99 protein-coding genes, 1 pseudogene and 1 riboswitch (1 of these 101 running past the window's edge) are annotated in these 115,343 nt (G+C 51.2%); of the genes and pseudogenes, 78 read left to right on the top strand and 22 right to left on the bottom strand.

The window, feature by feature from the left end:
- Window positions 1-304, bottom strand: partial view of an N-acetylmuramoyl-L-alanine amidase gene (locus ACQ76X_RS16515; protein ID WP_438495054.1) — the beginning only. The gene continues 827 nt to the left of window position 1, outside the view; 304 of the gene's 1,131 nt are visible here — the first part of the coding sequence; its start codon is at window positions 302-304; its stop codon lies beyond the left edge, outside the window.
- A 160-nt stretch (window positions 305-464) separates the two neighbouring features.
- On the opposite strand from ACQ76X_RS16515, the gene ACQ76X_RS16510 reads away from it, so the two are divergent.
- Entirely contained in the window at window positions 465-1,466 is a 1,002-nt protein-coding gene (locus ACQ76X_RS16510; protein ID WP_438495053.1) for a TIR domain-containing protein, read from the top strand.
- 4 nt (window positions 1,467-1,470) lie between these two features.
- Window positions 1,471-1,710: a hypothetical protein gene (locus ACQ76X_RS16505; RefSeq protein WP_038596719.1), complete on the top strand. Its 240-nt coding sequence runs from the start codon at window positions 1,471-1,473 to the stop codon at window positions 1,708-1,710.
- Between the two features lie 158 nt (window positions 1,711-1,868).
- Here ACQ76X_RS16505 and ACQ76X_RS16500 read toward each other — a convergent pair whose 3' ends face one another.
- Window positions 1,869-2,975 carry an LLM class flavin-dependent oxidoreductase gene (locus tag ACQ76X_RS16500; protein ID WP_438495052.1) on the bottom strand — a complete coding sequence of 369 codons (1,107 nt, stop codon included), beginning with the start codon at window positions 2,973-2,975 and terminating at the stop codon, window positions 1,869-1,871.
- Between the two features lie 421 nt (window positions 2,976-3,396).
- Between ACQ76X_RS16500 and ACQ76X_RS16495 the strand changes: the two genes are divergently transcribed.
- The 8 genes from ACQ76X_RS16495 (at window position 3,397) to ACQ76X_RS16460 (ending at window position 13,184) form a co-directional block, all read left to right on the top strand.
- Window positions 3,397-4,173 (top strand): ABC transporter ATP-binding protein, encoded by a 777-nt coding sequence (locus tag ACQ76X_RS16495; protein WP_438495051.1) that lies wholly within the window; start codon window positions 3,397-3,399, stop codon window positions 4,171-4,173.
- A gap of 99 nt (window positions 4,174-4,272) precedes the next feature.
- Window positions 4,273-5,949 carry an ABC transporter permease subunit gene (locus tag ACQ76X_RS16490; protein WP_438495050.1) on the top strand — a complete coding sequence of 559 codons (1,677 nt, stop codon included), beginning with the start codon at window positions 4,273-4,275 and terminating at the stop codon, window positions 5,947-5,949.
- Between the two features lie 153 nt (window positions 5,950-6,102).
- On the top strand, window positions 6,103-8,364 hold the full coding sequence (locus tag ACQ76X_RS16485) for a PAS domain S-box protein (RefSeq protein ID WP_438495049.1): 2,262 nt from the start codon (window positions 6,103-6,105) through the stop codon (window positions 8,362-8,364).
- Window positions 8,365-8,855: 491 nt separating this feature from the next.
- The gene (locus ACQ76X_RS16480; RefSeq protein ID WP_438495048.1) at window positions 8,856-9,932 is read left to right on the top strand and encodes a bifunctional 3-deoxy-7-phosphoheptulonate synthase/chorismate mutase; all 1,077 of its coding nucleotides are present in this window, start codon (window positions 8,856-8,858) and stop codon (window positions 9,930-9,932) included.
- A gap of 194 nt (window positions 9,933-10,126) precedes the next feature.
- The gene (locus ACQ76X_RS16475; RefSeq protein ID WP_438495047.1) at window positions 10,127-11,581 is read left to right on the top strand and encodes a SulP family inorganic anion transporter; all 1,455 of its coding nucleotides are present in this window, start codon (window positions 10,127-10,129) and stop codon (window positions 11,579-11,581) included.
- A gap of 107 nt (window positions 11,582-11,688) precedes the next feature.
- Window positions 11,689-11,946 carry a hypothetical protein gene (locus ACQ76X_RS16470; RefSeq protein ID WP_438495046.1) on the top strand — a complete coding sequence of 86 codons (258 nt, stop codon included), beginning with the start codon at window positions 11,689-11,691 and terminating at the stop codon, window positions 11,944-11,946.
- A 19-nt stretch (window positions 11,947-11,965) separates the two neighbouring features.
- Window positions 11,966-12,241 (top strand): hypothetical protein, encoded by a 276-nt coding sequence (locus tag ACQ76X_RS16465; RefSeq protein ID WP_438495045.1) that lies wholly within the window; start codon window positions 11,966-11,968, stop codon window positions 12,239-12,241.
- A 112-nt stretch (window positions 12,242-12,353) separates the two neighbouring features.
- Complete coding sequence (locus tag ACQ76X_RS16460) at window positions 12,354-13,184, top strand: prohibitin family protein (RefSeq protein ID WP_438495044.1); 831 nt, start codon at window positions 12,354-12,356, stop codon at window positions 13,182-13,184.
- A 95-nt stretch (window positions 13,185-13,279) separates the two neighbouring features.
- Here the strand turns inward: ACQ76X_RS16460 and ACQ76X_RS16455 are convergent, their stop codons facing one another.
- Complete coding sequence (locus ACQ76X_RS16455; protein ID WP_438495043.1) at window positions 13,280-14,284, bottom strand: ketoacyl-ACP synthase III; 1,005 nt, start codon at window positions 14,282-14,284, stop codon at window positions 13,280-13,282.
- A gap of 9 nt (window positions 14,285-14,293) precedes the next feature.
- Window positions 14,294-14,635 carry a hypothetical protein gene (locus ACQ76X_RS16450; protein WP_076114131.1) on the bottom strand — a complete coding sequence of 114 codons (342 nt, stop codon included), beginning with the start codon at window positions 14,633-14,635 and terminating at the stop codon, window positions 14,294-14,296.
- Between the two features lie 282 nt (window positions 14,636-14,917).
- Here ACQ76X_RS16450 and deoC point away from each other — a divergent pair, with 282 nt between their 5' ends.
- Complete coding sequence (gene deoC / locus ACQ76X_RS16445; RefSeq protein WP_340896456.1) at window positions 14,918-15,595, top strand: deoxyribose-phosphate aldolase; 678 nt, start codon at window positions 14,918-14,920, stop codon at window positions 15,593-15,595.
- Between the two features lie 182 nt (window positions 15,596-15,777).
- On the opposite strand, the gene ACQ76X_RS16440 is transcribed toward deoC, so the two are convergent.
- Window positions 15,778-17,058: a glycoside hydrolase family 125 protein gene (locus ACQ76X_RS16440; RefSeq protein WP_438495042.1), complete on the bottom strand. Its 1,281-nt coding sequence runs from the start codon at window positions 17,056-17,058 to the stop codon at window positions 15,778-15,780.
- 28 nt (window positions 17,059-17,086) lie between these two features.
- Window positions 17,087-19,840 (bottom strand): alpha-mannosidase, encoded by a 2,754-nt coding sequence (locus ACQ76X_RS16435; RefSeq protein WP_438495041.1) that lies wholly within the window; start codon window positions 19,838-19,840, stop codon window positions 17,087-17,089.
- Between the two features lie 357 nt (window positions 19,841-20,197).
- Here ACQ76X_RS16435 and ACQ76X_RS16430 point away from each other — a divergent pair, with 357 nt between their 5' ends.
- From ACQ76X_RS16430 to ACQ76X_RS16405, 6 genes are read left to right on the top strand one after another with little or no spacing between them, the layout of a single operon-like run.
- Entirely contained in the window at window positions 20,198-21,148 is a 951-nt protein-coding gene (locus ACQ76X_RS16430) for an ABC transporter permease (protein ID WP_438495040.1), read from the top strand.
- Between the two features lie 16 nt (window positions 21,149-21,164).
- Window positions 21,165-22,076, top strand: a complete 912-nt coding sequence (locus ACQ76X_RS16425) for a carbohydrate ABC transporter permease (protein WP_438495039.1) — start codon at window positions 21,165-21,167, stop codon at window positions 22,074-22,076.
- 38 nt (window positions 22,077-22,114) lie between these two features.
- Window positions 22,115-23,725: an extracellular solute-binding protein gene (locus ACQ76X_RS16420; protein WP_438495038.1), complete on the top strand. Its 1,611-nt coding sequence runs from the start codon at window positions 22,115-22,117 to the stop codon at window positions 23,723-23,725.
- A gap of 33 nt (window positions 23,726-23,758) precedes the next feature.
- Window positions 23,759-26,062 carry a glycoside hydrolase family 3 N-terminal domain-containing protein gene (locus ACQ76X_RS16415; RefSeq protein ID WP_438495037.1) on the top strand — a complete coding sequence of 768 codons (2,304 nt, stop codon included), beginning with the start codon at window positions 23,759-23,761 and terminating at the stop codon, window positions 26,060-26,062.
- A gap of 3 nt (window positions 26,063-26,065) precedes the next feature.
- Window positions 26,066-29,215 (top strand): alpha-mannosidase, encoded by a 3,150-nt coding sequence (locus tag ACQ76X_RS16410; RefSeq protein WP_438495036.1) that lies wholly within the window; start codon window positions 26,066-26,068, stop codon window positions 29,213-29,215.
- Between the two features lie 2 nt (window positions 29,216-29,217).
- On the top strand, window positions 29,218-30,234 hold the full coding sequence (locus ACQ76X_RS16405; RefSeq protein ID WP_076114143.1) for a glycosidase: 1,017 nt from the start codon (window positions 29,218-29,220) through the stop codon (window positions 30,232-30,234).
- A gap of 198 nt (window positions 30,235-30,432) precedes the next feature.
- On the opposite strand, the gene ACQ76X_RS16400 is transcribed toward ACQ76X_RS16405, so the two are convergent.
- Entirely contained in the window at window positions 30,433-32,769 is a 2,337-nt protein-coding gene (locus tag ACQ76X_RS16400) for a helix-turn-helix domain-containing protein (RefSeq protein WP_438495035.1), read from the bottom strand.
- Between the two features lie 231 nt (window positions 32,770-33,000).
- On the opposite strand from ACQ76X_RS16400, the gene ACQ76X_RS16395 reads away from it, so the two are divergent.
- From ACQ76X_RS16395 to ACQ76X_RS16340, 12 genes are all read left to right on the top strand, one after another.
- Window positions 33,001-34,053, top strand: a complete 1,053-nt coding sequence (locus tag ACQ76X_RS16395; protein ID WP_438495082.1) for an amidohydrolase/deacetylase family metallohydrolase — start codon at window positions 33,001-33,003, stop codon at window positions 34,051-34,053.
- Window positions 34,031-35,143 carry a DgaE family pyridoxal phosphate-dependent ammonia lyase gene (locus ACQ76X_RS16390; protein WP_438495034.1) on the top strand — a complete coding sequence of 371 codons (1,113 nt, stop codon included), beginning with the start codon at window positions 34,031-34,033 and terminating at the stop codon, window positions 35,141-35,143. Before ACQ76X_RS16395 ends, ACQ76X_RS16390 begins: the two co-directional genes overlap by 23 nt.
- The gene (gene dagF, locus ACQ76X_RS16385; protein ID WP_438495033.1) at window positions 35,136-35,891 is read left to right on the top strand and encodes a 2-dehydro-3-deoxy-phosphogluconate aldolase; all 756 of its coding nucleotides are present in this window, start codon (window positions 35,136-35,138) and stop codon (window positions 35,889-35,891) included. Before ACQ76X_RS16390 ends, dagF begins: the two co-directional genes overlap by 8 nt.
- Window positions 35,884-36,897, top strand: coding sequence for a sugar kinase (locus ACQ76X_RS16380; protein ID WP_438495032.1), 1,014 nt, complete (start codon window positions 35,884-35,886; stop codon window positions 36,895-36,897). Before dagF ends, ACQ76X_RS16380 begins: the two co-directional genes overlap by 8 nt.
- On the top strand, window positions 36,884-37,630 hold the full coding sequence (locus ACQ76X_RS16375; RefSeq protein WP_179091875.1) for a GntR family transcriptional regulator: 747 nt from the start codon (window positions 36,884-36,886) through the stop codon (window positions 37,628-37,630). Before ACQ76X_RS16380 ends, ACQ76X_RS16375 begins: the two co-directional genes overlap by 14 nt.
- Window positions 37,631-37,870: 240 nt before the next feature.
- Window positions 37,871-38,377, top strand: a complete 507-nt coding sequence (locus ACQ76X_RS16370; protein WP_438495081.1) for a GNAT family N-acetyltransferase — start codon at window positions 37,871-37,873, stop codon at window positions 38,375-38,377.
- A gap of 239 nt (window positions 38,378-38,616) precedes the next feature.
- The gene (locus ACQ76X_RS16365; RefSeq protein WP_076114148.1) at window positions 38,617-39,909 is read left to right on the top strand and encodes a homocysteine synthase; all 1,293 of its coding nucleotides are present in this window, start codon (window positions 38,617-38,619) and stop codon (window positions 39,907-39,909) included.
- Between the two features lie 426 nt (window positions 39,910-40,335).
- Window positions 40,336-41,394: a hypothetical protein gene (locus ACQ76X_RS16360; RefSeq protein ID WP_438495031.1), complete on the top strand. Its 1,059-nt coding sequence runs from the start codon at window positions 40,336-40,338 to the stop codon at window positions 41,392-41,394.
- A gap of 1,423 nt (window positions 41,395-42,817) precedes the next feature.
- On the top strand, window positions 42,818-44,785 hold the full coding sequence (locus ACQ76X_RS16355; protein WP_438495030.1) for a heavy metal translocating P-type ATPase: 1,968 nt from the start codon (window positions 42,818-42,820) through the stop codon (window positions 44,783-44,785).
- 198 nt (window positions 44,786-44,983) lie between these two features.
- Window positions 44,984-45,925 carry a thioredoxin-disulfide reductase gene (trxB, locus tag ACQ76X_RS16350; protein ID WP_341096458.1) on the top strand — a complete coding sequence of 314 codons (942 nt, stop codon included), beginning with the start codon at window positions 44,984-44,986 and terminating at the stop codon, window positions 45,923-45,925.
- A gap of 90 nt (window positions 45,926-46,015) precedes the next feature.
- Entirely contained in the window at window positions 46,016-46,249 is a 234-nt protein-coding gene (locus ACQ76X_RS16345; RefSeq protein WP_038596638.1) for a glutaredoxin family protein, read from the top strand.
- A gap of 142 nt (window positions 46,250-46,391) precedes the next feature.
- Window positions 46,392-46,832, top strand: coding sequence for a GNAT family N-acetyltransferase (locus tag ACQ76X_RS16340; protein ID WP_438495080.1), 441 nt, complete (start codon window positions 46,392-46,394; stop codon window positions 46,830-46,832).
- A gap of 98 nt (window positions 46,833-46,930) precedes the next feature.
- On the opposite strand, the gene ACQ76X_RS16335 is transcribed toward ACQ76X_RS16340, so the two are convergent.
- Together ACQ76X_RS16335 and ACQ76X_RS16330 are read right to left on the bottom strand one after the other, a co-directional pair.
- Window positions 46,931-47,131, bottom strand: a complete 201-nt coding sequence (locus ACQ76X_RS16335; protein ID WP_038596633.1) for a hypothetical protein — start codon at window positions 47,129-47,131, stop codon at window positions 46,931-46,933.
- A 134-nt stretch (window positions 47,132-47,265) separates the two neighbouring features.
- Window positions 47,266-48,426, bottom strand: coding sequence for an ROK family protein (locus ACQ76X_RS16330; RefSeq protein ID WP_438495029.1), 1,161 nt, complete (start codon window positions 48,424-48,426; stop codon window positions 47,266-47,268).
- Between the two features lie 416 nt (window positions 48,427-48,842).
- Here ACQ76X_RS16330 and xylA point away from each other — a divergent pair, with 416 nt between their 5' ends.
- From xylA to ACQ76X_RS16285, 9 genes are all read left to right on the top strand, one after another.
- On the top strand, window positions 48,843-50,159 hold the full coding sequence (gene xylA / locus ACQ76X_RS16325) for a xylose isomerase (protein ID WP_038596629.1): 1,317 nt from the start codon (window positions 48,843-48,845) through the stop codon (window positions 50,157-50,159).
- Between the two features lie 136 nt (window positions 50,160-50,295).
- On the top strand, window positions 50,296-51,792 hold the full coding sequence (gene xylB / locus ACQ76X_RS16320; protein WP_438495028.1) for a xylulokinase: 1,497 nt from the start codon (window positions 50,296-50,298) through the stop codon (window positions 51,790-51,792).
- Between the two features lie 101 nt (window positions 51,793-51,893).
- Window positions 51,894-53,435: a response regulator transcription factor gene (locus ACQ76X_RS16315; RefSeq protein WP_438495027.1), complete on the top strand. Its 1,542-nt coding sequence runs from the start codon at window positions 51,894-51,896 to the stop codon at window positions 53,433-53,435.
- A 132-nt stretch (window positions 53,436-53,567) separates the two neighbouring features.
- Window positions 53,568-55,370, top strand: coding sequence for a sensor histidine kinase (locus ACQ76X_RS16310; RefSeq protein WP_438495026.1), 1,803 nt, complete (start codon window positions 53,568-53,570; stop codon window positions 55,368-55,370).
- A gap of 112 nt (window positions 55,371-55,482) precedes the next feature.
- Window positions 55,483-56,463, top strand: a complete 981-nt coding sequence (locus tag ACQ76X_RS16305; protein WP_438495025.1) for an ABC transporter permease — start codon at window positions 55,483-55,485, stop codon at window positions 56,461-56,463.
- A 14-nt stretch (window positions 56,464-56,477) separates the two neighbouring features.
- Window positions 56,478-57,377, top strand: a complete 900-nt coding sequence (locus ACQ76X_RS16300; protein WP_438495024.1) for a carbohydrate ABC transporter permease — start codon at window positions 56,478-56,480, stop codon at window positions 57,375-57,377.
- 198 nt (window positions 57,378-57,575) lie between these two features.
- A complete protein-coding gene (locus ACQ76X_RS16295) occupies window positions 57,576-59,330 on the top strand; it encodes an ABC transporter substrate-binding protein (protein WP_438495023.1) in 1,755 nt (584 codons plus the stop codon).
- Window positions 59,331-59,427: 97 nt separating this feature from the next.
- On the top strand, window positions 59,428-61,812 hold the full coding sequence (locus ACQ76X_RS16290; protein WP_438495022.1) for a glycoside hydrolase family 95 protein: 2,385 nt from the start codon (window positions 59,428-59,430) through the stop codon (window positions 61,810-61,812).
- Between the two features lie 289 nt (window positions 61,813-62,101).
- Window positions 62,102-63,244: a transglutaminase domain-containing protein gene (locus ACQ76X_RS16285; RefSeq protein ID WP_438495021.1), complete on the top strand. Its 1,143-nt coding sequence runs from the start codon at window positions 62,102-62,104 to the stop codon at window positions 63,242-63,244.
- A 105-nt stretch (window positions 63,245-63,349) separates the two neighbouring features.
- On the opposite strand, the gene ACQ76X_RS16280 is transcribed toward ACQ76X_RS16285, so the two are convergent.
- Window positions 63,350-64,840: an amino acid permease gene (locus ACQ76X_RS16280; protein WP_438495020.1), complete on the bottom strand. Its 1,491-nt coding sequence runs from the start codon at window positions 64,838-64,840 to the stop codon at window positions 63,350-63,352.
- Window positions 64,841-64,996: 156 nt separating this feature from the next.
- Window positions 64,997-65,207, bottom strand: a riboswitch (Lysine riboswitch).
- A 97-nt stretch (window positions 65,208-65,304) separates the two neighbouring features.
- The gene (locus ACQ76X_RS16275) at window positions 65,305-66,438 is read right to left on the bottom strand and encodes a virulence factor (protein ID WP_438495019.1); all 1,134 of its coding nucleotides are present in this window, start codon (window positions 66,436-66,438) and stop codon (window positions 65,305-65,307) included.
- A gap of 305 nt (window positions 66,439-66,743) precedes the next feature.
- Between ACQ76X_RS16275 and ACQ76X_RS16270 the strand changes: the two genes are divergently transcribed.
- Both ACQ76X_RS16270 and ACQ76X_RS16265 read left to right on the top strand, forming a co-directional pair.
- A complete protein-coding gene (locus tag ACQ76X_RS16270) occupies window positions 66,744-67,739 on the top strand; it encodes an MBL fold metallo-hydrolase (RefSeq protein ID WP_438495018.1) in 996 nt (331 codons plus the stop codon).
- Window positions 67,740-67,940: 201 nt separating this feature from the next.
- On the top strand, window positions 67,941-69,566 hold the full coding sequence (locus ACQ76X_RS16265; RefSeq protein WP_038596609.1) for an ABC-F family ATP-binding cassette domain-containing protein: 1,626 nt from the start codon (window positions 67,941-67,943) through the stop codon (window positions 69,564-69,566).
- A 126-nt stretch (window positions 69,567-69,692) separates the two neighbouring features.
- Here the strand turns inward: ACQ76X_RS16265 and ACQ76X_RS16260 are convergent, their stop codons facing one another.
- Window positions 69,693-69,878, bottom strand: a complete 186-nt coding sequence (locus tag ACQ76X_RS16260) for a hypothetical protein (RefSeq protein WP_038596607.1) — start codon at window positions 69,876-69,878, stop codon at window positions 69,693-69,695.
- A gap of 134 nt (window positions 69,879-70,012) precedes the next feature.
- On the opposite strand from ACQ76X_RS16260, the gene ACQ76X_RS16255 reads away from it, so the two are divergent.
- Together ACQ76X_RS16255 and ACQ76X_RS16250 are read left to right on the top strand one after the other, a co-directional pair.
- Window positions 70,013-70,882 carry a cation diffusion facilitator family transporter gene (locus ACQ76X_RS16255; RefSeq protein ID WP_076113326.1) on the top strand — a complete coding sequence of 290 codons (870 nt, stop codon included), beginning with the start codon at window positions 70,013-70,015 and terminating at the stop codon, window positions 70,880-70,882.
- Between the two features lie 212 nt (window positions 70,883-71,094).
- Window positions 71,095-72,177 (top strand): C40 family peptidase, encoded by a 1,083-nt coding sequence (locus ACQ76X_RS16250; protein ID WP_438495017.1) that lies wholly within the window; start codon window positions 71,095-71,097, stop codon window positions 72,175-72,177.
- Window positions 72,178-72,450: 273 nt separating this feature from the next.
- Here ACQ76X_RS16250 and ACQ76X_RS16245 read toward each other — a convergent pair whose 3' ends face one another.
- Both ACQ76X_RS16245 and ACQ76X_RS16240 read right to left on the bottom strand, forming a co-directional pair.
- Window positions 72,451-72,816 carry a hypothetical protein gene (locus ACQ76X_RS16245; protein WP_038596602.1) on the bottom strand — a complete coding sequence of 122 codons (366 nt, stop codon included), beginning with the start codon at window positions 72,814-72,816 and terminating at the stop codon, window positions 72,451-72,453.
- Window positions 72,817-73,156: 340 nt separating this feature from the next.
- The gene (locus tag ACQ76X_RS16240; RefSeq protein WP_038596600.1) at window positions 73,157-73,324 is read right to left on the bottom strand and encodes a DUF1328 domain-containing protein; all 168 of its coding nucleotides are present in this window, start codon (window positions 73,322-73,324) and stop codon (window positions 73,157-73,159) included.
- 185 nt (window positions 73,325-73,509) lie between these two features.
- Between ACQ76X_RS16240 and ACQ76X_RS16235 the strand changes: the two genes are divergently transcribed.
- From ACQ76X_RS16235 to ACQ76X_RS16190, 10 genes are all read left to right on the top strand, one after another.
- A complete protein-coding gene (locus tag ACQ76X_RS16235; protein WP_438495016.1) occupies window positions 73,510-74,016 on the top strand; it encodes a DUF948 domain-containing protein in 507 nt (168 codons plus the stop codon).
- 36 nt (window positions 74,017-74,052) lie between these two features.
- Entirely contained in the window at window positions 74,053-74,586 is a 534-nt protein-coding gene (locus ACQ76X_RS16230; RefSeq protein ID WP_438495015.1) for a hypothetical protein, read from the top strand.
- Window positions 74,587-74,677: 91 nt separating this feature from the next.
- Window positions 74,678-75,025 (top strand): general stress protein, encoded by a 348-nt coding sequence (locus tag ACQ76X_RS16225; RefSeq protein ID WP_038596595.1) that lies wholly within the window; start codon window positions 74,678-74,680, stop codon window positions 75,023-75,025.
- 221 nt (window positions 75,026-75,246) lie between these two features.
- Window positions 75,247-76,413 carry a SpoIIE family protein phosphatase gene (locus ACQ76X_RS16220; protein ID WP_438495014.1) on the top strand — a complete coding sequence of 389 codons (1,167 nt, stop codon included), beginning with the start codon at window positions 75,247-75,249 and terminating at the stop codon, window positions 76,411-76,413.
- Window positions 76,410-80,078 (top strand): response regulator, encoded by a 3,669-nt coding sequence (locus ACQ76X_RS16215; RefSeq protein WP_438495013.1) that lies wholly within the window; start codon window positions 76,410-76,412, stop codon window positions 80,076-80,078. The genes ACQ76X_RS16220 and ACQ76X_RS16215 overlap by 4 nt, the downstream gene beginning before the upstream one ends.
- Before the next feature lie 81 nt (window positions 80,079-80,159).
- Entirely contained in the window at window positions 80,160-81,029 is an 870-nt protein-coding gene (locus ACQ76X_RS16210; RefSeq protein ID WP_438495012.1) for a CheR family methyltransferase, read from the top strand.
- 18 nt (window positions 81,030-81,047) lie between these two features.
- On the top strand, window positions 81,048-82,718 hold the full coding sequence (locus tag ACQ76X_RS16205) for a response regulator (RefSeq protein WP_438495011.1): 1,671 nt from the start codon (window positions 81,048-81,050) through the stop codon (window positions 82,716-82,718).
- A 97-nt stretch (window positions 82,719-82,815) separates the two neighbouring features.
- Window positions 82,816-83,154 (top strand): STAS domain-containing protein, encoded by a 339-nt coding sequence (locus ACQ76X_RS16200; protein ID WP_038596585.1) that lies wholly within the window; start codon window positions 82,816-82,818, stop codon window positions 83,152-83,154.
- Window positions 83,155-83,172: 18 nt separating this feature from the next.
- Entirely contained in the window at window positions 83,173-83,625 is a 453-nt protein-coding gene (rsbW, locus tag ACQ76X_RS16195; protein ID WP_038596583.1) for an anti-sigma B factor RsbW, read from the top strand.
- Window positions 83,622-84,392, top strand: coding sequence for a sigma-70 family RNA polymerase sigma factor (locus tag ACQ76X_RS16190; RefSeq protein WP_076113333.1), 771 nt, complete (start codon window positions 83,622-83,624; stop codon window positions 84,390-84,392). The genes rsbW and ACQ76X_RS16190 overlap by 4 nt, the downstream gene beginning before the upstream one ends.
- Window positions 84,393-84,659: 267 nt before the next feature.
- On the opposite strand, the gene ACQ76X_RS16185 is transcribed toward ACQ76X_RS16190, so the two are convergent.
- Both ACQ76X_RS16185 and ACQ76X_RS16180 read right to left on the bottom strand, forming a co-directional pair.
- Complete coding sequence (locus ACQ76X_RS16185) at window positions 84,660-84,992, bottom strand: DUF5665 domain-containing protein (RefSeq protein ID WP_038596579.1); 333 nt, start codon at window positions 84,990-84,992, stop codon at window positions 84,660-84,662.
- 147 nt (window positions 84,993-85,139) lie between these two features.
- Window positions 85,140-85,664, bottom strand: a complete 525-nt coding sequence (locus ACQ76X_RS16180; RefSeq protein ID WP_438495010.1) for a YtxH domain-containing protein — start codon at window positions 85,662-85,664, stop codon at window positions 85,140-85,142.
- 432 nt (window positions 85,665-86,096) lie between these two features.
- Here ACQ76X_RS16180 and ACQ76X_RS16175 point away from each other — a divergent pair, with 432 nt between their 5' ends.
- Window positions 86,097-86,816: a pirin family protein gene (locus ACQ76X_RS16175; protein ID WP_038596575.1), complete on the top strand. Its 720-nt coding sequence runs from the start codon at window positions 86,097-86,099 to the stop codon at window positions 86,814-86,816.
- Window positions 86,817-86,944: 128 nt separating this feature from the next.
- Here the strand turns inward: ACQ76X_RS16175 and ACQ76X_RS16170 are convergent, their stop codons facing one another.
- Window positions 86,945-87,169, bottom strand: a complete 225-nt coding sequence (locus ACQ76X_RS16170; protein WP_038596573.1) for a DUF1128 domain-containing protein — start codon at window positions 87,167-87,169, stop codon at window positions 86,945-86,947.
- 358 nt (window positions 87,170-87,527) lie between these two features.
- Between ACQ76X_RS16170 and yyaC the strand changes: the two genes are divergently transcribed.
- Window positions 87,528-88,052 (top strand): spore protease YyaC, encoded by a 525-nt coding sequence (gene yyaC, locus ACQ76X_RS16165; protein ID WP_438495009.1) that lies wholly within the window; start codon window positions 87,528-87,530, stop codon window positions 88,050-88,052.
- Window positions 88,053-88,177: 125 nt separating this feature from the next.
- Window positions 88,178-88,963: an alpha/beta fold hydrolase gene (locus tag ACQ76X_RS16160; RefSeq protein WP_438495008.1), complete on the top strand. Its 786-nt coding sequence runs from the start codon at window positions 88,178-88,180 to the stop codon at window positions 88,961-88,963.
- 121 nt (window positions 88,964-89,084) lie between these two features.
- Here the strand turns inward: ACQ76X_RS16160 and ACQ76X_RS16155 are convergent, their stop codons facing one another.
- Both ACQ76X_RS16155 and ACQ76X_RS16150 read right to left on the bottom strand, forming a co-directional pair.
- Window positions 89,085-90,401: an MFS transporter gene (locus ACQ76X_RS16155; RefSeq protein WP_438495007.1), complete on the bottom strand. Its 1,317-nt coding sequence runs from the start codon at window positions 90,399-90,401 to the stop codon at window positions 89,085-89,087.
- Window positions 90,402-90,992, bottom strand: coding sequence for a helix-turn-helix domain-containing protein (locus ACQ76X_RS16150; protein ID WP_438495006.1), 591 nt, complete (start codon window positions 90,990-90,992; stop codon window positions 90,402-90,404).
- A gap of 276 nt (window positions 90,993-91,268) precedes the next feature.
- Here ACQ76X_RS16150 and ACQ76X_RS16145 point away from each other — a divergent pair, with 276 nt between their 5' ends.
- From ACQ76X_RS16145 to ACQ76X_RS16130, 4 genes are all read left to right on the top strand, one after another.
- A complete protein-coding gene (locus ACQ76X_RS16145) occupies window positions 91,269-91,946 on the top strand; it encodes a DUF6483 family protein (RefSeq protein WP_438495005.1) in 678 nt (225 codons plus the stop codon).
- Window positions 91,943-92,770, top strand: coding sequence for a PhzF family phenazine biosynthesis protein (locus ACQ76X_RS16140; protein WP_438495004.1), 828 nt, complete (start codon window positions 91,943-91,945; stop codon window positions 92,768-92,770). The genes ACQ76X_RS16145 and ACQ76X_RS16140 overlap by 4 nt, the downstream gene beginning before the upstream one ends.
- Before the next feature lie 75 nt (window positions 92,771-92,845).
- Window positions 92,846-94,039, top strand: a complete 1,194-nt coding sequence (locus tag ACQ76X_RS16135) for a class I SAM-dependent methyltransferase (protein WP_438495003.1) — start codon at window positions 92,846-92,848, stop codon at window positions 94,037-94,039.
- A 768-nt stretch (window positions 94,040-94,807) separates the two neighbouring features.
- Window positions 94,808-97,936, top strand: a complete 3,129-nt coding sequence (locus tag ACQ76X_RS16130) for an O-antigen ligase family protein (RefSeq protein WP_438495002.1) — start codon at window positions 94,808-94,810, stop codon at window positions 97,934-97,936.
- Here ACQ76X_RS16130 and ACQ76X_RS16125 read toward each other — a convergent pair.
- Both ACQ76X_RS16125 and ACQ76X_RS16120 read right to left on the bottom strand, forming a co-directional pair.
- Window positions 97,871-98,434 (bottom strand): annotated as a pseudogene (locus ACQ76X_RS16125) (SdpI family protein); the annotation flags it as partial. The gene ACQ76X_RS16130 and the pseudogene ACQ76X_RS16125 sit on opposite strands and share 66 nt — an antisense overlap.
- A gap of 2 nt (window positions 98,435-98,436) precedes the next feature.
- Entirely contained in the window at window positions 98,437-98,772 is a 336-nt protein-coding gene (locus ACQ76X_RS16120; RefSeq protein ID WP_438495001.1) for an autorepressor SdpR family transcription factor, read from the bottom strand.
- Between the two features lie 231 nt (window positions 98,773-99,003).
- Here ACQ76X_RS16120 and ACQ76X_RS16115 point away from each other — a divergent pair, with 231 nt between their 5' ends.
- From ACQ76X_RS16115 to ACQ76X_RS16030, 18 genes are all read left to right on the top strand, one after another.
- Window positions 99,004-99,618 (top strand): DedA family protein, encoded by a 615-nt coding sequence (locus ACQ76X_RS16115; protein ID WP_076113346.1) that lies wholly within the window; start codon window positions 99,004-99,006, stop codon window positions 99,616-99,618.
- Window positions 99,615-100,181, top strand: a complete 567-nt coding sequence (locus ACQ76X_RS16110; RefSeq protein ID WP_038596557.1) for a thioredoxin family protein — start codon at window positions 99,615-99,617, stop codon at window positions 100,179-100,181. The genes ACQ76X_RS16115 and ACQ76X_RS16110 overlap by 4 nt, the downstream gene beginning before the upstream one ends.
- Entirely contained in the window at window positions 100,182-100,817 is a 636-nt protein-coding gene (locus ACQ76X_RS16105) for an MBL fold metallo-hydrolase (RefSeq protein ID WP_038596555.1), read from the top strand.
- A 183-nt stretch (window positions 100,818-101,000) separates the two neighbouring features.
- Complete coding sequence (locus ACQ76X_RS16100) at window positions 101,001-101,222, top strand: hypothetical protein (RefSeq protein ID WP_438495000.1); 222 nt, start codon at window positions 101,001-101,003, stop codon at window positions 101,220-101,222.
- 57 nt (window positions 101,223-101,279) lie between these two features.
- Window positions 101,280-101,813 (top strand): RNA polymerase sigma factor SigY, encoded by a 534-nt coding sequence (gene sigY / locus ACQ76X_RS16095; RefSeq protein WP_038596550.1) that lies wholly within the window; start codon window positions 101,280-101,282, stop codon window positions 101,811-101,813.
- Window positions 101,803-102,126 carry a YxlC family protein gene (locus ACQ76X_RS16090; RefSeq protein ID WP_438494999.1) on the top strand — a complete coding sequence of 108 codons (324 nt, stop codon included), beginning with the start codon at window positions 101,803-101,805 and terminating at the stop codon, window positions 102,124-102,126. Before sigY ends, ACQ76X_RS16090 begins: the two co-directional genes overlap by 11 nt.
- Window positions 102,123-102,341 carry a hypothetical protein gene (locus ACQ76X_RS16085; RefSeq protein WP_076113351.1) on the top strand — a complete coding sequence of 73 codons (219 nt, stop codon included), beginning with the start codon at window positions 102,123-102,125 and terminating at the stop codon, window positions 102,339-102,341. The genes ACQ76X_RS16090 and ACQ76X_RS16085 overlap by 4 nt, the downstream gene beginning before the upstream one ends.
- Before the next feature lie 61 nt (window positions 102,342-102,402).
- Window positions 102,403-102,594 carry a PLD nuclease N-terminal domain-containing protein gene (locus ACQ76X_RS16080; RefSeq protein ID WP_038596544.1) on the top strand — a complete coding sequence of 64 codons (192 nt, stop codon included), beginning with the start codon at window positions 102,403-102,405 and terminating at the stop codon, window positions 102,592-102,594.
- A complete protein-coding gene (locus ACQ76X_RS16075) occupies window positions 102,594-103,508 on the top strand; it encodes an ATP-binding cassette domain-containing protein (protein WP_438494998.1) in 915 nt (304 codons plus the stop codon). Before ACQ76X_RS16080 ends, ACQ76X_RS16075 begins: the two co-directional genes overlap by 1 nt.
- Window positions 103,505-104,275, top strand: a complete 771-nt coding sequence (locus tag ACQ76X_RS16070; RefSeq protein WP_438494997.1) for an ABC transporter permease subunit — start codon at window positions 103,505-103,507, stop codon at window positions 104,273-104,275. Before ACQ76X_RS16075 ends, ACQ76X_RS16070 begins: the two co-directional genes overlap by 4 nt.
- 159 nt (window positions 104,276-104,434) lie before the next feature.
- The gene (locus tag ACQ76X_RS16065; protein ID WP_038596538.1) at window positions 104,435-104,818 is read left to right on the top strand and encodes a hypothetical protein; all 384 of its coding nucleotides are present in this window, start codon (window positions 104,435-104,437) and stop codon (window positions 104,816-104,818) included.
- A 377-nt stretch (window positions 104,819-105,195) separates the two neighbouring features.
- The gene (gene gatC / locus ACQ76X_RS16060; RefSeq protein WP_438494996.1) at window positions 105,196-105,483 is read left to right on the top strand and encodes an Asp-tRNA(Asn)/Glu-tRNA(Gln) amidotransferase subunit GatC; all 288 of its coding nucleotides are present in this window, start codon (window positions 105,196-105,198) and stop codon (window positions 105,481-105,483) included.
- Window positions 105,484-105,507: 24 nt separating this feature from the next.
- Entirely contained in the window at window positions 105,508-106,965 is a 1,458-nt protein-coding gene (gene gatA / locus ACQ76X_RS16055) for an Asp-tRNA(Asn)/Glu-tRNA(Gln) amidotransferase subunit GatA (RefSeq protein WP_076113354.1), read from the top strand.
- Between the two features lie 40 nt (window positions 106,966-107,005).
- Window positions 107,006-108,451 carry an Asp-tRNA(Asn)/Glu-tRNA(Gln) amidotransferase subunit GatB gene (gene gatB / locus ACQ76X_RS16050; RefSeq protein WP_438494995.1) on the top strand — a complete coding sequence of 482 codons (1,446 nt, stop codon included), beginning with the start codon at window positions 107,006-107,008 and terminating at the stop codon, window positions 108,449-108,451.
- Between the two features lie 94 nt (window positions 108,452-108,545).
- Window positions 108,546-109,016 (top strand): GNAT family N-acetyltransferase, encoded by a 471-nt coding sequence (locus ACQ76X_RS16045; RefSeq protein ID WP_438494994.1) that lies wholly within the window; start codon window positions 108,546-108,548, stop codon window positions 109,014-109,016.
- A 36-nt stretch (window positions 109,017-109,052) separates the two neighbouring features.
- Window positions 109,053-110,975, top strand: a complete 1,923-nt coding sequence (locus ACQ76X_RS16040; RefSeq protein ID WP_438494993.1) for a DUF4097 family beta strand repeat-containing protein — start codon at window positions 109,053-109,055, stop codon at window positions 110,973-110,975.
- Window positions 110,976-111,099: 124 nt separating this feature from the next.
- Complete coding sequence (locus ACQ76X_RS16035) at window positions 111,100-111,531, top strand: Fur family transcriptional regulator (RefSeq protein WP_438494992.1); 432 nt, start codon at window positions 111,100-111,102, stop codon at window positions 111,529-111,531.
- 252 nt (window positions 111,532-111,783) lie between these two features.
- On the top strand, window positions 111,784-113,505 hold the full coding sequence (locus ACQ76X_RS16030; protein ID WP_438494991.1) for a glycosyl hydrolase family 18 protein: 1,722 nt from the start codon (window positions 111,784-111,786) through the stop codon (window positions 113,503-113,505).
- 78 nt (window positions 113,506-113,583) lie between these two features.
- On the opposite strand, the gene ACQ76X_RS16025 is transcribed toward ACQ76X_RS16030, so the two are convergent.
- Window positions 113,584-113,949 carry a DUF2614 family zinc ribbon-containing protein gene (locus ACQ76X_RS16025; protein ID WP_438494990.1) on the bottom strand — a complete coding sequence of 122 codons (366 nt, stop codon included), beginning with the start codon at window positions 113,947-113,949 and terminating at the stop codon, window positions 113,584-113,586.
- Window positions 113,950-114,078: 129 nt separating this feature from the next.
- On the opposite strand from ACQ76X_RS16025, the gene ACQ76X_RS16020 reads away from it, so the two are divergent.
- Window positions 114,079-114,954, top strand: coding sequence for a nucleotidyltransferase-like protein (locus ACQ76X_RS16020; protein WP_438494989.1), 876 nt, complete (start codon window positions 114,079-114,081; stop codon window positions 114,952-114,954).
- The last annotated feature ends 389 nt before the right edge of the window (window positions 114,955-115,343 follow it).

The following is a 115,343-nucleotide window of genomic DNA, read 5'->3' as shown; positions in this document are numbered from 1 at the left end:
CTGCTGCACGGGCTTCACCGCCTGTCCCGCTCACTTTTATGAGATAATACCCCGCAACCCAGCCGGAGATTGAACCGGACCGCACTTTTGCCCAGCCATGCTGCTCATCGGTAACGGTCACCTGTGCACCGCTTTTTAAGGATCCTGTGACAGCCGCATTGGCTGCCGGCTCGCTGCGTACATTCAGGGAGCTTGCACTCACTTTTGCTGTATAGGCTCCTGCAGCGGAACTGGTTGCAGTCTGCAGCATGCTTCCAGTGAGCAAGCAGGCTGCCAGCACTGCGGTATGTATAAATTTGTTCATAAATTTCCTCTCTTCCCGGATGGATAAATGTCTATTACCCGTTTCATCGGTCAAAGAAAAGGATTTGGTTAAAATTTAATAGAAATTAAACCTCTGTTCCAAAGCGGCAAAGCGCTGTATAATTGTTTCATATTGGAAAAGTTTGTAAAGGAGTGCCGTCGTGACCAGACCCAAACTATTCATCGGATCATCCAGGGAATCCATCCGTTACGCCCGGGCGATCCACGAACAGCTAAAGCGAGAAGCCGAGGTTAATCCTTGGTATGCCAATGCCTTCCGTGCGAATGAATATACGATGGAGGCGCTGGAGAGACATCTGGATGAAAGCGATTTTGCCGTATTCGTCTTTTCACCTGATGATGTGGCTCAAATCCGCGGCAAATATTATTATGTCACCCGTGATAATACACAGTTCGAAATGGGGCTGTTCTGGGCCAGGCTGCGGCGCAGACGTGTCTTTTGCCTGCTTCCGGACCGGGTAACCCCGCGCACGGATTTGATTCCCGGCAAGAATATCGAAGAGTATCATCTCTTATCCGATCTGTCCGGACTCACCCCGCTGGAGTATGAATGGCAGCATGATAATCCGGTGGCAGCCGTTGATGTCAGCTGCGGGAAGATCCTGGACTGTATTCAGGAGCAGGGGAGCTACCGCGATCCCCTGAAGGAATTGGAACATTTGGGCTTGGAGCTTAGGCGCAAGGAAAGTATCCTTCATTTCTTCTGGCAATATAATAGTAATGTGGCCGGAGCTCAGGGTGGAGAGAAATACCAGGCGCTCAGCGAGGCTATCCGCAATTCCTTTTTGCCGCCTGGACAATGCCGGGTGATTGGCGCCGCGCTCTGGCGGGAAAGTGAGAAGGAAGGTCTGATACAGGTAGGCGGAAATGTGGGCCGTGGGCATTGTTACCCTTTTTCATTAAGTGAAGACAAGGGGAAGCGGCCCGGTGTGCTCGATGCTTATCTGAGCAAGGAATGGACCTTTTTTCAGCGTACTGAAGTTGCCGAGGTATATATCCTATGCTATCCTTTAGGTGAGCAGCATGTCCTTTCTGTGCATTTCTCGGGAGACGACGGGCTGTCTGCGGAGGATCTTACCACAGTGGTTGCTTACAACCGCGATTTGTTCCGTACCGTCAATTATTTAGTGGGAGGGGACTAGGAGCATGAAGAATATGAAGGGTGTAGTCAGTTTGTCCAGTGCGGTCCGCCGATCCGCAGGCGGCAACGGCAGCAGTTCCGGAGGGACACGACGCTCTAAGGGCAAGGCAAGTGCAGGCCGGGCAGCAAAGCCAGCTTCTTCGGCAGGCCACGTATATATTGCGCCATCGCTGGATGGCGGAGATGAGGAATACAAGAAGCTTATCAGCGGGAAAGTCGACAACAGCAAGCCTTCATTCGCCTAAATAGTTAAGGGGTCCCCGGCATCAGCCGGAGACCCCTTTTTGTAAATATAAGAATTTATATGCTTCGCACTTTAAATTATCCTTCTATTTCTCGCTGAAACGATACCGTCCTACAAAAAGGACGGCAAAGCAGTTTACACTTGGGTACGCCCAGTTTCTTAGATCTCCTGGCGGGAAGACAGGCTGCTCCGCTTCTTGGCAATTTCCCGCCGCACGACCGGTGCCACCTCGGTGGCTAGCAGCTCAATAGCCGTCGCTACCTTGTTGAAGGGGAGTCCGCCGATGTCCAGCTGGGTCATGAAGCGGTTATGGCCGAACAGCTCATGCTGGTACAGGATTTTCTCTATAATCTGTTGCGGACTGCCAACGGCAAGCGTGTTAACAGGAGAGACGAAACGCCCGAAATCGCTGCGGGATACTCCGTACTCCTGGCCCGGATGCGGACTGATGGCATTGCGGTAGCTGTAATAGTAAGGATAGTACTCGTCCAGTGCCTGCTGTGACGTCTTCGCAATATATCCGTGGCTGGTGATGGCGATCTTTAAGTCCTCTGGAGCATGACCGGCTTTGGCTCCGCTTCTGCGGTAGGTTTCGGCAAGGTTCTGAAAGGGTTCAGGACTGCCGCTGAGAATGGCGATAGCCATCCCAATACCAAGCGTACCGGCTCTTTCGGCACTTTCGGCCGAACCGCCAATGCCGACCCATAGCGGGAGCTTCTGCTGCAAAGGCCGCGGGGCGATCTCAGCATTCTTCAGCGGGGAGCGGAAGGTTCCTTCCCAGTTCATGACTTCATGCTGATTGAGCTCCAGCAGCAGATCTAGGTTCTCCGCGAACAGCTTCTTGTAATCTTCCAGCTCGTATCCGAACAGGGGGAAGGATTCCAGAAAAGCACCGCGTCCGGAGATGATCTCCGCCCGGCCGTCCGACAGCAGATCGAGTGTGGCGAAGTCTTCGAAGACCCGCACCGGATCTATAGTGCTCAGCACCGTTGTGGCGCTTGTCAGCTTGATCCGTTTCGTGGCCTGCGAAACTGCCGCGAGTACAACCGGCACCGAGGAGATGACAAAATCAAGACGGTGATGCTCACCGACGCCGAAGACGTCCAGCCCTGCCTCATCGGCCAGCTTGGCCGCTGCGATGACTTCATGGAGACGCTGCCGGGGGCTGATGGTCTGACCTGTATGGCAATCGGTTACGATATCACCGAGTGTGTAAATACCGAATTCAAACTCCGGCACGTTTTCTTGTGGAACGCTGTTATTCATAAATGCTAACCCCTTATTCAATAGAATGTAAAATATAGTAAATGGAAATTAGTCCGGTGTGAGAAGGAATATTGATGATTATAACATAACTGCTTACAAAATGTAAGTATATGAATAAATGATAAAGGTTCTGTGAATCGTGGAGGTCTTTCAGTCGAATATCTTCAGAAGAAGCCTATTCAATGCATCTGCTTGAATTAATGTACTTAAGTAAACACCGTTTTCGCTGTAAACGAAATGTGTATTTTTGTTGACAGACCTGTAGATAGATGATATTTTAAATTTACAAATTCCAATAGTTTTACTTTGGATTATTAACTGCCGACTGTTCAGACAGAGGTGCCCGTGTTATTTCACACGAGGTCCCTCTGTTTTTTTTGTGTAGATTTTGGGTTTGCCAATTGGAAGGAGGAGCATATGAATGGGTGAAGCTTTGCTGTCTATTACGCATTTGAACAAGAGCTTTGATACAGCGGGCGGGCAGGTACAGGCACTTCATGAGGTTGATCTGCATGTAGAGGAAGGTGAATTTATTACAGTGATTGGACCCAGCGGCTGCGGCAAAAGCACGCTGCTGCGCATCGTCGCCGGTCTGGATACCGGTTATACCGGCAGTGTTACTCTCGAAGGTGAGGAGATTGGCGGTCCGGGTATTGATAAGGGGTTTATATTTCAGGAGCACCGCCTGTTTCCCTGGCTTACCGTGGAGAAGAATATCGCCTCCGACCTGCCGCTTGGCAGGCCGGACATCCGGCAGAAGGTGGATGAGCTGATTGAACTGGTGAAACTGACCGGCTTCGAAAAGTCCTATCCCCGCGAGCTGTCGGGAGGGATGGCCCAGCGTGTGGCGATTGCCCGGGCGCTGCTGCGGAACCCAAAGATCCTGCTGCTCGACGAGCCGTTTGGCGCTCTGGATGCATTTACCCGGGCACATATGCAGACAGTGCTGCTGGACATTTGGCGGCGGAACCGGACCACGATGATTTTTGTAACCCATGACATTGATGAAGCTGTTTTTCTGGGCAACCGGGTAGTCATTCTGGAGCCGCGCCCGGGCAAGATCCGCAAGGTCGTTCCGGTCGATCTGCCGTATCCGCGCAAGAAGACGACTACCTCTTTTCAAGAGCTGCGTCTGAAGGTGCTGAATTATTTCGAGAAGGTGGATGAGCTTGAGCTGACTGACGGGGCAGGGATTTAAGGTTGTCTTTACTGAAACGATTTTACGGAAACAAGGGATTCGTGTTGTCTTTTATCCGACTTATGCGATGTGAATTATATGATAAAAGGAGGGGTATTTATGAGCAATCGGGCCATCGCGGCCAGAACCCCCGGAAGACCCGGAAAAGCGGCCATTGCCGGACTTGGCTTGCTGCTGCCAGGAAGTGTGCTGATTCTGTGGCAGACCCTTGGACATTATGGAATGATCTCGGAGATGCTGTTCCCGACCCCTTATACCATTGCCCAGTCGTTCATCTCGCTCGCTTCCACCGGAGACCTCTGGAGCAACCTCCGGATCAGCGTGATCCGGGCATTGTCAGGATTTCTGCTCGGCGGCGGTCTTGGCCTGCTGTTCGGTGTACTGGTCGGGCTGTTCCGCAGATCGGAGAAGCTGCTGGATCCCTCCCTGCAAATGATCCGGATGATACCGAGTCTGGCCGTAGTGCCGTTGTTCATCCTATGGTTTGGCATCGGTGAAGAATCCAAGGTGCTGCTGATTGCCAAAGGAGCTTTTTTTCCGGTATACATCAATACGTTTATGGGCATCCGCGGGACTGACAACAAGCTGTTTGAAGTGTCCAGGGTGCTTGGCTTCAGCCGGCTGCAGCAGATTCTCCGGCTGGTGCTGCCGGCGGCGGTCCCGAACATAATGCTTGGCGTCCGCCTGTCGCTGGGCTTGTCCTGGCTGGGACTGGTAGTGGCTGAGCTGATTGCTTCCACTTCAGGAATCAAAGGAAAATTCAGGAACGGGGATTATATTATGGAATCTGAATTTGTGGACGACTTGATACATCATGCAGAAGAAGTGCTTGCGCTTTATTCTATCTCGGAACCAGCAATTGAATTTATTAGACATAATGAAAATATGACGTTTAAGGTAACAGATACAAGCGACGACAAACAGTATTTGCTGCGCATACATAAACCTGCAACTGCAGGTCTGTTTGGTATACAACATACGCTTGAAGGCTTACAGTCAGAAATGTACTTACTTCAGGGATTATCCCAAAAGAACAGCCTGCGGGTGCAGAAACCCTCTGTTAACCGTGCGGGCCAGTTTGTTTCAGAATATACAGCCAATGAATTTGGCTCCTGTTACGCAACCTTACTGGAGTGGATAGAGGGTTCAACGCTTACTTTGCAGGAAGACAACATAGGGCAGATTGTTTATGCATTAGGGGAGAAGCTGGCGGAGCTACATCATTTTTCACGAGAATCCTCACTGCCGGCGCTAACCAGACCTGTATATGACGCAGCAAGAATAGATAGTGCGATTGAGGAACTTAAATATGGAATTGAAGCCAGCCTGTACAGTCAAGAGCACTATGAGATCATTAGGGAGGTTCTGGAATATGTAAAGGGACAACTGATGGATTTGGATGCTCAACAAGAGTGGGGGCTCATACATGCCGATGTTCAACTTGGGAATGTCATTATTACGAATGAGGGTCCCTGTTATATAGACTTTGGATTGTTCGGTTATGGCTATTACCTATTTGACCTGGGCAGCGCATCTTCCATCCTTCCAAGCGAATTAAGGAAAACCCTATTGCTGGGTTATGCTTCAAGGTCCACTTTCACTTTTGATCAGGTACGGTATATTGAAGGATTGATTTTTATGGATATATTTATCAGCTATCTATTTTTTATTCATGACCCTGACCGGAATGGCTGGATTAAAGAGGACGCAGCAAAAGTATGCGATACCCTGTGCAGGGATTTTCTTGCCGGAAAAGAAGTTTACTATTCATTTTAAGACCTGCGGAAAGTGAATATCTAATGCCTTGAATTTTATAGCTGAAAAAGCGGGAATAACATTTGACTTTCGCCCGAATATACAAGATATTTATATTGAAGTTTTAAAATAAGTGAATTTCACTCAATACTCCACAAACGGGCGGTGGATCAGATGTTAAGACAGCATGCGGAGGTATATTCCCACTTTGGACAGGCTTACAAAAGGGGAGTTGTTGGAGTAGCTTTTCTTTCTATGGATGAGAAATGGACCCGTATAAATCCCGCGGTAGTCTTGATGCTGGGGTATTCGGAGGAACAGCTCCTGGAGCATGAATTCGGTGAGTTTCTGCATAATGATTCTTTGGCGGTATATAAAAAGATGATGGGGGCTCTGCAAGCAGGAGAGGCCCCCTTTTTTGAATGTGAAATTAAGCTGATCCGTGCCGCCGGCACACCGGTCCGGCTGCTTCTGTATGCTGTGCTTGTCAGCGATCCTTGTACGGGGGAGAAGCTGCATTATTTAATTCATTTGGCTGAGATTCCGGAGGGAAATACCTCCGAAATCGCCCCTCCTCCGAGTGATGAACTCTACCGGCTGATCGCCGCGAACATAAGGGATATTGTGTATTATTCCACTTTGGACAACATTTGCCTGTATTGTTCACCTTCGATTCAGGAGGTGCTTGGGTATGAGCCGGAGAAGCTGATTGGACGCGATATCCGCGGGCTGATTCACCCTGAGGATCTTACAGTTTTGGAGCTCTCTGAGCCCATGGAGTTTCAGAGCATCCAGCTGCGAATCCGCCATGCCGACGGGCGATACCTCTGGATTGAATTCACCCTGCGTTTAATTGAGGATGGGAATAGCATGAGCGTGCTTGCGGTAGGCCGTGATGTAACGGAGCGCAAAGCTGTAGAGACGATGCTGCAGGAATCCATCGAGCGGTATACCTCCCTGAAAAAATATAATCATGATGCGATTATTTCCCTGGATCTGCAGGGCAATATCATAAACGGAAATGAACAAGCCTGCCAGTTGACAGGCTACACCATCCCTGAAATAGCCGGAATGAGTGTGAGTCTGATTATCGGCGCCCATCATCTGCATGATGTAATCGGTTATTGCAATGAGAACAACAGCAAGGAGCGGAACATCAATCTGATCTGGCACAAAGACGGCCATACCGTCGAAGTGCTGACAACGATCGCCCCCATCATCATCAACGAGGAGCGGGTCGGATTCTATATTATCGTGAAGGATATTACCGAGCAGAAGAAGCTGCTCATTGCCAAGGAGATTGCTGAGAATACGAACAAGGCCAAAAGCGAGTTTCTGGCGATGATGAGCCATGAGATCCGCACGCCGATGAATGGGGTTCTGGGGATGACCGATCTGCTGTTGGACATGAGTGAACCGGGCTCCGTGCAGCGCGAATATCTCGATATTATCCGGCAGAGCGGTGATACGCTGCTGAATATCATCAACGATATTCTGGATTTCTCCAAGAATGAAGCGGGCAAAACAGCCCTGCACGAAGAGCCGTTTGTGCTGAGGAACTGCATGGAATCCGCGCTCGAACTGCTGCTCCTTAAGGCGGAGGCGAAGGGGTTGTACATTGAGGTTACGATGGGTGCAGAAGTGCCGGAGCATTTGATAGGCGACGAAGACCGGCTGAAGCAGATTCTGCTCAATTTGGTCGGCAATGCAGTGAAGTTCACCTATACCGGAGGTGTCACAATACAGGTCCGGACTGCGGCAAAAGCCGCAGATGGAATTACGCTGCAATTCACTGTTGCTGATACCGGGATTGGTATCCCGGAAGACTCCCGGAGCCGGCTGTTTGAGCCGTTTTATCAGCTTGAGCAATTTATGGGCCGGCGTCATGAAGGAACAGGTCTGGGCCTGGCCATTACCAAACAGCTTGTTGAACTGATGGGCGGCAGCATCGCACTGGATACCGGCACAGAGAACGGTGCGGCCTTTGTATTCACTGTGGTGCTTCGCGAGGAGAACAAAGGTTCAGACGGAGAACCGGGTACCGAGTTGCCGAGCCTGGGTACGGTTGGCCGGGAGCTGCGTATTTTAGTGGCCGAAGACAATGAAATTAACCGAATCGTGCTGCGCAAAATATTGGAGAAGCGGGGCTACGCTGTTGATGTTGCGGTAGATGGACTGCAGGTAGTGGAGATGGCCGGCAGCAAGGACTATGACATTATTTTCATGGATGTGCAGATGCCCGGGATGAATGGGCTGGAAGCTACCAGGGTTATTAAACAGACGCTTCCGCAGGAGAAGCTTCCGGTAATTATTGCGGTTACGGCAAATGCGCTGAAGGGTGACCGTGAGCTTTGTCTCGAGGCCGGGATGGATGAATATATCAGCAAGCCGCTCAGAAGCGAAGCTATTTCGAATATCATCGGGAAATTTTTTTGAGGCGAAAAAACAGGCTTGGGCGCTTAATCTTATTAAAGGTTATTTTAGTTGCTTAAAGCTGCGAAGCGGTACATTGATGTCTTGCATCAGAGGATCTTATTGATTAAGATAGCATCAACCGGCGCAGAAGAAGCGCCGGCATATAACACAAATGACAATGACGAAGAGAGTAAGCGCTAGAAGCGGATCTTAACAGGGAAGGTGTGCCGGAGACTGAGAGCACCCTCATGAGACGATTAGCGCCGAAGTTCACTTCCGAGTCGGCCCCTGAAGTATTTGCTGCAGCAACTATGGGTAGGGAGGCCCGCGCCCCGCGTTATCGGGTGTAAGATAGGGTTAATCCCGGGCAGGAAATGAGCTTTCATTTTTTGTGCGGCGGTTGTTTTTGATTAATCCTAAATAAGGGTGGTACCACGGCTCCTCGTCCCTTGCGACGGGGGGCCTTTTTGCGTTCATAGGTTGAATTAATCGAGAAGAGGGAGTGGAAGGTAATGAGCAACGTGGAATTGGATGGGCTGAGAGCCCGCCTGGATGAAATTAATGAGCAGCTGCTGGAGCTGATCTCCGAGCGTGCCCAGGTAGTTCAGGAAATTGGTGTAGTTAAAGAAAAGCAAGGCGTGCCGAAGTTCGATCCGGAACGGGAAAAACAGATGCTGGAGAAGCTGGTAGCGGGCAACAAAGGACCTTTCACAAGCGGAACGATCCGCAGCCTCTTCAAGCAAATCTTCTCCGCTTCTCTGGATTTACAGTCTGCCGAGCACAAGAAAAGCATGCTTGTCAGCCGCAAGAGCCACAAAGAGGACACCGTTATTGTCCTGCCGGGCGATGTGACCGTCGGCGGCTTGTCGTCGCTGATGGTAGCAGGCCCTTGCTCCGTAGAAAGCGAGCTGCAGACCCATACGGTGGCCGCGGCGCTGCAAAAGGCCGGCATCCGCGTAATGCGCGGTGGAGCGTTCAAGCCCCGGACTTCGCCGTATGATTTCCAGGGCCTTGGCATGGATGGGCTGCGGATTCTCCGTGAGGCGGCTGATGAATACGGCCTGCTGACGATCAGTGAAATCGTCGATCCGGCACATCTGGAGCCGGCGCTGGATTATGTGGATATTATTCAGATCGGCGCACGCAATATGCAGAACTTTGAACTTCTCAAGGCGGCTGGAGAACTGAATAAACCGGTTCTGCTGAAACGCGGGCTTGCTGCAACGATGGAAGAATTCCTCCATGCGGCTGAGTACATCATGTCACGCGGAAATACCCAGGTCATGCTGATCGAACGCGGTATCCGCACTTACGAGAAATGGACGCGTAATACACTGGACATCTCGGCCGTGCCGATCCTGAAGCAGGAGAGCCATTTGCCGGTGCTGGTCGATGTGACCCACTCCACCGGACGCAAGGATATCCTGATCCCTTGCGCCAAAGCGGCACTCGCCGCCGGAGCCGACGGCATCATGGTGGAGGTTCATCCCGACCCGGCGACTGCATTGTCGGATGCTGCGCAGCAGCTTAATATCGAGGAATTCAATACCTTCTTCAATGAGGTTAAGGCTTCAGGACTATACCGGTAATTTAAAACTATTGAATGGACTTGATTTTCGCAGCATACGCGAGAAAAAGACGGAAATAAACGCTTACAAGTACAGGCTACACTTTTGTGGAGGTTATGGCGGGTCAGGTACAATAGGAATCATTGGCGTTGCACCGGCCCGGACTGTTCGGAACAGTCCAATCAACCATAACAGAAACAGGAGGAAACAGAAGCTTGAAGCAGCTAAAATTAAATAACGGGTGGTTTTCCAATACACGGAGCGATGTTCTTTCCGGAATGACGGTGGCGATTGCACTCATTCCCGAAGCGATTGCGTTCTCGATCCTTGCCGGAGTAAGCCCGATGGTAGGTCTGTATGCCTCCTTCTGCATCGCAATTGTAACATCGTTTGCCGGAGGCAGACCGGGCATGATCTCGGCAGCCACCGGCGCAATGGCGCTGCTGGTCGGCAGTCTGGTAATCCAGCACGGAATTGAGTATCTGTTCGCAGCTACCGTATTAGCCGGAGTTTTCCAAATCGTGATGGGGATGCTCAAGCTGGGGAGATTTATTACCTTTCTTCCGCAGCCGGTCATGACCGGCTTTGTCAATGCGCTGGCTATTCTGATCTTTATGGCACAGCTTACGCATTTCAAGGGCCAAGGCTGGGTGATGTATGCCCTTGTAGCCTTGACTCTGCTCATCATCTATACGGTTCCGCGTTTCACCAAGGCGGTGCCTTCGGCGCTTGTGGCAATTATTATCGTTTCAGTGCTCAGCATTGTGCTTGATCTGGATGTGAGAACCGTGGGGGATATGGGAGAGATAACATCGGCATTGCCGCTGTTCCATCTGCCGCAGCTGCCATTTACAGTGGATACGCTGCTCATTATATTGCCATATTCACTGTCACTCGCTGTGGTGGGGCTGCTGGAATCGCTGATGACGGCAACTTTAATTGACGATATAACCGGCACCGGAAGCGACAAGAACCGTGAAGCGAAGGGGCAAGGATTGGCGAACATCGTCACGGGCTTTTTCGGAGGCATGGCAGGCTGTGCGATGATCGGCCAATCGATGGTTAACATGAAATCGGGTGGACGCACCCGGCTATCTACCTTTGTGTCGGGGATATTCCTCTTGTTCCTCATCCTCGTTCTTGGTGATATCGTGAAGCAAATCCCAATGGGAGCGCTGGTAGGCGTCATGATCATGGTGTGCATCAGCACCTTTGAATGGGGCTCGCTGAAGACGCTGGCCCGCGTACCGCTAAGTGATGCGCTGGTAATGATTGTAACGGTTGTTACGGTCGTGCTAACGGATAATCTGTCCATCGGGGTGTTGTTCGGTGTTCTGCTCAGTGCCCTGACGTTTGCCTGGAAAATAGCCTCGATTTCCCTGAGCGTCCAGACATCCGCCGATATGGCCACATATGTGGTTTCCGGCCAGCTGTTTTTCGGTACGACAAGCCACTTTATTCATGAGTTTAATTATGAGGGCGATTCAGAGAACATCAGGATCGACTTCACACATTCCCATGTATGGGACCAGTCAGCGGCTGGCGCCATTGCCAAGACGATCAGCAAGTATGCGGCGTATGGCAAAACGGTTACGATTACCGGATTAAACGAGGAAAGCACACAGCTGGTAAAACGGGTTGGCTTGTCCTTATCCGGCGGACATTTGTAATTCATATGATTAATAATCATCTTTTTAGCAGCTTTCTCTATGGAGAAGGCTGCTATTTATATATTATAGAAGAACGGCGATATTCCGGGCAGAAGAGGAGTGGAGAAATGAATCTCATCCTGAAAAAAATAACCGCAGTGCTGCTTGTGCCGCTGCTGACATTGGCATCCGGCTGCTTGCCGTCCGGCAAAGAAACTGCGGAACTCCGCGCTACTGCCGCTCCCCAGTCAACGGCAACGGCTGCAGCTATCTCCGGCGGTTTGGATGGCATAGCCTCCCCGCCGCCGGAGGGAAGCTCCCATCCGGAGAACAGAGCAGGGCTGATTCCACTGGACTGGCAGCGGGTGGAACTACAATATAGATAATAAGGGGACACCGGCGGAAATGCTGCGAATAGACACAGGCCATACCCGGGAGCTGGATGTTGACGGCGATGGTTACCGGGAGGTAGTGGCAGCACATGGAACACCGATGACCGCATATGTATACCGCTATCACAGCGGGTACGCTGAATTTATATACCTTAATGACGCCTTGCAGGCCCAATCCGTTGTGCTTAGAGACGATTTGGTCTACGAAGCCTCCGACATGGGCGGGGAGATAACGAGAGAATACCGCATTACTCCAGAAGGAATGATTCCGGTAGCCGCTTCTCCCTAATAAAATATAGAATACTTCCCTACTAAAAATTCCTTGCGACCGCTGGTGCTGCACAACCGTATAAAAGGTTAACAATACCAAGCAGAGCATAATTAGGGAGGTTTCAACAATCATGGAGATTAATTCGAAATTGAAGCAGACTAGGCCAGGCAAACTCATAGGCATCACGGCAGCGGTATTGGTTCTGGGGCTAATCGCCGCCAACTCATTTGCTACCGTAGAGTACGGACATGTAGGTTTGTACAAAACCTTCGGCAAACTGAACAACAATATGCTGACACCGGGCATTCATTTGAAAATCCCTTTCTTCCAGAGTGTGATTCAGGTCAACACGCAGGTAACCAAAGCAGAGACGGACACTACGGCATCCTCCAAGGACCTTCAGCCCGTATCTACCCATGTAGCCGTTAACTATTCGGTCAATAAAGACTCTGCCTATAATCTGATGAATAATATTGGAGGCAATTTTGATGCGGTGATCATCAACCCGGCGATTCAGGAGATTGTGAAGGAGGTAACGGCTAAATACCCCGCAGAAGATTTGATTACACGGCGTGATGCCGTGGCGGGAGAAATCAGTGGTCTGCTCACTGCACGGCTGGCCAAATATGATCTAGTCGTTAATGACATCAACATAGTCAATTTCAAATTCTCCGATGCCTTTAACCAATCGATTGAAGCGAAGCAGGTCGCTCAGCAGCAGGCGCTGAAGGCGGAGAATGATCTCCGGCGGGTCGAGATCGAAGCCAAGCAGAAGATTGCCCAGGCACAGGCGGAGGCCGAATCCTTAAGACTGAAGAAGCAGGAGGTTACACCTGAGCTGGTGCAGCTGAAGCAAATTGAGGTCCAGGAGAAAGCGCTGGAGAAATGGAACGGCGTACTGCCGTCCGTAACGGGCGGGGCGACGCCATTTGTGGATATTGATTCGCTGACGAAAAAGTAACCCTTGCCTTTGACATAAAGAAGAGCCTTGCTCCAGAATGAGAGCAAGGCTCTTTGCATGATTGTAAGAAGATAGCTTGTCCGGTTTCCCGTTAATCAGTATTGGAAGAGCATCGTCGGAATTTGCCAGCCGGCGCCTACGGACCAGAAGAAGATATAATCCCCGCGTTTGATCCGTCCATCCTCAACTCCACGCTGAAAGGCGATAAATGGACTGCTTGTGGCGGTATAGCCGAATTCGTCGCCAACATAGATGAATTTCTCTTCACTAAGGCCGAGCCCCTCTTGAATCAGCTCAATATTTTTAAGTGAGAATTGGGACAGGCAGAAGGCAGAGATATCATCGGTAGTCAAGCCGTTGCGGCTCAGCAGCTCTTTAATATCGGCTATGGCCGCATCCACGCACACGGTACCGTCAAACGGCGTCCAGCGGATTCGAATCTGCTCTGCTGTTATATCTTCGCGATAGATATTGGACAATCCGCATGCTGGAAACATAATGTTCTCACAGCCTTCGGAATCTGTGTAGTACAAGGAATCTGTAAATCCCCCAGCTTCACTGCTCCGCTCCAGAATAACGGCGGCTGCCGCATCTCCAAAGTTAGGATAGGTAATTTCATCATCCGTATTGCAGTTGACTGAGCTGTAGTCGCTCCCTGTGATCAGCGCATAACGGATGCTTGGGTTCGACTGCATGTAACGGCTTGCCTGTTCAACAGCCGCTACCATACCGGCGCAATTGGCATTGGAATCCAGAGTAATGGTGCGATGCTTGCATTGCAGTTTGTTGTGCAGCAGCAGGGCATTGGTAGGATAAGTATACTCCGGTGTCTGTGAAGCGAACACAATCATATCGAGATCTTCACTTTGCAGACCGGCATCCTCAAGCACCTTTTGTGCCGCCTTTAATCCCATCGTCAGCGAATTTTCGTTTTCGTCCTTGATAATGTATCTGTTCTTGCGGCCCATCACTTCAAGGAACCGCTTGATGTCTTTCCCCATTTGCGCGAAATGATCAAGGTAATAATCATTGCCAACAATGTGCTGTGGATGGTAGTACGCGGCATTGCGGATTCTAATGTTTTCTCCGGTATGTTTCATCAGGTTCACCTACACTTCGATAATTTCATAGTTTGCCAGTTTTGTGGAGCGGGCCACCCGGCTAAGCTGCATTTTCAGCACCGGACTTTTGGCGATCGTGAAGACTACTTTTTTGAACCCGGATTGTTGGTACAGAATATAGCATTGCTCCAGCATAGGCAGCACATCCGGGGAAGAAACATTCAGCGCAGTGCAGTCCAGGACAATCTCATATTCAGCCGGGTCAAACTTGCTTACGGTTTGATTATATTCCTGAATAAACCGTCCTGCGTCCTCCTCTGACATGGTTCCTTCGACTTGTACATCCAGTTTGTGCTCTTTGGTGTTCGTTGCGAATTTAAAACTACCCATCTGTCCAAACATCTCCTTCTACAAATTAATTGTGAAATCAATCAAGAAAAATATGGAAACCAATAATTCCATATAATTATTATCGTTGTTTTGAAAAGGATTATTTAGCATAATTAAACTTTTTATTTTTTTATATTTATAAAATAGGGGTTAATCCATTCCGTGCAGAGGTACATAAGCATATTGAAAGGTGTAGAACGCTCTCCTTTGCCTTTCCAAAGCGTTCTTCTATTGGTATGATTACAGGGTGTGAGAATATCTACTGCTATGGAGGAATTAACAATGAGTGAAATTACACTATCCGGGATCATTGATCATACGCTGCTGAAGGCGGATGCACGGAAAGAAGATATCATCAAGTTGGCGGAAGAGGCCAAAGCCTATAAGTTCGCCTCGGTCTGCGTAAATCCGGCATGGGTATCTGTTGCCCATGAAGTCTTGAAAGATACACCTGAGGTAAAAGTATGCACGGTTATCGGCTTCCCGTTAGGCTCTTCCACACCGGAAACTAAGGCCTTTGAAACAACCGATGCAATAGCAAAAGGCGCAGGTGAAGTCGATATGGTGATCAACATCGGCGCTTTGAAGGATGGCAATGATGAATTGGTGAAGCGTGATATCTCTGCTGTTGTTGATGCAGCCCGCGGCAAAGCATTAACCAAAGTCATTATCGAGGCTTGCCTGCTGAGCGATGAGGAGAAAGTCCGTGCCTGCAAGCTTGCCGTTGAAGCGGGAGCAGATTATGTGAAGACTTCGACCGGATTTTCCACCGGAGGAGCCACCAAGGAAGATATCGCACTGATGCGTGCAGCAGTCGGTCCGGACATCGGCGTCAAAGCATCCGGCGGTGTGCGCAGCGCAGAGGATGCCCTTGTTATGGTTGGAGCCGGAGCGACAAGAATCGGCACTAGTGGCGGCGTGGCTATTGCCAAAGGCGAACAGAGCCAAAGCAGCTATTAAAGTTCATGCAGTCCAGCTACTTCAGCTACAAAAAACCGGCTGCGCCATCCTTGTATAAAGGACGGCGCAGCCGGTTTTTTTCTAAAGGTAGGACTTGATTATATAATTCACATCATTATAACTAGGGTAGTGTTTTCCGCTGCAATGTCCATTGAAGGAAGGTACAACTGGTGCAGCTCAGATTAGACCAGTCCTTTGTCCATCGCTTTGCTGATCAGAGTGGCGAACAGGCTGTTGGACCAGGCGAACCACTCGCGCGAGAAATCGGCGGGGTCGTCAGGGTGGAAGCCTTCATGCATATATCCGGTATCCGCATCCGTCCGTATAAGCATATCGATCAGTTCTTTGATCTCCTCATCATTGTCTGCCGTCAGCGCCTGCATGGACAGCGCCATATGCCAAACATAACCTCCCGGCGTATGCGGACTGCCGATCCCTTTGGCATGTTTGCCTTCGAAATAGAAAGGGTTGTCGAAGCTGAGAGCAAACCGGCGGGTGTTCTGATAAATTTCATCCTCCACACCCACATAACCAATATAAGGAATGGACATCAGTCCCGGTGTGCCGGCATCATCCATCAGGGAATAATTGCCGTAGCCGTCCGTTTCATAGGCGTAGATTCTGCCGTATTTCGGGTGGTTTACAATTCCGTAGGTACGGATGCCGAAGTCAATCTCCTTGCGCAGCTTTGCAGCCCGGGCCGCCAGTCTTTCGTCCTTGTACACCTCGCTTGCGATCTCACGGATATACCCCAGAATCACCACGGCGAACATATTTGAGGGAATATTGTAGCCGAATTCGCAGCTGTCATCGCTTGGACGGAAGCCGGACCAGCTCATGCCGGTGTAATTGACGGGCATACCGCGTCCGTTGTTGTACAAAGTCTCCGTATCCTGAAGCGTCTGCCGGATGAAATGGTACGGCGATTTCTCCCCGTGATACTGCTCCGTTTCTATAACGTTCACGATGGAGGTCAGCGCCTGGTAGCAGGCGGTATCGAAGATATCAGTCTGCTCCGCTTCCTTCCAGTACATATAAGCCAGTTGTACGACGAAGCAGAGGGAGTCCAGCTCGTATTTGCGCTCCCACATCCACGGATTCAGATTGCAGTCGTCGGTGTCCCGGTAATGCTTGTCGCTTGCTGTTTCGTTGAAGGCATTGGTATACGGATCGGTATTGACATAGAACATCTGCCGGGCAATCAGGCCGCGGAGAATCCGCTGAAGCTCAGGATCAGATTTGGCAAAAGGAATATAATGGCGCACCTGTTCAGTGGAATCACGCAGCCACATGGCCGGAATATCCCCCGTGAATACGAAGGTAGTGCCGTCATCAAGTAGTCTGGTTGTAGTCTCCAGCGTATTCGGAAAACAGTTACGGAACAGTTTTTGCAATTTCGGATGGTGAGCAAGCCGTTCGTCGGCTTCATTCAGATACTGGGTAATGGAAGCTGGCAAGTTCATAGTCTAACTCCTCCTGGTATGGTTGATATTAGGGTTGTAACGGTTGCAGTGCATAGGTGACAATTTGGGCTTTGCTGACGGAACTGCGAAGGATTCCTTCGTCTGATGCTTCCCTGTGGTTCCGCCGCTCCAGAATATCACTGGCGTATGCAGCCTGTACGGGAAAATGAGCCTTAAGCGTAAAGTCCTGCTCCTTGTGCGCCAGATTATACCACCGCAGGACAACGTCCTCAGTGTCTTCGGACATTTTGAATGCGGAGAGGGCCAGTGTGCGGCCTTGCCACTCCAGTGGCTGATACTCGGCAGGCAAGGAGCCCTGCTGCCAGCCGGTCTGGGTAGTGAACCATGGGGCCTGATATTGATAGGCCCAGGCAAAAGCCTCGGGCTCGGCAGCATCTCCGGCATAAGGACGAATCGCAAATTCTACGGTATGCTCACCCAGGCACTGGGCTTCCGGTGTAGGGAACACACCCCAGTCCCCCAACTCCGACACGCTGCGCAGCAGAGTCACAGCAATGGTATTCCTCCCGTCGCGCAGGACCTCGTATTCATTCAGTCCTTTGTTGGCGATCATAAGTCCGGCGCTGCCATCCGACACACTGACAAAAGCCTGCTGATGCTGGGCGTTGCTTGGATTAATCCAATCGGGAGCCGGATCAATATCGCGCTCCGCCGCTTCAAATATGGAATCGGCCAGAAGGGTGGAGGCGGCAAGACTAGTAGGGAAGAGGACGCGCAGCCGGTGGTCCATGGCCTGATTATTAAACTTGGCAGAGACCTGAATGCCGGTCCCTGCAGCCTCAAGGCTGATCCGGGTCACGATCCGCAGCGGCACTTGCTCCGAGGAACGTCCTGCCTTGCGTTGCCGGAACGGAACCATTTTGCGTTTCTCTTCCGCGAACGCAGCATCGGCGGAAGCTGGGATTTCCCATTCGTGGACGATTTCGTAGGTAATGCGGTAGGGTTCATGCTCGGCAAGAGAGATACGGGCCGTGAGACCACGGGTAGTCAGCGGCACATCGCCCTCCGGCTGACGGAACACATACTCATTCCCCACATCGCCGCAGTTCTCATAGACGCCGAGTCCCTTAAAGACTTTACCGGTATGTTTGTCCGTTACATCATAGGAGCCGTCCTCCCGGATCCCAATAGCGAGGAAGTCGTTGGCCATTCCCTGTTCCATGAGTCTCAGTGGACTGGCAGCAGCTTCGGTACGGACATCCGGTGACTGTATCCAGGCATATGTTTTGTAGCCGAGCGGTGGTACCTGTGCGGCCTCGAAGGTCAGACGGAGTTTGCGGGCCATATAAGGCTTGCGGAACTGGTCGTCCGGCAGCTCATAGCCGAACTGGGTGCCCAGATCTTCCGCCCGGCAGGAAATGCTCCGCCCTTCACTGTCCAGCAGCCGGCCGTTGTCCAGATCAAGCGGCAGCCGGTCCAGCGCCTCGGCAATCGCCGCCGGGTTCGGCCCTTCCTTGAAATAGCGCTTGCCGACAATGACCTCCACGCTTACCGTACCGCTGCGTTCCCAGCCTGTAGTATTGAAGACCGCTGCCGGAACGGCGGATTCCCCCCAGGAAGCCGTGTTTGCAGTACCGATCACTCCGGTTATGGCCTTCAGGCTTTCTTCAATAATGGCTTCACCCACATGTCTGCTCTTCTCGAAGCGTCCAATCATTTCGCGGTGAACCTCATCCACGCTGCAGCCGCAGATGCTGTCATGCGGATGATTCTGCATCAGGGTCTTCCAGGCGTAGGTTAGCAATGCATGGGGATAAGCCTTCCCGCTGACCAGATAAGCCAGTGTAGCCAGAGGCTCGGCGCCCTTCTCCAGCAGGGTCTGACCCCGCTGGTTCATCTGCTTCAGGTAGACGCGGGCGGAAGCGGTGTTCACAAGCGTGCCCCAGCCGTCGGTGTGCTGGCTGCGCAGCTCGCCGTTCACGGTCACGAGATCTTCAGGCAGCGAGGGCTTAAGCGCCTGCAAATACTGCTCGAAGCTGGAATGGACGAAATCCACATCCGGATACAGCTCCCTGGCGGTCTCCAAGGCATCGGCGAGATTGCGCTGCACAGGCTGATGATCACAGCCGTTCATGAACAGCAGCTCCGGGGTGGAGGCATATTTACCGGCATCGGCAAGCTTTTTGTCCCAGAAGGCCGTGGCTTCCTGCGCCTCCACAGGCACCTCGTTACCGTTGCTGTACCAGTTCGCAAAGAGCAGTCCGAGCACGCTTGAGCCGTCGGGAGACTCCCAGAACATTTCGGAATAAGGCGATTCATAGCTTGCACTGTTCAGCTCACCGACCATATTGTCAAAGCCAGTCGGCTTCACACCGCGTCCGAACACTGCAGTCTCAATATCTGCCTGCCGGAGCAGCTGCGGTGCTTGTCCCATATTGCCAAAGGAATCGGGGAAATAGCCCAGCTTGGAGATGACGCCATACTTGGCCGCATCCTGATGGCCGATCAGCAGATTGCGGACATTGGCTTCCGAGCTCGTCAGGAATTCATCCTGCAGCACATACCAGGGTCCGATGACAATGCGTCCTTCACGGATGAATTGCTCCAGGATTTCTCTTTTCTCAGGATGAACCTGAAGATAGTCTTCAATAATAATGGTCTGTCCGTCCAGGTGGAAATAACGGTAGCGTTCGTCCTTCTCCAGGGTCTCCAGGAGTTCATTCATCAGCTTCGCCAGCAGAGCATGATGACGCTCGTAAGGCATGTACCATTCCCTGTCCCAATGCGTGTGGGAGATCAGGTGGGCGGTTGTACGGGTCATGACAGAAACCTCCTATATCGTCAGTCAATCATTTAGTCAGGCATTCGTAGCAAATGTTTGCATACCTGTCCTGTGATCACAATATGTAACTTTTGCAGCCCGGAGGGAGGTTCATAATTCACACATTTCAGGCGGTGGTCCATACGAAGGTGACAATGGCAGAGCAGGCCGGAAAGTGCCGTAGCAGCGCGGTTTTACACTCCCTTAACATGACAATGCAGAACCTACATATTTACGATGTCAGCTTAGTTTCACTACAATTTGTGTTGTAAGCGTTAGCAAGAGTTGCATTATGAAGAATGCGAAGCAGCTACACGACTTAATGTTATGGAAACTAACATAGAGAGGAGTGGAAGAATGAAGGGGAGTAACGCTGCGGTATCCGGAAGTCCTTCATTGAAGAACAAGTCCCTTGGCAAAAGGATCTGGAAAAACTGGGAGCTTTATCTGTTCATGCTTCCCGCATTACTGTATTTCTTCGTTTTTCATTATGGTCCGATGTACGGCATCCAGATTGCTTTTAAGAACTTCGTGCCTTCCAAAGGAATCACGGGCAGTGAATGGGTTGGTTTTGACCATTTCGAACGGTTCTTCAATTCCTATTTTTTCTGGGATCTGCTCTGGAATACCTTCAGCATCAGCTTCTATGAACTTGCGATCGGGTTTCCGCTGCCGATTATTCTGGCGCTGGCCTTCAATGAGGTCCGCAACGGCCCGTTCAAAAAATCGGTCCAGACGGTCACCTATGCACCGCATTTCATTTCTGTAGTTGTCATGGCAGGGATGATCATTACCTTTTTATCACCCTCTATCGGAATGATTGTGCGGGTCATTGAGTTTCTCGGATTTCAGCCTGCACAGTTTCTGACCGATCCGGCCTGGTTCAAGACGGTGTATGTCTTCTCGGGCGTCTGGCAGAGCACGGGGTGGGGGACCATTATTTATCTTGCGGCCCTCTCGGGCGTAGACCCCCAGCTGCATGAAGCGGCTATAGTGGATGGAGCGAGCCGGCTCAAACGGGTGCTGCATATCAATCTGCCGACAATTGTGCCGACGATTACGATCATGCTGATCTTGAATATGGGTAATATTCTCGGCCTTGGCTTCGAGAAAATTCTGCTGCTGCAGAACTCGCTCAATATGGAAGCTTCCGATGTAATCTCCACCTATGTATACCGCGCCGGCCTGGTGAACGCCCAATACAGTTTCTCAACGGCTGTCGGATTGTTCAACTCGGTGGTCAACGTCATTCTGCTGGTTACCGTCAACCGGATTGCCAAACGCACCAGTGAGAACAGCCTCTGGTAGAAAGGAGTTGAAGTCTATGGTTACTGCAATGAAAGAATCCAGGGGGGATAAGCTGTTTCTGATCAGCACCTATATTTATTTATGTCTTGCGCTGGTGGTTGTCCTTTATCCGCTGATCTATATTCTCAGCGCTTCAATCAGCTCCCCGCAGGACGTCAATTCGGGGGCCATGTGGCTGTTTCCGAAGAATGTGACTCTGGACGGCTACAAGCTTGTTTTTGAGAACCCTAAGATATGGAATGGTTATTTGAACACAATTATCTACACGGCGGTAGGTACCTTGCTCAATCTCGCCGTTACCCTGCCGGCCTCTTATGCGCTCAGCAGATCTGATTTTGTCGGACGCCAGCTGTTTATGGGCATCATTCTGTTCACGATGTTCTTCAGCGGCGGACTGGTGCCGACGTATCTGCTGATCAAGAACCTGGGCCTCATTAATAGTATGGGTGCTTTGATACTGCCGGTGGCCGCTTCAGTCTGGAACATCGTCGTGGCCCGCACATTTTTTCAGACGACCATCCCTAAGGAGCTGCAGGAGGCGGCACACATTGACGGCTGTACGAATCTGAAGCTGTTCATCCGCATTATTTTGCCGCTATCCGCACCGATTGTAGCCGTTATGGCCTTGTTCTATGGTGTAGGCCACTGGAACAGCTATTTTCCGTCCCTGATCTATTTGAATGATGAAGCCAAGTATCCGCTGCAGATGGTTCTGCGCCAGATCCTTGTCCTTCAGGAAATGTCGGCCGAAACCACGGGGGCCGCGATTAACAGCGAGGTGGCGATGGCCATGAATTCGAAGGCAGAAACGGCATCGCTGATCAAATATGGAGTCATTGTCGTCTCCACCCTGCCCATTGTGGCTGTCTATCCGTTCCTGCAGCGTTACTTTGTCCAAGGGGTCATGATTGGCTCTGTCAAAGGGTAAGTGTATAAAATGTAATGATAATAAGGGAGGAATCATCTATGCAGACCACACGTAAACCATGGAAGTTTCTGCTGTCTTCAGCTGTGATCCTGACACTGCTGGCAGGCTGCGGCAATTCGAAAGAAGGGGCAGCGAACAGCGGTACCGCAGAAGTCACTGTGAGCAAGGAAGGATTTCCGATTGTAAGTGAACCCGTTACGTTAACGATGCTGGCACCGGATGTAGGGATTCAAAACTGGGAGAACATGGCTGTGCTTCAGCAGATGCAGGAGCTTACCGGCATTACGCTGGAATACCAGAATGCGCCGAAGGACAGCTTTGAGACTAAAAAGAATCTGGTGTTTGCGAGCGGGGATTACCCGGATATTTTTTATGCTGCCGGTCTGACGACTGCAGAACAGATGAATTATGGAGAGCAGGGTATCCTGATTCCCCTGGAGGATCTGATTGATGAATATGCCCCGAACTTCAAGGCGCTGCTGGAGGAGAATCCCGATGTCCGCAAGTCGATTACAGCACCGGACGGGCATATTTATTCCTTGCCGGTGGTGGAGCTCAGCCAGCATTGGTACCGCAACCCGATGTGGTATAACGGGGATTTCCTGAAGGCGCTGAATATTGACAAGCTTCCTGAAACGACCGAAGAGCTGTATACCTATCTGAAGCGCGTGAAGGAGGAAGATCCGAACGGCAACGGCGTCGCAGACGAAATTCCCATCTCCTCGGTGACGACAACCGCAGCGAATCTCCGCGATATCCGCACGTGGCTGCTGGGCGCTTTCGGCATCTATGAGGAAGAAATCTACGTGGATGACAGCGACACGGTGCATTATACACCGCTTGAGGAAGGCTTTAAGGAGTATTTGACCTATATGAACCGTCTGTGGTCCGAAGAACTGCTGGACCAAGAGAGCTTCTCGCAGACCGCAGAGCAGAAAAAGGCTAAGGCGCAGGACAACCGCGTTGCCCTGTTCTCTGACTGGCATGCTTATATGACTAAAGGCGGAGAGCCTTCGACGGCAGATCCGATGTTTGCGCCGGTTCACAGCGAATCGGTTGCCGCCCCGGCTATTGCCAAGAACAGAGGGATTACTACCGGCGCGTTCGCCATCTCCGAGAGCAACCCGCAGCCTGAAGCCTCCATCCGTTGGGTAGATTATCTGTATTCCTATGAAGGCGCGCTGTTCTTCAATAAAGGGCCGGAGGGAACACTCTGGAATTACACTGATAAAGAAAATAGAGTCAAGGAGTACCTGCCTGTACCGGACGGCAAGGAAATGGAAGATTACCGGGCGACCTTGACGCCTAACTACGGCATCCCGGCCCCAACCCTCTCCATGGATGATATCAACAAGGGTCTGAAGACGGACTTTGACCTTTGGGTGGAGCAGGAGACTAAGCAAAAGCTTCTCGATAAGGGAGCGCGGATTCCGTTCCCGGCCTTGTTCCTCACCGTGGAAGAGCAGACCGAAATCAGCAGTCTGAATTCGGATCTGAGCACGTATGTGAAGCAGATGGAAGCGAAGTTCATCACCGGTGCCGAGCCGCTCTCCGGCTGGGATAATTATGTGGCGACTGTCAAGAAAATGGGCGGTGAGCGTGTGGCCGAGATCAATCAGGCTGCATATGACCGCTGGAAATCCAACTAATTCAGGTCTTTTGTGCAGAAAGGTGCTGTAGAAATGATCTATAAGGATAAAACACGCCCTGTGGCGGATCGTGTACAGGACCTGTTGCAGCGCATGACACTTGGAGAGAAGGCTGGGCAATTAGTCCAGCCTTTCGGGTGGCAATGCTATGAGAAGCGTCCGGACGGAACCACGGGTATGACGGAAGCCTTCAAGCGACAGGTCGCAAGCGGAGGCGTTGGCTCTTTGTATGGAACTCTGCGTGCAGATCCATGGACTGGCGTCACACTGGAGACGGGCTTGTCCCCGAAGGAGGGGGCGGAGGCGGTTAATGCCATTCAGGCTTATGCCATGAAGGAGAGCCGTCTTGGCATTCCAATCCTGTTTGGCGAGGAATGCTCACACGGGCATATGGCTATTGGTGCGACTGTATTTCCAGTGCCGCTGGCCCTGGGTAGTATGTGGAATCCCGAATTGTACCGGGAGATGTGCCGGGTAGTGGCACTCGAGACCCGCAGCCAGGGCGGAGCGGCGACCTATTCGCCGGTGCTGGATGTGGTGCGGGATCCGCGTTGGGGGCGGACAGAGGAGACTTTTGGCGAAGACCCGTTCCTGATTGCCACGATGGGAGTGGAGGCGGTAAAGGGATTGCAGGGCGAACGGCTGGATGCAGATGACTCCGTTCTGGCGACTCTGAAGCATTTCGCCGCCTATGGCAGCTCGGAAGGCGGACGGAATTCCGCGCCCGTGCATATGGGGCTCCGCGAGCTGCATGAGGTGGATCTGCTGCCCTTCCGTAAAGCGGTGGAAGCCGGAGCCTTGTCTATTATGACCGCTTACAATGAAATTGACGGTGTTCCTTGCACGACGAACCGTTATCTTCTGCAGGATGTGCTGCGGAAACAATGGGGCTTTGACGGGTTCGTGATCACGGATTGCGGAGCGCTGGGCATGCTGACGAACGGGCATAACACAGCGGACAGCGGGGAAGCGGCGGTGGCCCAGGCGCTGCTGGCCGGAATCGATATGGAGATGTCGGGGGAGATGTTCGAGAAGCATATTTCCGACGCTATCCAGCATGGACGGCTGCAGGAGTCCGACCTGGATCGCGCTGCTGCCCGGATTCTGGAGCTGAAGTTCAAGCTCGGGCTGTTCGACCGTCCTTTTGCCGATCCTGAGCAGGCCGAGCGGACGATAGGCAAGCCGGAGCACCGGGAACTGGCGCGGCGTATTGCCGGCGAGAGCATTGTTATGCTGAAGAATGAGGGCGGAACGCTGCCGCTAAGCAAGCGGATCGGGAAGCTCGCAGTTATAGGACCCAATGCGGACGCATCGTACAATCAGCTGGGCGATTATACCTCGCCTCAGCCCAAAGGCGCTATTGTCACTGTGCTGGACGGGATTCGAAATGCGCTGGGCGACGAGCTGGACAGAGTGCTGTATGCTCCGGGCTGCCGGATTAAAGGCGATTCCCGGGAAGGCTTCGCGCATGCGCTGGCCTGTGCATCCGAGGCTGATGCCGTTGTGCTGGCGATTGGCGGCTCAAGTAGCCGAGACTTTGGCGAAGGGACGATTGATCTGCTCACCGGTGCTTCTGTCGTGACCGAACATTCCTGGAGCGATATGGAGTGCGGCGAGGGCATTGACCGTGCCACACTGAATCTGATGGGCGTGCAGCTTGAGCTGGTGCAGGAAATCCACAAGCTGGGTAAGCCGCTGATTGTCGTCTATATCAATGGCCGTCCGATTGCCGAGTCATGGATTGTAGAGCATGCCGATGCCATTATGGAAGCCTGGTACCCCGGTCAGGAAGGCGGGCATGCCATTGCCGATATTCTCTTCGGCGCAGTGAACCCTTCCGGGCGGCTGACCATCAGTATTCCGAAGCATGCCGGTCAGCTCCCCGTGTATTACTACAAGCGGCGGACGAGAGGCAAACGGTACCTGGAGACGGACTTTAATGCCGAGTATCCGTTCGGCTACGGACTTAGCTTCAGCGAATTCAAATACAGCAACTTGAAGGTGGAGCCCTCCGTCATTTCTGCGGATGGTGAAGCGCGTGTATCCGTTGATGTAACCAATTCAAGTGCCCGGACGGGGAGTGAGGTGGTTCAGCTGTATATTTCAGACCTGGCCTCCAGCATAACGCGTCCTGAGAAGCAGCTTAAGGCCTTCCGCAAGATCAGCCTCCAGCCGGGAGACATGCAGACGGTTACGTTCAAGGTCGGCAGGGAGCAACTGGAATACGTATCGGCAGATTTAACACGGATCGTTGAGCCAGGGGAATTTACGATCATGGCGGGACCTCACTCTGCAGAATATTTGACGGCACCGCTCCATGTCAGGGAGGAGGGCTGAGCTATGAAGCGTATGAACCGTTTTATCGGCTGGCTGGCGGAAGGCCAGTGGGCGGAGAAGATAGAGCTGAAGGAATGGAGTCTGCGTAAGTCCCGCTACGTCTCTCCCGGCTTATTCGAGCACGAAGAGGAGCTTCATCAGAATTACAAGATATCACGGCTCGACGGAGGCTATGGCACCACGTATTTCCTTCAGCATCAGGTCGCGGTTCCGGAAGACTGGCCGCGCGAAGAGATTGCACTGCTCTATCTGGGCCGCGGGGAAGGCCTCCTGAGTATTAATGGAGTGCCGCACCATGGCCTGGACAGCAATCATTGGTTCATTCCTCTGCCTCCCGGCGCTGCAGGAGAGGATCTTCAGCTCGGCATTGAGCTGTATGATCCGGTGCCTGAGCCTGAGGATCCCCTGAACCGCCAGGCGGTGATTAAGCCGCCGCTGACTGGGATCGAAATCACACTCGTGCGTGTGAATCCTCCCGTATACAGCCTGCTGCATACGGTGAAGACGGCGCATGAAGCGGCCCTGCTGCTGCCTGTAGAGGATGTGCGCCGCATACGTACCCTGAAGGCGCTGGAGCGGGTGATGGATACGCTCTACATGAAGGAGCATCTGCTCCATGACGGCAATTCCGTCGCAGGTGCTGAACAGCAGCTGCGGGCGGAGGTAGCGGCGGAAAGGTCAGAAGGGTTGTCCGCCGGGACGATGCACATGGTGGGCCAGTCGCATATTGATATTGCCTGGCTGTGGCCGGTCCGGGAAACGGTACGCAAGGTCAGCCGGACCTTCTCTACGGTCTGCGCATTGATGGATAAGTATCCGGACTTCCGCTACTCCCAGAGCCAGCCACAGCTGTATGCCTTTGCTAAGGCGAACTATCCGCAGCTGTACGAACGGATTAAGAAACGGATTGCCGAGGGGCGGTGGGAACTGGTCGGAGGCATGTGGGTGGAACCGGATTTAAATATCCCGAGCGGGGAATCGCTGGTGCGGCAGATGCTGTATGGTCAGGGCTTCTATATGGAGGAATTCGGCAAGCGGTCCACGATTGAATGGCTGCCTGACACCTTCGGCTATTGTGCTTCTCTGCCACAACTGTTGAAGCAGGCTGGAATTGATTATTTCATGACAACCAAGCTCGGCTGGAATGATACCAATCCCTTCCCGCATACGCTGTTCCACTGGGTCGGCATTGACGGAACGAAGATCGTGGCCTATCAGAACCACGGGGTAAACGAGCATACCCATCCGAAGGATGTCCAGGAGCACTGGCAGGCCTATGCCCAGAAGGACCGGCATGATGAGCTGATGCTGCTTTATGGCCACGGTGACGGCGGAGGAGGGGTCACCCATGAAATGCTGGAATACGTGGCCCGTACCGGCCTGACGCCGGGCCAGCCAGTCAGCAGATTCTCTACTGCGGAGGCTTTTTTCTCGGAGATCAGCTTGCGCCAGCCGGAGCTTCCCGCGTGGCACGGCGACCTCTATCTGGAGCTTCACCGGGGAACGTTCACTACACATGCCTTTAATAAACGCAGCAATCGCAAAGCGGAGGTCCTGTACCGGCAAGCAGAGATCTGGAGTGTACTCGCGGAAAAGAGCGGGCTTCTGAAGCATCTGGAGCCGGAATATCCGGAGCTTGCCGAAGGATGGAAGCTGCTGCTGCTTAATCAGTTCCATGACATCATCCCGGGTACTTCAATTCCGGAAGTGTACACTACCTCGCGGGAGCAATACGCGGGAATATTCAGCCTGGGCCAGCAGGTGCTGGACACTTCACTCCGTGCATTGGCAAGCGGAGTGGATACTTCGGAGGAGGGCCGTCCCTATGTGGTCTTCAACAGCCTGGGCTGGGAGCGGACGGAGCTGATCCGGCTTGAGGGGGACAGCAGTCTGACTGCGGTGCAGGCGTTCGATGAAGACGGCTTGCTGGATAGCGAATGCTGGAACACGGATGGAGCCGGCGGCAGCTATACGCTGGCAGTCCGGGTCCGCAGGGTCCCTGCCTTTGGCTGCCGGACATTCTGGCTGCGGGAAGCGGAACAAGCCGGCGGACGGCATGAGCCTCAGGGACAACTCAGCGCCGGAGAAGCCTTCCCGGAGCAATGGGAGACGGAGCATTATATTCTTAAGTTTAATGAAGACGGGGAAATCAGCCGCTGGTACGACAAGAGTGCCAGCCGGGAGCTGCTTCAGCCCGGGCAGACCGGCAACCAGCTGCAGTTCTATCATGATACTCCCCCTCTATGGGATGCCTGGGACCTGGACCCGCGTTATGAGCAGCAGCCTGCAGGCCGGGCGAAGCTGCTGGACCGGCAGGTCCTGGTCAGCGGACCTGCACTGACGGTGCTGAAATTCCGCTGGCAGCTGAATGAATCCCTGATTGAGCAGGAGATCATTCTGCCCCGGCACAGCCGCAGGGTAGATTTCCAGACCCGCGTAAGCTGGAAAGAGGAGCACAAGGTGCTGAAGGCTGCTTTTCCGGTGGACATTGTGGCCGCGAAGGCTACGTATGAGATTCCGTTCGGAGCACTGGAGCGTCCGACCCACCGCAACACCAGCTGGGAGCAGGCACAATTCGAGGTCTGCGGCCACCGCTGGGCGGATTTGTCCGAGGGGGGCTATGGCGTCAGTCTGCTGAATGACTGCAAATACGGCTATGACATCCATGACGGAGTGCTGCGCCTCTCACTGCTGCGCGCCCCCCGCTGGCCGGACCGCTATGCGGATCAGGGGGAACATGAGTTTACGTATTCTCTGTATCCCCACGCTGGCGAATGGCGTCAGAGTGCTGTTGTGCGGGAAGCGGCGGAGTTGAACGAACCCTTGCTGGCGGTCAGCGAAGAGTCTCATCCCGGCAGCTATCCGGGTACCTATGCCTGGCTTGGTTTTCAGAGCGGGCATGTGGTGCTCGATACGATCAAGAGTGCAGAGGACGGCAGCGGGACCGTTGTCCGGCTGTATGAATCCGCAGGCAGCAGAGATACGGCCGTGCTGAACTGGAAGGCTGATGATATCCGCGCCTGCCGGGTGAATCTGCTGGAGACTGAGACGGGTCCCGTGGAGTCTTCCGGTGGAGTTATACCGCTTTCTTTTAAACCCTATGAGGTTCAAACAATCAAACTATACCATGAACATTATTCGCAGGAGGAATAGACATGCAAATCACAAGACATCCGAATAATCCGATCGTCGTCCCTGGCGGTTATGAATGGCGAAAGGTTACGGTCTTCAATCCTGCGGTCATCATCGATAACGGGAAATTCTATATGATCGAGCGCACCGCAGGTTCTCTGACCCCGTGCAAGAACTTTCTGGGCCTGCTGGAGAGCGAGGACGGCGTGAACTTTACCCACGTGAAGGATGAGCCGATTGTGACACCCGATATGCTGGGATTTCCTTACGGCAGTGTGCAGGACCCGCGGATTGTCAAAATCGACGGAACCTTTTATCTGAACTATGCCCTGCGCCCCTGCGCCATGAGCTATTATCCTACCGGGGCGGGTGTCCCGGAGCGCTCCATTCCGGAATACCCGGATGGCTGGGGGGAAGAGGAGGGACATTGGCTGACCCGGTCATCCATTCTGAAATCGGATAATCTGCTGGACTGGGAGTTTGTTGCGGACACGACACCACTGGATATCAATGACCGGGATAATATTCTGTTCCCTGAGAAAATAGGCGGCAAATTCGTGCTGCTGCGCCGTCCCGAGGAATACGTGGGTGAAGCCTACGGAACCGAGAAGGCGGCCATGTGGATTACCTACTCCGAGGATCTTATCCATTGGGAAGAACCCAAGCTGCTTGCCACAGCCGGGAATCTATCCTGGGAATCGCGGAAGATCGGAGGCTCTACACCTCCGGTACGTACGGACAAGGGCTGGCTGGTGCTCTATCACGGCGTCGATGAGGATATTGTCTACCGTGTAGGAGCCATGCTGCTGGATTTGGAGCAGCCGGAGAAGATCATTGCCCGGACACATAATTTCATTATGGAGCCGGAGACGTATTATGAGAAATTCGGTTTTCAGATCCCCAATGTCATCTTCCCGACTGGAAATGTAGTCAAAGACGGACTGCTTTACATCTATTACGGGGTAACGGACACGGCGATTGCGCTCGCAACCGTTCCACTGGATGAGCTGGTAGAGCATATCCTGAAGGAAGCACAGTAGTAAATAACCCCACAAAGTGGGGCCTTAGCTTCAAATATAAGAATTTATATGCTTCGCATTGTAAATTATCCTTCTATTTCTCGCTGAAACGATACCGTCCTACAAAAAGGACGGCAAAGCAGTTTCCACTTGGATGTTTTCTCAGGTACTTTGCAGGGGCCCCAAAACATATAAAGAAAGGGCGGAAGCTTCGCCAATTTAAACCGGTCTTTTCGCAGCAGTTCCCTTCAAGGCATGGTCCTTGCGGTACTGTCCCGGCGTCAGACCGGTTTCTTTTTTGAACTTGCGGATGAAATTCGGCGCATCCAGATAACCCACCTGCTCAATGATTTCCTTAAGCGGTGCACTCGTATTCTCCAGCAGCCGGATGACCTCATCCACCCGCCGCTGCCAGATATACTGTGAGAAATTGCTGCCGGTCTTCTCTTTGAAGCTCCGGCTTAAATATGAGGTCGATATGGCGAACTTCAGCGCCACATGCTCCAGACTGAGTGTATAATCCGCGAATTGCTGGTCTACGTAAACAAGTATGTCGTCCATTAATGTGGACTCACCTGTCTCCGTATTCCGCTCAACCTGCTCGCAGATGGCGGTGGCCAGAGAGCGCAGGCGGCTCTCCAGCTCTTCGAGAGTCTCGAAGGAGGTTAGTCCCGGCATATCTGCGAACACTTCGTCCATACCAAGCTCGGAGGCCGTGCGCAGAAAAGCGTTCAGCAGATCGAAACAGATGCAGCGCAGCAGACCAGTCTGCAGCGGCTCATCCTTAATTGTGTCGATGGTGTCAGCAATCATTTGCCGGGCAACGGATTCATTGCCCTGCTTAAGGCTCTGCTCCAGCTTCAGCATGGAGTTGCGTGGAATCCAGAAGTTCTCAGCGGCAGGCGGATTCGGCTCGGTCAGCTGCTCAAAGTAGGTCACTTGCCCGCTGCGCCGGATCATCCGGTGCTCCAGCGCTGCAGCGGCTTCGATGAAGGATTGATTGAGCCGCGCCAAGTCCCTGTAGGCCATGCCGACACCGATGCTCAGCGCCAGCTGCGAGTGCTCGCGAATCACAGCTTGAACAGCTTCAATAACCTGCTCCATGCGGCTCTGAACCGGTCCGTCCTCATCGCCGGGAAGTGAAATAATCAGGGCAAACTGGTCCTTGGCTGAGAATTCAACACCGAAAATCTGGGCATCAGGACCGGGCAGGCATATATTGCTGAGCATCTCCTGCAGCAGATGGCGTTCATGCGAGGAGCTGGCGCCCGGCACAGTGTTATCCCAGGACAGGATGGCCGAGAAATAGAGGTCTTGTCCTTGCGGATGCCTAAGGCCTGCGCTAAGAATCATCTGTTCAATCTCGGGATCATCCGGCTTGCCGTGCTTGAGCAGCAGCAGCATACACTGATTGCGGACAAACGGCTCCTGCAGATCAATTCTGGCACTGTACTCATGAAGCGTTTGCCGGATCCATTCCCATTCGTTACGGAGCTTGAGAGACTCGTTGCCGCTGCCTCTCAGCTTGGCGAACTCCATCAGATCCTTGATCGGATGGTACTGGCGTTTGGCCAGCAGCAGAGCGGCCGCTATGCCGGTGATGACCGTAATACAGAAGACGAGCAGGATCAGGGTCTGGACATGGGCAACGCGGCTGAAAAATTGGAAGCTTGGCATCGTGGTCACGTAGGTCCAGCCATTTTCTTCGGATTGTACAGAGACAACAGAATACTGTTCACCGTCCAGCTCGAGACTATGTATGCCCGGCTCAAGTGTAGACAAGGTGTTCAGTTCCTCCTTGGGCAGGTTGACGCCGTGGCTGTTCGTGGTCAGCACCTCACCGGTGGCGCTGAAGATATAACTGCTTCCCGAGAAATTCCTGAGAATCGAATCCATGACGCCGGTCAGCTTCGATTCTTTCATCAGGTACACGACGGTCCCATAGGGGAACGGATCATTCGGTTTAACCGGAACGAGCATGACCAGCATGGATTCCTTGCGGGAGTTGACAGTCACATTCTCCGCAGGACGCATCAACGGCTGTCTGGTCTCGTTAAGCGCCTGACGTATGTTTTCCGGGCTCCAGTGCTCAAATTGGTAGAGGGTATTGAACGCAACATTAAGATCGGCCAGCCCGCGGTAAGAATAGATGTTGGAATCATCATGAAAATAGAGAAAGAGGTCTTCCGCAATGCTGCTGCTGGCTTTGTAGTTCGCCAGCGCCTGGATCGCCTCCAGGCTGTAGTAAGGATGTCTTACCATGTAGGGAGTGAGATGTCTATCATAGGCAATTCTGCCCGAAATTTCCTGAAGCTCGACCATACGGGTATCTATAGTGTTCTTCACCTGGTTGAGCTGGTTGACATTGGATTGCTCAATTTCGACACGGAGGCCCTTTACAGCGTTTTCATAGACGAAGATAGTTACGGCGGTTAAAGGAATAAGGAACATGAGGATATAGGATAAAGCATACTTCATCAGCAGTTTGGATTTGAGATGATTCCAGTTCAACCGGAATCTGGCGAGCAAGGATGACTTGAGTGCAGATTTTGCCATTATGCGTCCCTCCAGCGTTAAGATGTTCAAATTAGAATTATTTAAATAATAAATCACTGTTCTCTTCTTGATCAAACTTATGCTAATATAAACATTATAACATTATAATCTTTAATATGGAGCAGCAAGTTAAGTTTAAATTCAAATATGCTGCTATCCGGGTTGAAGAAGGAGATGGGAAGAGTGGGCACAGAGAATGTGCTGCGCAATTTGCAGCTTGTTGACGGGCGAATGGTTGATATCGCCATCCGGGACGGGATCATCAGCGCCATTACACCGCCAGGCCAGGCTGAAGGAGAGACCGGGCTGGACTGTTCAGGGTTATATGGATCCAGCGGATGGATTGATTTGCATGTGCATGCCGTGCCTGAGCTTGATCCCTATGGCGATAACATCGATGATATTGGTGTGAAGCAGGGGGTAACGACGCTGGTGGATGCCGGAAGCTGCGGTTCAGACCGGATCGGGGCTTTTTATACTGAGAGTCTGAAGGCTGCAACACGAGTGTTTGCGTTGTTGAATATATCACGGATTGGGCTCGAACGGACAGATGAGCTGTCCCAGCTGGAATGGATTGACCGGGCCAAGGCCCTGGAGGCGGCAGCGGTTTATCCTGAATTCATTGTCGGTCTGAAAGCCCGCATCAGCCAAAGTGTCGTCAAAGACAGCGGCATAGAGCCGCTCAAGCTGGCACGCAGACTGTCGGAAGAAACGAAGCTTCCGCTCATGGTGCATATCGGTTCCTCTCCGCCGGCTATTTCCGAAGTGCTGGAGCTGCTGCGGCCGGGCGATGTGATCACCCATTATCTTAACGGCAAGTCCAATAATTTGTTTCATGCGGACGGCACACCGCTGCATGGGCTGCTGGATGCTTCCGCCCGCGGGGTTCATCTGGATGTGGGGCATGGCACCGCGAGCTTCTCCTTCCGGATTGCAGAGCAGGCCAAGGCGGCAGGCATTGCGCTAAATACAATCAGCACAGATATCTACCGGGGCAACCGTCTGAACGGGCCGGTGTACAGTATGTCGAACGTGCTGACGAAATTTCTGTATCTCGGCTACGGTCTGGAAGAGGTCATCCGCGCAGTCACAAGCAGCGCAGCGGAGTGGCTGGGCAAGTCGGAGCTTGGGCAGATCAGAGTAGGCCAGCAGGCGAACCTGACCTTGTTTGCCCTGGAGGCAGGCGAGAAGCAGCTTAAGGACTCGGAAGGCGATGTCCGGGTCGCGCACCACTATATTGAGGCAAAAGGAGTCTTTATAAATGGGTCACTCATTACATGCTAGATATGGATTGAAGCGCGTTATTAATGCCAGTGGAAGAATGAGTATCCTTGGCGTATCCGCACCAACAGATACGGTTATGGAGGCGATGAAGCAGGGCGGACAGCAGTATGTGGAAATTGCGGACCTTGTGGACAAATCCGGAGATTACATTGCCCGGCTGCTAGGTTCCGAAGGCGCGGTTGTCGTGAATTCGGCATCCAGCGGCATCGCGCTGTCGGTGGCGGCCATCGTGACCGGCGGAGATCCGCGGCTCAGCCTCCGGCTGCATCAGGAGCCGGTACTGAAGAACGAGATTATTATGCTGAAGGGTCATAATGTGCAGTATGGAGCTCCGGTCGAAACCATGGTATTCCTTGGCGGAGGCCGGGTGGTGGAGGCCGGATACGCCAATGAAGGCCGCAAAGAGCATATTGAGCAGGCGATCTGTGAGCGCACCGCAGCCATTCTCTATGTCAAATCCCATCACACCGTTCAGAAGAATATGATTTCCGTGGAAGAGGCCTGGGAGGTTGCGGGGCGCAGAGGGGTGCCGCTAATCATTGATGCGGCTGCGGAAGAGGATCTGCTGAAGTATGTCCAATATTCCGATCTTGCCATTTACAGCGGCTCGAAGGCAATTGAAGGTCCGACCTCAGGCATTGTCGCCGGCAGAAAGAAATATGTCGAGTGGCTAAAGGTACAACTGCACGGGATCGGCCGCAGCATGAAGGTCGGCAAAGAGACAACCTTCGGGCTGCTCCAGGCCCTGGATGAATATCAGGTCAAGGCCGACAGCAGCGAATTGGAGAAAAAGGCTCTGGAGAGCCTTCAGCCGTTGGCCGAGATGCCCGGAGTTTCGGTCCGCATCGTGCAGGATGAAGCGGGCAGAGCCATATTCCGTGGACGCATCCAGATTGAGTCCTCCGCTGCGGGGGTGGATGCCAAGACCGTCAATGACGGGCTGCGTGAAGGTGAGATTGCGGTGTATACCCGGGACTATGGCGTGAAGCAGGGCTATTTCGATATCGATCCAAGGTCTCTGCAAGGGGATGATCTTCAGGTCATCGTAAGCAGAATAAGCGAAATCGTGGGGGGTAAACCGAATGAGTAACATTCAGCAGCGCTTGTATAAGAACAGAGCCGCACTTAATGTCTTGGCAGGCGGCATTGAGAACGCCAAGGAGATTTATGCGGCCGCGGAGGGGCATGTTCTGGTAGGCGTGCTCTCCAAAAATTACGCCACGGCGGAGGAAGCGGCAGCTGCCATGACCGAATATGGTCAAGCTATACAAGATGCCGTATCCATCGGTCTGGGAGCCGGAGACAACCGGCAGGCGGCAGTTGTGGCGGAGATTGCCAAAAGCTATCCGGGAAGCCATATCAATCAGGTATTTCCGGCAGTGGGGGCGACCCACGCAAATCTGGGAGCCCAAGGCAGCTGGATCAACAGCCTGGTCTCTCCCTGCGGAAAGCCGGGCTATGTAAATATTTCGACCGGTCCCATCAGCTCGGGGAACAAGCCGCAAGCCATTGTGCCGGTTCATGCCGCCATTGCACTGGTTCGTGACATGGGTGGCAATGCGCTCAAATATTATCCGATGCAGGGGCTGAAGCTGGAAGAGGAGTACCGTGCGGTTGCCAAGGCCTGCGGGGAAGCCGGCTTTGCTCTGGAGCCTACGGGTGGAATCGACATGGACAACTTTGGCCCCATCCTGGAGATTGCGCTGCAGGCAGGCGTGCCGCAGGTCATACCGCATGTCTATTCCTCGATTATTGACCCGCAGACCGGGAATACGAACGTAGAAGATGTCCGCAGACTGCTCGAAACTATGAAATCGCTGGTGGATCAGTATGCCTAGGATTGCTGCTTTTGGCGAAGTGATGATGAGGCTGCAGGTTCCTGGCTATGAAACGCTGGTCCAGAGCAGCAGGCTGGAGTACTCTTTTTCCGGAAGCGGGGTTAATGTAACGGCAGCACTGGCCAGATATGGCCATGGCGGTGCTATCATAACCACCTTGCCGGAAACTCCGGTAGGTGAAGCGGCGATCGCTTATCTGCGCAAGCTTGGGGTGGATACGTCACTGATCAGCCGGGGCGGCAAGCAGCTGGGGATGTACTTTCTGGAAAATGGCTTTGGAGTCCGCCCCGGCAGAGTTACTTACACAGACCGGCTGGGCAGCAGCTTCAATACCGCCGAGGCGGGCAATTATGATATGCCAGCTCTTGCCTCCCGTGTAGACGTCCTTCATTTGTGCGGCATTACGCTGGCTATGAATGAAGGAGTGCGCAAGCAGATGAAGCAGCTTGCTGCGGAGGTGAAAAGCGCCGGAGGCAAGGTTGTCTTTGACTGCAATTACCGCCCGGGGCTATGGGGTACGGATGACTATGCCAAGGCCCGCCCGCATTATGAAGATCTGCTGGAGCTGGCGGATACGGTGATGATGAATGAAAAGGACGCGCAGTTTATTCTTGGCATCGGAACTGGAGAATATGATAGAATAACACAGTTGAAGCAAGCAATTCCTGAAGTGGCGAAGCGATTCGGAATCGGAACGGCAGCGGGAACCCACCGTGAGATTAATGCTGACAATACGCATTCCTTAACGGGATATATCTATCATCAAGGTACATTCGAGTTTTCCCGTAAGCTGACCTTCCCTGTATTTGACCGGATTGGCGCCGGTGATGCTTTTGCCAGCGCCATCATCCATGGGGAATTGCAGCAGTACCCGTGGCAGCAAACTGTTAATATGGCAGCAGCGGCGGCGATGCTGGCCCACACCACCCAAGGCGACACTGCACTTTTTACCGAGGGTGAGGTGCTCCGGGCGTTGTCAGACCATACCTTAGATGTTGAAAGGTAGTGAACGGCGCGTGTCCCTGAAACGCAAGCAAGGTCCTTTATATCAGCAAATTCAAAAAATCCTCAGAGACCGGATTCTGCACGGTGTATATCCTCTGGGGAGCATCATTCCCTCCGAGCCACAGCTGGAAAAAGAATTCGGTGTCAGTAAAATGACGGTCCGAGGCGCGGTCCAGGAGCTGTCCCAGGAGGGCTATGTACAAAAGAAAAGCGGCGTCGGAACCATTGTGATGCGCAATACCTCCTATCAGAAACTCTCCAAGGGCAAAAAATTTACTGAGCTGCTCGTAGAAGAGGGACATAAGCTGGAAAAAAGACTGCTGGTGTCTGAGCTCATTACGAATGATGCCGGTACGGAGGAATACCATCGCCACGGTCCGTATTGCCAGCGGATCGAACGTCTCTACATTCTGAATGGACAGCCTTATATTCATCTGATACACTTCCTGACAGCAGACGCGCTGCCCGGCGGAGGTGCCAAAGAAATGGGTGCGGATATCCAGTCGCTGTATGACTCTTTGGAGGAGAACGACATTGTGCTGGAGAACTTCAAGGACCGTTTTTTTGTGGAGCCGGCACCTCCTGAGGTCTGTCTGCTGCTGAAGCTTCCACCGGGGACGCATGTGCTCAAGCGCCTGCGCAACTCCTACGATGGGGAAGGCAGGCTGATCGAACACAGCGTTGGCTGCTATAACACAGAGCTTCATCATTATCTGGTCAGTTATGACACTTAAAGCTGGCGGTAATACGGAATAAGAGTATTGGTGAATAAGTTCAATAGCTGGAAAACTAATGAGGATCTAGTTCCTCCCAGACTCTCGTTGCTTGCGGCGGGAGTTTTTTTCTATGCGGGAAATACTCCATAACAAAAACCTGATGGTCCGAAGCGCTGAGTAATATGATAGAATGATAGGCAAAGTGCCAGCGAATTTGGTGCAACAAGTGAGTGCGAAGGAGAGAGATCATTGACGAAGATGAATTACCCGGTCATTGAAACGGACAGGTTGAAGTTAAGATTGCTGACGATTGAAGATCGTGAGGCGGTATTCCGCCATTTCTCGGAGGAAGAAGTAACGCGTTACATGGATATTCCGCCCTGCAGGGACATTAGCGAAGCGGATGAAATTATACAGTTTCACATCGACGATTCGGGCTGCCGCTGGGGAGTATTCGATAAGCAGCAGGATCAATTAGCAGGAACCTGCGGCTATCATTGCTGGACAACCGGACCTGAGGGCAAAGCAGAAATCGGCTTTGATCTGTCCAGAGACTTCTGGGGCAGGGGACTGATGACCGAAGCACTCCTTCCGGTGATCACCTTTGGTTATGAAGTGATGGGGCTTGAGGTCATTGAAGCTACAGTTGATCCGGGGAACGATAGATCCCTTCGCCTGCTGACAGCGTTGGGGTTTTGTAGAGATGAGGAGCTGGTAGACAATCTGGTATACTTCTCTATGCGGCGAGATCAATTTGCCGGCTAGACACTCTTGCCGCTTACGATTAAAGTCCGATACATAGCGATAAGGTCTGATATATAGTGAAAATGAAAGCGTTATCCACGGGAGGAAGTGCGCTTAAATCAACAGTTCCTCAAAATAAAATAAAACACAGTGGAATAATGAGATATTTTTCTTTTCAAATGACATGGTTTGTGAGAGAATAGTTTCAATTCTTAATTAAATTGTTAACGTTTGCCAATTATGAAAGGGAGGAAATACCCATGTCAGAAGACCGCAAGCTGTCGTTTGAAACTTTAGCCGTTCATGCAGGACAAGAGATTGATCCAACTACGTTATCGCGTGCCGTACCGTTGTATCAGACCACTTCCTACGGGTTCCGTGATGCGGAACATGCAGCCAATTTGTTCGCTCTCAAGGAATTCGGCAATATCTACACCCGGCTGATGAACCCGACCACCGATGTGTTCGAGCAGCGGATTGCCGCGCTTGAGGGCGGGGCAGGGGCGCTTGCCACAGCTTCAGGGGCAGCGGCGATTTCCTTCTCCGTGCTGAATATTGCCGGGGCCGGCGATGAAATTGTATCTTCCGCCAGTCTGTATGGAGGCACTTATAACCTATTCTCTACTACCTTGCCCAAGCTGGGCATCAAGGTTCATTTTGTGGATTCGGATAATCCTGAGAACTTCCGCAGTGCGATTACAGATAAGACGAAGGCACTCTACGCCGAAACGATCGGCAATCCGCAGGGAAATGTACTGGATATTGAAGCCGTGGCGGCCATTGCCCATGAGCATGGCATTCCGCTGATCGTAGACAATACGTTCCCGAGCCCGTATTTACTTCGTCCAATTGAATATGGAGCGGATATCGTAGTGCATTCCGCCACCAAATTCATCGGGGGTCATGGCACCTCGATCGGCGGGGTTATTGTGGACGGCGGCAAGTTTGACTGGAAAGCCAGCGGGAAATTCCCGGGGCTGACCGAACCGGACCCAAGCTATCATGGCGTAGTTTATACGGAAGCTGTAGGACCGATTGCCTATATTATTAAAGCCCGCGTGCAGTTGCTGCGTGATTTGGGCGCTGCGATTTCGCCGTTTAACTCCTGGCTGCTGCTGCAAGGGCTGGAGACTTTACATTTGCGTCTTGAGCGTCACAGCCAGAATGCGCTAAAGGTTGCACAGTATCTGGAAGCCCATGAGAATGTGGAATGGGTCAGCTATGCCGGATTGCCGAGCCATCCTTCCTATACACTTGCCCAAAAGTATTTGCCAAAGGGGCAAGGCGCAATCCTCACCTTCGGAATCAAGGGCGGAGCCGCAGCGGGTGTCAAGCTGATAGAGAATGTGAAGCTGTTCTCCCATTTGGCCAATGTCGGTGATTCCAAGTCACTGATTATTCATCCGGCGAGCACTACACATCAGCAGCTTTCTGCCGAAGAGCAGACAACAGCAGGTGTGACCCCTGAATTGCTGCGTTTGTCGATTGGTACGGAATCCATTGACGATATTCTGTATGATCTGGAGCAGGCGATTGCCGCCAGCCAGCAATAAAGACAGCACAGCAGTTGGACGAAAATAGTTACGGCCTGCAGCGCTTCGCTGCAGGCTATCAAGGCCTTTGCCATTATGCGGAGCCGTTTCCTTCATAATTATGAATCAGATTAATTCTAGGTGATTGTTCGCCTGCGTGATCCTGTTCATACTGTGACAGGACGGCGCATGGGGCAGATGGCCTTTTTGCATAGCTGAAGGAATGCAGAATATCGTTTCCCCTCAAAGCATATGCCTTACAAAAGGGAGCGCCGAGTGATTTCACGCTTCTGCAAACTCCGTTAAGAACTTACTCATTTGACAACGCTTGCATATTTTATGGCCCATTCCCGTATTTATAAAAAGAAGCAGCGTAACATGCCGGTGTCAACCTGTCCCTAAAACGGCGGCCGGCAGCAATCCAATGCCAAAAAGGTGGGTGCGGTGATGAAGGGTGAACAACAGCAGGATCATGTTCGGAGTAATGAGGAGCGCCCGTTCAAGTATAACGCCGGTGATCGGGCTATAGGAGTGGAGATGAGCCAGGCTGCATCCGTGGCTTCCGCTGCTGCGGAATTTATAGACGAAGGGGAGCGGCAAAAGGGAATGGGTCCATTAAACCGTGCTTATTTCAAGCGTCCGGGGGAACGTCCGGCCTTTCTGGTGCTGCGTGACGGATGTGAGGATCGCCCGCTCTTCCGGGAGGATGCCGGAACGGCTCCGGTGGGCCCTTGTCTGATCCGGAGCGAAGAGTGGTTCAATACTCCGGAGCTTGCCGAATTGTATGACAGCTGGTTGACGGCTGAGGATGAAGTCCAGACGGAACGGACATTGCAGCGGATCTATTACCGGCTGCGGGCCGCATCCTTGGAGCTGCTGGAGTCAGCAGACGGGGCCTGGACCGCAGTCGCTCTGCTATATACCCCGGAGCTTGCCGCGTTGCCTGCAAGGCTGGCCGTGCTTCAGGATGCGCAGCTCGAAGCGCTGTTCTCCGCTGTGGCGGAGAGCCAGCGGCTGGGCAGCGACTGCCGCGTGGATCTGCTGGCGCCTTACCCCGCCAGCGCGCCCGAATTCGCGGTGATACGCGAATTCATCGAGGACGTGGCCGAACAGACACTCGGCCACGCTTATGCGGCGGCTTGCCGCATCGGGGCGCTGATCGCGCCCGGTGCGCATTACGCCGCCGGGGAAATCGCGCGCATCGCCGATTTCCTTGTGCTGGACGGCGCGGCCTGCGGGCGCGCGCCGGAAGCCAGCTCCGCCGAGGGCTTTGCCCGTGCGGCGGGAGAGATGCTGGCCGCCGTGCGGCGCGTGAAGCCGGCGGCGGTGGTGCTCGCCGCGGGGGCACCGGCGGCGGCCGCGCTTGCCGATCTGTATGCGATCGGCATGAGCGGGATCTTTTGCAGCGCTGGCCAGCGGACCGAAGCGCTGCTCAGGGCAGCCTGCCTGACCTGGATGGCCCGGCAGGACCATAACGTAGACCCAGCCGCCGGCGGTTGGCTGTAGGATTTCCGGGCGCCCTTACGCTCTGGCAATAGCCGGCGACCGGGCGCCTGTCCAGCGAATATCCGCCATTTCATGCGGCGGCTCACCTATCCGTTATCATTGGTGTGCCTGTTCAAATGATTTCTGGTATGCGGGCGTCTGTGCAACGATTAGCCCGCATCCGGTATAAAACTAACTTCCCCGGCAGCTATTTAGCTTGATACTGGCTGGGTGGTAGAAGCCGCTGCAATTTAGCTGAATGATGATGAGGCTTCGGGGGATAATTGCACTTTGTACATCTATTTCATTACTTTTTTAGCTTTATTGAGCTATAGTTGCATTCAATACAGCTATAAAAAGCAAAAGTGGCCCGCAGAGGAGCAATCGGCTATTTTTAGCTGCATGAACTACAACTATTTCACCAAAACGTTTGTCTCTGCCGTGAATAGTTGCAGTATATACACTTATGTCTGTCGGATAGCAGGCAACGTACTCGTATCCAAGCGGTTCAACCAAGTTATCCTTCCATAATTTTTAAGGCAATTGAAAATGTGGTAACCGATGCATCCCCTTGTTCCGCATTGCTGCGGTAAACATGGGGGATGTTTGCGTTCGAAGGGAGGGGGAGCACCGATAGAACCAAGGGTAGGCTTAAGACGAAGAGACTTTTAAAGATGCAATCAAGGATGGATACTCAAGTGCTCATTTTATTAAGTTTCTTTAGACCCTGCGTTTCTCATGTTGCCCTCGTACACCTTTGCTCCCAATGCCCGCGATGTTGAGGTTACCTCAATCCCACGATTTGATTTCCCCGTTACCCCATTTGCCCACGTACACTGTTGCTCCTAATGCCCGCGATGTTGAGTTTACCCTCAACCTCATGATTTCCCCGTGACCCCATTTACCCACGTGCATTGTTGCTTACGATCCCCGCGATACTAAGGTTACCGTCAAGCCTTGATATCCACGATCCTCCAGTTACCCATGTGTGCTGTGCTCATGATCCCCGCGTTGCTGATCCTACCCTTGTTCTCTTGATTCTTACGTTACCCAATGTCCAAGTTACGCCGTTGCTCACAATACCCAGTTACCCCAAGCACGCAACCCACACTCGTCATTCATTCATTCACTCACTCACTCACTCACCCATATTGTAGTCGACATCCCCCAAATCCTTATGACCCCCTCAAAAAAAAGGCTAGTCTCCGGGTTTACATTCGAACGGAAAGTGGTATAGTATAACTACAAGTTGCACTGAGGAAATATATTTGCATTATTGCAACAATGATTATCATTCTCATTTACCATGCTGTCCCGGCTGAGCCGGGGCAGCATGTGTCATTTTAAGGGCTTTAATAATGGCTCTCATTCTCAGTTGGCTGCTCTTCATCTTGTCAGGGACAGAATGCCAATGCTCCTAAACCAATCAGGAAGGTGATTTTTCATGCAAGCAACATCCAAACAAATGCCAAAACCAATAGCGCGCCAAGGCAACGCGCAGCAGCCCCGGACACCGGAGCCGCGACGTTTCGATCCGAAGGCTATGCTGGGCAATTCCGAAATGCAGGCTGCCCTGGGCAGCGGATTACTTATGCTGATTGCTTGGGCAACCAGCGGCTGGTCGGAAATCCTCTCAGTGCTGCTCTACGTGATCTCTTATACAGTAGGCGGCTGGATTAAAGCGAAGGAAGGTGTGGAGACACTGGTCAAGGAACGCGACCTCGATGTCAACCTGCTGATGATCGCTGCCGCTCTGGGCGCCGCTTCAATCGGCTACTGGAACGAAGGCGCGATGCTGATCTTCATCTTTGCACTGAGCGGCGCTCTGGAGAGTTATACCATGGAGCGCAGCAAAAAGGACATCTCCTCCCTGATGGCCCTGAAGCCGGCCACGGCGGTGCGCATTGAGCAGGGGGCGATGAACGAGGTTGCGATTGATCTTTTGGCCATCGGAGATTTGCTGCTGGTGCGGCCCGGTGAACTGATTCCCGCTGACGGTAAAGTGTGCCGGGGTGAATCGGCCGTCAATCAGGCTTCGATCACAGGCGAATCATTGCCGGTAGAGAAAACAGCCGGAAGTGAAGTGTTCGCCGGGACCGTCAACGGGGAAGGCCCGCTCTATATCGAAGTTACCAAGGCTGCAGAGAACACCCTTTTTGCCAAGATTATTAAGATGGTGGAAGAGGCGGAGAGCGAAGTGCCGGATTCACAGCGGTTTATTAAACGGCTGGAGTCGATTTATGCCCGGGTGGTTGTGGCTGCAACGGTTGCATTGATTGTATTGCCTCCTTATCTGCTGGACTGGAGCTGGAGTGATACTTTTTATAAAGCGATGGTCTTTCTGGTGGTGGCTTCACCGTGCGCGCTGGTCTCATCCATCATGCCTGCCATGCTGTCGGCCATTTCCAAATGTGCGCGCAAAGGCATCCTGTTCAAAGGTGGCGTGCACCTGGAGAATATGGCGCGGACGTCTGTGGTTGCTTTTGACAAGACCGGAACGTTGACTGAGGGAATCCCGCAGGTGACGGATTTTATTGCCGGAGAGGGATATGACCGGAGGGAGCTGCTGGCAGTCAGCGCATCCATTGAGAAATTGTCACGCCATCCGCTGGCGGAAGCGGTTGTCCGCATGGCTGAGGAGCAGCAGGTGGAGCTGTACAATATCCAGGAGAGCAAATCCGTAACCGGCTGGGGGATTGAAGGCACGGTTCAAGGCCAACAATGGAGAATCGGCAAATCCAATCTTTTGGATGAGCCGGCAGTTCAGAGGGATGACGAACCAGTACAACACTGGAAAACCTTGCGGCAGCAGTTCGAGGCTGAAGGAAAGACCGTGTCGCTGATTCTGGCCGGTGACAAAATCGCCGGGATGATTGCGCTGCAGGATACGGTGCGTCCTCAGGCGGAGGTTGCTGTGCGCAAGCTGCAGAAGCTGGGAATTAAGGTGGCTATGCTGACCGGGGACCGGGCAGAGGCGGCGCAGGCGATGGCAGCAAGAACGGGAGTGGACATGGTATTTGCCGATCTTTTGCCGGAGGATAAAGTAAGTCATATTAAAGCGCTCCGTGAGCAATATGGCCATGTGATTATGGTTGGTGATGGGGTCAATGATGCTCCGGCTCTGGCAACGGCCACCGTTGGCATGGGGATGGGTATGAAGGGCAGCGGTGCGGCGCTTGAGATTGCCGATGTGGTGCTGATGAACGATAATATTGAAGAGATTTCTTCGACCATTGCGCTGGCCCGCCGGTCGCAGCGTATTGTGAAGCAGAATATGATTTTTGCTGTTACCGTGATCGTCAGCCTGATGCTGGGCAACTTTTTGCAGGGGATCGCGCTCCCCTTCGGTGTTGTTGGTCATGAAGGCAGCACAATTCTCGTGATCCTGAACGGATTAAGACTTTTACGCTAATAAAAGCTGAAATCGACAAACCTACAGGGTATTCCGGAAATTTAATTGCTTAAAATTGAATTGTTCACAAAATGGGTACGATTACAGCGTGTCTGGCATATTGACAACTCCTTCTTGGGTGATCATAATAAGTACTACATTATAATAATTTTAATTAAGGGTTGACGCTTAACCGTCCATCTCAAGGAGGATATAGTCATGTACAAATCCATTATCGTTGGTACCGGACCGGCCGGACTGACTGCTGCTATCTATTTGGCCCGCGCCAACCTGAATCCGCTGGTGATTGAAGGTCCGCAACCGGGTGGTCAGCTTACCACTACAACGGAAATTGAGAATTTCCCCGGATTCCCTGAAGGTATTATGGGTCCTGAACTCATGGACAATATGCGTAAGCAGGCTGAGCGTTTCGGAGCAAAGTTTATTACAGGCTGGGTGAACAGCGTAGAGCTGGGAGATCGTCCGTTCAAGCTGAACGTTGAAGGTATGGGAACATTGACTACAGATACACTGATCCTATCGACAGGTGCTACGGCAAAATACCTCGGCATTCCCGGTGAGCAGGACAACATCGGACGCGGTGTCAGCACTTGTGCGACTTGTGACGGATTCTTCTTCCGCGGCAAAGAGATCGTCGTTGTCGGCGGCGGTGATTCCGCCCTTGAGGAAGCTGGCTTCCTGACCCGCTTTGCGTCAAAAGTTACCCTTGTGCACCGCCGTGAAGAGCTGCGCGCTTCCAAAATAATGCAGGAACGTGTCCGCGATAATGCCAAGGTTACTTGGGGGCTGAACCGTACTCCACTGGAAGTGACTTCCGGCGACAAAGGTGTGAACGGTCTGAAGGTTCTTAATAATGAAACCGGCGAAGAAGAATTCATTGAAGCCAGCGGTGTATTTGTAGCTGTCGGCCATCATCCGAATACTTCCTTCCTGGGTGGTCAAATTACAACGGATGCGAGCGGGTATATCGTGACCAATCCGGGCACCTCCGAAACCAATATTCCCGGCGTATTTGCTTGTGGCGACGTTCAGGATACCCGTTACAGACAAGCCATTACGGCAGCAGGCAGTGGTTGCATGGCAGCTATGGATGCTGAGAAATACATCGAAAGCCTGGAGCACAGTGCGGTTATTTTGTAACCCTCTATTTGGAATAAAAGGCACTCCGGTGCTACAATAGATACTACCCTGATCTATACTGTTCATATAAAATTAAGGAGGAGATCAACTATGGAAAATGTAATTGTATACACTTCAACCAATTGCCCGCATTGCCGTCAGGTGAAGAGCTTCCTGAGCGAGAAGGGTGTATCCTACGAGGAACGCAACATCGAGCAGAATGATGATTACGCGCAGCAGGTTTGGGATATGGGTATGAGAGCTGTACCTGTAACCGTCATCGGCGATTTCAAAATCGTAGGCATGAACAAAACGCAATTCGACAAGGCTTTGGCAACTGTATAATACAGCCTTTGCTCTTAAATAAGAGGATATCGGCCGCTTCCGAGATGGGGGCGGTCTTTGCGTTAACGGGCTTGTATCCATCCGAATCGTTCAATGTACATATGGATCTCTAACCGATGAAAGGATGCTGCGAACCTTGTTAATGAATTTAAAGGACTACAAGGATTATGGGGCAGTAAAACGTTTGCTGGCCGAGTGCATGTGGGCTGCCGATGAGGAGCTTGATGAGAAAATCGAGCAGGTGCTTGGGGGATATATTGCGAATGATTGTACAGAATTGCTGGGCTGCTTTGAGAATGGACGGTTGGCAGGGATCATCGGAATCATGCGGCATTCCAAAAAAGCGGCGGAGATCAGGCATCTTGCAGTTCAGGAGCAGTGGCGCGGGAAAGGGATCGGCAGAAAGATGGTAGAGGAACTCCGCAGAACTGCTGAATATGACACGATAACCGCGGAGACAGACCATGACGCCGTTGGGTTCTACAGGAATAGCGGATTTGCAGTTAAGAGTCTTGGGGAAAAATATCCCGGAGTCGAGCGATTCATCTGCAGTCTTTATCTAAATGACGCAGAACGCAGCTGAGGCAGTCCGGGGAGCAAGTTTCCGTACAAAAAATAGTCTGCTTTTGTGATGCCGGCTAGTTTTTGTACGGGCAGGAGCAAAGGGTTGGAAGCTCTCGCTTAAGCTTGGGTAAAGGACATGATTACTTGAAAAATAGCGTATACAACAACACCGCTGATAATAAGCATGAATCCCGATTTCTTCCTCGATTGGAACAGACGCAGTACACCGAGACTGACTAAAGGAGCAATGATGAGCAGCAGCAGCAGCACAGTGATGAACATCTGCGCTGAAAGATCAGACGTATCAACATAGGTCATAGACTCACTCTCGCTTTCAGAAAAAGGGGTGATGGTGACATATGTCACACAGTTACGACCTAATTATAAAGGATTGCCCTGCTTATTGCTGCACTTTGGGCTGCTTTAAATGCGGCAAATTTACGTCAATTTGTCTACAGGGTTACCCTGATATTGCCGAGAAAATGCATCACGGCCGAAAAGCCCGCACCGATCATGGTCCCGCGGCTGCCCAGCTTGGAAAAAGTGATCTCCAGCTGCTGCTTATGGTAGGGCAGTGTACGCTTAGCCACTACGCTGCGCAGCGGTTCGCCCAGCCAAGGCTCGGCCTCGGACAGGGCTCCTCCGATAACAATCAGCTCCGGATTGAAGCTGTTGATCAGATTCGTGACGCCAATGCCCAGATATTCGCCCATGGTTGAGAAGTGGCGCAGCGTATCCTCCTGCCCGTCCAGCGCATGGCGGACCAGTTCTGTGGTAGTGCGGGCAGGCAATGACAAGTTTGAGTTGTCATAGGTCTTCTCAGAGGCATACAGCTCCCAACAGCCCCGGCTTCCGCAACTGCAGGGTTTGCCTTCCGCTTCAATAGTCATATGCCCGGTTTCTCCGGCATATCCGCGGGCGCCCTTGTACAGCTCTCCCCCGATGATGATTCCCGATCCGATCCCTGAACCGGCACTGATATACAGCAGGTGGCGCACGCCCCGGGCTGCTCCGAAATTAAGCTCTCCCTGTGCACCCGCATTGGCTTCATTGTCTATCGTGACGGGAACAGCGAATGTACTTTCCAGAATGGAACGTAAATCCACCATCTCCCAGCCAAGGTTGGGGGCGAACAGCACCACGCCGTTCTCATCGACCATCCCCGGCACACCTACTCCGATTCCTACGATACCGTAAGGCGACGCGGGCGATTTGGTGATCAGTTCTGCAATGATAGCCTTCATCTGATTCACAACATAAGGGAAATCATGGGCATCCAAGCGGCAATCCCGCTCGTGAAGCACGCCGCCGTCCAGATCGCAGAGCACCGCCTTGAGCTGCTTTACGCGCAGCTCGATGCCGATGACGCTTCCCGCCATTTTGTTAAAATGCAGCATGAGCGGTTTGCGTCCGCCGCTGGATTCCCCGGGGCCGGCTTCAGTCACAAGCTCCTGTCCGCAAAGCTCGGCGACAAGGTTGGACACGGTTGCTTTATTAAGGCCGGTCATCTCGGAGACTTTGGCCCGGGAGACCGGAGAATGCGTGCGGATCATATGTAAAATAATCGACTTATTGATTTTTTTGACCAGCGCCTGGTCACCGGTAACTTTCACGAAGTACACTTCCTTTTTTGACAACGTTCTCATTAGAGTAGTATGCCACTTAGTCTAGAGTGATGTGCGGAAAAATGCAACAGGAAGCGACGGAAGAAAGCGCGGGGAAGAGGACTGCTCTTTCAATATATCAGAGGGAATTCAGGGTTTATTACAGGCTGTTCTGAGGCTTAGCAGCATTGTGTTCAAACGAATGGCAACGCATAGGCGATGCTGTCAAAGGGTACTTTATGGTCATGTTAAACGATAGAGCGGGCAGGGGACGGGTCTTTGGCTCTGCTTGCGGAGGACAAGAAATAGACAAATAAAAAGTTGTTTAAAACTTTGTTTAACCAATATACAAAGTTCTGGAGATGTGTTAAGATGATGCTGTAAACGCTTGCGGGCGAAGCAAAATATCGAGGAGGATTTTACAAATGGCTTATTTTGAAACAGTGAGCAAGATCTCTTACGAGGGAAGCCGTTCCACCAACCCTTTCGCATTCAAATTCTACAATCCTAAAGAAATCGTAGCCGGCAAAACCATGGAAGAGCACCTGAAGTTTGCAATGGCATATTGGCATACATTAACTGCTGGCGGTTCCGATCCGTTCGGCGCAGAAACTGCAATCCGCAGCTGGAATCACCTGAGTGGCCTGGACAAGGCTAAAGCCCGCGCAGAAGCGGCTTTTGAATTCATGGAGAAGATGGACCTGCCTTACTACTGCTTCCATGATGTGGACATCGCTCCTGAAGGCGCATCTTTGCGTGAGTTCTACAGCAACATTGATACCATCGTAGATATCCTTGAACAAGGCATGAAGACTTCCGGCAAGAAATTGCTGTGGAACACAGCCAACATGTTCACTAATCCGCGTTATATGCACGGTGCAGGCTCCACTCCTAATGCTGATGTCTTCGCACATGCAGCTGCACAAGTGAAGAAGGGTCTGGAAGTTGGTAAACGTCTGGGCGCACAAAACTATGTATTCTGGGGTGGCCGTGAAGGCTACGAAGAATTGCTTAACACAGATATGGGCCTTGAGCAGGATAACATTGCACGTCTGTTTAGCCTGGCTGTAGATTACGCTAAGGAAATCGGCTTCGACGGCCAATTCCTGATCGAGCCTAAACCAAAAGAGCCTACCAAACATCAATATGACTTCGATGCAGCAACAACAATTGCGTTCCTCCAGAAATATAACCTCGACAAGCACTTCAAGCTGAACCTTGAAGCTAACCATGCAACACTTGCCGGTCATACTTTTGAGCATGAACTGCGTGTAGCACGCACTAACGGCATGCTTGGATCGCTTGACGCAAACCAAGGCGATACTTTGCTGGGCTGGGATACCGATGAATTCCCGGTTAACATTTACGATGCAACTCTTACGCTTTATGAAGTACTCAAGAATGACGGACTTGGCAAAGGCGGAATCAACTTTGACTCCAAAGTACGCCGTCCTTCCTTCGAAGCTGAGGATCTGTTCCTGGCGCACATCGCCGGTATGGACACTTATGCCAAAGGCCTTAAAGTTGCCGCTAAATTGCTTGAAGACCGCGTATTTGAAGACTTCATCGCGAAACGTTACAGCAGCTTTAATGAAGGCGTAGGGGCAGACATCGTTTCCGGCAAAGCAACACTGGCTTCGCTTGCCGAATACGCACTGAACAACGAAAATCCGCGCCGCAATGAGTCCGGACGTCAAGAACTGCTCAGAGCTACTTTGAACCAATACATCCTGGCTGAGTAGGATTAGGGCTTGAGCTTACGGCTCAGACTTTAGTTCAGCCGATATTAACGCAACGGGGGTTGCTGAAGAGAGCATTCTTCGGCAGCCCCTTTTCTTGTAAATGGTGTTTCTTCATATAAATTTTAGGAGGATCAATATGAAATATGTAATCGGTGTAGACCTGGGGACCAGTGCGGTAAAGACTGTATTGGTTGATCCGCAGGGAAAGGTGGCCTTCGAGCATTCCGAAGCCTACCCGCTTAGCAGACCCCAGCCGAACTGGAGTGAACAGAATCCCGAGGACTGGGTGAAAGGAACGCTGGTCAGCCTCCGCCGTCTGATCGAGGTGTCTGGTGTAGATCCTTCGCAAGTGGACGGCATCAGCTTTTCGGGGCAAATGCATGGTCTGGTGCTGGTGGACAGCGAAGGCAATGTGCTGCGTCCGGCAATTCTCTGGAATGACACCCGCACTACGGCACAATGCCGTACAATCGAGAAGAAACTGGGAACAAAGCTGATCAACATTGCCAGAAACCGCGCCTTGGAAGGGTTCACACTGCCCAAAATCCTGTGGGTTCAGGAGAATGAGCCAGAGGTGCTGGCGCAAGCGCACCAGTTCCTTCTGCCGAAGGATTACGTGCGTTTCCGTCTAACCGGTGATTATGCGATGGATTATTCCGACGCGGCGGGTACATTGCTGCTGGACGTAGGTGCGAAGCAGTGGAGTGCGGAAATTGCCGAAGCTTTCTCACTTCCGGTCTCGCTGTGCCCTAGACTGGTAGAGTCCTTCGAACTGACGGGAACGCTGCTGCCTGAGATTGCTGAAGCCTCCGGTCTTCTGACATCCACTAAGGTATTTGCCGGCGGTGCGGATAACGCCTGCGGCGCGCTCGGCGCCGGTATTCTGGGTGAAGGCCGGACGATGTGCAGCATCGGCACTTCCGGTGTGGTCCTCTCCTATGAGAGCAACAAGGATCTTAATCTGGAAGGTAAGGTCCATTTCTTTAATCACGGGGAGAAGGATGCCTATTATATTATGGGCGTTACTCTTGCTGCGGGCCATAGTCTTACCTGGTTCAAAGAAACCTTTGCAGCGGAGAAGAGCTTTGACGAATTGCTGCAAGGTGTAAACGATGTGCCGGCCGGAAGTGGCGGGCTGTTGTTCACACCGTACATTGTTGGTGAACGCACACCGCATCCGGACGCAAATATCCGCGGCAGCTTCATCGGCATGGATTCCGGCCATACCTTGTCTCACTTCACCCGTTCGGTCTTGGAAGGAATTACGTTCTCCCTGCGCGAGTCGATTGAGATTGTGCGTGAATCGGGTAAGGAAATTACAGAGATTGTGGCTATCGGCGGCGGTGCGAAGAATGAGGCCTGGCTGCAAATGCAGGCTGATATTTTCAATGCGTCGATTATCAAGCTGGAGAGTGAACAGGGCCCGGCTATGGGTGCAGCAATGCTGGCTGCCTACGGCAGCGGCTGGTTCCCTTCCCTTGGCGCATGTGCAGAAGCTTTCATCCGTCCTGCAGAAGTATTTAAGCCGAATGCCGGGCAAGTGGCGGTCTATGATGGATTATTCAGTATTTACCAGGACGTATACGGCCAGACCCGCGAATTGAATGATAAGCTGGCTGCATACCGGAAATAATTGGGCTTGCAAGAATGGGGCTGACGATCTGTCCGCGATACCCGATAGGGCAGCGCTTGAGCTGTCCTTGCGGAACTACGCTTCTTAGGGGCTGAAGACTAATGATAAAAGTGCTGATTGTAGATGACGAGCCCAAGCTGAGGGAAGGGATGCGTACACTGATCCCTTGGGAAGAGCTGGGTTTCACCGTAGTGGCGACGGCGGCAAACGGATTCGAGGCGCTTGATAAGTTCCATAGCTTTGCTCCCAAGCTGATTGTCGCAGATATTCGCATGCCGGGAATGGACGGCCTGGAGCTGATTAATGAGCTGCGCAAAGAAAATGCTAACTGCCATGTACTAATTCTTAGCGGTCATGCAGACTTCGAATATGCCAAACGGGCAATATCCTACCATATTGACGGATATTTGCTGAAGCCGGTCGACGAAGAGGAATTGATCTCCTATCTTCATGATCTGCGCGTCACGATAAGCCAGGAGGAGCAGTTGAGCCAACTGCAGACGGATTTCCCGGTGCGCAGCAATGAAGCGCTGCTGCGCGAGCTGCTTCAGCCGCGCGAGAATGGTTTTGACACGGCTGAATCAGCAGCCGGGCTAGGGCTAACGGGGTGGAGCTGTGAAATTGTACTGCTTGAGCTGAAACGGGCGCAGAAAGGCGAAGACGGAAGTGAAGATCGTGTACGCAGCTTGCTGGAGCAGCATTGGCCGGCAGAGGAAGCATTGTTCTTCACCTTTCCTCCATATATGGGAATCCTGTTGAAGGAACCGCTCAAAGACGGGGATGCCCGCACAGCATTGTGGAATGACCTCAATAGAGTTATTTCCAAAGAGGGGTTGGATTTTTATGCCGCTTCCGGAGGCGGAGTTGCCGATCCGGAACTGGCAAGCCAGTCTTTTTCCGTAGCCCGCGAGCTGCTGGAGGCAGCTTTTTTCGGACGCAGGGAAATTCTCCTGAGCGGACAGCCAGATGAATGGCTGGTTCGGATCGAAGAGACTGAAGACATTGAGGAATCGGAACGCGATGAAGAGATGGAACTGCTGCTTGCGATTGAAACCGGGAGTAATGAAGCCATTAAGGCGCTGGTCGGGCAGATCATCCGCAAACTTGTTGCTGTAAAACGCAACGAGACGTATATCAAAGATAATCTGATCCGGATCATGAGCAGTACGATTGCCCGTCTGGAGGCAGCTACCCCAGACATCCGTTCCTTTATTGCGGGCAATCCTTCTCCGACGGGGGAAGTATACAGCAGTTATTATCTGAGCGATATCGAGAAGATGGCCGGGAACTACCTGGAGCAAATTTCGAAGCAGATGAACAGTGGCGGAAAGGGCGATGAGATTAAACGGATCACCGATTTGATCCAGCGCCGCTACAATGAGAACTTGAAGCTGGGGATGCTTGCGCAAATATTTAATTATAATAGCGCCTATCTGGGCAAAATGTTCAAGAACCAGATGGGCGAACATTTTAATACCTATCTGGACAAGGTGAGAATTGAGAAAGCGAAGCAATTTCTGACACAGGGCATGAAGGTGTATGAAGTTGCTGAAAGAGTCGGGTATATGAATTCCGATTATTTTAACGCCAAGTTCCGCAAATACGTTGGGGTATCCCCAACCGCCTACCGCAAGGATAATTAATCTTGGCCAGCGCACTTGCCGAACGATTAACGTGAGCATTATGATAGACAGGCTGTTCCCTATCTGCGGCAGATGAGGGAGCGGCCTGTTTGCCATGATTCGGGTGAACAGATTAGGGGAGGAGGGAACGTTATGAAAAATCTGGTGCGGATGATCAATAACATGAAGCTGAAATATAAGTTCATTCTGTTCTACATTGTAGTCGTTATGATTCCTGTACTGATTATAGGCATTGCCCTAACCGGGTATTTTCGCGGGGCTGCCTTGGACAGAGCCATTGACCAGGCAACCAATAATTTAGAGAAAATAAAAAGTCAAATGTCGAGCAAGCTTCGTGTGCCTACAGATATTTCGAATCTGCTTTATTTTGACAAGGATTTCAAGACTCTCGTCACAACGAAATACCCCGATATTTTGGAGCTGACGAAGGCTTATATAAACTTTACAGATTTCAAGGATTATATATTGCAGTATCGCGAACTCTCCAACATCCGTTTCTTTATTGATAACCAGACGCTGGTTGATAATATGTCCATCGCACCCCTGACTCCGGAGATTGAGTCCAGGTCATGGTATAAGAAGGTTGTGGGGACCAAAGGAATACACTGGCTGTACATCCCCGACAAAGAGGAATACAAAACCAGTGAAAAAGGGACCATTAATAAGTTAAGCCTCATCCGTCAGGTCCCTTATTCAGAATATAAGAAACCCGGTGTATTAATGGTGCAGGTAAATCCCGATGAGCTGAACGGAATGCTGTACCAGGAGCCCTTTGAAACGCTTATCACAGATGAGCAGGGATATATTACTGCCGCCAAGAACCGGGAGCTCGTAGGGACTACGCTGGATGCCTTTGATATCGATATAGACTTGAGTACGAAAACTAAAGGCGTGTTTAGAACCATGGTGAAGGGCGAAGATTCCTATGTTATTGTCGATGAGATGACTCCTTCGTTTAGCATCAGCCAGTTGAAGGTCATTACCGTATTTGAACGAAGCAGCATTCTTAGCAGTGCGAATAAAGTGAGCGTTCTGGGGCTGCTGATCATCGGCGGAGTACTGCTTGTTGCGCTGGTGCTTGTCTATACCATTTCTTTATTGACGACAAACCGCCTGCTCCGGCTCAGCCGCCAACTGAATCAGGTGGCTTTAGGCAACCTGAACGTAGTCTCCCATATCGATGGGACCGACGAAATAGGACAGTTGTCACGGCAGTTTAACTATATGGTGGGAAGCATAAACCGGCTGATCGCCCAGGTTATAGAGAGCAATGAGAAGAATAATAAACTGGAAATCGCCCAGAGAGAAATTAAATTGAAAATGATGGCCAGCCAGATTCACCCGCATTTCCTGTTCAATGCCCTGGAGTCCATCCGGATGAATGCCCATCTAAAGGGAGAAAAGGAGATCGCCAATATCGTCAGACTTCTCGGAAAGCTTATGCGCAAGAATCTGGAGGTAGGCAGAGAACGTGCGCCGATGAAGGAAGAGATTGAAATGATCCGCTCCTATCTGGAGATTCAGAAATTCCGGTATGAGGATAGGCTGATGTTTGAAATTGATTTCGACGGCAAAGCCGCGGATACCCTGATTCCGCCGCTGATCATTCAACCGCTGGTGGAGAATTCCGTTGTCCACGGACTGGAGAATAAAGAAGGAACGGTTAACGTGCGGGTGAGTGTCGTTTTGTCTGATGGTGAAATACAAGTGCTTGTGGCAGACGACGGTGCAGGAATGACAGAGAAGCGGCTGTCTGAAATTATAACCGTGATTTCGCAAGCCGAGGAAGAGCAGCGAAGCCGGATCGGTCTGCGCAATGTGCATCAGAGACTGGTCTTGTATTACGGGGAGAAGCATGGACTGAATATCGAAAGCGAGGAAGGGAAGGGCACAAAAATTTCCTTTTCCATTCCGGGTGATAGCGATTTCAAATAGCAGGTTGTTAAATGTCTAATTTACACAGGATTTTACGTGAAATCTGTCGGGTATTCGCTTACATTTGGGTGCGGTATGATATGAATATAAAAACGAAGGGGGAATAAGGAACGTGAAAGCGCTCACTGAAAACGGTGTTACAGCAAATGAAAGCGTAACCCCCCACCCACCTACGAAGCGGAAAAACGGATTTTGGAGTAGCGTACTGCAGCAAAAGTACTTGTATCTGATGTCTCTTCCTTTCGTGATCTGGGTATTCATTTTCAGCTATGTGCCCTTATGGGGATGGTTGATGGCATTTCAGAAATATAAACCGGCCAAGTCGTTTGGGGATCAGAAGTGGGTTGGATTGGATAACTTCAAAGAGCTTTTCCATGATGAACGCTTCTACCTTGTCCTAAGAAACACGCTTGCAATGAGCGGTCTGGGATTGGTATTTGGTTTCATTGTTCCGATCTTGTTCGCAGTCTTGCTTAATGAGCTGCGGGGAAACGTCTTCAAAAGAACGGTCCAAACGGTATCGTATTTGCCTCACTTTGTATCCTGGGTTGTAGTAGGCGGGATTGTCTACAAGACACTCGCGATCGACGGAGGGATCGTGAACGATTTGCTGATCTGGCTTAATGTCATTGATGAGCCGATCCAGTTCATGGCTAAAGGTAAATATTTCTGGGGGATTTTAACTGCATCCGATATATGGAAAGAAACTGGCTGGAATGCGATCATCTATCTGGCAGCGATTACAGGGATCGATAAAGAGCTGTATGAAGCGGCAAAAGTGGACGGGGCCGGAAGAATCAAGCAAATGTTCAACATTACATTGCCGGGTATCCGCACGACAATCACGGTTCTCCTGATTATGTCCATTGGACACCTTATCGGTATCGGCTTTGAGAAACAGTTCCAATTAGGCAATAACCTCGTAACCGATTATTCGGAAGTGCTGGATTTGTATGCGCTTAAATATGGTATTCAAATAGGACGCTTCTCCTATGGTACCGCAATCAGTATGTTCACCTCAGTAGTCAGTGTGATCTTGCTGCTTGTCGCTAACGGTGTAATGAAGAAAATTACTAAAGAAAGCATCATGTAAGGAGGGGATCTTAAGTGAGCAGCAAAGCTTTTCAAATGTCAAAGTCTGAACGTGTATTCGACATCTTCTTGTACATCTTTCTAGGGTTGGTCATGATTGTGACTCTATATCCCTTCCTGAACGTGCTGGCGATTTCCTTCAATGAATCTACAGACACCGTTCGAGGCGGCATATATATCTTCCCGAGAGCCTGGACGCTTGAAAACTACGAACGGATCTTCAGTTATACAGGTCTGATTCAGGGTTTCAAAATCTCGGTATTGCGGACCGTTTCCGGTACAATTCTCGGACTTGCAAGCTCCGCCATGCTGGCGTTTACGCTCAGCCGTCCGGATTTCCGGGCAAGAAAATTTGTTTCGGTATTCCTGGCACTGACCATGTACTTCTCCGGCGGTATGGTGCCTATGTACATTCTGATGAGAGATTTAAATCTGATCGGAACGTTCTGGATCTACATTTTGCCGGGTGCGGTTTCCGCGTTCAACGTATTCGTTATCCGTTCCTTTATGGATGGACTTCCTTTCGCCCTGCAGGAATCAGCTAAGCTGGACGGAGCCAATGACTTCATGATTTTCTACAAAATCATCTTGCCACTCTGTAAGCCAGTGCTTGCAACAATTGCACTCTTCCTGTCGGTAGGACAATGGAATGAATGGTTCTCAACCTATCTGTATAACGGTAACAAGCCGCATCTAACGACACTCCAGTATGAGCTGATGAAGGTTCTGTCGAGTACGAACCAGGGCAGCGGCATGGTAAATGCCAACGATATGGCCCAGCAGATGGCGCAAATTTCGCCAGAGTCCATTAAGATGGCTATCACCATTGTAGTAACGGTACCTATTCTTGTAGTGTATCCTTTCCTGCAGAAGTATTTCGTAAATGGTATGACACTGGGTGCAGTAAAAGCCTAACCCTGCTAGACAGGGCTAGGATAAGAGGGACGTATTTCTGGCAGGCAAATTGCCAAGCGGAATTACGTCCTGGCTTATCCGTTTATTAGTAGTAGCGGATTTATTATTATATGGATTTTGCAAACGCTAACAATGGTATATTCAGGTTTAGCCTGATATGCATAGATGAATAACACAAATTATCAAGGGGGATATCAAATGAAAAGCAAGAGCATTAAAACTGCTTTTACGCTCATGCTCATGAGCTCTATGTTGATCGCAGGCTGTGGCGGCAACAACAACAACAATGTTGTCAACACTCCTGCCGACAATGGGACAAAAAACACCGGCAACAATGCAGGTGCGAACCAGGCAGCTGACGATACTGCTATGGATACAAGCCCTTTTACTATCTCATTCTTTGGTGCGGATGCCAGTCCAAACTGGAATAAAATGCAGGATGATGTAGGTAAAGTAATTACTGAGAAGACCGGTGTAACGATTGAGGCTGAATTTGATGTCGGCAGCGGCGGCGGCGACCAAAAAATTGCTATGATGGCTGCCAGCGGTGACGTTCCTGATTTGATCTTCGCCAAAGGAAATCTTAGTACCCTGGTGGATGCCGGACTGGTTGTTGATATGACCGAACTGATCGATAAATATGCTCCGAACCTGAAAAAAGTATATGGCGATAACATGAACCGTCTGAAATACAGCCTGGATGACCAGAGTATTTATCAAATTCCTACAAACATGGGCGTCGGCCAGCAATCCTTCGACGCAACAGGCGGATTTGAAATTCAACATCGCGTACTGAAGGAACTGGGCTATCCTGAAGTGAAGACCTTGGCCGACTATGAAAAAGTGCTGAAGGATTATGTGGCGCTGCATCCGGAAACTGATGGACAGCCTACGATTCCGCTTACGCTGAATGCCGATGACTGGAAGATCATGATCACGGTTACGAATCCGGCTTTCACTTCAACAGGTGCACCGGATGATGGTGAATATTATGTGGATCCTGAAACGTTCGAAGCTAAACTTCACTATAAACGCCCTGAAGAAAAAGAATATTTCCGTTGGTTGAACGGCATGTACAACCAAGGTCTGCTTGATAAAGATACGTTTGTACAAAAAGATGACCAATACAAAGCCAAAGTAGCCAGCGGCCGCGTACTTGGCCTGATCTCTCAGGAATGGGAATATTCCGATGGTGAAAATGCTCTGAAAGCAGCCGGTAAAGATGAGTACACTTACGCTCACTTCCCTGTAACCCTGTCTGAAGAGTATAAAGATCATTCTTTCATGTCAACAGGTATCGACGGCTATGGTCTTGCGATTACAACTGCAGCTAAAGATCCTGTCCGTATCATCAAATGGCTGGACTGGATGTCTTCCGATGAAGGTCAGGTTTTGAGAAGCTGGGGTGTTGAGGGCAAGCATTACACTGTAAATGCAGATGGCAAGCGTGAAGTTCCAGCTGAAATTTCAGACAGAAAAGCCAATGATGCCGCTAACTTTCAAAAAGAAACCGGTATCGGACAATATCTGATTTTCGGTGCACGTTATGGTGATGGTGTGAAGGATTCTACTGACAACTATTACACTGCAACCTTCCCGGAAGAAATCGTAGCTGCTTACTCCGAAGCTGAGAAGGAATCACTCGCAGGATACAAGGCTACAACATGGAAAGATCTGTTCCCTAAAGAAGATGAATTCCCAGTCAAAGAAACCGGCGCTTTGTACAACATGCCTGTTCCAACTGACGGTCAATACCAAGTAATCTTCAAGAAGACCCAGGATATTGTTCGCAAGCGTATTCCTGAAGCCATCCTGTCGAAACCTGCTGATTTCGACAAAGTATATGATGCATTCCTTGCTGAGCTGGACAAAGCCGGCGCTCAGGATATGGAAAAAGAGTTTACAGAACTCGTGAAAAAGAGAGTATCCCTGTGGACCGGCAAAGACCTGTAAGCAGCTGATTGCTCTGCAAACAAATTAACGGTACAGCAAAGGCCCGACTTTTGTCAGGGTCTTTTGCTGTATTTTGAACTCTTAGGGAGGCGGGAAAATGAACAAAGAGATACAGGAGCATCCTTGGAAATTAATATACAACCAGCCTGCAGCAATCTGGGAGGAAGCACTGCCGCTTGGCAACGGACACATGGGTGCTATGGTGTTCGGCGGCACAGCCAGGGAACAAATTCAGCTGAATGAAGACACGTTATGGTCCGGATTCCCCCGGGATACCAACAATTATGAAGCGCTCCGATATTTGAAAAAAGCGCGGGGTCTGGTAACGGAAGGCAGTTATGCGGAAGCTGAAGAAACCATTAACGCCCGCATGCTAGGCGTAAATACGCAGGCCTATCTGCCGCTGGGAGATCTTTACCTGGAGCATGACGGTGCGGAGAATTTCAGCCACTATCAGCGTGAGCTGGATCTGGACAGCGGGATTGCCAAAGTGTCCTATCACACGGAGACGGGGGAATTTACCCGCGAAGCTTGGATCAGTGCACCCGACGGTGTATGTGTCATTCAGGCCAAGAGCAGTGTTAAGGGGGGCCTTAGGCTTGCGCTCTCTTTGGACAGCCTGCTAAAGCACTCCGTGGAGCCAAAAGGAGAAAACGGGATTGTCCTTAAGGGCAGCTGTCCTACACACATTGCGGATAATTATCATAAGGATCATCCGGGTGCCATTCTGTATGAGGATGGGCTGGGTCTGACGTTTGAGCTTCACCTGCAGGTAATTCTCACAGGAGGAAGCGTAGAGTACACAGATGGCAAACTTGTTATATCAGGGGCGGATAGTATGCAGCTGCTTCTTGCTGCCGGCACCGATTATGAAGAGCTGAGAAGCAAAGCGTCGCATCTCAAGAAGCGCAGCACCGCAAGGAATGGAAACATTCTGAGCACGGCAGAGAGCTGCGAAGCAAGACTGGCGGCAGCAGCTGCCAAGTCCTATGAAGAGCTGCGGGATCGTCATACAGAAGATCACAAACGAATCTTCCGCCGGGTCGACATGGATCTCGGCGGGCGGGAGAGAGACGGATTACCCACTGATGAGAGGCTCATGAAGTATAAGGCGGGAAAGGAAGATCCTGCACTTGAAGCGCTGCTGTTTCAATATGGCCGCTATCTGCTGATGGGAAGCTCCCGTACCGGCACGCAGGCTGCCAATTTACAGGGGATTTGGAACCATCATTTGACACCGCCATGGAACAGCAATTATACAACCAATATCAATACCCAAATGAATTATTGGCTGGCCGAGGTTGGCAATCTAAGCGAACTCCATGAACCTCTGATCGATATGATCCGGGAGGTCAGTGAAACGGGAGCCCGGACGGCGGCAGTTCATTACGGAGCCCGCGGCTGGGTAGCCCACCATAATGTTGATCTGTGGCGCAGTTCTTCTCCTTCAGGCGGAGATGCCAGCTGGGCATTCTGGCCGATGGGCGGCGTGTGGCTGTGCCGCCATTTGTGGGAGCATTACAGCTTTAATCCTGATGCTGCTTATCTGGCGGAGACTGCTTACCCGCTCATGAAAGGGGCAGCATTGTTCTGCCTTGACTGGCTGGTGGAAGGTCCGGACGGTCTTCTGGTAACGAATCCGTCCACTTCGCCGGAAAACCGGTTTATGACGAAAGATGGCCAGCCGTGCAGTGTCTCGATGGGCTCCGCGATGGATATGAGCTTAATCCGCGAACTGTTTGAGCATTGCCTCCATGCTGTACGGATTCTGGGCGTGGATTCGGAGTTTCAGCAGCAGCTGGAAGAAGCGCTCTCCCGGCTGTCTCCGCTCAAGATCAGCAATGACGGACGCCTACAGGAGTGGAACGAGGATTTCGCCGAATCGGAACCGGGACACCGTCATGTATCGCATTTGTATGGACTATATCCGGGAGAGTTCATCAATGGGCGGGATACTCCAGAGCTGTTGGAGGCAAGCCGCTTATCACTGCAGAAACGGATCGCCTCGGGAGGCGGACATACCGGCTGGAGCTGCGCTTGGCTGATTAACCTTTATGCACGGTTGAAGGATGGGGAGGCCGCTTACGGCTTTGTCCGCACGCTTCTGTCCCGCTCGGCTTATCCTAACCTGTTTGATGCCCATCCGCCTTTTCAGATTGACGGGAATTTCGGCGCGGCTGCCGGTATCGCAGAAATGCTGCTGCAGAGTCATCTGGGTGAAATCAGCTTGCTTCCCGCACTGCCGGACGCTTGGAAGAACGGAAGCGTCAAAGGACTTAGGGCCCGGGGCGGCTATGAGCTGGATATCGAATGGAGGAACCATAAGCTGGTTTCTGCGGTCATTGCTGCCAGCCGGGATGGGATTTGCCGCTTGAACTATCAGCAGCAGGAACTTAAGGTACAGCATCCTGACGGTACCTTATTGCCGGCAGGGAATGCCCTGGAAATGAAAGCGGGAGAAGTGTACCTGGTAACGGTTTGACGATCCATGACCCAATGATGCATAATTATAGATTGAATCGAAGAGACACTGCCCCCTGGCAGAGATTATCTGCGGGGGCAGTTTTTTTGCGTGCATATAGGAGTTTTCACTGAAAAAAGCCTTATCCTCCGGGTGTGTCGGGCCGATAATAGTGAATATGAAGCTTTTAGGCGGAATAAATTAAGCTAACGTGGGGTTTAAGGTTGTGCGGAGTAAATGTTCAGCATCTACTATAAAAGTACAAACCAATAAGTGGGCTATTACTTACAGCAGGGGGCACAGAAGCGATATGGGAAAGAAGAAACAACTGCCGTTGATGAAGGCTATTCTTGGAGGAATGCTGGTTTTTGCTGCGTTGCCGCCTGGTCTCTATTGGAGCTGGGGGCAGGCTTATGCTGCCGCTGATTCAGCATCGCTGCGCTCGGTAACCGAAATGACGCAGAAGCTGACCGCTGCGATGAATAACCGCAGAGAGACCATAACCTTTGCTTATCAGGGGAAGACGTCCAAGTTGAAGGCCCAGGTACAAAGCGCGATAGATCAGGCGATGGGCAGCGACCCGTATTTATACTACACCATTGACAGTTACGCATTTTCCTACCGGGGGAGCAGCAGCTCGGCTAATGTGACGGTACAGGTGGAATACCGCGAGACGCTGCAGCAGACAGCTTTTGTAAATAAACAGGTAAAAGAGATCTTGAAGCAGATCATACTGCCGGGAATGAATAATCACCAGAAGATAAAGGCTATTCATGATTGGGTCGTGCTGCATCTGAAGTATGATAACTCCTACAGCAAATACACCGCATATGAAGGACTTCAGAGCGGCAGTGCGGTATGCCAGGGTTATTCGCTCCTGACGTATAAACTATTGCTAGGCGCGGGAATACCCAATAAAATCGTTGAAGGAACGGCGAAGGCGGAAGGGAGAGCTGCCCAGTCGCATGCCTGGAACCTGGTGCAGCTGGAAGGGCGCTGGTACCACCTGGATACCACCTGGGATGATCCGACGCCAAATAAGGAAGGCACTCTCAGCACGGCTTACTATATGAGAACCGATGCCCAGATGCGCCTAGACCACAAGTGGACCAAGTCATACCCTGCTTCATCTGTCGGCTATGCTCAAACGTTGTCTGAACTGATCAGCCGCGGGGGTCCAAGCGTGGCTGTATATCAGGAGCTTGAGCGGAAGCTTGACTACAGTCTGTATCAGGAGGATTTGATTGTCAGCTCCGGCTCAGAGCTAATGCTGCTTGCCAAACAGGCCATTGCCTCCGGCCAGGCGTCCTTGTTGTTCCGCTACGACGGCAGCGAAAAATCGCTGAAGACTGATCTTCAGGAGCTGTATGCGCTTGAAATGGACCATCTTTCGTACAACAGCTCACCCTTCGACAACACGGGGGATCTGAAGGTATATGTGACTTGGGAATAATAATTACAGAAAAGGGATGCCCCTCGCCATTTTGGCGAAAGAGGCATCCCTTTGTTGCGTGAATAGGCGGTAACAGGTAGAATCCGCATAAATCGAGGAAGGATTCTACTCTGCGTGTGTGCTGAGATCGCATTTGTCGAGAGGGATGAGGCTGCTCTTTCTGAACCAGCCATAGCCCAGCCAAATCAAGAGGAATAGTGGCAGGCTGATATAAGAGACCAGAATACCGTACCAGTCGATCGAATCGCCTGTGAAGGCGCCCATATTCTGTCCGAATACGGCAATCAGACATAACGCGAAAGCAAACAGCGGGCCGAACGGGAACCATCTAGCCCGGTAAGGCAGCTCATCGAGTGAATGTCCCTGCTTCACAAAGGCGCGGCGGAAGCGGTAGTGGCAGATGGCAATCCCCAGCCAGTTGATAAATCCGCACATCCCCGAGGCGTTAAGCAGCCAGTTGTACACAGCGCCGTCGCCGAAGAATGAGGCGAGGAAAGCCAGCATACCGACGGCGGTGGTTACGAGAAGGGCACCTACAGGCACGCCGCGGCGGTTCAGCTTGCCGAGGGCGCGCGGAGCCATGCCATCCTTGGCCATAGCGTACAGGACGCGGGTGGAGGCGTACATCCCGGAGTTTCCGGCAGACAACACGGAGCTCAAGATGACAGCGTTCATGACGGAAGCGGCAATGGCCAGCCCTGCTTTATTGAAGACGATAGTGAAGGGGCTGACACCGATATCATCAATGCCGCCACGCAGCAGATCGGGATTCGTGTAAGGAATCAGCAGGCCGATCACGAGAATGGCGAAGATGTAGAAAATCAGAATGCGCCAGAATACCTGACGGATGGCGAGTGGAACATTGCGGCGCGGATTCTCGCTCTCACCCGCGGCAACACCGACCAGCTCCGTGCCCTGGAAGGAGAATCCAGCGGCCATAAACACACCGACAAAGGCGAAGAAGCCGCCGTGGAACGAGCTGCCTCCAAGCTGGAAGTTGCTGAAGCCTACAGCTTCACCGCCCATGATGCCGAAGATCATGAGTACACCGACCCCCAGGAAGACAATGACCGTGATGATCTTGATAATCGCGAACCAATATTCCGATTCGCCGTAGCCGCGCGAAGACAGGAAATTCAGGCCGAACATCAGCAGCAGGAACAGGAGACTCCAGAGCATCGAGGAACTCTCGGGGAACCAGTATTTAATGATGACGGTTGCTGCAGACAGCTCGGCGGCAATCGTAACCGCCCAGTTATACCAAAAATTCCAGCCAATGGCGAAGCCGAAGGCGGGGCTGACGAACCGGGTGCCGTAGGTGCTGAAAGATCCGGAATCCGGCAGATAGGTGGCCAGCTCTCCAAGGCTCGTCATCAGGAAATAAACCATAATACCAACCGCTGTATAGGCCAGAAGCGCTCCGCCCGGGCCGGATGAGGCGATGGCACCGCCGCTGGCCAGGAACAGACCTGTACCGATTGAGCCGCCTAAGGCGATCATTGTTAAATGCCTTGCCTTGAATGTTTTGCGCAGTGCCGTGGGGGCAGTGGAGCTGCCGTGACCCGCAGTCTGCTGCTTATCTCGCTTAGCTTGCATGAATAGGACACTCCTTCAGATGATCATGTTTCTGTTCATGAATAGGGAGTGCTGAGTCGCCGCCTTCCCTTTATAAGGAAGGGGCATCCTGAAAGCGCAAAAAAAACCGCAGACGGATTCTGCGGTTTCCTGTATTACAGCTCCGCATCATACTCCCTGTAAGATAGCGCAACACAGTGGCGGCCCGCGGTTTCTGACCGGCGGTGCACTGTGACAGTTCCGTGCCTTTCGGCGACGGCCCCAGTCTTGCAGCTGACAAGAGCGGCTGCAGAGACTTCGGCGGATATTCCTTTCGGCGGCGTTTCACAGACGGCTCTTTAACGTCTCCACGCGCTTACTCTTAATATTCGCGACCTCTACCTCATCTTAGGTATGATGAGGCTATCTTTATACTATGAACACAACAGGAATTAGTATAATGCAACTTGGCATCGCAAGCAATGACAAATATAGGGATGTTGGCGTCAGTTGCGGCGGCGCTCCGACATCTGCTGCCAGACGGTTCCGGCAGCTTCTTCACCGGAGGAAATGCGTTCCAGCGCCATTCTGGCCTGGAGGCCTACCTCGAACTCCGGATCGTCCGCTGCCGCCTTCAGTGCCTCTTCGGCTTCAGCTGTGCCGACCTCGTAGAGGAAACGTGCAGCCCGCCAGCGGACAAGCTTGCTGGCATCTGTCAGCGACGCCGTCATCACCGGCGTCGCTGCCGGATCGCCGATGTCGGACAGCGTATCGCCGGCTGTGCGCCGCACCGCCGGGGCGCTGTCTCTCATCGCCTCGTAGAGCAGCTCCATCGCCTCGGGCGTGCGAAGGTCGCCCAGGTACACGACCGCAAGCCTGCGGAGCTGCAGCTTGGGGTCGTGCAGCGCCGTGCGCAGCTCCGGCAGGAGCTCTGCCGTAGGCAGAAGGTCCTCCAGCGCGGCGTAGCGCACGCGCCAATCCTCATGCTTCAGGTCTCGCAGCAGCTCGGCCTGATCCTTCTTCTGCCGCTGCTCGATGAACTCGCCGGCGGTTCCGTGCGCGATGGCCTGCTGCACGAGCGAGTCGAGGCGTTCCTGCGGATACGCCGCTTCCAGCTCCTGCTCCACCTCGCGCGCAATGTCGGCCGGCTCGCCGTAACGCACGCCGTAATCGGTGAGCTTGCGCTCCTTGATCATCACGGCGCTAGCCACATCCGTCACCGCCTGCGTGAAACGGGCGGCAAGGGCAATGCGCTCCTCACTCGCGCCCGTCTTGACGCGGATCTGAATCGGGATACCGCGGAACATCTGCACGAATACCTGTGACTCTCCGAAGTGGGCACCTGCATTCTCATCGGCGAGGTCGAAATCCGCGCTTAGGCCGTCAGCGCCGAAACGGCTCTGCACCTCGCGGAGGATCGCTGCCCAATCGGCGCTGCCTTTGCGTTCAAGCGCGGCGAAATCGGCAGCATGATAAATGCTGGTGACGCCTGGAATGCTCAGCATATCCCGTGCCCAGGAGGGCGCGGTGCGCTGGCTTTCCGGTGTATAGGTCCGGCGTATTCCGGGCTCCAGGCTTTCATCCAGATGAAGCTTCATCGTATTTGGACTTGGAGTCGGTTCAATAAATGTGATCTTCATACGTTAGGCTTCCCCCTTGAACGGCATTCGTGCCGTGTTCTTTACCCGCATTTTACATCATTTCATGCCTCAAATCCAAAAGGGTTACCGGGGCAGCCGCTTAAGTCCAGGCGGAAGTGGGTAAAATTTGTACTAAATGTAAGGTGCGTCTGGCCGGGCGCGCAGAGGTTGATCGTTGCTTTCTAGTTGACTGCAGCCTTACTTTGCCTTTGGAATTTTGCAAATGACTATGCGGAATCATATAGTAAAGCTATTGAGCTTGCCCTGTAGTTCTTCCGGCAAGCCTTTTAAGGAGAGGTGCTGGAATGGCTAAAATCCGATACAATAACGTCGATAATGTCAGTACAGACAAAACGCTCAAGGAATTCCGCCAGTGGCGCGAGGAGCGCCGCCGCAAGAAGAAGGATTATACCTATAAAGTGCCAAACCATCCGCCGCAGGTATCTTATCTGGCCGGGAACCGGCTGGAGACCACGATTACCTGGATCGGGCACTCGACTTTTTTTCTGCAATATGAAGGGATGAACATTATTACCGACCCGATATGGGCGCGGCGGCTCGGCTTTGAGAAACGGATCGGCCAGCCGGGCATCCCGCTGGATGAGGTTCCGCCGGTTGATCTGATTCTGATCTCCCACTCTCACTACGACCACCTCCATATTGCCTCCATCCGCAAATTATACCGGGCAGGTACAACGCTCGTAGTACCTGTGGGCCTGAAGCGGAAGATGCTGCGCAAGGGGTTCGCCAACTGCCTGGAAATGCAGTGGTGGGAGGAGCTCACGCTGGGGGCGGTTAAGCTTACATTCGTACCGACCCAGCACTGGACCCGGCGGACGCCGTTCGATACGAATTCGTCCCATTGGGGCGGCTATGTGCTGGAGCCTGCCGACCCCGGCAAACACCCGAAAGGGGAGGGGGACGGAGCAAAGCCGAAGCTTCCGCCGAATCTATATTTTGCCGGGGACAGCGGCTTCTTTCCGGGCTTTAAGGAGATAGGTAGCCGGTTTAAGCTCCATGTCACCCTGATGCCGATCGGGGCTTACGAGCCGGAGTGGTTTATGAATTCACAGCATGTGAATCCCGAAGAGGCGGTTCAGGCCTTTATAGATGTAGGTGCAGAATTGATGATCCCGATGCATTTCGGCACCTTCCGGCTGGCTGACGATACGGCGCGGGAAGCGCTGGACCGGATGGAGCTGGCCCGCGAGGCTCAAGGAATCCTTGCAGAGCGTATCCGCACATTGGGTTACGGTGAAACATTGGTGGTGCATCCCGAAGAGCGTGATTCCCGCCAATAGCCCGGCCGGGCAAGCGGTGAGCGCGGATTTTCCCGCAATCCGGCCTATTTGATGTTGGACGCTATACGGATCTCTGTATTTTGCCCGGAAACGGCCAGTTTGCTCTAAAAAGACGGCAAAGCAGTTCCTTCTTGGGCCTCTTTTGCTTGATTTTATGCTATAATGAGCCGAAACCCTAAGTGAAAAGGATGGTAATGCTTAATGATTAGCACAAGCGGCGTAACACTCCGCTACGGAAAACGCGCACTATTTGAGGATGTAAACATAAAATTCACACCCGGCAACTGCTACGGTTTGATCGGAGCGAACGGGGCCGGCAAATCGACGTTCCTGAAAATTTTGTCCGGTGAAATTGAAGCAAATATCGGGGACGTGCATATCACCCCCGGTGAACGACTGGCGATACTGAAGCAGAACCATTTCGAATACGATGAATTTTTGGTGCTGGAAACGGTAATTATGGGGCATACCCGTCTTTATGAGATCATGAAGGAGAAGGATGCGCTGTACGCCAAAAGTGATTTCACAGAGGCTGACGGACTGCGCGCCGGTGAGCTTGAAGGCGAATTTGCCGAGCTGAACGGCTGGGATGCAGAGCCTGATGCTGCCGCCATGCTGATCGGACTTGGTATTATGCGTGAAATGCATGACAAGAAAATGGCCGAACTCAGCGGCAACGAAAAGGTACGGGTGCTGCTTGCGCAAGCCCTGTTCGGACGTCCGAACAACCTGCTGCTCGATGAGCCTACCAACCATTTGGATCTTGAATCCATCGGCTGGCTGGAGAACTTCCTTATGGACTACGAAGGCACCGTTATCGTCGTATCCCATGACCGTCACTTCCTGAACAAGGTATGTACACATATTGCGGACATCGACTTTGGCAAAATTCAAATGTATGTCGGCAACTACGACTTCTGGTATGAGTCCAGCCAATTGGCCCAGGCCCTGCAGCGCGACTCGAACAAGAAGAAGGAAGACAAGATGAAGGAGCTGCAGGCATTTATCCAGCGTTTCTCGGCCAATGCCTCCAAGTCCAAACAAGCGACTTCGCGTAAGAAGCAGCTGGAGAAAATTACTTTGGACGACATCCGTCCCTCCAACCGGAAATATCCGTTCCTCAACTTCAAGCCGGAACGTGAAGCAGGCAAGCAGCTGCTTACCATCAGCGGGCTGAGCAAATCCGTTGAAGGCGAGAAGCTGCTCGATGAAATCAGCTTTGTGGTGAACAAAGGGGATAAGATCGCTTTTGTAGGTCCATATTCACAGCCTAAATCACTGCTGTTTGATGTCATCATGGGTGAGAAGGAAGCGGATGCCGGTGAATATGCATGGGGAGTAACAACAACCCAGGCCTATTTCCCGAAAGACAACTCCAGCTATTTCGACGGGGTAAACATGAACCTGGTAGAATGGCTGCGCCAATATTCCAAGGATCAGGATGAAACCTTCCTCCGCGGATTCCTCGGCCGGATGCTGTTTGCCGGTGAAGAAGCGCTGAAGAAAGCAAGCGTCCTGTCCGGAGGCGAGAAGGTCCGCTGTATGCTGGCCAAAATGATGCTGAACGGTGCGAATGTGCTAGTGTTTGATGAGCCTACCAACCACTTGGATCTGGAGTCTATCACGGCGCTGAATAACGGGCTGATTGATTTCGACGGAACCATTTTGTTCACTTCGCATGACCATCAGTTCATCCAGACGATTGCCAACCGCATCATCGAGATTACCCCTACCGGAGTTATCGACCGCTCGATGAGCTATGATGAATATTTGGAGAACCCGGAAATTAAGGAAATGCGCCAGCGCATGTATCCTGTGGAAGCTTAAGAGATAACTGAAAGAATGAACAGTAATTCGTTCATAGCAAAACGGCTGCGTTACCCCTTATGAGGGATAACGCAGCCGTTTATGTTCAAATACAGTGTGAAATGCGACTTGCACATGCCATAATTCCTAAGAACCACCTGTACGGCGGCGCTGATTGTTTGGCTTCTTGTTATTTTGACTCTTTAGCGGCTTCGCTGAACCGGCTTGAAAGGAAGAACCCGGTTTAGCGGATGACTGCTGTTTCTTCTGTTCCAGCTTCTGGCGGATGGCATCAGCCAAGTTGATCTTTGGTTTATCATTACTTTCGCTCATTATGTTAACCCCCTTATAAAGCAAGTTCTTTACTTTATTCTAATTGTTTTTAAATGCAGTCACAAGGGCAAGAATAAATCAAAGCATGATTTACCGGAGGGCAGTAAAGAAACCGGGTATAGGGGGGACAGGAATTGGCCGATATTTATGAAGATATACGCAAAGGTGAACGGGGGGCCTTGATCAGCATTATTGCTTATCTTATTCTGTCCGCCTTAAAGCTGGTCAGCGGGTACTTGTTCGCTTCCAGCGCGCTGCTTGCAGACGGATTCAATAATCTGACGGACATTGTCGCTTCACTTGCGGTACTAATCGGGCTGCGCATCTCGCGGAAGCCGCCTGACTCGGATCATACGTACGGGCATTTCCGCGCCGAGACCGTAGCTGCATTGCTGGCATCCTTTATTATGGCTATGGTCGGAATTCAGGTTATTGTAGAAGCGGTCCGGTCTTTATTCGAAGGAGCCAAGGAGGTGCCGCAGCTTTGGTCAGCAGGTGTGGCGGTACTGTGTGCGGTTGCCATGATGGGGGTCTATATCTATAACAAGCGGCTGGCGAAGCAGATTAACAACAGTGCACTCATGGCTGCGGCTAAGGACAATTTTTCCGATGCAATGGTGAGTATCGGTGCTGCTGTAGGGATCGTTGGCGCACAGTTCGGACTGCCGTGGATCGACTCCGCTGCTGCGGTTGCTGTCGGTCTGCTGATTTCCAAGACAGCTTGGGATATTTTTCGTGATTCGACATACCGGTTGACTGACGGCTTTGATGAAGATAAGCTGCTGGATTTGCGCAGCACGATTGCCCGGACGCCGGGTGTGGAAGGGATCAAGGACCTCAAGGCCCGTGTTCATGGAAATCATGTGCTGGTGGATGTTGTCGTGGAAGTGGATGCCGAAATTACCGTATTGGAAGGTCATGAGATCAGCGATTCCATTGAAGATAGAATGAGCAAATTGCATAATATAATGAATGTGCAGGTCCATGTAGAACCTAAAGGTTAAAAATCCTTAATTTCTTCTAGTTATCTGTAATTTCCACCAAATCCAAGGAGAATTCAAGACTATAGACCTGGTACTTACCATAAAGTGGCAAGCTTTTTTGTGAAATTTGGAGCATGTTCCAATTCCCGGCTAAGCCTATAATGAGGGCAGAAAGCAACAAACGTAGCGCGCGCCGTTGTTGATTTTCTCATTTTGCTAAGCGGGGGAACGCTATGATCACATCACATAAGCAGATTGCAGCAACGTTACTGGTCTCAGCATCACTTGCAGTATCATTGGGAGTTTTCAGCCCGCAAAAGGTGCAAGCAGCTTCGGTTTCTTCAGATTTCGCAGTGACAGCAACGTCTGGATTAACCGGTACTATACAATCTTCAGTTCGTCTGCGCACGAGCGCTTCCACAAGCGGTAGTGTGCTTCGTTATTTAAACGAAGGTGAACAGGTAACAATTGTGGAACAAACGAACAGCTATTGGTACAAAGTCAGAACTTCAGATGGAACCGTTGGTTATACCAGCGCGGGAGAGCAGTATATTCGAGTGGTTTCGGGATCTGGAAATACATCTTCCGGACAGACAGGGGTTATACAAGCTTCGGTCCGTCTTCGGGAACTGCCTTCTACAAGCGGAAAAGTACTGGGGTATTTAAATAGAGGCGATCAAGTAGCCATTCTGGAAGAACCGGACAGTTACTGGTACAAAGTAAAAACTGCAGACGGAATTGTAGGCTATACAAGTGCTGCAGACCAATATATCTCGGTAGGTGGCGGAACGTCTACTCCAGCACCAACACCAGCTCCGACACCAACACCGAATCCAACACCAGCGCCAGTGCCAGATCCAACAGCCCCGGCACAATCGGAAGTGATTGAACGGGTCATTGCCGCGGGCATGGGTTATCTTGGAACTCCTTATGAGTTCGGATCAAGCAGAAGCAACACGAGCACTTTCGATTGTTCCGACTTTATCCGGCAAATCTTCATAGATGCAGCTAATTTGAAACTGCCTGCTGATTCACGTCAACAGGGAGCCTGGGTACAGCAGAACAGCAACACTGTCACAGATATTTCAGGCCTGAAACGCGGGGATCTGATGTTCTTCATGGATTATAAAGGAAATTCAGCTTCTGCTTATGCAGGCATCGACAAATCTGCGGCAAGAATTTCACATGTAGCCATGTATCTGGGTGACGGACAAATGCTGCAAACGTATTCCGTATCTTCAGGCGGGGTACGGGTAGATAAATTAAGCGCTTCTTGGGTGAACCGTTTCCTTTACGGAGGTTCGGTCATCCGCTAAATATAAATGCATACAGGAAGCGACAGCATCGCAAGTTTGTGACGGGTGAACTAGGACGGATGTTTTGTGGGGCTATCCCATCAGTAGAATTTTCTGCTGAGGGATAGCCTTTCCTGTGTTTAGGGCATGCAAGAAAAAAAGCCCGTCAGGACTTTTGGATGTCCGCAGGCTGTTTCACTATACACCCTCGTAAGGGCGTATCTATACTAAAAAGGCAAGTCCCCGCATGGCTATGTATGAGTTTGGGAGCGGGGCGCTGCTCGTAAAACTGATTTATGGAGTGATTACATAAGCAGACGCGGGAACCTTAATCCAGCGCATGCCCAACCAGGTGTATATCTCTCTCCATTCATTGCCGTTCGAATCAACCAGGATATTTCCTGTAGTGTCAAGGGTTTGAGCGCCGAGAAAACCCGTAGCAACAGGGCTGTTCATGGAAGCGTAGAAAGGTGTTGCTTTTGTCAAAATAATCTGAGGAGTTGCTGGTCTAAGGTCTGATTGTGTGATTACTGTCTCAAACCGGGGGCTGTAAGTTGTTTCCGTTACAGTTGTTGTGTTGGTTACTTCTGCAGCTGAAGCCGTTGCGGCTATGGAAGCCATAAGACCCATTGCTACTGTTAAGCTGGCTAGTTTTTTCATTGTGATTCCTCCCAGAGTTGGTTTTGCGTATATTTACCATGTTTGCGATGTGTTAATAAGGATGTAAACAAAAAGTGGATACAATGAACCAACCCCTTTGTTTTTTATGAAAACTATCGTGAACAGAGGAATGAAGGCGACTTACGGGTGACAATCCGAGTGGAAAGGCCTATACTTTCTGCATGGTGAATATGATGTATGGAGGAAAAAGGGAGGGGGAGGAATCTCTGGCATAATCAGACAGCGGCAACCGCTATACATAAATCAGACCCGAACTCCTTTTCGGAGTCCGGGTCCTTTGCACCTGTAATGTGATGCGGTTTTTAATGTTCTTTTACAGTTACAATGATCTTCCTCTGCGCCCTGTAAAGAGCGAAACTATGAACAGCACGAGGAAGATAAAGAACAATACTTTAGCGATTCCTACTGCCGCCCCTACGATATTAAAGAAACCGAATACACCGGCAATCAATGCAATTACCAGCAGAATTACTGACCATTTCAACATGTGATGTCATCCTTTCTGTGTGGTGATGTAGTCATTGTTTAAACGGGTCGCTCCCCTTTGAAACAAAATAGGAGAGGTAGTCTTTAAGTCGCTTGACAAGCTGTTTCGGCCTAAGTAAGTAAGGGTAACTATGCAGTATCAAGGCAGAGCAAGCCGACATTTATGATTTGGAAGGGGTTTTCGTAATGATCATTGAACTTAGCGTTGCACTTGTTGCGATTGCATTCGCCGTACTCGTTTTCTTTTTAATTAAAACCTTAAAATCAGCGAAAGAATCCCTCGACAAGGTCAGCCAGACTCTGCAGGAAGTCCAGAAGACGGTGGATGAGCTTACTTATGAAGTGAAAACAACCGTCAGACATGCCAATGATATTACCGCCGACGTCCAGGGCAAGATTCAAAAGATCGATCCTATTATGGATTCAGTGAAAAATCTTGGCGATGTAATGAACGAATTGACGCTGACCGTGAAGCAGGTATCCGTGACTGTGATTGAGAAGTACCGGAAATCACGCGAGCTTAAGGAGAAAGCCAAAGCCGTCTCTTTAGAAGATGCTCCGCTGACACCTGCCGAAGAACGTACAGTAAAATCCTATGATGCCGCATATGCCAAAAAAGGTCCGGGGAAAATAGGAATGGCGCTTAAAGGCGTGGACGCTGCAGCTGCTATATGGCAAAAATTCCGGCATTAACTAAGTAGGCGGCAGTGAGAAAGGCGGGATGATTCCATGAACATTGTCATTCTTTTGCTAAGTCTTCTCTCTCCATATTTAACACCGTCTCCGCAGAAGGAACATGTTCCTGCCGCCTTTTTTAACATGCAGCCGCCAGTGGTGCTGGCCATTGAACGCAGTATGGGGGTAAGCCCTTATATCAGCAGCTTTAATTCTTTGGCGGGGGCATCGCTTTATATGTCGGAGGAAGAACTGCTGCTGGCTAAAGGTTCGCCGCTTAGTATTGCTCCCGATCCCTGGCAGGAATGCCTGGAATATCAATACGCCGATATGTCGGCAGGAGTTTGTGAAGGAGCCGTGCTGTATGTTCACGTAACGCCAGCACAGGCCGGGCAATACGGATTGCAGCTGAATGAAGAAAAACTGGATCCGGCGCAAAACAATTTTCAAGAGCTGCTGGGAACTCCGGATTTTGTAGCTGAAGACGGCGATGTCTATTTAAGAGGAAGCGCTGCGCTGAAGATTTACCGCAATCCGCAGACAGGGGAATGGGAGGGTATCGATTTATTTGATGGAAATTCCTCCTAATCTGTTTCACGGTCCGCAAATAAGGTTAATGAAGGAACAGTTGTCTTATAAGGCATGATCCTCATTAATCTAACCATAGGAGCGTGATTTCATGGATTCAATCGGTACACAGGCGTATGCCAAGCTGCTGGAAAATGGTGTTCAGGCGATCGAAGAAGTGAATCGGCTGCGCAGCAGCGGCTATTCCAGAGATGACATTTATGTCATTAGCCACGATCAGGACCGTGAGGGCCGTATCGTTGATGCTGCAGATACTAATGAGGTCAGTCTCAGTGAAGAAGGGTTATTTGGCGCGATTGCCAATCTTTTCCGTTCGCGGGGGGATGCGCTCCGTTTCAAAATTACTTCGCTGGGTTTTAGCAGTGCAGAAGCAGGCTTCTACGAGAAAGAGCTTGATTCAGGCAAGGTTCTCGTCATCGCCAAAAGAAACCCGCAATAAACGCCGGTTTGTTGTATGAGAACCTATAGCCCGATAGCGTAACCTCCAGCTCCACTATAATTAGTGGGGATGGAGGTTACTTTGTTGAATGCTGATACAATATATTACTCTCCTGGTAGATTGTTTACAATTGGAAAGACGGCGTTCAAATATCGTATGATAGAATTATAGATGTAAGGGATTTGTACGGCTCTAATACTAATCGTGCGAGGTGAAGATGCTTGAGAATTTTAATCGTAGATGACAACCCGACTAACGTAATCATTATCCGTGAAATCCTGAAAAAAGAAGACTATCGAAATTTCATAACAGCATCATCCGCCAAAGAAATGCTGAAACTGCTTGGCATTGGAGGCGAAAAGAAAGGACCGCAGCAGTCGGATATCGATTTAATTCTGCTGGATATGATGATGCCAGAGATGGATGGAATCGAGGCTTGCCGTGTGGTTCAACAATATGAGCATCTAAGGGATATTCCGATTATTATGGTTACCGCTGTGGGGGATTCCAAGAAATTGGCGGAGGCACTGGATGCCGGAGCTGTGGATTATGTTACGAAACCGATTAACAAGGTTGAACTTATGGCGCGTATCCGGCTGGCGCTCCGTCTCAAGCGGGAGAAGGATTGGCATAAAGAGCGGGATCAGCGGATGCAGGATGAATTGAAGCTTGCAGCACTTGTGCAGAATGCTGTACTCAGTTTGCCAATTAAGGATGAGGTTTTGGAGGCGCATGCCATCTATCAGCCTTCCGCTGAACTGGCCGGTGACCTGTATGCCTGGTATCCGCTGGGAGACGGCAGGTATGCCGTGATCCTGCTGGATATGATGGGACACGGGATCTCTTCGTCGCTTTTCTGTATGTTCCTGGCCTCTGTGCTTAAGGATACTGTGACTACGTACGTGGAACCCGAGAAGGTGATTCAAGAGCTGAACCGGCGGTTTAACCAGCTCTATATCGAGAAACAGCTGGTCCAGTATTATTTTACCGCGATTTATCTTGTGATTGATATGCGCATGAAGCGAATTGACTATGTGAATGCCGGACATCCGCCGGCGCTGCTCTTTGAAGGCAACGCCAAGAGACCTGTGCTTCTGGAGAGCAATTGCCATCCGGTCGGTTTGTTCGACCGAATTGATATTCAGCCGCAGAGTTTGAGTTTCGGAGAGGAAGGGCATCTGGTAATGTACACTGACGGTCTGCTGGAAATGGCCCCAGGTGAACAGGAAGAGCAGCTGGAATTTATGATCAGGAATCTGAACGGGGACCACGAATGGCGTGAAGAGGTTATGCAGGAGGCTTTTTTCACAGATGAAGCGGATCAGGAACGTGATGACGACAAATGCCTGGTGTGGATCACGCTGAAGAAAGGAACGGATAAGGAATGAAGATAAAGGCCAAGCTGCTGATCGGCTTCAGCGCGATGCTGGCAATTATGTTGGCACTTACGCTGATTGGATACGATCGGCTTAATTATATGAGCAACCAGCTAGACGGCTTTCAGGACAGATACAGCAAGGGGCGTGCGATTTCCGGACTTCGGGGCGAAGTCAATGATATGGCGCGGATCCTGACCACATCGATGCTGAATGCCGATACGCTGTCTGTGGGAGCCCAGAAAACTGAAATAGACGGCAAGGTTATCAAGGCGGAAGGGTATTTGAAGACCATAGAAGCTTCGATGAGTGCTGCGGAGGAAATGGAATTTTTGAACCGGATTAAGAAAGCTAATTCCGCTTACTTGAACTATCAGAATAAAGCGTTGGAGATGCTTACAGCCGGTTATTTTCAGAATGCCAACACCTACCGCAATACAGAGGGACAGGCCATTCAGAACGAGGTGCTAAACAGTTTGAATGCCCTCGCTGATTACAATGCCTTTCAGATGACCGAAGAAAACGCCACCGCGCAGAAAGCTTATGAAAGATCCATTCAAATGGTAACGCTGATTATGATTGTAGGGCTGCTGCTTGGACTTGGTGTCGTCCTTTGGGTGATTCCAAGCATTACGCGCGGTCTTAATGTCGTTTCCATGATGATTACGAGCTTTGGAAACGGCAAGATGCGGGCGATCCGCCGGATCAAGGTAGTCTCCAAGGATGAAATCGGTGATGTAGCCCGAGTATTCCAGGAGATGGCAGAGGACCTTGAACAAAAGCAGCAGCTGGAAAAAGCTTATGCGCAGGCTCAGAGCGATCAGGCCTGGCTGAATGCGAATATCGCCCAGGTAACAGAACTGCTGCGCGGCGTCAGTTCACTTGATCAGGTGTCGCAGACCTTTATCAACGAATTCACTCCTGTGCTGGGAGCCCAATACGGTGCGGTTTATTTGAAGGATAGCAACAATCCTAATCTGCTCACAGCAAGCGGCTATTATGCCGGTGAAGGGGGCGACAAGCCGAAGGAAGGGTTTGAAATCGGCCAAGGGCTTGTCGGACAGAGCGCGCTGGATAAGAAGCCGATCAAACTCTCAGAGGCTCCGGACGATTATATTTCCATTTCCTCAGGTTTTGGCGATTCCCACCCTCAACATATATCTATTTATCCGTTGTTGTTTGAGGATGAACTGCTCGGCGTTGTTGAATTTGCCTCCTTTACGCCATTCACCGCGCTGCAGAATGAATTGCTGCATCAATTGACGAATAATCTCGGTGTCATCCTGAACAATATCAGCCGCAGACTCGTTGTGGAGGAGCTGCTGCGCGAATCACAGGCGCTCACGGAAGAACTGCAGTGCCAGTCGGAGGAGCTCCAGACCCAGCAGGAAGAACTTCGCCGCTCCAACGAGAATCTGGAGGAGCAGACCGATGCGCTTAAACGTTCGGAGGAGCTGCTGCAGCGGCAGCAGGGAGAGCTGGAGCACTACAATAGTGAACTGGTATCCAAAACCCGCGCGCTGGAGGATCAGGTCCAGGAGGTTGAAGAGAAAAAGGATGAGATTGAGCACGCCCGTGTCCAGTTGGAGAAGCAGGCGATGCAGCTTGCTGTAACGAGCAAATACAAATCGGAGTTCCTGGCCAATATGTCCCATGAGCTGCGGACTCCGCTGAACAGTCTGCTCATCCTTTCGCAGCTGCTTACCGAGAATAAAGAAGGTAACCTGTCGGAAAAGCAGGTTGAATTCGCGCACACGATCTATATGTCCGGTGCAGATCTCCTGAAGATGATTGATGAAATTCTTGATCTTTCCAAGGTCGATGCAGGTAAGATGGAGCTGAATTATGAAGAAGTTCCGCTGACGGAGCTCAAAACCTTTGTGAAACAGAATTTTGCTCCTCAAGCCCTTAAGAAAGGGCTCTCTCTGCGTCTTTCCTTTAATGAGCCGCTGCCGGACAGTTTATTTATAGACAGTCATCGCCTGAAGCAAATTCTGCGCAATCTGCTGTCCAATGCCTTTAAATTTACCAGCGAGGGTTATGTAGGATTTGAGGTAAGCCGTGCAGTGCCCGCTCAATTGCCGTCCTTCCTTCCGCCGGAGTATGAGTATATTTCCATAGCTGTGAAAGACAGCGGTATCGGGATTCCTGCAGACAAGACAGATATCGTATTTGAGGCGTTCCAGCAAGTGGATGGGACGACCAGCCGCAAATATGGCGGTACCGGTCTTGGATTGTCGATCAGCCGTGAATTAGCACGGTTGATGGGCGGGGCCATCGGGCTGGAGTCGCGTGAGGGACAAGGTAGCACGTTTACGCTGTATCTGCCGGTCCAAGGAAATTACAGCCTGCTTCCAGGAGCAGTTGAGGTGGCAGCGGCCCAAGAGGCGGCAACACTGGCAGAATACGTGGAGGAACTACAACCTGCTAAATCCGGGAATGTCATACCTGCCCCGCTTAATCCAATCATAGTGGAGGATGACCGTGAGAATTTGACGGCAAACGATAAGGTTCTGCTTATTGTCGAGGATGATGAGAGCTTTGCCAAAATATTGCTTGATATGGCCCGCGGACGCGGTTTCAAGGGATTGGTGGCGCTGCAGGGGGATATCGGTCTGCAAATGGCCAAATCCCACCTGCCGGATGCGATTATTCTGGACATCCAGCTGCCGGTTATGGACGGCTGGGCGATACTCAGAGAGCTTAAGGGCGCATCACAGACTCGGCATATTCCTGTTCACGTCATCTCTGTGAATGATGAGATGAAGCAGGGCCTAATGATGGGCGCGATGGCTTACTTGAGAAAACCTTCGACCCGGCAGGCACTGGAGCGGGCATTCTCACAAATCGAGAGCTACACAGCCAGTACCCTGAAGCATCTGCTGATTGTCGAGGATGACGAAATTCAGCGCCGTTCCATTATGGAGCTTATCGGCCATGATGATGTCGCCATTACGGCGGTTTCAACCGGACAAGAAGCGCTCGGTGAACTGCGTAAGCAGAAATACGACTGCATGGTTCTCGACCTGATGCTTGATGATATGAATGGCTTCGAACTGCTTGATCAGATCCGCGATGATGAGGAACTGAATGATCTGCCGATCATTATCTACACCGGTAAGGACCTGGACAGCAAGGAAGAGACACAGCTGCGGAAATATGCCGAATCGATCATTATCAAGGATGTGCGCTCGCCGGAGAGACTGCTGGATGAGACTACCTTGTTCCTCCACCGGGTGGAAGCCAATCTTCCGGAGGATAAGCGTAAAATTCTGCAAAAGCTGCACAATAAAGAAGAGCTGTTTGAGGGAAAGAAGATTTTACTCGTGGATGATGATATACGCAACGTATTTGCCCTCTCCAGCGTGCTGGAAGAATACCACATGGAAGTGAAGTTCGCAGAGAATGGCCGTGAAGCACTCGATATGCTGGTTGAACAGGAAGATTTTGATCTCGTGCTCATGGATATGATGATGCCGGAAATGGACGGATATGAGGCGATGCGCCGGATTCGCCAGATGCCGCAGTATCATAAATTGCCAATAATCGCGCTTACGGCCAAGGCAATGAAGGAAGACCGGGCCAAGTGTATTGAAGCGGGAGCTTCGGATTATATGAAGAAACCGATCGGTACCGATCAGCTACTTTCCTTAATGCGCGTTTGGTTGTATTCGTAAGCGTAAATTTGGGGTAATAGCATTACAGCACCAACAAACAACAGACCGGAAATACGGCATATGCAAGGGAGCCTTGATAACATGACAGCTATGGAACGGGGATATGATGAGGAGCTCACCCAATCGGGAAGCAAGCAGGAGCTGGAGCAGATTGAAATTGAGCTGCTCCTGAGCGGTGTGCATCGCTTGTACGGATATGATTTCAGAAATTACGCCATGCCTTCTTTGAAACGGCGTATCTGGCATCACGTCCATGCCGAGAATGTGCCGAGCATATCTGCGCTGCAGGAGAAAGTGCTGCATGACCGCGCCTGCTTTGAACGGTTCGTCTACAGCCTTTCCATCCCCGTGACGGAAATGTTTCGGGATCCAGGCCTCTTTTTAACTTTCCGCCAAAAGGTGATCCCGCTGCTGAGGACTTATCCTTATATCAGGATCTGGCATGCGGGCTGCTCCACCGGCGAAGAGGTATACTCCATGGCGATTCTGCTGCACGAAGAGGGGCTTTACGACAAGGCGCGCATCTATGCCACTGATATGAACGAACGCTCGCTGCAGCAGGCTAAGGAAGGCGTATATGAGATCGGTAAGATGAAGCAGTATACCAAGAATTATATGGAGGCGGGCGGGACCCGCGCATTCTCTGAATATTATACAGCGAAATACAATTCAGTCATTCTACAGCCGTACTTGCGTAAAAATATTATCTTTGCAGAGCATAATCTGGCAACAGACACCTCATTCAACGAATTTAATGTCATCTTTTGCCGGAATGTCATGATCTATTTCAATGATGAACTTCGCGACCATGTGCACGGCTTGTTCTATGAGAGCCTCAGCCGGTTCGGAGTACTGGTGCTCGGCTCCAAAGAATCTATTCACTTCACCAGGTATAGCAACAGCTACGAGCCCCTGGATAGAGTGGAAAAAATCTATCGCAAGAACAAATAGCGGGATAGGAGGGGGCCTATGGGGGTTCAAGAACCAATTCATATATTGCTGGTTGACGACCGTCCTGAAAATCTGCTGGCGCTTGAAGCTGTGCTTGAGAGTCAACACTATAAGCTTGTCAAAGCCAATTCCGGTGAAGAAGCGCTGAGATGTTTATTAAGATATGAGTTTGCGGTGATTGTGCTGGACGTACAAATGCCAGGTATGGATGGTATTGAAACCGCCAAATTAATCAAAGCCAGAGAAAAGACGAAGGATATTCCAATTATTTTTATCTCTGCCAACAGCAAAGAGGCGGAGCATCTGTTCGCGGGATATTCTGCCGGGGCTATTGATTATATGGTCAAACCCTTCATTCCGCAGATCTTGAAGTCCAAGATTGAGGGCTTCGTTAACATGCACTTAACTAATAAGAAACATCAGATGCAGTCTATGCTGCTGCAGCAAAAGACGCAGGAGCTGGAGAAAATCAACGGAGAGCTGGTTAAGGCTAAGGAAGCGGCGGAGATTGCCGCTAATGCCAAAACCGAGTTCCTGGCTATGATGAGCCATGAGATTCGCACGCCGATGAACGGTGTGGTGGGTATGATTGACCTGCTGATGGAAACTGAGCTGGCTCCGGAGCAGAAGGAGTATACGGAGATTATCCGCAAAAGCGCCGATACCCTGATTACGGTCATTAACGATATCCTTGATTTCACGAAGATGGAATCCGGCAAGATGGAAATGGAAGAACAGTTATTTGAGCTACAGACCACCGTTCAGGAGGTATTTAGCTTGTTTTCTGCCGAAGCAGGAAAGAAAAACCTGGAGTTGGCCTATTTCATTGATCAGAATCTTCCAAAGCTGATCTACGGAGATATGGCCCGTTTGCGTCAAGTTCTAATCAATTTAGTCGCCAATGCGGTGAAGTTTACCAATCAAGGCGGAGTTTACCTTGTTGCATCCGGCCTGCCAACAGCTGATAATAAACTGGTAGTTGAATTTACCGTGAAGGATACAGGCATCGGGATTTCTCCGGAAAAATGTGACCGGCTGTTCAAGCCTTTTTCCCAGCTTGATTCTTCTATGACACGCAAATACGGTGGAACCGGTCTCGGGCTGGCAATCTGCAAATCCCTTGTCGGGATGATGGGCGGCGACATACGCGTAGAATCGATGGAGGAGAAAGGGGCGACCTTTGTATTCACGATTGAGGCAGCGAAGCCTGAGGATGAGCTGGCAAGGGGATTTCAAGAGGTGGAGCCGTATGAAGACGTGGACAACCAGAGATGGCGGAGAAAAGTCCTTGTTGTAGACGACCACCCGATCAATCAGCGGCTTATGGTCAGCATGCTGGATAAGCTGGGTTATGACGCCGACGTCGCCGAGGACGGCAGCCAGGCGGTGGAGCTGGCAATGAAATATGCTTATGATTTTATTTTTATGGATCTGCAAATGCCGGTCATGGACGGTCTGACAGCGACCTCCAAAATCCGGATCAGCGATGGGCCATCCGCCGAGAAGGCAGTCATCATCGCGATGACGGCCAATGTCATGGAGGGTATCCAGAACCGTTGCATGGCTTCAGGCATGGACGGTTATATCAGCAAGCCGCTGAAGCTCAGCAGTATTAAACAAATTATTGCCCGTTATTCAAGACAGGATAGTCACGTCAATGGACGGAATACAACACTTTTCAAAGCATAAACCAGTATTTGCCAATGATGTAGAATTAGTTTTTTTGTTTCAAACCTAGGTCTTTAGGGTTATTGGTAAAGAAAACATTTAATCAGGAGAGTTGTCTATGAATACACATAAAAGCGAAAAGTTCCATGCAAAAACCGAAACTGAAGGCAGCGTTTGTACGGTTTCCCTGATTGGAGAACTAGATTTGTCTGTTGCTCCCGATTTCCGTTTGGTCATGGAGCCGCTTGTGGGAGATACGGGGCTTGACCTCGTTATTAATCTGAAAGACTTGAGATATATTGACAGCACCGGTATTGGAATCCTGCTCTCGATCCTCAAAGCAAGACACGGGATGGACGTTAAGTTTACCGTTGAAGAAGTTCCGCCGCAAATCCAGAAGCTGTTTGATATGACCGGTATTTCTAAGTTTTTTGCCCCCCAAGAGAATTCCCACTAGGAAAGGATCGAACTAAGGATGAGTGATGACGTGCAAAAAGTAGTTCTTCAGTTACCTGCGAGCGCAGAATATGTCGATATCGTTAGACTGAATTTATATGGCATTGCCTCAAAAATGGGTTTTACCTATGAAGATATTGAGGATATGAAGGTAGCGGTTTCGGAAGCCTGTAATAACTCTGTATTATATGCGTACGGCCAAGAAGATGGTTTGGTCGATGTAATCTTTGAAGTAGGAACAAGTGCCTTGTCCATCACCGTCAAAGATGAAGGGGAGAGCTTTGACGGATTGGATTCGCCCGACGGACGCATAACGCTGCATGATAAAGAGCTGAGTGATGTTCAGGTTGGCGGACTGGGATTTTATTTAATGCAAGCGCTCATGGATGACGTAAGCGTCGTGAGTGAAGCAGGGAGAGGGACAGTCGTTACCCTGACTAAGCGGCTTAATTTCAGCGAGGAGAAAGTATGAGTGATAAAGTGACTCCCCCAGAGTCCATGAACGAAGCAGTAAGTTTGATCTGGGAATATCAGCAGACCAAGGATAATGAAATTGCCACCGTGCTGATCAAGAAATATGAGCCGATGGTGAAGATGGCTGCCGGGAAAATTGCCCGCAACCGTCCGGATCTTTATGAAGATCTGTATCAGGTTGGGCAGATGGCGCTTATCCGATTGCTGCAGCAGTACGATATCAGCTTGGGCATTCCGTTTGAGCCGTATGCGATGAAGAGCATGATCGGGCATATGAAAAATTTCCTGCGGGATAAATCCTGGTACATACAGGTCCCAAGACGGATTAAAGAGAAAGGCGCCCTTGTGCAGCAGGCCATTGATGAACTTACCATCAGGCTGGAACGTTCTCCTGCTGTGGAAGAGATCGCCCATTATCTTGATCTTACTGTGGAAGAAACTGTGGAAGTACTGGCCGGCAGGGAATGTTATCATTACGTATCATTGGATTCGCCCCTCTCGCAAGAGGAGACGGGCGCTACGCTCGGCGAGCTGATCAGCTCCGAAGCCAACGATTACGAGACTGTGGAGAAACGTATGGATCTCCAGCAGGCGCTGGGCCAGCTTAAGGAGCAAGAGCAGCAGGTGCTGCTGCTGGCGTTCCAGGACGGTCAGTCGCAGCGTGCCATCGCGCAGAAGCTCGGTGTATCACAAATGAGCGTCTCACGGATCCAGAAGCGGGCCACCGAGAAGCTGAAACAGATCATGGCGAACTCCTCCTATTGATTCTTATCGCTAGTCCCCAAGATTAGGACATACCTTATCCCCGCCGGGGAAGGGTATGTCTTTTTTAAAATATAAGCATTTATATGCTTCACGCTATAAATTATCCTTCTATTTCTCGCTGAAACGGATACCGTCCTTTTGAGGACGGCGAAGCCGTTTCTGCTTGTTTGTATTCAGCCTGAAGCGGACATACACATCAACCCCGCTAAGCAGTCTGCTGAACAAACTGCTTAGCGGGGTTGATAAAGATGCTATCAGCTATTGGCATCAACTGTTGGCATCAATATACTTTTTGATTTCTCCAAGATATTCACCGATAACGGGTACATCAAGAAACAGGCTGAGAATGTAACCCAGTAAGCCGAGTATCACGAATGTACCGAGTGAAAGCCCGAGACCCCTGGATATCCCGGCCATAAGATTCGTAATAATCCGCTTTTTGGGATCCGTATAATTCTCAAGGATATCCTTGAATTCGGATTTTTCCAGTGAATCGGCAATTTTGTCGAGCCTTGCGTTCAGCCGTTTGACTTCATGCCGCAATTCAAAGGGATGCTCTTCGACTTCGTAGGTTTTGGTCTTGCTGCCTGCATCTCCCATAAGGCGTCCCTGCTTTCTTTAGCCGTATAAGGGCTTTGATAAAAATGCAGCTTCATTCGCTAGAAGAAGCTGCATTCCTCATAACAACAGCCAGCTGCGGTGAGCTGGCTGTTCTCAAATTTAGATCAAGCCGTGAATCACCGTAGTTTAGTAAGAAGACTTGTAAGACGCTTTTACTTCCTCTTTGGCATCCTTGGCTTCATCGGCGACCTCTTTAGAGGATGCTTTGGCCTCATCGGCTACATTCTTAGCTTCCTCTGCTACCTCTTTAGACGCATCTTTTACGTCAGAAGCAACATTTTCGGAGACTTCACTGATGGAATCGCCCAGTTTTTTGCCTGTTTCCGCCAAAGTGGCAGCAATTTGCTGTTTGCTGTCACTTACAGTAGTGAAGATGTCGGAGGCTTTGGCCGATACGGTGCTTGCGAGATCGGTCGCTTTTTCCCCAACCGTAGTCGCAATTGTTTTAGTCTTGTCCGTTACGACACCTGCAACCTCTTTGGTTTTGTCTGTAGCCAGCGTAAGCTTATCAGACAAGTCACTGCGCATTTCACGGCCGGGCTTAGGGGCGAACAACAGGGCAGCGGCAGCGCCGAGCAAACCACCAATAAAGATTCCTTTGAAAAAAGTGCTTCCGCTTTCTACCGGATGTTCCGTTTCTGCTTTATTCATGATTAATCACTCCTCATTAGATTATGGTATTCCGAAATTAGGCGGCTGCCGTCATTCGAATTCAGGATAGCCTGAAGTATCTTACTTCGTATATAAACGTTGGCGTATAAGCTGAAACAGCAGACAAGCATGGAGAAGAATGGGAGAGACTAGAGCAGGATACGTGAACAAAGGGAGATTTTCCTATAAAAAACAACGAAATATGGAGCTTTACAAATATCCTCATGCGGAAATACGAAAGTTCACACTTGATAGTAAATTGTGAGGTCTTTCCTATAGTCCTGCTTCTTTCGGAGTAATCATTAATGATTGACCGGGAAAGGAACAGGGTAAGAAATACTTAATTAAAGCGCCTATAACAATTTAAATCGAAGAGCGGTTTCGACCCGTTAAGCATGGAGAAGGTTCCAACATCTTTGGAGGTGCATGGATATGATAAAAGTAGTTACGTCAGCAGAAAGACATACTTCGAATAGAGAATGGATTCACAGTGAGTTCAGTTTTTCCTTTGCCGATTATGATGATCCCAGCAATGCACACTTTGGTGCGCTGCTCGCACACAATGACAATGAGCTGAAACCGGGACAAGGGATGCATGAGCATCCGCATCATGATCTGGAGATTATCACCTATGTCGTTTCCGGGGTACTGAAGCATCAGGATGACCTCGGCAATCACGCGGATATTCAGGCAGGTACGGTTCAGGTCATGAGTGCGGGAACCGGGGTTAATCATTCGGAGACCAATCCTTCGGAGAGCGACAATGTGCGGTTTCTGCAAATCTGGCTGCTTCCTAGCACACCGGGGCTTGCGCCGAAATGGGATGCAAAGTTTTTCCCGCGTGAGTTCAAGAGCAACACGCTGCTGCCAGTCGTTTCGGGGAGTGGTGAGGAAGGCACATTGAAGGTGGGCGAGGATGCAACTGTCTATCTATCGGTGCTGGACACGAACAGGGAGCTTCATTATGCGCAAAAAGAAGACAGGCGGACGCACATCTTCCTTATTTCCGGGGATGTAGAGATTTCTTGCTCAGATGGCACTTTTCAGCTGAAACCAGGCGATGCCGCACGTATCCGCAAGGGTTGTGACTTGACGATCAAAAGCATTGGCAGTGAGGGCGAAGCGGAACTCATACTGATTGATTTGCCGTAAGCGTTAAATCTTGCCCGTTGCATTGTACTTGTAAGCATAATAAATCCTAAAGGAGCTCCTTGCCTGACGGCCATCCGCGCGGATGGAATCGTAGGCAAGGAGCTCCTGTGCATGACAGGTTATTTGATTTATTTCTTACGCAGGCGTCCAAGCTCGGAGACAAGCGCCTCCACCTGCGAGATGCTGAGCCGGTCGCTGCTCATGGCAACTTCATAAATATCAAGAATATCCTCATAGTTGTTCACCGAGAAAGCAGAAGCCTGCATGGCTGCGGCGCTGGCCATCTTCAGCTTGCTCTTGATGCCCTCGATCATATATTCCACATTTTCCTGGCTGGGCTGCGATAAATCCATGGGGTTAAACAGTCCTCTCTGTGTTTGGATTCAAATATTCTATCATGATTGGGGAAGGAAACACCATTTTTTTGTTGGCTTCCTCTAAATCATGTTAAATTAAAAGAAATAAACGAAGGTTTCTATATAAGATGAACTAAAGAACTACCTAGAGGCAAAAGCAGCGGAGGGGAAGTTTGGAACTGTAGGAGCGATAGCGACCGCCTTTGTCTACAGATTTCAACCGCAAATAGCGGTATAAATCAAGAAATCTGTGGACAACAGCGGCCGGAAGTCCAAACATTCACCGCAGTTGCGTTCTATGCCGGCTCGGTAAATCTAAAGTTCAACTTATATAGAACAGGAGGGAGTCAGGGAATTGGCGATCAGGGAGCAGGAGAGCAGAAAACGGGTAAAAAAAGACGCGGCCGGGCTGATTACCTTCTTCCAAAGCATTGCGGATCATCACTCGGCAGAGCAGGTCACATTCTTGTGCATCGGTACCGACCGCTCCACAGGGGATGCCCTTGGGCCGCTGACCGGAAGCAGACTGGTGGAGCATGGCTTCCCGAATGTTGTTGGCACGCTTCCATCGCCTTGCGATGCGGATACTCTCGTTAACCGGATATCAGGGATTCCCGCCGGGCAGATAATTATTGCCATTGATGCTTGTCTTGGACCGCCGGCGGTACTGGGCTGTTATTTTGCAGCCAATGAGCCGCTGCGGCCAGCGCAGTCGGTCGGTGTGAGTCTGCCAGCAGTCGGGCATTATAGTCTTGCGGCAATTGTCGATATTAACGGGCCCCGCCCTTACCGGACCCTGCAGACGACGCCGTTGCACAGGGTAATGGTAATGGCTGGAGAGATTGCCGCAGCTGCGGCACAAGGTTTTGGGTTGAAATAGAGGAGACAAGTTTCAAGACGGGCGGTTCTGCTTAAATAATTAAGACAAGCAAATGGTATTCCATTTAATTGCAGACTCATCCGTATACCTTGTATAGCAACTACATAGAAAGAAGGAATCAGCCCATGGAAAATGTTCGATGCGATGGAACCAATATTTGTTACAGTGATCAAGGCGAAGGCGACGTTATCGTACTGCTGCACGGCTTTTGCGGAAGCTCCGGATATTGGGAGCAGGTCATCCCTTATCTGAGCGGAAGCTACCGGGTGATCGCACCGGATTTGCGCGGCCACGGAGTTTCGGATGCTCCGCTCGGAGCGTACAGCATCGATCAGATGGCCGATGATGTTCTTTCCCTGTTGAATGCGCTGGAAATCCCTGAATGTTACTTGCTGGGTCATTCGCTTGGCGGCTATATAACGCTGTCCTTCGCCCAGCGGCATGCCTCACGTTTGAAGGGATTCGGACTGATTCACTCCACGGGTTATCCTGACAGTGAAGAAGCCAGGGAGAAACGCCTGAAAAGTGTCAGTACGATCCAGAACGATGGAATTACTACGTTTGTGGACGGACTGGTGCCTGGACTCTTCGCTCCTGCTGCAGCACCGCAGCTGTTGCAGCGGGCGAAGGAAATCGGCTATAGAACACCTCCGCAAGGCGCGGCCGGTGCCGCACTGGCCATGCGTGAGCGCCCTGACCGCCGTGATGTCATTTCGGCTACCGCACTGCCGGTGTTGCTCGTTGCCGGCGCGGAAGACGGTTTGATTCCTGCCGAGTGGACCTTCACTTCCGATAAGCCGAATGTAACCAAGGCGACGATTTCCGGAGCAGGCCACATGAGTATGTATGAAGCGCCGGAACGTTTATCGGAAATCATTAAAGACTTCGTGCTTGCGCAAGTTAAGAAATAACCGATACTTGAGATCTCATAAATAACGGGTGAAGAAAACACTTCACTTACATAAAAAGGCAGCATCCGTCTATTGACGCGGTGCTGCCTTTTTATAAAACTCTCTTTCACGCTGGAAATGTTTAATTGAACTTGCGGATTGCAGGAACACATAGAACAAGAGCGATACAGGCCATGCCAAGTCCGGAGAAAATGGCAATCGTAGCTACACCGCCTATAAGATCGGCGAGCCAGCCTACAAGGATGTAGCCGACGGGCAGCAAGGCGAAGGAGCCGAATAGATCAAGACTGGCTACACGTCCGAAAGCTTCTTGCGGAACGAGCTCCTGCAGGCTGATCTCCCAGATGAGGATGAAGACCATGAGGCCGAATCCCTCCAGGGCGAACAAGGCAATAGCTGCCGCAGGGCTAGTAACAAACGGCAGGATAAGCAACGCGAGGCCGCCTAGAAATGCTCCTCCGTAGGCGATGATGCCGCGGTGTTTCCATCTCTGCTTCATGCCGATGATCAGTCCGCCCAGAATGGCTCCGACACCGGAGAAAGTACCGGCAAGCCCGTATACATATGGCTCCCAGCCATGATGAACTTTGAAAAGCCATGGCACAAGGATGCTGGTGACGCCGGCGTAACAAATATTGATGAAGCAGAAGGCGAGGATGGTAATCCATAGCCAGGGGTTGCTGCGCAATACAGCAACGCCTTCTTTGAAATCCTCTTTCCAGTCGTTATGAGGAGAGGCTGCCGCAGCTGCGGCGGTTTCAAGTGCCTGAGGTGACGAGGCTGCGGACACTGCAGCCTGTGTTCTGGGCATCAGCGCTTTGCGCAAATAGATGAGACAGACCAGGGAGAACAGGTAAGTAAAGGCGTCGAGCCCAAAACCGACCCCAGCCGAGAGATAGGTGATTAGCAGTCCTCCGAGTGAAGGGCCGATTAAACGAACCATCTGTATAGTCATTTGCGACAGTGAGTTGGCGGCAACCCGGATTTCCGGAGTGAACACCGAGGCCTGGACTGCAGCGTAGGCGGGACGGAACAGACCGTCAAACAGACCGTAAGCACCTACAAATATACAGAGCAGCGGAACGGTCAATAGACCGGTCAAAGCCAGCAGGGCTGTGATGATCATGACGGCAAAGCGGGCGATATCGGCAATCATCATAATCCTGACCCGGTCGTAGCGGTCTACAATATGCCCGGAAATCGGCAGCATGATCACATTGGGCAGCATATAAATTGCCATTACGAAGCCCATGGTTGTTGTTGATCCAGTCAGGGAGTAGACCATAACCGGGAGTATGACCATGGTCACCGAGCTGCCCAGGACGGAAATCAAATTTCCCAGCCATAAAAAAGGGAAAGTCCGTGATTTGGCAAAGGGTTCGGCAAATCGGCGCAGCGGATTGTTTTTGGTATGTTCGGGTGCAGCAGTAGGGATCATCTAGGGACCATCCTCCGGTTCTATAAGGGAATCTGTATGCAGGCGGCCGATAATGACATCGATACCGTATTCCTCTCCATGGGTGACTTTCGATTCCCAGGCGGAAATGAACTTCATCATCTCCTGCTGGAAAGCCTTCAGCTCAGCGGGGGACAAGGATAGTCTTGTAACGAAATGCTCCACTGTATCCTCTTTGCGGAATTGGAAGCCGCTGAAGTTCTCGGAGCGAAAGAAGGTAGCTTTGGAGCGGTAAAATTTCTGGATAATGCCTCCGGCTGTTTCCGTACGGACAAGCTCCAGCAGTCCGCCATCGAACAGCTTGATGATATGGTAGTGAATATTGCCGGGTGTCTTGTGCAGCTTGTCGGCAACCTGCTTGGAGGTTAGCGGTTCATCTGCCAGCGCATGCATAATCTTGATTCGCAGCGCACTTTCCAGCAGCTTGTTCTGCTCTGGTGTAACCTGCAGAGGTTGGATAGGGTCTGCTTCCTGCTGCTGTTCCTGATCTTTGTCCCGGTCTTGACGAACTGGCAGTTGTTCCACGCAGTTCTCCGTTTCCGGCTGACTATGCCCGGTATTGTCTTCATTCATGTCTATTCCTCCTACCCGTGCAATCTCAATTTCTCTGCAATCCATTCAATGCTCTTCATTCTGTATTTTAGATTGATCTGGAATCCAGATCAGTAAGACCAGTGAGGTTATTATAGGGTAGCCTTTGTTTTTTTGTCAAGGAATTCCAAGGCATGGTACGGAGTGGTGGCACGGAGCGGTGGAATGGTTTAAGATTGTTTTAAAATAACTGCAATCATCATTGGTTTAACTTGCTGAGGAATCGTGGCAGGATAGTATTGGAGAGGGGTGTGCAGGATGTTCCGAAGAGATTATATCGTCCGGATGATCGAGGATATGTCGGCAATGGTTGCCAAGGTGCTCACATTGAAGCAGGAGAAGAAGACCACAGAGGCATTATGGGAAGTGGATGAGCTGCTGAACCGGCATTTTCGCCTGAACTCCCGCCTTTTAAACTCATTGTCTGTAGAGGATATTATAGATATGTTTCGCCTGGGCGGCGTAATTGAGTCCGACAAGCTTCAAGGCGTGGCGCGGCTATTAAAAGAAGAAGGCGGCATCTACAGTGCCGGCGGCAATAAGGATGCTGTATTGTTCAGGTTTATACGGTCGCTGCATCTGTTTTTGTACGCCGATCAATACGGTGCTGATCGGGAGCTGCTGCAGATGACGAAGGAAATAGATGAACTTTTACAGGAAACCGAAGGTTATCTTCTTCCGGTGAAGACAGAACGGCTGCTTCTGCCCTATATGGAATCAATAGGACGTTACGGCAAGGCTGAGGACAGTCTGTACAGATTGTGGGAACAGGGAATAGATGTTGCAGCTGAGGGAGGAGAGCTGTACAGCCGGTTGCTGCTGCTGCCACCTGAAGCTTTGGAGCTTGGTGATCTTCCACTGGCAGAGGTTAGGCAAGGGCAGGAGGAGTGGAATAAACTTACCGCTGAAGCGGCAAAGGAGATGAAACCTTCGTGAATACCCCTCTATTTATTGTAGACGCTTTTGCGGACAAGGCGTTCACCGGAAACCCTGCAGCCGTCTGCCTGCTGGAAAATCCCGCAGATGAGGCCTTCATGGCCAAAACGGCTGCGGAAATGAATCTGTCCGAAACGGCGTTTCTGTGGCCGGAGCAGGAAGGGTACCGTCTGCGCTGGTTTACGCCTGCGGTGGAGGTGAATCTGTGCGGTCATGCCACTTTGGCCAGTGCGCATGTCCTATGGGAAACCGGGCGGCTGGGTTCTCACGAAGAAGCGAGATTCCACACGCGCAGCGGGTTGCTGCGGGCATCGAAATCAGAAGAGCTGATTTCACTCTATTTTCCTCCATATGAAATTACAGCTTCACCTCCGATAGCCGGGCTGGCGGCAGCGCTGGGTATTGAGGAGGCACATGTGCTGGAAACCGTGCGGTATGCCGACAACGTGCTGGTGCGTCTGGATCATGAGACAAGGGTGCGGGGGCTCTGCCCGGATTTTGTCCAGGTGGCCAAGCTCCAGCCGAGGGCTGTCGCGGTTACGGCAGAATGCGCTGCGGATGGCATTGATTTTGTATCGCGTTTTTTTGCCCCGGGCATTGGTGTCAATGAAGATCCCGTTACCGGCTCGCTGCATACCGCCCTGGCTCCCTATTGGGCGGGACGGTTAAACCGCACACAATTGACTGCATATCAGGCTTCAGCGCGTGGCGGGATGCTGCAGCTTGAAGTGAGTCAGGATCTCGTGACTTTATCGGGCCGGGCCGTGACCATGGTTAGCGGACAGTTTCATGTACCTGCCGGAGGAGTTGGCGAGCTACTATGATATCGTATAGCAGGACATGCTATAATGTAGTGATATTCAGGAGAGCCTGCTCTCCATTTTGATTGCGAAAGTGAGATGTACCCTGTGGAATCTTTGAAAACTCTGATTGATCAAGTGATAAATGGCCGTACCCTGATTACGGCAACCTTAAGCCAACTGCGCAGCAAAGGCGAAGTTGCATACAGCAAGGTGCAGATTAAACCTGTTGAGCTAAAAGGCAAGCTGCATTATCAGTTTGCCTATACCATCGGCCCCAAAGTGGAACACCGCAATATTCCGGCAGACACTGCTGCGGAAGAAATGATGTCACTATTGAGAGCTACCTTCCGGCAAGCGCTGATCTGCACTGTGGAAGCTGATTACCAGGTGCTGATCAGTAAAAAATACAAGGTTTCTATTCTTACCAAATCGGCCAGCAAGCAGGAGGCGCCAGACTTGGCCCACAACCGCCGCAAACGTTATGTACTGGACGAGGGAGAGCCAGTCCCGTTCCTGGTGGAGCTTGGAATTATGAACAGCGAAGGCAAGGTGCTGGCCAAAAAATACGACAAGTTCCGCCAGATCAACCGCTTCCTGGAGATGGTTGAGGATGTGCTGGGTGATCTACCAACCGGCCGGCCGCTGACGATTGTTGATTTTGGCTGCGGCAAATCCTATTTGACGTTTGCGCTGTATCATTATTTGGCTGTCCGCGAGCGGCGGGAGCTGAATATTGTCGGACTTGACCTGAAAGCCGATGTCATCGAACATTGCGGAGCGCTGGCGTCGAGGCTGGGTTACGATAAACTGCATTTCCTGGTCGGTGATATAGCCGATTACAACGAGCTGGACCAAGTGGACATGGTTGTGACACTGCATGCCTGCGATACGGCAACGGATGCTGCACTGGAAAAAGCGGTACGCTGGGGCGCATCGGTTATTCTCTCGGTGCCTTGCTGCCAGCATGAGCTATTTGGGCAGGTGGAGAACGAGGTGCTCAGCCCGCTGCTCTCGCACGGAATTCTGAAGGAACGTTTCTCTGCACTCGCCACTGATGCCATCCGGGCGAAGCTGCTTGATTTGATGGGTTACCGCAGCCAGCTGCTGGAGTTCATCGACATGGAGCATACGCCGAAGAACATCCTGATCCGGGCCGTCAAAAGCACAAGCGGCGACAATGCCGTCAAATGGCGCGAATACAGCGCATTCCGTGATTTCTTGGGTGCCAAGCCGTACCTTGAACGCGTCTGCGCCGACCTGCTGCCTGCGGAAGCTCTTGCGCAGGGATAAACCGGGCATTAAGAGCTGTATTCAGCTGAAGCCTGCCAATAGGCAAATCGGAAGAATCTGAGCTGCTGACCGAATGGCATATGTCTGAAATCAATACACTGCGGTGATACCAAATGGTATCACCGTAATGCTTTCATTGCAGAATCTGCAATAGAATGAGCTGAAATTGCCCCGAAATGGCAATCTGTTGCACTTTCTACACTGGAATCCGGTAAATGTTGCGGATATGGCGAGATTCTGCTCTTTTGACTGCAGAAACTGCAATAGAATCTGATTCCGTTCACGCAATTACAAATACTAATGTACGAAATACAATCACCAAGGAATTTGGCTACTGCGTGTACGGCAACTGCCGAACGGCTAACCTCCGTGAATAGAGGATTGAAAGTAGAGTGCTGATTTGTTGCAGCGCCGCAAGGCTTACCCAACTCAGTCAAGCCCTTAATATCCTGCCGGGAGTCAGACAGTGAGTGGAAAGATCCACTGTCAAAAGGGAATAGTCCAGACCATCAGTTAGATTCAAGACCCTAGCCTAAAGACTTTTTGCTGAACATTCATCCCATATGTTCTAAACGTCATTAACGGCATTAACATCATCCCGGGATTAACACCATTAACGTCATAACGTGATTAACGATACTAACGCGATAAATAAGCAGGACGGTGAGTCTCCATGTGGAGTCAGCCGTCCTGTTTTGTGTTTTCCTTTTGGTTCAGGACAAATCTGGAAAGACTAAAGAGAACTTGAATTCTACGGAGGAAGTTGAAATGCATAGTGGCATGGCTGAGCGGCGTTTGTTGGCGGCAATGGTATTTGTTGGTGCAGGTTTGGTGCTGGCTGCTGTTACGGCAGGTGTGTTGCTGCGCGGGTTATTCTTTGCCGGGGAAATGTATCCGTTTCTGACGGTATGGTATCTCATATGTGCTGTATTCCTCGGGTTATGGCTGGTTGCAGAGGGTCTGCGCGGGCCTTCAGCCAGCCTGCTTAGCATTTACGGGAATCGCAGAGCCAATAGAAGTGCAGCAGCACTGCTGTTGATCTGTCCGCTTGCCATCCTTGCGCTCTACGGTATTCACTGGCACCGAGGACCTTTATCAGCCCAGGGGAATCTGAATGAGCTGTTGCGCTGGGGCCTGTACGCCAGCTTTGCTTTTTGCGCTTATTATTGTGCAGGCCATCGTTGGGGAGCCCGTTTTCTTAGCGTAGTGTGGAGCTTGCTAGGTATGCTTATTAGTATAAGTGCCTTGTTAGCCGTCTGTGGAGCGCTGAATCTTCCTTTTGCTATAGCTTACAGTACATCACCCGAGGTCAGTGCTACAGGTGCCCGACTGGGGGGATTGCTAGAGTATCCTAACGCTTTCGGTGCAGTAATGGCTGTTTTTTTGCTGGAGCGTCTGTTTGCGCTCTCTGTCTGCCGGGATGCAGCGGAAACGGACAAGAAGCGCGGGAAAGTGCAAGGGCAGGATGACGGCAGTGAGGCGCCAGTGCTCCCTAAGGAAGCCTATTCGGGCTTGGGAAACAAGCAAGAGGGGCGGGAGAAGCGGCGTGAGGCAGAGGATGGAGGAGTCAGATCCAGTCGCGGCATGGTCTATGGAGAAGTGGAGGGGGAGAAGTGGCGTGAAGCAGAGGATGGAGGAGTCAGATCCAGTCGCGGCATGGTCTATGGAGAAGTGGTGCGGGAGGAACGGCATGTAGTTGAGGATGCGAGAACAAGATACTGGTTAGGTAGAGCCTACACGGAAGTGGAACGGGAGCAGTGGCGTGAATCAGAGGAGGGGAGAATCAGATCCAGTCGTGGCAGGGCTTACGGAGAAGTTGAGCAGGAGAAGTGGCGTGAAGCAGATGAGCAGACGCTGGCGCGTACAGTAGCTTTTGCGGAGCAAGAACACGGTGAGCCTGCTGCAATAAGCCACGCGAAGCTGCTGCTGCGCATGCTGCCGCTGTTTCCGTACGCCGCCGCGCTGCTGCTCAGCGAGTCGCGCGGCGCTTGGCTTGCTGCGGCTGGCGCCAGCGCCGCCGTCCTGCTCTGGAAGCGGCGGCTCCTCGCGCCGCTTCTTGCCGCCGGCGCCGCGCCTCTGGCTGCCGCGGCGCTGCTCTACCGCCAGCTGGCCCGTGCCGGGCTGGCGGTAGAGCCTTTACCCGGCCTGCTGCTGCTGGCCGGACTCTGGGCCGGCGCGCTGCTGGCCGGCCTGTGGCTGTACCGCCGCAGCACCAGCGCGGCGGGTGGGGTCCGCGCCGCCATGCTGGTGCTGGCGGCGGCAGGCTGGACGGCGGCGGGCACCGCCGTCCTTGTCCAGGTAAGCGAGCGGATCACCGGACCGTCTATGACGGTCGCCGCGCGCGGACTTTATTACCGCGATGCCTGGAAGCTCGCGGTGGAAGCGCCCTGGCTGGGGCGCGGGGGGGAGACTTGGCGGTACTCGTACCTCGCCGCCCAGTCCCGTCCCTATGTAGGCAGCCAGGTGCATAGCGGTTATCTCGACTTCCTGCTGAATCTGGGAATTGTCGGCCTGGCAGCAGTCCTGCTTCTGCTGCTGGCGGCAGGATGGGTGGTAGGAGCAGCCGCTCCAAGGCTGCTCCCGTCACTGCTGGTCATCGTCTTGCATGGGGCGGTTGATTTTGACTGGAGTTATGGGCTTACTTGGCTGCTGCTGTTTCTGCTGCCGGCGCTCGCGTTTGCTGAGGTCCGGCAGGAGACGGATAACTCGTCCGGCACTACTGCAGTCAAGGCCGCTCCAGGAATAGCTGTTATCCCTTCGACAGACCGCATTCCGTCAAATGCCGCAGTCAATGAGTGTGTAACGGTATCCGAATCTGGAACAATGGCATCTTTCTCTGCGGTCACCACCGGACCGGATGCATCCATTCAAGCACTAGACTTTCTTCCTGCTGCTGCCCATGCCAACAGTCCCGGTACTAAGCGTTTTCCTCGCTTGTTGAGCAGAGCTCAGCGGCTCGGCTTGCGGCTCTGCCACTTCGTTTTGAAACGAAGGGTAAGGGCTGCTACTGCTGTGGTCTGCACCGGGTGCCTTTGCTTGGCGCTAAGTCTGCTATCCTTTCAGCTAATGAAGGGTGCCGAATTGTATAGGGTGGCTGCCCGTGAACCAGACCCTGCAGGGAGAATTGCGCTGCTCCGGCAATCGCTGGAATGGAATCCCCGTGAGCCCCGGGCAGTTGTTAGTCTATCAAGGCTGCTCCCGGACCGGGAGGCAAAGGATCTGCTGACCGGAAGCTTGGCCTACGCGCCAGAAGACGCTGCGGTGCAATGGGAAATAGCGGAGAGGTCGATGAACGGGAGTAATCCGGGAGAGGCACTGCACTGGATACGCAGAAGTTTGAAGGCGGATGTCTATAATACCGCCAAAAGGGTAAAAGCGATTGATGGAATGCTCGACATGAGTCAGCGCAGGTTGATAACGGGGGATAGGGCGGGAGGGACTGCCAGTGCGGCTGCGGGTCTCGATCTGCTGCATCAGTTCCGCCTGCAGGCGGACAGCGAGTGCCGCAAAGGACAACAGCACAATGACCGGTGGTTTGGATTCACAGCAGAAGCCGAAGCATTGGAGCTTCGGCTCAGAAAGGTTTTGGCTGCGGCATACAGCCCGGTAGCAGAAGAACGCCGTGTTAGCGTACAGACGCCAACAGCGGCGATTGATCAGCAGGTAGCAGAAAAGTACGTCTGTCGCTCCAAATTACTGCAAGCAGCTACACTATATGGAATGCAGCCGGCAGGCCTACTCTCATGCCTTCATCCGCTGAGAGGTGAACCAGGAGTAGACGTACGGGATGATGGTCGCGATCAGCAAGGCCGCGATAATCATACTGATGGACAGGATTTTTGGCATAAATGCGCCAAGTGCAATCAGCAGCCCGCCCAGCATCCACATGAACCCTGAGAAACGGTGAGTTTTTCGCCATACCTCCGGACTGGCCAGCGTCCATGGGGTGCGGATGCCGGTGAAATAGTTATCTTTAACTTGCGGCATGTAATTTCCAATAACAATGAACAGCAGGCCAACTGCTACCATAGTTAATTTGCTGACAGGAATATTTTGATCAAGACTGCTGGCTACGGTTAGGACAAGTATAGTATCGGCGAGCACCGCGATAGCCAGGCGGGTCATTTTATAAGCACCTTCGAATTTCCGGTAATTCTCTTTCTTGGGATCGATATTCCGTATGAACTGCATTCCAATGGGAAATGCCAGGCCCATGAATGCCAGCAGTGCAATCGCCGGCCCTTTGCTCCCATACCGGTTAACCTCTCCAGTAATGCCGAACTGGAGAGGGAGCTGATCAGGCAGTTTGCCATAATTAATGAGCGCAAAACCAAGAGAAAGAAGCCCCAAAATGACTATTAGTGTGTCCTGCCACTTCCATTTGAAATTTTTCATCTTTACTCAACCTCCGAGTTAGAATGGTTGTGTTGCATTTTGCCGTCTTCTGCAGATATATGATCTGGTGCACTTCCTTTTCCCGTGCCGGTCAATTCCAGGAACCATCCAAGCACCTCTTCAAGCACAGTGGTATCCAGTGAATAAAGAATGAACTGTCCCTTCCGTTCATCCTGCACCAGACCGGCATGCTTCAGTGCGCTGAGATGATGCGAAATGCTTGGTTTTGACATCTGAAAATAATCGGCGATTTCTCCGGCAGTACGGTCTTTTTCCCGCAGTAGCCGGATGATCTGCCGCCGGGTAGGGTCGGCCAGCGCTTTGAAGGATTCATTCATTTTCGATCCGACCTTTCGATATTTAAATAATTATCTAAATATATAATTGCACTCATTTCATAAATTGTCAATCTGTTGAATGCCATAGATTCCATCTTCGTAAGTAGAAGTCGTAAGGCCGCATATGCTAGAATAGGCTAGAAGAAGCTGGATACATAGAGCGGAAGCGTTGTTCGTCTGAGCCTGAAGGGCGCTAAGCCTAATTCCGCAAATACGGGAGGAGGAGCTGCATTGCATTTTTTTTCTGATCTGGTCTCGCAGTTGTTTGAGTGGATTCAGAGTCTTGGGTATTTCGGGATTATGATCGGACTCATGATTGAAGTAATACCGAGTGAGATTGTGCTTGCTTTTGGCGGATACTTGGTTTCGCAAGGGCAGATTAACTTTTTTGGCGCAGTTCTTTTTGGAACGGTGGGTGGGGTCATTGCCCAGATCTTTGTGTATTGGATCGGCCGTTATGGCGGCAGACCTGTGCTGGAGAAATACGGAAAGTATATTTTTATCAAGAAGAAGCATATTGATCATTCCGAAGAATGGTTCAACAAGTACGGTACCGGTGTTATTTTTACGGCCCGCTTCATTCCGATTGTCCGCCATGCCATTTCCGTGCCGGCAGGGATATCACGTATGCCGTTAGGCAAATTCACTCTGCTGACCACACTCGCGGTTATTCCGTGGAGCGCACTGTTTGTCTACCTGGGCTACACTCTGGGTGACAAATGGGAAACGATTGACGAGGTTGCGGCCAAGTACACCCATGAGCTGATTCTCGTTGCAATAGCCATTATCGTTATATATTTTCTGTTCAAGTGGTACAAATCCAAGAAGAAAGGTAGTGCAGTATGAAGCAGAATGTAGCCCATAAATTTGGTCAAGGTCTTACTCCGCGCCAGTTCGTGGAAGGGATGACGAAGAATCAGCAGGCATTTGAGTCCTGGTATGAGAAGTTTGCCTGGGATAACGAAAGCGACCGGGAATACTTTGAGAGTCTGAACCATCGCGATGATCTGCGGGTGCTGATCTTGGCTGCCGATTGGTGCGGTGACGTAGTACGCAATGTGCCGGTTGTATTTCGCATTCTTGAGACAGCGGGGATTAAGACTGAAGTGCTGATTCTGGAAGAGAATCAGGATGTCATGGATGATTTCCTGACGATGGGCGGCAGATCGGTGCCGATTGTCATCTTTGCCGATACTGGAGGTTATGTGCTGGGTCATTGGGGCCCACGTCCGGAGCATGTGCAGTCTCTGATGGCTGCATTCAAACAGGAGAATCCCGACCGCGAAGCCGCGGATTACGAGAGCAAGATTGCCGAAGTACGCAAGGCGATGGGACAAGCCTACGGGGAAGGAACGGAATCGCACGCAGTTATCGCGGGAGAGCTGCGCAGCCTGATCTCCGGCTTTTAAATTATGCTTAATATACGTTCCTATAATCTAGGGCCGCTCCAGACCAATGCGTATTTGTTAACCGGGGCAGATCCCGGGCGTGGCATCATCATCGATCCCGGCATGAACCCCGCCGGTCTTGTGCGGGCTATAGAAGGCATGGAGATTGAAGCGATTTTGCTGACACATGCCCATTTCGATCATATCGGTGGCGTAGATGAAATACGCAAAGCCAAGAAATGTCCTGTCTATGTTCATCCCCTGGAGAGTGAATGGCTGAGCAGTCCCAAGCTGAACGGCTCACTGATGTGGCCGGAAGCCTCGCCTCCGATAAGCACAGATCCTGCAGAGTATGATCTGGCAGAAGGACAGATTCTGCAGCTGCTGGGCCTCACCTTCCGGGTGATGCATACCCCCGGGCATTCTCCGGGAAGTGTAAGCTTCCTGTGTGGAAATGATCTGTTCTCCGGGGATGTGCTGTTTAAGCTGGGGGTCGGACGTACCGATCTGCCCGGCGGCAGAGAGCGGGATTTAATTGACTCCATCCGCGGGAAGCTGTACCGGCTGGATGAAGAAGTGAAGGTATATCCGGGACATGGTCCGCGGACAACCATCGGCTTTGAACGTCTCCGCAATCCTTACGTCCCCATGCAGTGACCTTATTCCTTGGGATGCGACATAAACCGGGAAAATAGAGATGGACATAAAGATACAAAGTTGCTACAATAATGTTAATTAAATGTAACATTTACCTCGCGAAGCACGCAGACTGTGGAATAATCCCGGTTTGCGTTCTTTTTTTGTCTACATAATAGGTTGAATTGTATGGGAGGAAGCGGCTTGAAGAACGATATACATTACCAGATGGACGATGGAAAGCCAGATACAGCTAGTGAAATCTTCGCAGTCGGTAAAGGGAAAGAAACGGAGCTGTCTGCTCTTGGCAGAACTCCAGACGGTTTGGAGCGGACTTTATTCTGGCATTTCCCTGGAGGGAAAGGTGCAGTTCAGCCTTGGCGGCGGAGACTTTGGGAGCTGCAAAATAATTTGGATCACGAATGAACGAATTGATATAGCTATTCGTATTACGGTGTGAATGAAGGAAGCATGGAGGGATCAATGAGCGACGTGACGCTGGAGAGAATCAAGCTGGCACAGCAGGGCGATGCTTCGGCGCTTGCGTTACTGCTGCGGGAGCATTACAGCTTTTTGTACAAATACCTAATCAAGGTCACCATGGATCCATTGCTCGCCGAGGAGCTTGCCCAGGATACTATGGTCAGATGCATGGAGAAGATTAGAAGCTACGATGGTTCCTCTTCTTTTTCCTCATGGTTGATCACGATCGCTACCCGTCTATATATCGACCGGAAGCGGAGGTGGAAACGTGAAGCGGAGTGGCGGCGCCAGGAGCAGGGCGTGTTGTCCATCCGCTGGCGGTTTGAGAGCCGGAATATAGAATGGAGCGATCTGCTTGATGCGCTCTCCCGGATTCCCTCACCTCAGCGGATAGCCGTACTGCTGAAGCATTATTACGGTTACAGCTATGAAGAAATCGGTGTGATTCTGCAAGTCCCATCGGGCACAGTCAAATCACGTGTGTCTGCCGGCCTTAACCACCTGCGAAAGGAGCTGAATGAGGATGAAACCTGATGATGAAGAACTGCTGGTCCAGTTGAACGCAGAATTGAATATTTTAGATGCGCAATTTGATGACATTTCGCCGCCATCTATGGTGGTTATGGAAGAACTCATTGCCGCCGAGACCCTCCGCAGGCGCCGTAAGAGCCGCAATGAGCTGCTGCTGTTCTTGTGCTTGGCTCTGATTGTGCTCAGTATCATTCTGACTGCATTGGGATCAGCCCCTGTATTTTATTGGGTACTGCAGGCGGTGTTCCCCCTCGCGGCACTTGGCAGTCTGGGGGTTTCACGGATCAGACTGCGGCGGGAGGATACGGAAGAGTGAGTGAACTGAAGGATGTGCCTTTATGGTTGTGGATTTGCTTAGCTGCCGTGCTGATGCTGCAGGGGACATGGATATTCCGGGATGCACAGAAGAGAGGCGAAGGTGGCATGGCATGGTTCTGGGGAGTCTGGGGTCTTACCGGAATACCCACGCCGGCAGTTTGCTACCTGTTGTTTGTGATTCTGCCAGATAGACGAAGAAGAAAGCGGGATTAATCAATACAGGATGTCAGGAAAGATCCTTCTGTATGCGAAGAATAGAACGGGGGATGCTGGGATGGACAAAGTGAATTGGGGTTTGGTTTGGCCGCTGCTTGCACTTCAGATCTTGCTGGCCATTGTCGGATTGATATCTTTGGCCAGAGCGGAGAAAGTGCGGGGTCCGAAATGGATGTGGATTATTATAATAGTATTTGGCAATCTGTTGGGCAGTATTGCTTATTTTACGGCAGGAAGGAATGAGAACTGATGCCGCTGCTTAAGGTTGCCGATCTGCATAAACGGTATGGCAGACATATCTCCGTAGATGGTATAAGCTTTGAGATCGAATCCGGGCGCTGTGTCGCCTTGCTGGGACCAAACGGAGCAGGCAAGACCACAACGCTGCGCATGCTTGCGGGTCTGCTGCCGCCTACGTCGGGGGAGATATCCTTTGCCGGCAATCGTCCGGGAGCGGATTACCGCAAAGCACTGGGATATTTGCCGCAATCCCCGGCTTTTTACAACTGGATGAGCGGACAGGAATATGTTGTCTTTGCCGCGAAGCTGAGCGGCATGCGCTCCAGAGAAGCAGCCGAGAGGTCGGCCGCCGCACTGGAGCGGGTAGGTCTCAGCGAGTCGGCGCGCCGCCGGATTTCCGGGTATTCAGGCGGAATGAAGCAGCGGCTCGGTCTGGCGCAGGCACTGGTGCACCGCCCACGGCTGCTGCTGCTTGACGAGCCGGTCTCGGCGCTTGATCCGATTGGACGGCGGGAAGTGATGGAACTGCTGCGGGAGATCCGTGAAGAGACGACGGTCATCTTTTCTACACATGTGCTGCATGATGCCGAAGAGATATGCGATGATATCATATTAATGAACCGCGGTGTGATAGCCGAGCAGGGGACATTATCCTATCTCCGTTCACAGTACAGTCTTCCTATTATCAGATTATATACAGAGAAAGACGATAAGGCATTCCGGTGGCTGGAGGACCTTGTACATAAACCTTTTATTATTCAGTCGCAGATTACTGCAGGTAAAGCCATCTTTAATGTGAGTGATGTAGAACAGGCACGGCGGGAGATTCTGCAGGAAGCTGGCAAACTGGACATTCCGCTGCTGCAATTCGAAGCAGGCTCTTCCACGCTGGAAGATTTGTTCATGAAAGTGGTGGGCTCATGAGAAGTTTCTGGACTTTATACTCGAAAGAAATGCTCGAGACGCTGCGAAGCTACAAACTGATCTGGATACCGATTGTATTTATCATCTTGGGCATTATGCAGCCGCTTGTGACCTATTACATGCGCGATATTCTGGAAGCTTCCGCAAATGTGCCAGCGGGGATGCTGGAGAGCTTTGAAATGCCGGAGGCAGCTGCGGTAATGGCGCAAGCGCTTGGCCAATATGGAACGATTGGCATACTGGTTCTGGCGCTTGGGACCATGAATGCACTGGCGGGAGAACGGAGCAGCGGAACGGCTGAGCTGCTGATGGCCAAGCCGGTTACTCCGATGGTCATTATCATCGCCAAATGGGCTGCACAGCTGACCCTGCTTGTGACTGCGCTTGGACTGGGCGCGGCGGGAGCCGGGTATTACACGGAAGCACTGATGGGTCCGCTTGCCTGGGGTGAGGTTGCAGCTGCAACCGGAATCTATGGGCTATGGCTGCTCTGCGGCGTCTCACTGACACTGCTGTTCAGCTCCTTTCTTCGTGGACCTGCCGCCGTGTTTCTTGCCCTGGCGCTCATGGCGGGGGTATCACTTGCCTATAGTCTGCTGCCAACCCGGCTTGGCTGGACGCTGGCTGCGTTGCCCGGATTGTCTGCCGGAGTTCTTGTAGACAGCGGCACAGCTGGAGTAGGCCCTTTTCTCTCAGCAGCAGTGCTGATTGTGCTGTGCATTGCCGGGTCTGCTCTGTTAACGTCCAGGAATAAACTCCCAGTTTGACGGAAAAATAAGAAAAATGTTGCTTTTTCTCGACATTTCTGAAAATTTCAAGGAAAATTTCATTGAACTCTCCTCCTGCTGCTGGACAGCTCTATCTTTTTTTAGTAGACTGTTGAAACAAGTAGAACCATGATAGATTTTGGCTCAGGAGGTAGGACGATGCTGCGTTTAGGAGAGAAAATTGTCATTGTTGCAGACGCTTTTGAGCAGAGTCTTCCTATTGGAGACTACGGCTACCTGATTGCTTACGACCGCAATCCTGACAATGCGTTTGATTATGTCATTCGTGTCCCTCAGGCAAACAGGAATTTTTATGTTACGGCAGAGGATATTGAGGCGGAAGAACAATTGCTGGTGGTAGAGGCTGAGAGAGCAACGCATGAAGCATTGATCGACTATGCTTTGTCGACATACAATGAGAAGCTGTTTCATCATTTGATGAACGGCGAAGACATGGAAGCAGAAGAGGCGGAAACGACGTCTACGGAAAGTATGTCCCAGGCGGAATTCATCAAACAGGTGAATCTTCGCGCTTGGATTTAGGTAAGGCCGGCGCAAGCCGGCTTTTTTGAAATAGAAGAATTTATATGTTCCACGCCATAAATGATCCTTCTATTTTTCGCAGAAGCGGCTGCCAGTCCTAAGAGGACTGCAAGTCCGTTTCTTCTTAAAATGTAAGAGTCTATAGGGTGCACGCAATGCTTTATCCTTATATTTCTGCAGAAACGGCTGCCGTCCCTATTAGGACGCCATAGCCGTTTTTTCTTGTTTCATGTACCCATAAGCTGTAGCGCCACTAGCTGTTGTTCGAATTGCAGCTTTATGAACATGACAAGCTCATTGAATTGTCCAGGCTTCTACAATATAATTAAAAACGTTATCCGGGCGCTTTAGCCCTTTAAACAGGAGGGATATTTCTTATGAGCATTACCGTCAAAGATGTGCAGCATGTGGCCAAGCTGGCCCGCCTGCAGTTAAGCCCGGAAGAAGAGGCTACTTTTACTGAACAAATGAATGCTATTTTACAATATGCGGAGAAATTGAACGAACTTGACACGGAGCATGTGAAGCCGACAACGCATGTGCTGCAGGTCAGCAATGTGATGCGGGACGATGTCGTGAAGGAGAGTCTTTCCCAAAAAGAAGCTCTGCTTAACGCACCTGAAGATGAAGACGGACATTTCAAAGTACCGGCAGTTCTGGAATAACGACAATAGAGAGGAGGAAGAACGTTGAGCCTGTTTCAATATCGACTACCCGAAGTACATAACATGCTGCACAGCAAAGAGATTTCGGTCAGCGAACTGACGGAAGAATCACTGGCTGCCATTACCGAGCGTGACGGGAAGGTGCATGCATTTTTAACTTTAAATGAGGAGGGCGCGCGGCTGTCCGCACGTGCTCTGGATGACAAGCTGGCTTCCGGTGCAGCGCGCGGTTTGCTGTTTGGTCTTCCTGCAGGAATTAAAGATAATATTGTGACCAAAGGACTGCGCACGACCTGTGCCAGCCAGTTTCTGGACAATTTCCAGCCGATATATGATGCAACAGTTGTTTCCAAACTGCGTCAGGCCGATGCTGTAACCATCGGCAAGCTGAACATGGACGAGTTCGCCATGGGCGGCTCCAATGAGAATTCTAGCTACGGGGCTGTGCGTAATCCTTGGGATCTGGAACGTGTTCCCGGGGGCTCCAGCGGCGGCTCGGCAGCTGCGGTAGCTGCCGGTGAAGTCTTCTTTGCACTTGGCTCCGATACCGGCGGTTCTATCCGCCAGCCCGCTTCGTATTGCGGTGTGGTAGGACTTAAACCGACTTATGGTCTGGTTTCGCGTTACGGCCTGGTGGCATTTGCTTCTTCGCTCGATCAGATTGGTCCGCTTACCCGCACGGTGGAGGATTCCGCTTATGTGCTGCAGGCCATTGCCGGATACGACGCCCAGGATTCCACCTCGGCCAAAGTGAATATCCCTGATTATTTAAGCGCGCTTACCGGTGATATTTCCGGGCTGCGCATCGCTGTGCCGAAGGAGTATATCGGAGAAGGTGTAGATGCTTCCGTCCGTGAGAGTGTGCTGTCCGCACTTAAGGTGCTGGAAGGTCTGGGTGCGGTCTGGGAAGAGGTTTCTCTTCCGCATACTGAATATGCTGTGGCGGCGTATTACTTGCTCTCCTCTTCGGAGGCGTCTTCTAACCTGGCCCGGTTTGACGGGGTGCGTTACGGTGCGCGTATAGATAACGGCGGCGGATTGCTTGATTTGTACCATAATTCCCGCAGCCACGGATTTGGGCCGGAAGTTAAACGCCGGATTATGCTCGGCACTTATGCGCTCAGCTCCGGTTATTATGATGCTTATTACTTGAAGGCGCAGAAAGTGCGCACCTTGATCAAGCAGGATTTCGACGAAGTATTTAAAAAATATGATGTCGTCATCGGACCGACTGCGCCAACTACAGCTTTCAAGCTGGGCTCGCAGACGGAAGATCCGCTCACGATGTATTTGAATGATATTTTGACCATTCCGGTCAGTCTCGCCGGTATTCCTGCGGTCAGCATCCCTTGCGGTTTTGCCGAAGGCCTGCCTGTAGGTCTGCAAATTATCGGCAAGGAATTTGATGAGAGCACGGTACTGCGTGTTGCGCACGCCTTTGAACAACATACAGATCATCATAAAGTACAGCCACAACTATAATTGCGGTCTTCGAAGCTTAGGCTCACAAAACTTTTAAGGGATGAGATCATTTATGTCTAAATACGAAACGGTCATCGGGCTGGAAGTTCATGTGGAGCTTCATACCAAGTCCAAAATCTTTTGCGGCTGCTCCACAGAATTTGGCGCTCCGCCCAATACGCACACCTGTCCCGTCTGTCTTGGTCATCCCGGCGTGCTGCCGGTGTTGAACCGCCAGGCGGTGGAATATGCGATGAAAGCAGCCATGGCGCTGAACTGCACCATCGGCGATGTCAGCAAGTTCGACCGCAAGAACTATTTTTACCCCGATTCGCCCAAAGCGTATCAGATCTCGCAATATGACCAGCCGATCGGTCTGAACGGCTGGATCGATATCGAAGTGAACGGTGAGACCAAACGGATCGGTATCACCCGCCTTCACCTGGAGGAAGATGCGGGCAAGCTGACTCATGTAGACGGCGGATTTGCTTCGCTCGTCGATTTCAACCGGGTAGGCACACCACTGATCGAAATTGTCTCCGAACCGGATCTGCGCTCTCCTGAAGAGGCGCGCGCTTATCTGGAGAAGATTCGGGCCATTATGCAATATTGTGACGTATCCGATGTGAAGATGGAAGAAGGCTCCATGCGCTGCGATGCGAACATAAGCCTGCGGCCGGCAGGTCAGGAAGAGTTCGGCATCCGTGCGGAGCTTAAGAACATGAACTCCTTCCGGGGTGTGCTGCGCGGTCTGGAGTACGAGCAATTCCGCCAAGGGGAAATCCTGGATGATGGCGGTATCGTCGTGCAGGAGACCCGCCGCTGGGATGAAGCGCAGGGCAAGACGTTATCCATGCGCGGCAAGGAAGAAGCTCACGATTACCGCTACTTTCCAGATCCGGATCTCATTGTCCTGCATATTGACGATGCTTGGAAAGAGTCCATCCGGGCTACGATTCCGGAGCTGCCGGATGCCCTCCAGCAGCGGTACAGTGAGGAATATGGCCTTACCGCTTATGATGCGGGTGTGCTGACCTCCTCGAAACCGCTGGCCGATTTCTTTGAAGGCTGCCTTGCTTACACAAAGGATGCCAAGGCTGTGGCCAACTGGATGATGGGCGATTTGCTGGGTTATCTGAACGGCAGCAATCTGGAATTGTCCCAGGTGAAGATTACGCCGCAGGGTCTGGGTGAAATGATCGGCCTGATTTCAGGTGGAACGATCAGCAGCAAGATTGCTAAGACCGTCTTCAAGGAAATGCTGGAAAGCGGAAAGCTGCCGGGTGCAATCGTTGAGGAGAAGGGACTTGTCCAGATCAGCGACGAAGGCGCAATCAAAAAAATCGTTGAGGATGTAGTGGCTGCAAATCCGCAATCGGTGGAGGATTACAAGGCTGGCAAGCAGAAGGCAATCGGATTCCTGGTAGGGCAGGTTATGAAAGAAAGCAAAGGCAAAGCCAACCCGGGTCTGGTAAATACATTGCTGGCTGAAGTTTTGAACAGCTAGATCCCGCTTTTGGGTAATAGTAGACTATAGGATTATTAGCTCAGGGCTTGTCGGCAACGGCAGGCCCTAAGCGGCATATAAGGGGACTGTGCGGATGAACACAATTATCAAGCTTGATCTGCAGGATGAGATCATTCTTAGTGAGCTATGGAGCCTTCAGCATAAAGCTTACCGGCTGGAAGCGGAGATGATCGGATTCCATGAAATCCCGCCATTGCTGGAGACCAGAGATATGCTGAGCCAGTCTCAGGAGGATTTCTACGGCCGTTTCGACAGCAACGGGGATCTGATGGGGGCTGTTGCCGTGCTGGAAGAGTCACCGGGTAAGTTGACTGTGACCCGAATGATGGTGAGTCCTGAGTATTTCCGCCAAGGGGTGGCCGGAAGCCTGCTGGAATTTATCTTTGCCCATTATCCGGGAATGGAGCAGTTTATTGTATCTACAGGGAAGCTCAATATTCCTGCAGTTACACTGTATACCAAACATGGCTTTATTCCAGCCGGACTAGAGGAAGTAGCACCGGGTGTGGAACTGATTGAATTTTATCGGAGTGGTATGCTTTGAAAGTAATACAATTCTTTATGGAAGGAGGAGCCCGAAATGAGTCCTGAACAGAAAGATGATTCCGCCAAGCTCCCGACAGAGGAAAGAATATATGATACAACTGCACAGGAGCAAGATGATGGGATAGAGCAGAAGAAGCCCTCAATCCCGCCCCGTCCAAAACGTCGTCCCCATCGTAAACGCAAATTTATTGCCGGACTGCTGTCCGCAATAATTCCGGGGACGGGACATCTATATTTCGGGCTTCTCCGCAAAGGGATTTCTTTCATCTTTCTTATCCTGCTTGATATTGCGGCGCTGCTGTATTTTTCGTCCATCGGTATGCAGATCAACGTTCCGTTGCTGATTTTGCTGGCCCTGATGATTCCGGTGCTGTATTTCTACAATGTGTTTGATGTCCTGCAGTCTGCTGACCGGATTTTGCGCTTTCCCGAGGAACAGGACACTGAAACGCCAGCCCCTTCAAAATATGTCAAACGCCGTACCCTGGTGAGTGAGCCGGGAATCTCGTTTGGGCTGATGCTGCTCTTTGGCGGAGTGCTGCTGTTCCTGTTCCGGCAGAAGCCGGCCTGGCTGCAAATGTTCATTCAGGATTATGCGGGAACGGTAATTGCCGCGGTGCTGATCGTCGGTGGTTTTTTACTGGGAGTCCGTGAGGTTGCGAAGGGATTATCCAGGAGCAGAGGCAATGAGCGGCGCATCCGCCGTGTCGGCAGATATACGGCTGCAGTCCTGCTTGCCAGTGTCGGCGTTCTTTTGCTGATGGATGCAAGAGATGGAACACATAATATGCTGCTGCTGCTAAAATGGTGGCCCGTTATACCGGTGCTGTGGGGTGCGGAATACCTGCTCATTTACTTTTTCTCAGGCCGCAGAGGTCAGACTGCCTATGGATCAAGAGCACGGATGGATTTGCGCGGGCTGTTCTCATCCGTTATTTTGGCCGCCAGTGTATTTATTGTGGCAGAGCAGGAGCATTATTTGCATTTATGGAACCGTGTCAGCCTTAACCTTACCGCTGCAGCAGTGGATTACGGCGAAGCCAAGGGTAGCCATTTTCAAAAGCCCCCATTAATCGTACCGGTTGAGCTGGGCACCTCCAAACTAACTGTTGATGCCATCAACGGCGACATTATGATTCACCGAGCCCCGGTAGAGGATATTGAAATCACGGCTACAGTATGGGTGGATCAGCTTGATGGTGCAGTGGCAGAGGCGATATCGGAGCAATCCTTTGTGGAGGTCATTGAGGGTTCTAACATCAAAGTCACCCCAAAAACCAAGACTTATGGAGACTCCGGCAAACGCCAGCCTCGCATGGATCTTGACATATCGCTTCCGGAGGACCGCCGCTTTAATCTGGAGGTGCGGACGATGAATGGCGGTATTACGCTGCAGAATGTGGAAGCCATTGAGGATATCTCTCTGGAGACCGGCAACGGCGCGATTGTTCTATACCGCATATACGGAAATGTAAAAGGAAAGACACTAAACGGGGAAGCCCGCGCCAGAACGGTTCAAGGGGACGTTGAGATGTCAACGAGCGGCGGGAATATGGCGGCTTGGGATGTTACAGGGGCATTGAAGCTGTCGACCGCTGTAGGCAATATAACGGCATCCGGCAACGGTGGTGAAGTGGATCTGTCCAGCAAGAATGGCAATCTGGTAATTGACGGTGCGATGACTAAACTGCATGCTGAATCCCTAAATGGCAAAATAAATGCCCGATCGGAGTCCGTCGGCGGTGACTGGGATATTTACAGCGCAGTTGGCGACATTGATCTTTACGTGCCTTTATTCGGCGATTATAAGGTGGATGGATCCAGCGGTTATGGAGATATCGACACCGACCTGCCAGAGCTGACTATCGACAAAAAGACAATTTCCGGCAAAATCGGCAATGGCGAGTTCAAACTGCGCGTAGAAGGAAACAGCAACCTAAATGTGAGGAAATATTGAAAAAAGTAATTTTTATTATATAATAATAAATATAATGTATCGACTCCGTTGACAACATCGAAAGTCCGGTCTTACAATTACTTTATAGCTTTATTATGTTTTTATTTTAAAGGCGGTGGAATTGATGGGTAGTGGCGTACAGCATGCATTGGAACAACTGAAGACTACCGGTGTCCGTATTACGCCTCAGCGTCATGCGATTCTTACGTATCTGATGGAAGCGCTGAATCATCCTACGGCAGACGATATTTACCGTGCGCTTGAGCCGCAGTTTCCGAGCATGAGTGTGGCAACTGTATATAACAATCTAAAGATGTTCATGGAAGCCGGTATGGTTCGCGAGTTGACTTATGGTGACAATTCAAGCCGTTTTGATGCAAATGTATCCGATCATTATCATGTCATCTGCCAGGTGTGCGGGAAGATCGAAGATTTCAGCTACGCCTCGCTGCATGAAGTGGAGCAGGCTGCCGAACAGGCTACAGAGTTTAAGATCCATGGTTTGCGGATGGAATTGTACGGTGTGTGCAAATGCTGCAGCAACAAGAAACATTGAGATAACAGATTAGAATGACATTATGGGTATAATCGACTGCGATGTTTCGGACTGCAGGAGATTTGCCGGTTTTTCCAAAACGTGCGGAATCCGGAAGCGGAGGCTGCACGTTTTTTTGATAATTCTGCTATGACTTACTTAATCTATGAATAACTTCCAGTAGATTTTCGCAACCAAAGAGACTCACATAGCGTATACTTAAGATTGGTTATACGCGCACTCAAAATTAACTAAATATGTGGAGGATACATTTTGGACAGAAGACAGAGACAAAGACGCACCAAGAAGCGTGGAGGTCTTTTTCGCCGTTTATTAGGGCTTGTCATAATAGCCGCCGCTGCTTACTGGATTGTATTTTATGTACTGCCGAACCGGCAGCATATTGATCCTGACTGGAAAGGGATGGAACACCCCATTTTTGTCAAAGGAGAGTTTACAGGTTTTAACGCTAACGGTACAGGAGAGAGTCTGCTGCTGCCGCTGCCGCTTTTGCAGAAGTATGTGGATTCTTCCATTCGTTATGAAGAGGAGAGCAAATCAGCCATTCTTTCGACTGAGAGCGAACTTCTATATATGCAAGAGAATTCAACCTCCGCCAGCCTGAACAACCAGCCGATTCAGCTTCGGCTTGCTCCTGAAGAAAAGGATGGAGTGACCTATCTTCCGGCTGACACCCTCGAAGATCTATATGGTTTTGAGGTAGAAGAGGATAGTGATACCGGAGCTGTACTGCTGATGACTGCCGGGGAGACGGTTCCGCTGGGCAAAGTGAAGGGTGAGGAAGGCGGCAGAACGAAGGCACTGCGCAGTGAGGCGTCGATTCATGCCCCCATTATCGCGGATATGCCTCCGGGAGCCGTAGTGAGGATCTGGAAGGCTGACAACCCGGACTGGCTGTACGTGCAGCTGAGCAGTGGTTATACGGGATATGCCAAAGCCGGTGACATTCTGTCAGACGGGCAAAAAACTGTAGAAGAAAAAACTTTCACACCGTCGAGAGCGGAACGCAACTGGAAGGGCAAGCCGGTAAATCTGTTCTGGGAAGCAGTATACGAGCGTAAACCGGATCCGGCTAAGTTCGGTGAATTGCCTGGAGTCAATGTGGTCAGCCCTACGTGGTTTGAGATTGTAGACGTGCAGGGCAATGTGCGTAGTAAAGCGGACAAGGCTTACGTGCAGTGGGCGCACAAGCAGGACATGGAAGTCTGGGCTCTGCTCAGCAACAGCTTTGATGCCGATCTGACGACTGAGGCCTTAGCGAGCTATGAGAAGCGGATGAATACGATCGTACAAATGCTGGAGTTTGCTGATTTATACGATCTGGATGGTATCAATATCGACTTTGAGAATGTATACACCAAAGACGGTGAGAATGTTACGCAGTTTATGCGGGAACTGAAGCCAATGGCCCAAGCCAAAAATCTCATTGTCTCCATTGATGTGACGCCTAAATCGAAGAGTGAAATGTGGTCTTTGTTTCTGGACCGGCGCGCACTCGGTACAGTCGTTGATTTCATGATGGTCATGGCGTACGATGAGCACTGGGCATCCAGTCCAAAATCGGGCTCTGTGTCCTCGTTGCCTTGGGTGGAGAACTCCATCAGCCGCATTATCGAGGAAGACGAGGTGCCTGCCGAGAAATTGATTCTCGGTGTCCCGCTGTATACCCGTATCTGGTCGGAAACAACAGAAAAGGGTAAAACCAAGGTGAGCTCCAAGGCCGTGAGCATGAATGCGGTTCAGGAGATTCTTACTGAGAAGAAGCTGACACCGAAGCTTGATAAGGATGCGGGACAGAATTACGTTGAGTACAAGGAAGACGGAATTCTCCGCAAAATATGGATAGAGGATAAGCTTTCACTACAAGGGAGAGTTAAACTTGCCAAATCGTTTGGACTTGGCGGAGTGGCCTCCTGGACACGCAGCCTGGGCAATCAGGAAGCCTGGGAGACCCTGCAAACAATTCATCAATAATATATTCTGTCAGTAAGATAACAAAGGGGCTCCCCGTCTGGGAGCCCCTTGTTTGTATGATTCATTCATCGGCTGTCGTTATTGCTTGAGTTGCTGAGTTTCGAGCTGCTCTGCAGTTATCGTAGCCTGCGCCGGATCCCTTGTCAGAAGGGTATGGCAGAACATGCAGCGGTCTGTTTTCCCGAGCATCTTGGTCAGTTTGTGGCACTCCGGACATTCCAGCTGGAATGCGCTGGTCGACAGCATGCCTGCCCAGAAATAGATGGCGAGACTTGCCATCATGGAGATCAGGCCGATGACCAGACCGATTGCAGCGAATACTTTGCCTGCAGATCCCCAGAATACGATGCCTGCCGTTCCCAGAATCATGAGTCCCATTCCGAGCATGGTGAGCAGCAGTCCCCAGGTGCGAAAAGCATTGATTTTAGCCGATTTTAGCTTCATGAGTATTTACTCCTAACTAAAATATAGTTCGGTCGTCCAGGAGGAACTGATATGAATATGTAGAATAATATTATTTAAGAGGATTATAACTGACTGGACGCAAAATCGCCAAATTTGATGGAGGGAAGTATGGAACTATCCAATTTGACCCTGTTGAGTGGAGAAACGTTTGATGAGAATGTTCTGGGAGCTGTCACTTTGAGGCAGAAGGGTAATGCTCCGTTTCAGAGTGCGCTTCTTCATGACTTCGATATGGTAGTGCTGATGCTGCATGAAGATGAAGAGAAAGAACGCACTATAACCCATACCATTGCCGGTGACCGGCGCACGCAGTCTGTGCATGTAGGCTTATCTGCCTTGGAGCGGGCTGTAATGGCGGGTGATAACAATGAACTTCTTACAAGCTTAATTGCTGGAGATGTGATTTGGGACCCTAAGGGAATATTAGGGGATATGCGCAGGGAGATCATGCAATTCCAGGGCACGCTAAGAGAGCGGGTACTGTTTATGGAATTTGCCCGCTTTCTGCATATGTATGTTAAATCCAAACGATATCTGGAAGCAAACTGTACCATGGATGCCTACAACTGTGTTTTGATTGCTTTGTATCATTGGGCGCGGATTGAAGTCAGTGAAGCGGGATTTTTCCCCGACCCTGCAGTATGGGAACAAGTCAAGAGTCTAAACACCCCTGTTCACAAGCTGTATGAAGAGCTTACGGTGAGTACCGAAACCCTGGATCAACGAGTCGAATTGATTCTGCTTGCCTGTGAATTTGCCCTAATGTCGAAGATGTCTGATTGTTGCGGATTGCTTTTGAATATCTTGGGCAGCCGAAAGGAATCATGGAGTATCAAAGAATTACTGCAGCATTCGGGCCTCAGCCAATTGGAAGCTGAACTGCCGCTTGTATTGCGCAAGCTTGTTTCCCGTTCACTAATAAGAGAGATTACTTCCTGGGCGGATGATGCCGGTGACGGTCATGCGGTGCGTTACACCCGGTAAAGATAAAGAGCAGGATAGAGTGGCTATCCATAACGGGATTTTCCACCTGACAAAAGAGCATATGCTGTAGGATAGGGAGAGGCCGGGCGCTCTCTTTTTTTATTTGTACAGTTTCTGAATGAGATGATAAACGCAGGGAATATTTATAGTTGACTCTTATGTTAATGGTGTGTTAAATTATAACTCGGCCCTCAGACACAATGACAAGCTGCAAAGCAAGCGTAAATCAACCGAAAAAAGAAATTAAAAAAAAGGTTGACTAAAACGAGGCCGCCGTGATATATTATAAAGGTCGCCGCTGACAAGCGCCGACAACGAAAAACAAGAACTTGATCTTTGAAAACTGAACAACGAGTGAGTATGGAAATCACGCAAGTGAGATCCAAAAA

The organism is Paenibacillus sp. IHBB 3054 (assembly GCF_051594305.1).
Lineage (GTDB): Bacteria > Bacillota > Bacilli > Paenibacillales > Paenibacillaceae > Paenibacillus_AQ.
The sequence above is the reverse complement of the archived record's forward strand: the minus strand, read 5'-3'. Positions and strand labels throughout refer to the sequence as shown.

What these genes read in the sequence shown, in the direction of transcription:
- ACQ76X_RS16505 (WP_038596719.1), top strand. Translation starts at nt 1,471, where the DNA reads ATGAAGAATATGAAGGGTGTAGTCAGTTTGTCCAGTGCGGTCCGCCGA.
- ACQ76X_RS16500 (WP_438495052.1), bottom strand. Translation starts at nt 2,975, where the DNA reads ATGAATAACAGCGTTCCACAAGAAAACGTGCCGGAGTTTGAATTCGGT.
- ACQ76X_RS16495 (WP_438495051.1), top strand. Translation starts at nt 3,397, where the DNA reads ATGGGTGAAGCTTTGCTGTCTATTACGCATTTGAACAAGAGCTTTGAT.
- ACQ76X_RS16490 (WP_438495050.1), top strand. Translation starts at nt 4,273, where the DNA reads ATGAGCAATCGGGCCATCGCGGCCAGAACCCCCGGAAGACCCGGAAAA.
- ACQ76X_RS16485 (WP_438495049.1), top strand. Translation starts at nt 6,103, where the DNA reads ATGTTAAGACAGCATGCGGAGGTATATTCCCACTTTGGACAGGCTTAC.
- ACQ76X_RS16480 (WP_438495048.1), top strand. Translation starts at nt 8,856, where the DNA reads ATGAGCAACGTGGAATTGGATGGGCTGAGAGCCCGCCTGGATGAAATT.
- ACQ76X_RS16470 (WP_438495046.1), top strand. Translation starts at nt 11,689, where the DNA reads ATGAATCTCATCCTGAAAAAAATAACCGCAGTGCTGCTTGTGCCGCTG.
- ACQ76X_RS16465 (WP_438495045.1), top strand. Translation starts at nt 11,966, where the DNA reads ATGCTGCGAATAGACACAGGCCATACCCGGGAGCTGGATGTTGACGGC.
- ACQ76X_RS16460 (WP_438495044.1), top strand. Translation starts at nt 12,354, where the DNA reads ATGGAGATTAATTCGAAATTGAAGCAGACTAGGCCAGGCAAACTCATA.
- ACQ76X_RS16455 (WP_438495043.1), bottom strand. Translation starts at nt 14,284, where the DNA reads ATGAAACATACCGGAGAAAACATTAGAATCCGCAATGCCGCGTACTAC.
- ACQ76X_RS16450 (WP_076114131.1), bottom strand. Translation starts at nt 14,635, where the DNA reads ATGGGTAGTTTTAAATTCGCAACGAACACCAAAGAGCACAAACTGGAT.
- deoC (WP_340896456.1), top strand. Translation starts at nt 14,918, where the DNA reads ATGAGTGAAATTACACTATCCGGGATCATTGATCATACGCTGCTGAAG.
- ACQ76X_RS16440 (WP_438495042.1), bottom strand. Translation starts at nt 17,058, where the DNA reads ATGAACTTGCCAGCTTCCATTACCCAGTATCTGAATGAAGCCGACGAA.
- ACQ76X_RS16435 (WP_438495041.1), bottom strand. Translation starts at nt 19,840, where the DNA reads ATGACCCGTACAACCGCCCACCTGATCTCCCACACGCATTGGGACAGG.
- ACQ76X_RS16430 (WP_438495040.1), top strand. Translation starts at nt 20,198, where the DNA reads ATGAAGGGGAGTAACGCTGCGGTATCCGGAAGTCCTTCATTGAAGAAC.
- ACQ76X_RS16425 (WP_438495039.1), top strand. Translation starts at nt 21,165, where the DNA reads ATGGTTACTGCAATGAAAGAATCCAGGGGGGATAAGCTGTTTCTGATC.
- ACQ76X_RS16420 (WP_438495038.1), top strand. Translation starts at nt 22,115, where the DNA reads ATGCAGACCACACGTAAACCATGGAAGTTTCTGCTGTCTTCAGCTGTG.
- ACQ76X_RS16415 (WP_438495037.1), top strand. Translation starts at nt 23,759, where the DNA reads ATGATCTATAAGGATAAAACACGCCCTGTGGCGGATCGTGTACAGGAC.
- ACQ76X_RS16410 (WP_438495036.1), top strand. Translation starts at nt 26,066, where the DNA reads ATGAAGCGTATGAACCGTTTTATCGGCTGGCTGGCGGAAGGCCAGTGG.
- ACQ76X_RS16405 (WP_076114143.1), top strand. Translation starts at nt 29,218, where the DNA reads ATGCAAATCACAAGACATCCGAATAATCCGATCGTCGTCCCTGGCGGT.
- ACQ76X_RS16400 (WP_438495035.1), bottom strand. Translation starts at nt 32,769, where the DNA reads ATGGCAAAATCTGCACTCAAGTCATCCTTGCTCGCCAGATTCCGGTTG.
- ACQ76X_RS16395 (WP_438495082.1), top strand. Translation starts at nt 33,001, where the DNA reads ATGGTTGATATCGCCATCCGGGACGGGATCATCAGCGCCATTACACCG.
- ACQ76X_RS16390 (WP_438495034.1), top strand. Translation starts at nt 34,031, where the DNA reads ATGGGTCACTCATTACATGCTAGATATGGATTGAAGCGCGTTATTAAT.
- dagF (WP_438495033.1), top strand. Translation starts at nt 35,136, where the DNA reads ATGAGTAACATTCAGCAGCGCTTGTATAAGAACAGAGCCGCACTTAAT.
- ACQ76X_RS16380 (WP_438495032.1), top strand. Translation starts at nt 35,884, where the DNA reads ATGCCTAGGATTGCTGCTTTTGGCGAAGTGATGATGAGGCTGCAGGTT.
- ACQ76X_RS16375 (WP_179091875.1), top strand. Translation starts at nt 36,884, where the DNA reads ATGTTGAAAGGTAGTGAACGGCGCGTGTCCCTGAAACGCAAGCAAGGT.
- ACQ76X_RS16370 (WP_438495081.1), top strand. Translation starts at nt 37,871, where the DNA reads ATGAATTACCCGGTCATTGAAACGGACAGGTTGAAGTTAAGATTGCTG.
- ACQ76X_RS16365 (WP_076114148.1), top strand. Translation starts at nt 38,617, where the DNA reads ATGTCAGAAGACCGCAAGCTGTCGTTTGAAACTTTAGCCGTTCATGCA.
- ACQ76X_RS16360 (WP_438495031.1), top strand. Translation starts at nt 40,336, where the DNA reads ATGAAGGGTGAACAACAGCAGGATCATGTTCGGAGTAATGAGGAGCGC.
- ACQ76X_RS16355 (WP_438495030.1), top strand. Translation starts at nt 42,818, where the DNA reads ATGCAAGCAACATCCAAACAAATGCCAAAACCAATAGCGCGCCAAGGC.
- trxB (WP_341096458.1), top strand. Translation starts at nt 44,984, where the DNA reads ATGTACAAATCCATTATCGTTGGTACCGGACCGGCCGGACTGACTGCT.
- ACQ76X_RS16345 (WP_038596638.1), top strand. Translation starts at nt 46,016, where the DNA reads ATGGAAAATGTAATTGTATACACTTCAACCAATTGCCCGCATTGCCGT.
- ACQ76X_RS16340 (WP_438495080.1), top strand. Translation starts at nt 46,392, where the DNA reads ATGAATTTAAAGGACTACAAGGATTATGGGGCAGTAAAACGTTTGCTG.
- ACQ76X_RS16335 (WP_038596633.1), bottom strand. Translation starts at nt 47,131, where the DNA reads ATGACCTATGTTGATACGTCTGATCTTTCAGCGCAGATGTTCATCACT.
- xylA (WP_038596629.1), top strand. Translation starts at nt 48,843, where the DNA reads ATGGCTTATTTTGAAACAGTGAGCAAGATCTCTTACGAGGGAAGCCGT.
- xylB (WP_438495028.1), top strand. Translation starts at nt 50,296, where the DNA reads ATGAAATATGTAATCGGTGTAGACCTGGGGACCAGTGCGGTAAAGACT.
- ACQ76X_RS16315 (WP_438495027.1), top strand. Translation starts at nt 51,894, where the DNA reads ATGATAAAAGTGCTGATTGTAGATGACGAGCCCAAGCTGAGGGAAGGG.
- ACQ76X_RS16310 (WP_438495026.1), top strand. Translation starts at nt 53,568, where the DNA reads ATGAAAAATCTGGTGCGGATGATCAATAACATGAAGCTGAAATATAAG.
- ACQ76X_RS16295 (WP_438495023.1), top strand. Translation starts at nt 57,576, where the DNA reads ATGAAAAGCAAGAGCATTAAAACTGCTTTTACGCTCATGCTCATGAGC.
- ACQ76X_RS16290 (WP_438495022.1), top strand. Translation starts at nt 59,428, where the DNA reads ATGAACAAAGAGATACAGGAGCATCCTTGGAAATTAATATACAACCAG.
- ACQ76X_RS16285 (WP_438495021.1), top strand. Translation starts at nt 62,102, where the DNA reads ATGGGAAAGAAGAAACAACTGCCGTTGATGAAGGCTATTCTTGGAGGA.
- ACQ76X_RS16280 (WP_438495020.1), bottom strand. Translation starts at nt 64,840, where the DNA reads ATGCAAGCTAAGCGAGATAAGCAGCAGACTGCGGGTCACGGCAGCTCC.
- ACQ76X_RS16275 (WP_438495019.1), bottom strand. Translation starts at nt 66,438, where the DNA reads ATGAAGATCACATTTATTGAACCGACTCCAAGTCCAAATACGATGAAG.
- ACQ76X_RS16270 (WP_438495018.1), top strand. Translation starts at nt 66,744, where the DNA reads ATGGCTAAAATCCGATACAATAACGTCGATAATGTCAGTACAGACAAA.
- ACQ76X_RS16265 (WP_038596609.1), top strand. Translation starts at nt 67,941, where the DNA reads ATGATTAGCACAAGCGGCGTAACACTCCGCTACGGAAAACGCGCACTA.
- ACQ76X_RS16260 (WP_038596607.1), bottom strand. Translation starts at nt 69,878, where the DNA reads ATGAGCGAAAGTAATGATAAACCAAAGATCAACTTGGCTGATGCCATC.
- ACQ76X_RS16250 (WP_438495017.1), top strand. Translation starts at nt 71,095, where the DNA reads ATGATCACATCACATAAGCAGATTGCAGCAACGTTACTGGTCTCAGCA.
- ACQ76X_RS16245 (WP_038596602.1), bottom strand. Translation starts at nt 72,816, where the DNA reads ATGAAAAAACTAGCCAGCTTAACAGTAGCAATGGGTCTTATGGCTTCC.
- ACQ76X_RS16240 (WP_038596600.1), bottom strand. Translation starts at nt 73,324, where the DNA reads ATGTTGAAATGGTCAGTAATTCTGCTGGTAATTGCATTGATTGCCGGT.
- ACQ76X_RS16235 (WP_438495016.1), top strand. Translation starts at nt 73,510, where the DNA reads ATGATCATTGAACTTAGCGTTGCACTTGTTGCGATTGCATTCGCCGTA.
- ACQ76X_RS16230 (WP_438495015.1), top strand. Translation starts at nt 74,053, where the DNA reads ATGAACATTGTCATTCTTTTGCTAAGTCTTCTCTCTCCATATTTAACA.
- ACQ76X_RS16225 (WP_038596595.1), top strand. Translation starts at nt 74,678, where the DNA reads ATGGATTCAATCGGTACACAGGCGTATGCCAAGCTGCTGGAAAATGGT.
- ACQ76X_RS16215 (WP_438495013.1), top strand. Translation starts at nt 76,410, where the DNA reads ATGAAGATAAAGGCCAAGCTGCTGATCGGCTTCAGCGCGATGCTGGCA.
- ACQ76X_RS16210 (WP_438495012.1), top strand. Translation starts at nt 80,160, where the DNA reads ATGACAGCTATGGAACGGGGATATGATGAGGAGCTCACCCAATCGGGA.
- ACQ76X_RS16205 (WP_438495011.1), top strand. Translation starts at nt 81,048, where the DNA reads ATGGGGGTTCAAGAACCAATTCATATATTGCTGGTTGACGACCGTCCT.
- ACQ76X_RS16200 (WP_038596585.1), top strand. Translation starts at nt 82,816, where the DNA reads ATGAATACACATAAAAGCGAAAAGTTCCATGCAAAAACCGAAACTGAA.
- rsbW (WP_038596583.1), top strand. Translation starts at nt 83,173, where the DNA reads ATGAGTGATGACGTGCAAAAAGTAGTTCTTCAGTTACCTGCGAGCGCA.
- ACQ76X_RS16190 (WP_076113333.1), top strand. Translation starts at nt 83,622, where the DNA reads ATGAGTGATAAAGTGACTCCCCCAGAGTCCATGAACGAAGCAGTAAGT.
- ACQ76X_RS16185 (WP_038596579.1), bottom strand. Translation starts at nt 84,992, where the DNA reads ATGGGAGATGCAGGCAGCAAGACCAAAACCTACGAAGTCGAAGAGCAT.
- ACQ76X_RS16180 (WP_438495010.1), bottom strand. Translation starts at nt 85,664, where the DNA reads ATGAATAAAGCAGAAACGGAACATCCGGTAGAAAGCGGAAGCACTTTT.
- ACQ76X_RS16175 (WP_038596575.1), top strand. Translation starts at nt 86,097, where the DNA reads ATGATAAAAGTAGTTACGTCAGCAGAAAGACATACTTCGAATAGAGAA.
- ACQ76X_RS16170 (WP_038596573.1), bottom strand. Translation starts at nt 87,169, where the DNA reads ATGGATTTATCGCAGCCCAGCCAGGAAAATGTGGAATATATGATCGAG.
- ACQ76X_RS16160 (WP_438495008.1), top strand. Translation starts at nt 88,178, where the DNA reads ATGGAAAATGTTCGATGCGATGGAACCAATATTTGTTACAGTGATCAA.
- ACQ76X_RS16155 (WP_438495007.1), bottom strand. Translation starts at nt 90,401, where the DNA reads ATGATCCCTACTGCTGCACCCGAACATACCAAAAACAATCCGCTGCGC.
- ACQ76X_RS16150 (WP_438495006.1), bottom strand. Translation starts at nt 90,992, where the DNA reads ATGAATGAAGACAATACCGGGCATAGTCAGCCGGAAACGGAGAACTGC.
- ACQ76X_RS16145 (WP_438495005.1), top strand. Translation starts at nt 91,269, where the DNA reads ATGTTCCGAAGAGATTATATCGTCCGGATGATCGAGGATATGTCGGCA.
- ACQ76X_RS16135 (WP_438495003.1), top strand. Translation starts at nt 92,846, where the DNA reads ATGTACCCTGTGGAATCTTTGAAAACTCTGATTGATCAAGTGATAAAT.
- ACQ76X_RS16130 (WP_438495002.1), top strand. Translation starts at nt 94,808, where the DNA reads ATGCATAGTGGCATGGCTGAGCGGCGTTTGTTGGCGGCAATGGTATTT.
- ACQ76X_RS16120 (WP_438495001.1), bottom strand. Translation starts at nt 98,772, where the DNA reads ATGAATGAATCCTTCAAAGCGCTGGCCGACCCTACCCGGCGGCAGATC.
- ACQ76X_RS16110 (WP_038596557.1), top strand. Translation starts at nt 99,615, where the DNA reads ATGAAGCAGAATGTAGCCCATAAATTTGGTCAAGGTCTTACTCCGCGC.
- sigY (WP_038596550.1), top strand. Translation starts at nt 101,280, where the DNA reads ATGAGCGACGTGACGCTGGAGAGAATCAAGCTGGCACAGCAGGGCGAT.
- ACQ76X_RS16090 (WP_438494999.1), top strand. Translation starts at nt 101,803, where the DNA reads ATGAAACCTGATGATGAAGAACTGCTGGTCCAGTTGAACGCAGAATTG.
- ACQ76X_RS16080 (WP_038596544.1), top strand. Translation starts at nt 102,403, where the DNA reads ATGGACAAAGTGAATTGGGGTTTGGTTTGGCCGCTGCTTGCACTTCAG.
- ACQ76X_RS16075 (WP_438494998.1), top strand. Translation starts at nt 102,594, where the DNA reads ATGCCGCTGCTTAAGGTTGCCGATCTGCATAAACGGTATGGCAGACAT.
- ACQ76X_RS16070 (WP_438494997.1), top strand. Translation starts at nt 103,505, where the DNA reads ATGAGAAGTTTCTGGACTTTATACTCGAAAGAAATGCTCGAGACGCTG.
- ACQ76X_RS16065 (WP_038596538.1), top strand. Translation starts at nt 104,435, where the DNA reads ATGCTGCGTTTAGGAGAGAAAATTGTCATTGTTGCAGACGCTTTTGAG.
- gatC (WP_438494996.1), top strand. Translation starts at nt 105,196, where the DNA reads ATGAGCATTACCGTCAAAGATGTGCAGCATGTGGCCAAGCTGGCCCGC.
- gatB (WP_438494995.1), top strand. Translation starts at nt 107,006, where the DNA reads ATGAGATCATTTATGTCTAAATACGAAACGGTCATCGGGCTGGAAGTT.
- ACQ76X_RS16045 (WP_438494994.1), top strand. Translation starts at nt 108,546, where the DNA reads ATGAACACAATTATCAAGCTTGATCTGCAGGATGAGATCATTCTTAGT.
- ACQ76X_RS16040 (WP_438494993.1), top strand. Translation starts at nt 109,053, where the DNA reads ATGAGTCCTGAACAGAAAGATGATTCCGCCAAGCTCCCGACAGAGGAA.
- ACQ76X_RS16035 (WP_438494992.1), top strand. Translation starts at nt 111,100, where the DNA reads ATGGGTAGTGGCGTACAGCATGCATTGGAACAACTGAAGACTACCGGT.
- ACQ76X_RS16025 (WP_438494990.1), bottom strand. Translation starts at nt 113,949, where the DNA reads ATGAAGCTAAAATCGGCTAAAATCAATGCTTTTCGCACCTGGGGACTG.
- ACQ76X_RS16020 (WP_438494989.1), top strand. Translation starts at nt 114,079, where the DNA reads ATGGAACTATCCAATTTGACCCTGTTGAGTGGAGAAACGTTTGATGAG.